Source organism: Streptomyces sp. NPDC018026 (assembly GCF_044327745.1).
Classification (GTDB): Bacteria; Actinomycetota; Actinomycetes; order Streptomycetales; family Streptomycetaceae; genus Streptomyces; species Streptomyces rubrogriseus.
The window spans coordinates 113,760-227,385 of sequence record NZ_JBIRFY010000012.1; the positions used below are offsets into that span (position 1 = coordinate 113,760).

Sequence of the window (113,626 nt, forward strand, 5' to 3'; positions counted from 1 at the left end):
GTCCGCTCGACCACCGACAGCGCCAGGGTGTTCACCACACCGAGGACGGCGACGATGATCGCCAGGGCGAGCAGGCCGTAGACCATGTTCAGCAGCTGGCCGATCTGGTCCTTCAGCTCCTGCTTGTAGTCGGTCTGGTCGGCCACCTGGTACTGCGGGTAGGCGTCCAGCGACTTCTTCAGCGCGGCGTAGGCCTGGTCGGCCTGGCCGTCCTTCGCCTTGGCGAACATGATCATGTTCGGCGGGACGTTCTCGGCCGGCAGGTACTTCTCCATCGTCTCGATGCTGATGTACCGGGCGCCCTGGTCGATGGCCACGTCGTCGCTGGTGATGGCGGCGACCTTGAGCTTCGCGGTCTCGCCGCCCTTGAAGGCGACGGAGACGGTGTCGCCGACGTGCACGCCGTGCTTCTCGGCGTAGTCCGAGCCGACCGACATGGCATCGGTGCCGTAGGCGGCGGAGAGCTTGCCCTCGGTCGTCGCGCGGCGCACGTCCTCGGCGTAGGTGGGGTCGGCGGCCGTGACGCCGTCGTCGTCCGTCTTGCCGTCGGGCGAGGTCAGCGTGGCGTCGAGCACCTTGTAGCGGGTGACGTGCTCCAGGCCGGGGGTGTCGGTCATGGCCTTCTCGGCCTGCGGCACGATCCGCTGGTTGCCCTGGACGATGAAGTCCGCGCCGACCGTCTTGTCCAGCTCGCTGGTGGCCGAGGCGACCATGGAGGAACCGACGACGGAGAGGCAGGCGACCAGCGCGAGGCCGATCATCAGGGCGGCGCCGGTGGCACCGGTGCGGCGCGGGTTGCGCAGGGCGTTGCGCTCGGCCAGGCGGCCCACGGGGCCGAAGGCCCGCAGCAGCACCGCGCTGATCACCCGCACCACGAACCCGGCCAGCAGCGGGCCGATGACGACGAAGCCGATGAGCGAGAGCACGATGCCCGCGCCGAGCATCAGCGAGCCGTCGCTCGCCTTGTCGGCGGAGGCGGCCGTGAGCAGGGCGGCGACGCCGGAGCCGGTGAGCACCAGGCCGATCAGGCCGCGTATCCAGCCCGCCTTGGCGTCGGCCGGGGTACCGGCGTCGCGCAGGGCGGCCATCGGGGAGATCTTCCCCGCCCGGCGGGCCGGCAGGTAGGCGGCCAGGACGGTGACGACGACGCCGAGGATCAGGCCGGTCACGGGGGTCGCCGTCTTGATGGTGAGGTCGTCGGTGGACAGGTTCATGCCCGCCGCCGACATCAGCTTCATCAGGCCGATGGCGATGCCGACACCGGCCGCGACACCGAGGACCGAGCCGACGATGCCGAGGAGCAGCGCCTCGACCAGCACCGAGCGGTTGACCTGCCGGCGGGAGGAGCCGATGGCCCGCATCAGCCCGATCTCGCGGGTGCGCTGGGCGACCAGCATGGAGAAGGTGTTGATGATCAGGAAGATGCCGACCAGGAACGCGATCCCGGCGAAGCCGAGCATGGCGTACTTGATGACGTCCATGAACTCGCCGACGTCCGCGCGGCCTTCGTCGGACGCCTCCTTGGCTGTCTGGATCTTGAACGTGTCCCCCAGGGCGCCGGACACGTTCTGCTTGAGCTGCGCGTCGGTGACACCGGCGGCGGCGGTGACGTTGAACTGGCTGAACCGGTCCGCGCCGCCGAGCAGTTCACGCTGGGCGGTGGCGGTGTCGAAGTAGACGACCGCGGCACCGGGGTTGGTCACGGTGAAGGAGGCGATGCCGACGATCTTCGCCTTGAAGTCGCCGGTCTGCGCGATGGTGCGCAGCTCGTCGCCGATCTTCAGGTCGTGCTTGTCGGCGGTGTCGGAGTCGACCATCGTCTCGGTCGGGCCGCGCGGGGCGTGGCCCGAGGTGATCTCCATGGACCGCAGGTCGTTCTTGGTCCAGTTCCCGGCGATGGTGGGAGCTCCGCTGGTGGCCCCCACGTTGTCGTTGTCGGAGTTGACGACGGTCACGTTCATCGAGACGACCGCGCCCTCGACGGACTCCACGCCGTCGGCCGAACGGATCTTCTCCAGCGTCGACGCCGGCAGCGACTCGGGTACCCCGTTCTGCGGGGTGTCCTCGGCCTTGACGTCCTTCGGGGCGACCGACACGTCCGAGGAGGTGACCGCGAACAGCTTGTCGAAGGTGGTGTTCATCGTGTCGGTGAACACCAGGGTTCCGCACACGAACGCCACCGACAGCAGCACCGCCACCGCCGAGAGCGCCATGCGGCCCTTGTGCGCGAGGAAGTTGCGCATCGAGGTCTTCACGACGGTCATGACGTGCGCCCCCGGGCGTCGAAGTCCTTCATGCGGTCCAGCACGGCCTCCGCGGTGGGCTTGTGCATCTCGTCCACGATCCGGCCGTCGGCGAGGTACAGCACCCGGTCCGCGTAGCTGGCGGCCACCGGGTCGTGGGTGACCATCACGATGGTCTGGCCCAGCTCGGTGACCGAGCGGCGCAGGAAGCCGAGCACTTCGGCACCCGCGCGCGAGTCCAGGTTTCCGGTCGGCTCGTCACCGAAGATGATCTCGGGCTGGGCGGCCAGGGCCCGGGCCACCGCGACCCGCTGCTGCTGGCCGCCGGAGAGCTGGGTGGGCCGGTGCTTGAGCCGCCCCGCGAGCCCCACGGTCTCCACCACCCGGTCCAGCCACGCGCGGTCGTACTTGCGGCCGGCGATGTCCATGGGCAGCGTGATGTTCTCGATCGCGTTGAGCGTCGGGAGCAGGTTGAACGCCTGGAAGATGAAGCCGATCCGGTCCCGGCGCAGCTGCGTGAGCTTCTTGTCCTTCAGGCCGGTGATCTCGGTCTCGTCGAGGTAGATCTGCCCGCCGGTGACGGTGTCCAGGCCGGCCAGGCAGTGCATCAGCGTGGACTTGCCGGACCCCGAGGGGCCCATGATCGCGGTGAACTGGCCGCGCGCGATGTCCACGTCCACGTGGTCGAGGGCGACCACCCGGGTCTCGCCCGATCCATAGGCCTTCACGACCTGCCGCGCTCGCGCGGCAACGGCCGTACGCCCTCCAGTGCTCCCGTGCGTGGGAATACTTACGGCCGATGTCATGTCAAGTCTCCTATGTCGGTCATCGAGTGAGCTGCCGGTGCCCGGCGCGGCGGTCGTCCCGCCGCGCAGGTGCCTCGCTGCTGTCTCGAAGAGTCTGTCCGGAACCGGGGGCCGGCCGCGCTGGTGTTCAGCGCAGTCTTTTACTGAGGAAAACCCCACCCCCGCGGGTCCGGTTCACCGCCCCCCTGCGGCGTAAAGCCAGATTAAGGACGCCCCCGGCCCCGTCTCGTCCTCCGTCGGTACGAACCCTCCCCGACCCGTAGTACGGAGGTACCCCTAAGGGCAGTCCACCCTTCGGTGGAGTGCGTCTCGGGGTCGCCCTCCACCCTGAGACGCAACGAGCGTCCACCCGGGCACATACCGACCGATCAGTTTGGCCAAAACGCAGCGTGCTCCCCAACCCGCGAGTAACGTGCCTGGCTCCCGCCCCCCACCTCCTGCGGTCCACCGCTCGGACCCTAGCCGCGCAAGGAGAACCGGGATGTCCTACGACCCGTCCCCGTCGTACCCGCACCGCCCGCCACCACCACCGCCACCGCCCCCGTACGCCCCGACGCCCCACGCCCACCACACCTCCCACCGCGCCTCCCGCCGCGACCCGTTGGGCCGCCACAGCGACCTGCGGATCCTGCGCAGTGCCTACCGCCGGCAGCGGCGCACCGCCACGCTCGCCGCGCTCGGCTACTTCACCCTCTTCCTGCTCCTGTCCGCGTACGCCCCCGGGCCGATGACCGGCACCGCCGTCGGCGGACTGCCCACCGGACTGCTGCTCGCCCTGGTCCAGCTCCCCGTCACCTGGCTGGCGATCGCGCTGTACGAGCACACCGCCCGGCGCCGTGTCGACCCGCTCGCGGACCGCATCCGCAAGGAGGCCGAGCTGGACGCGCGGCGGGGGGCGGGACGGTGACGGAGTTCAGCGGCAACGCCCAGACGATGTCCCTGGTCGGCTTCACCGCCGTCGCCACCGTCACGCTGCTGCTGTGCGTGATGACCGGGCCGGACCGGGACGACCTCGACGAGTTCTACACCGGGTACGGCTCCCTGTCGCCCATGCGCAACGGCCTCGCGATCGCCGGCGACTACATCTCGGCGGCGTCCGTGCTCGGCACGGGCGGTGTCGTCGCCCTCTTCGGCCACGACGGCGTCGTCCTGGCGCTGAGCACCGCGCTGTCGCTGATGCTGCTGATGTTCCTGCTGGCCGAACCCCTGCGCAACGCGGGCCGGTTCACCATGGGCGACGCCCTCGCCCGCCGGATGCCGGGGCGCGCCGTCCGCATGACGGCCTGCGCCGTGACCCTCGCCGCGCTGCTGCCGCTGATGCTGGTGCAGCTCGCGGGCACCGGCCAACTGCTCGCCTTCGTCCTCGGCTTCTCCGGCGCGTCCCTGCAGACCGGCTGCATCATCGGCCTGGGCGTGCTGATGATCAGCTACGCGGCGATCGGCGGGATGAAGGGCACCGCCCTCATCCAGATCCTCAAGATCGTGATGCTGCTCGGCTCGGGCCTGGTGGTCGCCGCGCTGATCCTGCACCGCTTCCACTGGGACCCCGCCGCGCTGTTCGACGCGGCGGCGGACAACAGCGGCGTGGGGTCGGCGTTCCTGAACTCCGGCCTCCAGTTCGCGGGCGGCCCCCACCCGGACGCGGACATGATCTCCTCGCAGCTCACCGTCGTCCTCGGCGGCGCCTGCCTCCCCCACGTCACCATGCGCATGTACACCGCCTCCTCCGCCCGCCAGGTGCGCCGCTCGATGTCCTGGGCGGTGTCCGGCGTGGCACTGTTCGTGCTGGTCGTCACGGTGATCGGCTTCGGTGCGACGGCACTGGTGGGGCGGGCGGCCGTCGCCGGGATCGACCCCCAGGGCAACACCGCCTACCTGCTGGGCTCCCAGGCCGCCTTCGGCGCGGAGGTCTCCACCGCGGAAACGTTCCTGTTCACGACCGTCACCACGGCCGTCTTCCTCACCCTGCTCGCCTCCGTCGGCGGCATGATCCTCGCCTGCGCCAACTCCCTGGCCCACGACGTCTTCGCCGCCCGCGTCCAGGAGATGTCGCCGCGCCGCGAGATGACCCTCGCCCGCGTCTCCGCCCTGGCCGTCGGCATCCCGGCGATCGTCCTGGCCACCCTCGTCCAGCACCGCAGCCTCCAGCCGCTGGTGACCCTGTCCTTCTGCCTGGGCGCCTCGGCCATCGCGCCCGCCCTGGTCTACGGCCTCTTCTGGCGCCGCTACACGCGCGCCGGACTGCTCTGCACCCTGATCGGGGGCTCGCTGGCCGTGCTGCTGCTGATGCCGGGCACCAACCTGGTCTCCGGCTCGCCGGTGTCCGCCTTCCCCAAGGCCGACTTCAACTGGTTCCCGTTCACCACGACGGGCCTGGTCTCCATCCCGCTGGGCTTCGCCTGCGGCTGGCTCGGCACGATGCTCTCCGGCCGGCGCAAGGCGCAGGAGCAGCGCCGGCACTACGAGGCGGTGGAGGGCTGGATCCTGGCGGGCGCGGTACGCCGGGGGGACTGACCGCGCGGCAGGCAGGTACACGCAGAGGACGGCGCGCCGTACGCGGCGGCATCACGGCGCGGGCGTCAATCCACCTCCACCGCACGCCCCGTCAGCGCATGGAGACTGCTGCGTACGGAGGCCATGTGGGCCTGCAACTCGTCCCACCGCTCCCCGTGCTCGCGCAGCACCCGTTCCGTGTCGCGGGCGATGCGCTCGCGACGCGCCCGGGCCTCGGCGACCACCTCGGCCGCCCGGTCCCGGGCCTCCTCCTGCCGCCGCCCGGCCGCCTCCCGGGCGTCGGCATCCCGGCGATCGTCCTGGCCACCCTCGTCCAGCACCGCAGCCTCCAGCCGCTGGTGACCCTGTCCTTCTGCCTGGGCGCCTCGGCCATCGCGCCCGCCCTGGTCTACGGCCTCTTCTGGCGCCGCTACACGCGCGCCGGACTGCTCTGCACCCTGATCGGGGGCTCGCTGGCCGTGCTGCTGCTGATGCCGGGCACCAACCTGGTCTCCGGCTCGCCGGTGTCCGCCTTCCCCAAGGCCGACTTCAACTGGTTCCCGTTCACCACGACGGGCCTGGTCTCCATCCCGCTGGGCTTCGCCTGCGGCTGGCTCGGCACGATGCTCTCCGGCCGGCGCAAGGCGCAGGAGCAGCGCCGGCACTACGAGGCGGTGGAGGGCTGGATCCTGGCGGGCGCGGTACGCCGGGGGGACTGACCGCGCGGCAGGCAGGTACACGCAGAGGACGGCGCGCCGTACGCGGCGGCATCACGGCGCGGGCGTCAATCCACCTCCACCGCACGCCCCGTCAGCGCATGGAGACTGCTGCGTACGGAGGCCATGTGGGCCTGCAACTCGTCCCACCGCTCCCCGTGCTCGCGCAGCACCCGTTCCGTGTCGCGGGCGATGCGCTCGCGACGCGCCCGGGCCTCGGCGACCACCTCGGCCGCCCGGTCCCGGGCCTCCTCCTGCCGCCGCCCGGCCGCCTCCCGGGCGTCGGCCAGCTCCTGCTCCGCCTCGCGCACTCCCTGCTCCGCACGGGCCACCAGCTCCGCGTGGTGGGCGTCCAGGGCCCGCGCGCGCTCCTCCTCGGTCCGCTCCGCGGCAGCCCACCGCTCGGCCAGTTCCCTGCTCTGCTCGGCGGCCGTCCCGGCGGTTCGCCTGCGCATCTCGCGCAGCGCGGACAACGCCTCCGCGCGCCCCTCCTTCACCTCGCGCCGCGCTCCGATCCGCGCCTCGTCCGCCTCCGCCCGGGCCGCGAGCAGCCGTTGCCGGGCCCGTTCGTCGGCCTCGGCCCGTACGGCATCGGCGTGCGCCCGGGCCGCCTCCCGCACGCCGTCGGCGTACGCCCGTGACTCGTCCACCAGCCCCTGCGCGGCACCGCGCGCCCGCTCGCGCACCGCCGCGGCCTCCTCCTCGCCGAGCCGGAACAGCTCCCGCGCCCGCTCCCCCAGCACCTCGTAGTCCTGCGAGGCGAGCTGCGCGACCACCTCCTCCAGGTCTCCCAGGTCCTCCTCCATCTCCCTGGCCAGCACAGTGAGCCGGGCGGCCCGTTCCCAGGCCGCGTCGCGCTCCTCGGAGAGGGCCGCGGCGCACGCCTCGACCTGCTCCGGACGGTAACCGCGCTCACGCCCGCGTACGGTCGCGAAACCGTGGGGAGACGCCGATGCACCGCTCATGCCCATCACCCCTCAATCACCCTGTGCGTCCCGCCCGTGGTGAACCTGCCGCACCTCATGGACATACATGGACCCACCTGGACCTACATGGACCTCACCGACTTTATGGATCGGATGTAAGCCCACATAATCCGACACACCGCACACAAAGGGGCGGGGCCCGGTCGACTCACAGGTCGACCGGGCCCCGCCCGTCGGGTACGTCAGCGGCGCGGACGCCTCACAGCAGCCCGTCCCACATCTGCTCCAGCAGCACGGACCACCAGCTCTCCGGCGAGCCGAGCGCCGCCGGGTCCAGCGCGGCCAACTGCGCCTGGAAGTCCACCGTCCAGCGACCCGCCTGCTCCTGGTTCAGACCGAACCTGAGCCGCCACATCCGGCCCAGCAGCGCCAGACAGCGCGCGAACTCCGGCAGCCCCGTGTTCACGAACTGCGGCGGCACGGGCGCACCGCCCGGACCGGCCTCCACCGGGACCGCGACGATGGCCGCCGTGCCGTACTGCACACAGATCGCCCGGCCGAAGTCGCTGCCCACGACGAGGTACGACCCCGCGTCCGAGGCCGGCTGCACACCGCGCTCGGCCGCCAGCTCCGCCAGCGTCGGCACCGGCCGCCCCGGCTGGGCCTGCGCCCAGAAGAACGGCCCCATGTCCATCGGCAGCCCCGCGGCCACCAGCGTGTGCGCCACGGCCGGCGGCACCCCCTGCCGGGACACCGCGGCCTGCTCGAACCGGAAGACCCCCGGCCCGAACGCGCCGGCCAGCTCCTGCCCGACGGCCTCCGGCGGAACCGGCGGCGCGGGCTGCACCTGCGCCAGCGGAGCGCGCACCGGCGCCGGACGCGCCGGCCCGTCGGCCACCTGGTGCAGCTCGCCCTGGTGCGCCAGCAGTTGCTGCATGCCCTGCTGCCTGCTCGCGTGGTCCAGGCCGTACGGCGCGATCGAGGTGATCCGCGCCTGCGGCCACTGCTCCCGGATCATCCGCGCGCAGTACGCGCCCGGCAGCTCGCACGACTCCAGCTCGGTGTGCAGTTCGAGGACCTGGTCCGGCGGCACGTTCATGGAGCGCAGCTCGTGGAACATCTGCCACTCCGGGTGCGGCGTACCCGGCGCGGAACGCCGGATCAGCTGCTGCTCGGAGCCGTCCTGCGCGCGGTAGCGGAGCACGGCCTGGTAGCCGGGCCCGACGGTCGGCTGACCGGTGGGCTGCGGCGGATACCCGTACGCCGGCGGCTGACCCGGCACGGGCTGCCCGGGCGGCGGCGGTACGGCACCGGGCGGGGCGGGTACGGCACCGGGCGGGGGCGGCGGCGCGCCGATGCCGCCGGGGCCGCCCAGGGAGGGCGCGGCCAGCACGGTCTGCGCGTGGTGCACGGCACCGCCCGCACCCCCCGCGGAACCCTGCGCACCGGGCGCACCCGGAGCGGCCGGGGGAGGCGGCGGCGCACCCGGACCGGAAGGCGCGCCCGGCGCACCCGGAGCGCCCGGCGCCCCTGGAGCGGCGGGGGCACCGGGAGGCCCGGGCGGGCCGGGAGGGTTGGGCGGTCCGGGGGGACCGGGGGGCTGCGGGGCACCGCCGCCCGTCCGGCCCGGGTCGGCCAGCATCGTGGCGGCGTGGTGCATCCCGCCCGGCGGCGTCCCACCCGGCGCGTTCGGCGCGCTCGGCGGAGGCGGGGTCCCCGGAGCGCTCGGCGGAGGCGTGGCCCCCGGCGCGGGCGGCGTGCCCGGAGCGCTGGGCGGAGGCGGCGTGCCCGGGCCGCCCGGGCCCTCGGGACCGAGCGACGACACCAGCTGGGTCGGCACGTACCCGCCCGCCGGGGTGCCCGGCGCGGGCGTCCCCGACGGCGCCGGCGTGCTCCCCGGACGCGCGCCCGGCGCACCCGGGGCGCTCGGCGGAGGCGGCGTGGACGAGCCACCGCCACGGCGCGGCGGAGGCGTCGCCTTGCTGGTCGCGGCGTCGGCGATGTCCCCGGCGCCCGGCGCGAACGGCCGGGGCGGCGTGGCGGGCGCCCCAGGACCGGCGGGCGGCTGGGCCGGGGGCTGAGCCGGGGCCGCGGGCGGCGGCGTACCCGCCCCGCCCGGCACGCCCGGCACGCCCGGCACGCCCGGCACGCCCGGCACGCCCGGCGCGTTCGGGTCGCCGATCGCCGGCGAGAGCGCCGTCGGCGGAAGCTGGCTGCCGCCCGACATCAGCGCCGTCTTGGCCTCCGGCGTCGTCGAGGGCGGCGGCGTGTCGTCGTCGACACCGCTCAACGGCGGCGCGAACACGGTCTGCGGCAGCGGTACGGAACGGTCCTCACCGGCGTCCGCGTTGGTGTCCGTCCCGGCCCAGGGCGTCGCCCCGGCGGGCGCACCCGGCGCACCCGGCGCACCCGGGGCATACGGCTCACTCGGGACACCGGACGCGCCCGCACCCGCGCCGGAGCCACCGGCGGACGACCCGGAGCCCGCCGCCGGCCACCCGGCACCGCTCCCGGACGACCCCGGCCCCGCCACGGGCGCCGACCCAGACGCCGCGGGAGCCGAGGGCACCCCGGCCTGCGTCTGCGGAAGCCCGCCACCGGGACCGCCCGCGCCTGCGGTGTCACCACCCTCGCCGTCGCCCCGCCGGCGATCCGGAATACCGATCCGGTCCGCCGCCTCCTGCAACCACTCCGGCGGACTCAGCAAGAAGGACGTCTGATTCAGGTCCACCCGCGCCGCGGGCGCCGCGGCCGGCGCCTGCGCCTCCTCGGGACGGCCGTACTCCTCCTCGTACCGGCGGATCACCTCGCCCACCGGAAGCGACGGCCACAGCGTCGCCTCGCCACTGTCCCGGGCGATCACCAGCCGCTGCGCACCCCCGTCCGAACGGGGACCGTCCGCCCGGTCCTCGGCCCACACCACGAACCCGAGGTCGAACTCCCGCACCCGCACCTCACGGTGCTGGTACGCAGGCAGCTCGCCGTTGACCCACTCCTCCGCGCGCTCCTGCGCCTGCGCGAACGTCACCATCGTCAGCTCACTCCCCCACCGAAGACGCGGAAGACGCCGGGGACACCGCCGTCACGGGCACCGCACGCGCGAAACCGCCGTCCACCATCAGGTTCGCCACCGTCTCCAGCTCCGGCGGGGAACCCGCCAGCCGGGACAGGAACGCGTCGAAGTCCTCACCGCAGGGCAGCAGCAGCCGCTCCACACGATCCGCCGGCGGCCACGACGGGTCCACGTCCCGCACGTCGTCGTAGGCGCAGAACCACACCGAACCGATCCGCTCGCCCTTCACCTTCACCGCGAGCAGACCACCCTGGACGAAGGCGACGCCCAGGTAGTCCTTCGTCAGATGGTCCCGCAGACACTTGTTCACATAGACCAGGTCGTTGACCGCCGCCTCCTCACGCACCGTGAAGAACGGCTGGTCCACCAGCAGCCCCAGCTCCGCGTCGAGCGCCGTACCCACCGGCGCACAGCCGCCCGCCGCCTTCAGGAACGACCGGTAGGCGCCCGGCAGCCGGTACCCGAGGTCCTCCTCGACGCCCTGCACCTGCTGCTCCGTGACGGCCACACCCGACTTCGGCAGACCGAAGTGCACGGGACGCGTCTCCTGCAACGGCCGCGTGCCGCGCTTGGCCTGGTCCACCACCGCCGTCGAGATCCCGCCGTGGTGCCGCAGCAGCGCCTTCACCTCGACCGGAACCAGCTCCATGCGCCGCGAACCGGCCACGTGGTGCCACGTCCAGCCGTGCGGCGTCGCCACCGCGGGCACCGTGTCCCACAGCTCGTGCCCCGAGGCCGACAGGGCCGCGTTCGCCGACACGTAGTCCGTGAGCCGCAACTCGTCGACCCCGAACCCCTCCGGCGGATCCGCGATCTCCGCGACCGCACGGGCGTACGGCGAGAACTCGGGGTAACCACCCGCGTCCACCCGTACCCCTCTCGGGTGACGGGCCGCACGCACCGGATCCGGGAAATGCACGACCTGCCCGGCGTAGGCCGCGTTCGGCGGCGCGGCTGCTTGCCCGAGCCGACCTGTCGTCATGGCGGTTGCCCCCTGCGGCGTCTGTCTGCTGCCAGATCCGTCTGATCTGCCTGCACTGTCTGGATTCACCGCGTGCGAGCGCGGTGCCGACAGCCTATGCGGTACGACGAGAGGGGTCACCGGCGCCGGACCCCGCACCCGGCACGCCGGGCCTCCACTTCCGTGACCAGACGTCACCCTCCCGTGACACACCGCCCATACCCGGGCGTGTCACCCCGCCCCAGCTTCCGCAGCAGCCCCGGGATTTGGCACTCTGTGACCTTCGGGGGGATGCTCAGGAGGGGAAGACGATCATGAGTGCGACACAGACGGGACCCGACACCGGGCGGTCCGACGACCCCCGCGGCGGCGACCCACGCATCGGCTGGAGCAGCACCGACACCCTCCAGACCCCCACCCTCCGGCACCGCCGCGACGGCATACTCCCGACCGTCGCCGCCGCCCTCTCCGTACGCGGCACCACCCTCACCGGCACCGCGACGCGCGCCGACACGCCGCCCGCCCTGCACCACCTCGTGCAGGACTTCCTCGACACCCTCACCAGCGGCCAACGAGACCGTTACACCGGCCGCTGCGCCGAGACGATCCTCATCTCACGGCACCTGGCCACCGCGGACGCCGCCCGCAGCAAACGCGCCGCACGAAAACCCATGACCAACGGCGAAGCCCGCAAGGCACTCAAACACGCCAAGCTCACCACCCGCCGCATCCGCGAGGACGGCGACCCCCTCCACGGCGCCTTCGCCGCACCGTGCCGCGCCTGCACCGCCCTCAGCGCACACTTCGGCGTCCGCGTCGTCGACCCCGCGACGGAGAAGGACTGACCGAGCAGATCGCGCAGATCGAGCCGAACCAGCCGAACCAGCCGACCAGCCGACCAGCCGACCAGCCGACCGAAACGAACCAAGGGCCGATGCAAGCCGACCGCACCTCCACCACCCGCTTCCCCGTCCCCGTCGACGCCGCACTGCGCGACGCCGGCTGGCAGCCGGGGCGCTGGGACATCAAACAGGCCGAGATCTGGGCCGACATCCTGCGCGAACACAGCTCACCCGCGGGACACCGCCACTCCGTCTTCCCCGCCGCCGTGGAGGCCTGGGCCGAATTCGGCGGCCTGCACATCGCACCCACCGGGCCCGGCCGCCAGATCGCCCCCGCCACCCTGCACCTCGACCCCCTGCACGGCCTCCACATGGCCCGCACCCTCGGCGACCTCGGCCGCGCCCTCGACACCCAGACCTGCCCGCTCGGCACCGAGACCGACAGCCAGGCCCTCGTCGCCATCGACGCCGAAGGCCGCGTCTACGCCCTCGACCACACCGGCGACTGGTACCTCGGCGCCACCATCGACACCGCCCTCGCCACCCTCGTCGCCGGAACCCAGCCGCCCCGCCTCTCCACCACCGGCTGACGCGAGAACCCGACGACCGGAACGGCTACGACGCCGGAATCACCGCCGACACCCGGAAACCCCCGGCATCGGTCGGCCCCGACACGAACACACCCCCCAGCGCGGCCACCCGCTCCTTCATCCCCACCAGCCCATTGCCCCCCGACGGCAACCGCGCCGACGACGCCGCCGAGGCCTCCGGCGGCGGCTCGTTCTCCACCTGCATCGCGATCTCCGACACCCGGTGCGCCAGCCGCACATGCGTCTTCGCACCCGCCGCGTGCTTGTGCACGTTCGTCAGCGCCTCCTGCACGACCCGGAACGCCGTCGACTCCACCTCCGCCGCATACGAACGCTCCGCCCCCTCCACGGACAGGTTCACGACCATCCCGGCCGCCTCCGACTGCCCGATCAACTCGTCCAGCTCCGACAGGCACGGCCCCTCCGAGGACGGCTCCCCGTCCTCCGCCGCCCGCGACGCCGCCGCCGCGGCGGCCACCCCCACCGCGGCCAGCGGCACCGACGCCCGCTCGGCCCGCGCACCGTCCCCGCCACTGCGCAGCACCCCGAGCATCTCCCGCAGCTCCGTCAGCGCCTGCCGTCCCATGTCCCCCACCAGGGCCGCGTTCTTCACCGCCTTCTCCGGATCCTTCCGGGCCACCGCCTGGAGCGCGGCCGCATGCACCACCATCAGACTCACCCGGTGCGCGACCACGTCGTGCATCTCCCGCGCGATCCGCGTGCGCTCCTCGCCGCGCGCCCACTCCGCGCGCTCCTCGGCCCGCTCGGCCAGCAACTGCAGCTCGCGCTCCAGACTGTCCGCCCGCTCCCGCAGGCTCTCCATCAGCCGGCGCCGCTGCCCCACGTACAGGCCGAGCAGCAACGGCGGCGCGGTCATCCCCAGCGAGGTCGCGATCGACGCGAACGGAAGGAACCAGTCCCCCAGGTCCAGGCCGTCCTGCGCCATGTCCTGCCCCAGCCGCACGAACGTGACGACCAGCGTCCCCAGGAACGTCATCCCGGCCAGGGCCCCGATGATCCGCCGCGGCAACTCCGAGGCCGCCAGCGTGTACAGGCCGACGACGCCCATCAGGAAGCCCATCTCGGCCGGCGTGATGGCGAGCGCCACCAGCACCACCGCGATCGGCCACTTCCGCCGCACCACCAGCACCGAACCGGCCAGCAGCCCGAAGACAACGCCCATCACCGGCGGAATCCCGGCATCCCTCGCGAACGGAATCCCCTCCGCCGCGCACTCCAGCGCGGACACGACACCGAGGCTCACATCGAGCACCGCACCGCGCCGCCTGTCCCACCACCAAGGCCCACCCCGGGCCGGTACGTGGTCTTCCCCCGTCGTGGTCATGCCTCCAGCCTACGGGCGCCGGGCGCCCCTTTTCCGGTGACTTTCGACAAACGATACGACGCGATATCCCTCGAACTGGTGAACCCCACGCCGTTCACCTCCGGAGCCGAGAATTCCGGCCGGACGGTATGCCCATGGCACGTTCACACAACAGGTACGCGACCTTCGAGTCGTACCGCCGGATCGAAGGCTGGTGGACGGGAATCGTCGCTGACGCCGTCACACGACTCCGGTAGGGTCTGACGCACGTTCCCCCGTGGTGTAACCGGCAGCACACTAGATTTTGGATCTAGCAGGACAAGGTTCGAATCCTTGCGGGGGAGCCACTGCGCGTGACCTCGTCGCGGGCCCTGGCATTCCTGTCGGGGCCCGCGCTCATGTCCGCCGCAAACCGCCCCGGTATCCTGCGGATGTCCCCACCTCCTCAACAGCCGAAGGGCATCCCGTGAGCGCCATTCGCCCGGCAGCCGTCGTCGTTCTCGCAGCGGGTGAGGGCACCCGTATGAAGTCGGCCACACCCAAGGTCCTGCACGAGCTGTGCGGCCGGTCCCTCGTGGGGCACGTGCTCGCCGCCTCCGGTGAGCTGGACCCCGAGAACCTGGTCGCCGTCGTGGGGCACGCCCGCGAGAAGGTCACCGCGCACCTCGCCGAGGTCGCCCCCGGCGTACGCACCGCCGTGCAGGAGCAGCAGAACGGCACCGGGCACGCCGTGCGGATGGGTCTGGAGGCGCTGGGCGGTGCCGTGGACGGGGTCGTGGTGGTGGTCTGCGGTGACACTCCGCTGCTGACCGGCGAGACACTCAGGGCGCTCGCGGCCACGCACACCTCCGACGGGAACGCCGTCACCGTGCTGACGGCCGAGGTACCGGACGCGACGGGCTACGGGCGGATCGTGCGGGACGGGGCCTCGGGTGCCGTCACGGCGATCGTGGAGCACAAGGACGCCTCGGAGTCGCAGCGGGCGATCCGCGAGATCAACTCGGGGGTCTTCGCCTTCGACGGGCAGCTGCTCGCGGACGCGCTGGGCAAGGTGCGGACGGACAACAGCCAGGGCGAGGAGTACCTCACGGACGTGCTCGGGATCCTGCGCGAGGCGGGGCACCGGGTGGGCGCGTCGGTGGCCGGGGACCACCGGGAGATCGCGGGGATCAACAACCGGGTGCAGCTGGCGGAGGCGCGTCGGATCCTGAACGACCGGCTGCTGACCGGGGCGATGCTGGCCGGCGTGACGGTGGTGGACCCGGCGACGACGTGGGTGGACGTGACGGTGACGTTCGAGCAGGACGTGGTCGTGCACCCGGGTACGCAGCTGCACGGCGCCACGCATCTGGCCGAGGGGTGCGAGGTCGGGCCGAACACGCGGCTCACGGACACGCACGTGGAGGCGGGGGCGCGGGTGGACAACACGGTGGCCAACGGTGCCCATGTGGGGCCGCAGGCATCCGTGGGTCCGTACGCGTATCTGCGGCCGGGCACCCGGCTCGGGCTGAAGTCGAAGATCGGTACGTTCGTGGAGGCGAAGAACGCGTCGATCGGCGAGGGGACCAAGGTCCCGCACCTGTCGTACATGGGTGACGCGACGATCGGCGAGTTCACGAACATCGGTGCCGCGAGTGTGTTCGTGAACTACGACGGGCAGGACAAACACCACACGACGATCGGCTCGCACTGCCGTACGGGTTCGGACAACATGTTTGTGGCTCCTGTCACGGTCGGGGACGGTGCCTACACCGCCGCCGGCTCGGTGATCACGAAGGACGTGCCGCCCGGTTCGCTGGCCGTGGCCCGTGGCCAGCAGCGGAATATCGAGGGTTGGGTGGCCCGGAAGCGTCCGGGGAGCGCGGCGGCGAAGGCGGCCGAGGCGGTGTCCCGCGAGGCGGGCGGCGAAGACTGACCGGAAACCGGCGCGTCGAACACGGCGTACCGTGATAAGTGCACATCCGCACCCCACCAGCTGAGACGCCCCCGCGGCCAGTCGGGAGAGCGCCCATGAGCTCAGCTGCGAACCTCTGAGGAGAAAGTGCTGTGACCGGGATCAAGACGACCGGCGAGAAGAAGATGATGCTCTTCTCCGGCCGCGCACACCCCGAGCTTGCCGAGGAGGTCGCCCAGCAGCTGGGGGTCGGGGTCGTCCCGACGAAGGCCTTCGACTTCGCCAACGGTGAGATCTATGTGCGTTATCAGGAGTCGGCGCGCGGTGCGGACTGCTTCCTGATCCAGAGCCACACGGCTCCGATCAACAAGTGGATCATGGAGCAGCTGATCATGATCGACGCGCTGAAGCGTGCGTCGGCCCGCTCCATCACGGTCATCGTGCCGTTCTACGGTTACGCGCGGCAGGACAAGAAGCACCGTGGACGTGAACCGATCTCGGCGCGTCTGATCGCGGATCTGATGAAGACCGCGGGTGCGGACCGGATTCTGACGGTGGACCTGCACACGGATCAGATCCAGGGCTTCTTCGACGGTCCGGTGGACCACCTGTTCGCGCTGCCGCTGCTGGCGGACTACGTGGGCGCGAAGGTGGACCGTTCGAAGCTGACGGTGGTCTCGCCGGACGCGGGCCGGGTGCGGGTGGCGGACCGCTGGTGCGACCGGCTGGGCGCGCCGCTGGCGATCGTGCACAAGCGGCGTGACAAGGACGTGGCGAATCAGGTCACGGTGCACGAGGTCGTGGGTGACGTGAAGGGGCGTATCTGCGTCCTGGTCGACGACATGATCGACACGGGTGGCACGATCTGTGCGGCGGCGGACGCGCTGTTCGCGCACGGTGCGGAGGACGTCATCGTGACGGCGACGCACGGTGTGCTGTCGGGTCCGGCGGCGGACCGGCTGAAGAACTCGAAGGTGAGCGAGTTCGTGTTCACGGACACGCTGCCGTCGGCGAGCGAGCTGGAGCTGGACAAGATCACGGTGCTGTCGATCGCGCCGACGATCGCGCGTGCGGTGCGTGAGGTGTTCGAGGACGGTTCGGTGACGAGCCTGTTCGACGAGCAGTGAGCATTCTGCAGTAACCGTTCTGCAGGCGCCGTTCCGCAAGCACCGTTCTCGCCTGTTGATCGTTTTGGGTACGGCCTTCCTCTCCGAGTAGACTGCTGAAGTTGCTCGGCGAGGGAGGCCGTACCCGTGTTCGCGGGTGTGGCGCTCCGTTATCGACGCGCTCTTCGTAGCAGGCCGTTCGTGGCCGGGTGACCACGTCCGTTTCTGAATTCCACGAGGAGTGATCATGGCCGAGGTGAAGCTCACCGCCGAGTCCCGTACCGAGTTCGGCAAGGGTGCCGCGCGTCGTATCCGTCGGGACAACAAGGTCCCCGGCGTTCTGTACGGCCACGGTTCGGACCCGCTGCACCTGACCCTGCCGGGTCACGAGCTGCTGATGGCGCTGCGTACGTCGAACGTGCTGATCGCGCTGGACATCGACGGCAAGACCAACGAGCTGGCGATCCCGAAGTCGGTCCAGCGTGACCCGATCAAGGGCTTCCTGGAGCACGTCGACCTGCAGCTGGTGAAGCGCGGCGAGACCGTGTCGGTCGAGATCCCGGTGCAGGCCGAGGGCGAGCTGGCCCCGGGCGGGTTCCTGCTGGAGTACGTCCTGGACGCGCTGCCGGTCGAGGCCGAGGCCACGCACATCCCGCAGCAGGTCACCGTGTCGGTGGCGGGTCTGGAGGCCGGTGCCTCGATCCACGCCAAGGACATCGCGCTGCCGTCCGGCGTGAAGCTGGACGTGGACGGCGACACCGTGGTGCTGCAGGTCCTGTCCGCGCAGGCGGAGGAGGCCCCGGCCGAGGGTGAGGGCGAGGGCGAGGCGGCCGCGGAGGCCTGATCCTCCCCTACGGTCATCGTGTGGTCGGCCGCTGTTCCCGTGCGGGGCAGCGGCCGACGCGTATGTGTGGACGGGTACGAGGGATATGCGGGACACGAAGGAGACATGGACGTGACGACAGACGCGGGCGCTCCGTGGCTGGTGGCCGGCCTCGGCAATCCGGGCCCCGAGTACGCCTCGAACCGGCACAACGTCGGCTTCATGGTGGCGGACCTGCTGGCGGAGCGGATCGGGGCGCGCTTCAAGCGACACGGCAAGGCGCAGGCGCAGGTGGTGGAGGGGCGGATCGGTCCGCCGGGGCCGGCGAGCCGGCGGGTGATCCTGGCGAAGCCGATGTCGTTCATGAACGTGTCGGGCGGGCCGGTGACGGCGCTGCGGGACTTCTACAAGGTCCCGGTCGGCAACATCGTGGCGGTGCACGACGAGCTGGACATCGACTACGGCGTCCTGCGGCTGAAGCTGGGCGGCGGGGACAACGGCCACAACGGCCTGAAGTCGATCACGAAGTCGCTGGGCCCGGACTACCACCGGGTGCGGTTCGGGATCGGGCGGCCGCCGGGGCGGATGCCGGTGGCGGATTTCGTGCTGCGGGACTTCTCGTCGACGGAGCGCAAGGAGCTGGACTACTTCGTCGACCGGGCGGCGGACGCGGTGGAGGCCCTGGTGATCGAGGGGCTCGAGCGGGCGCAGAGCGCGTACAACTCCTGACTTGTCGGTCGATGGTGCGCGGGCGAGTTGACCGGGCGCACGGACATGGCCAATGATCCCGGCCATGCCTGCCTCCGCCGCCGCCCGTCCCCGTCAGGCCCCGGCCGCAGTTCTGCGGTTCGGCCGGATCGCGTCGATGGGTACGGTGGCGGCGCTGATCCTGATCGCGGGGGTGTGGGCGTCCTGGGGGACCGCGCAGCACGTGCTGCTGACCAAGGGGCGGGAGCGGGGCACGGTCGAGGTGACGCGCTGCACCGAGGGTTCGTGCAGCGGTCCGTACGCGCCGGTGTCGGCGGGGTCGCAGCCGCGGGAGCGGGTCTTCATCGAGGACTCGGTCGCCGTGGCGAAGGGGCGGACGTACTCGGTGGTGGTGAAGCCCGGCGGTGACGAGGTGGTGCGGTCGGGGCCGGCCGGAGTGCTGTACGCGTGGGTGCCGTTGGGCGGGGCGTTGTTGTTGGCGTCGGTGGTGGTGGCGGGTGGGCTGCGGCGCACTCGGGTCGCGTGGGGGATGGCGGGGGCGGGGGTAGTGCTGCTGACGGCGGCGTTCTTCGCGGTGTGAGGTTTTCGCGCCAGGGGGTGTGAACGGCCCGGGAGTGCGTGGAGACGCCGGACGGGCGGCCGCCGCTAGCGTCCGCCCGGTGTGATCAGCCCGGTCTCGTACGCCGCGATCACCGCCTGGGCGCGGTCTCGCAGCCCGAGCTTCGACAGGATCCGGGCGACGTGTGTCTTCACCGTCGCCTCGCTCAGCCGGAATCGCGCCGCGAGCTCCGCGTTGCTGTCGCCGCCCGCCATCGCTTCGAGGACCTGCAGCTCCCGCGGCGTGAGCGCCGTCAGATCCCGGTGCAGTGTCGTCCCCCGGCTGCCCGCGGTGGCGAAGCGCTCCACCAGCCGGCGGGTGATCGTCGGTGCCAGCAGCGCGTCTCCGGACCGTACGAGCCGTACCGCGGCCGCGAGATGCTCGGGCGTGACGTCCTTGAGCAGGAAGCCGCTCGCGCCCGCCGACAGCGCCGCGTACACGTACTGGTCGAGGTCGTACGTGGTGAGGATGATGATCCGCGGTGCGGGCGGACGGTCGGCGAGGATCCGCCGGGTGGCCTCCAGTCCGTCGGTACCGGGCATCCGCACGTCCATCAGCACCACGTCCGGCCGGGTCCGGCGCACCGCCGCGACGGCCTCCTCGCCGTCGGACGCCTCCGCGACCACGTCGATGCCGTCGGCCGTGAGGATCATCCGGAAGCCGGTGCGTACCAGCGCCTGGTCGTCCACGATGACGACCCGCGGTGTCTGGTTCACCGAACCTCCAGGGGGACGACCGCGCGGATCCGGTAGCCACCGCGCGGGCGCTTGCCGGTGTGGAGCGTACCGCCGTAGACCGCCAGCCGTTCGCGGAGCCCGATCAGGCCGCGTCCGTTGCCCTCCGCGACCAGGGGGACGCCGCCCGAGTCCTCGACGACTATGCGCAGTTCGTTCGGGGCGTACTCGACCTTCACGGCGATCTCCGCCCCCGAGGCGTGGCGCACCGCGTTCGTCAGTCCCTCCTGCACCACCCGGTACGCCGCCAGATCCACGCCCGGCGGCAGGTTCGGCGGCTCGCCCTCCGTGCGGACCACCACCGGTGTGCCCGTGGCCCGGACCCGTGCCACCAGGTCCTCCAGCCGGTCCAGGCCCGGTTGCGGTGCCAGCTCCGCGCTCTCGGCCGGATCCGCGGGATCGGGCCCGGCGGAGGCCGTCGTGAGCAGCCCCATCACCTGGCGCAGCTCCGTCATGGCCGAGCGCCCGGCCGCTTCCACCGCCAGCATCGCCTCGCGTGCCTGCGCGGGCGAGGCGTCCAGTACCTTGCGCGCGGCACCGGCCTGGATGGTCATCATGCTCACGTTGTGCGTCACCACGTCGTGCAGTTCGCGCGCGATCCGGTGCCGTTCCTGGTCCACCGCGAGACGTGTCGCCGCCTCCTGTTCCCGCTGCATCCGGTGCACCCGCTGCTGCCAGGCGTGCAGTGCGTTGGCGGCCAGTGCCACCGGTACCAGGACGAGCAGCGGGATCATGCTGCGGCTGACGTCCGGCACCAGCCGGCTCTGCCACAGCAGTCCCACGGCCGCCAGCAGGCTCGTCGCCGTGGTCCTGCGGTGCGGGCTGTACATGGCCGCGCTGTACGCGGCGATCAGCACCGCCCCGAAGGTGACCGCGGTGGCCTCGGCCGAGACGGCGCCCAGGTGGAACAGGGCCACTCCAGCGAGCACCGCCCACAGCACCGCGAGCGGGCGACGCCGGCGCAGCGCCAGGGGCGCGACCGCGAGCACGCCGAGGGCCAGCTCCCACCACTGAACGGGCGGCAGGCTGTGCTCCAGGGCGGGTTTCACCCGGATACCGCCCGGCCCGCAGACCTGCGGACCGGTGGTCTGTGCCGACTCCTCCGGCGGGCAGTCCCCTTCCGCCCGGGGCAGGTCGGGGGGCGGGACGGGGCGGGGCGGCGCGGGCACGTCGCCCGGTTGCTGCCAGACGGCGTTCGGCCGGTCCTGCACCTCCACGAACGACCGGTCCAGGTCGGTGCTCACCACACCGATCGCCAGTACCAGCGCCAGCAGCGCGTCGGCCGCCCACGCCCAGCGCGTCTGCCGGAGGCCCTCCGGCGCCGGGGCGAACGGCAGCCGCTGCGCCACGGCGGCGCGCAGCCGGGCGGAGCGGCGGTGGATGTCCGGGGTCACCGGGCAAGTGTGCCAAGGCACCGGCGTCCGCGGATCCGCCCGCAGAGGTCGTCCCTGCGATGTACGCGGGCGCGCCTCCGCCGAACACGGTACGGACTTTCCGCACCGCGGCCGAGGTGCCGCCGGGGCCCGCGCGCCTAGCTTCGTCGCACCGGCGGACCAGAGCACCGGAGCAGCGGAGCACCGGCGCCGAACCCTGGAGGAACCATGACCGATCCCCTGATCGACGTGCGCGAGGCGCGCAAGGCGTACGGCGACGGACCGCCGGCCCTCGACGGGCTGACGCTGCGGGTGCGCGCGGGGGAGGCGCTGGCGGTCCTCGGACCGTCCGGCAGCGGCAAGTCCACCCTGCTCAACCTGATTGCGGGCCTGGACCGGCCGACCTCCGGGACCGTCACCGTCGACGGGCGGCGGATCGACGAGCTGGGCGAGACCGCCTCCGCCCGCTACCGGCGGAAGCGGATCGGCATGGTGTTCCAGTTCTTCAATCTGCTGGACGATCTGACGGTCACCGACAATGTGCTGCTCCCCGCCCAGCTGTCCGGGACGGCGCGCGGCCGGGCGGCGTCCCGGGCCGCCGAACTCCTCGACCAGCTGGGCATCGCCCGGCACGCCCGCGCCTACCCCGGGCGTCTCTCCGGCGGCGAGCGCCAGCGCGTCGCCGTCGCCCGCGCGCTGATGAACCGCCCGGCGCTGCTGCTCGCCGACGAGCCGACCGGCGCGCTGGACACCGCGTCGGGGACGGAGGTCCGGGAGCTGTTGCGGGAACTCAACGCCGACGGGCAGACGATCGTCCTGGTCACGCACGATCTGGCGCTCGCCGAATCGTGTGCCACCCGGACCATCGAGCTGGTCGACGGGCGGATCGCCGGCGACGTCACGGCGGTGGTCCGGTGACCGCGCTGGGGTGGGTGGTGCGGTCGGGGGTCGGCCGCAGGCGGGTGCAGACGTCGGTGACGGTGCTGACGACGCTGCTGTCCGTGGCGGCGTCCGTGCTGGCGCTGGGGCTGCTGGTGGCCTCGCAGGCGCCCTTCGACAAGGCCTTCTCCCGGCAGAACGGGGCGCATCTGACGGTGGAGTTCGAGGGGGCGACGGCGGCACAGGCCGAGAGGACGGCGACGGTGGACGGTGTGGCGGCCACCGCCGGGCCGTATCCGGTGACCGCCGCACGGCTGGTGCCGGCCGACGGGATGACGCCCGGCTTCGCCGAGTCACCCGTCACCGTCGTCGGACGGGCGTCGGCCGACGCCGCGGTCGACGGTGTGGAGCTGACCGACGGGCGCTGGGCAAAGAGGCCCGGCGAGATCGTGCTGGAGAAGGGCACCGAGATCGGGGGCCCGGGCGGCACGCAGTCGCTGAAGGCCGGTGACGTAGAGCTGACGGTCGTCGGCGTCGCGGAGTCGGTCGGGGAGAGTGCGGGTGCGTGGGTCACTCCCGCCCAGCTGACGGCGCTGGACGCCGAGCCCTCGTACCAGATGCTCTACCGCCTCACCGACGCCTCGTCGCGGGCCGATGTCGAGGCCGCCGGGAAGGCGGTGGCGGCCGCCGCGCCCGAGGGCACGGTCGGCGGCACCCAGTCCTACTTCGACGTCAAGCAGGTCGCCGAGGAGTCGACGGCCGCCTTCATCCCCTTCGTCACCGCCTTCGCGCTGCTGGGCCTGGCCCTGTCGGTACTGGTGGTCGGCGTGGTGGTGAGCGGTGCGGTGGGTGCGGCCACCCGGCGGATCGGCATCCTGAAGTCCCTGGGCTTCACTCCGTCGCAGGTGTGCCGGGCCTACGTGGCCCAGGCGCTGATCCCGGCGGCGTTCGGCGCGGCGCTCGGTGTGGTGCTGGGCTACGCGTTGTCCGTACCGCTGATGGCGGAGGTCTCCGACGCGTACCGGACCGGCACGCTGCTGATCCCGGCGTGGGTCGGCGTGGTCGTTGCGACCGGCGCGCTGGCGCTGGTGGGGCTGACCGCCCTCGGCCCGGCGGTGCGCGCGGCGCGGCTGCGCACCGCGTCGGTGCTGGGCGTCGGCCGGGCGGTGGAGTCGGCGCGGGGCCGCGGGGTACGGCGGTTGCTGGGCGGGCTGCCGCTGCCACGCCCGGTGACGCTGGGGCTGGCGGGGCCGTTCGCCCGCCCGGCACGGTCGGCGACGACGGCGGGCGCGGTGGCGTTCGGGACGCTGGCGGTGGTCTTCGCCGTCGGCCTGGCCACCACGCTGTTCGCCGTCCAGCGCGAGGGCGAGCCCGACCAGGGCGGGGGCGAGGCCGTGGTGCGGACGACGCGCATGCTGCAGGGCCCGCCGCCCCCGGGCGAGCGCAGGCCGGGGCCGCCGAAGCCCGCCGACCCGGCGAAGGTGGCGGCGGCGATAGCGGCCGCCGACGGCACCGGGTCGTACTACCGTCGGGCGGAGACCGAACTGCGCGTCGCCGGGCTGAAGGACGCCGTGCCGGTGGTGGCGTACGGCGGGGCCTTCTCCGAGGCCAAGTACACGATGGTGAGCGGCCGTTGGTTCCGGTCGGACGGCGAGGCGGTCGCGGCGTCGCGCTTCCTGCGGTCGACGGGCAAGGGGGTCGGCGACACGGTGACGCTGTCGGAGAAGGGCCGCACGGTCCGGCTGACCATCGTCGGTGAGGTCTTCGACCTGGGCGAGGACGGCATGAAGGTACGGACGGCCGCGTCGTCCCTCGCGTCGCTGGGCGCGGACTACAGGGCACCGGAGTACGACATCGACGTGGCCGCGGGCACGGACGCCGCCACGTACGTGAAGCGGCTGGACGAGGACCTCGCGTCGCTGGGCGCGCAGGCGGCGCTCGGCAGGCCGAGCGAGTCGAGCGTGATCACCGCGATGCAGTCGCTGATCGCGATGCTGACGCTGATGCTGGTCGCGGTGGCCTGCCTCGGTGTGCTCAACACGGTGGTCCTGGACACCCGGGACCGGGTGCGCGACCTGGGCGTCTTCAAGGCGCTGGGCATGTCACCGCGGCAGACGGTGGCACAGGTCCTGACCCAGGTGAGTGTGATCGGCGTCCTGGCGGGGGCCGTCGGCGTGCCCCTGGGTGTCGCCCTGCACCACTACGTCATGCCGGCGATGGGCGACGCGGTGGGGGCGAGCATTCCTCCAGCGGTCATGGACGCGTACAGCCCGGTGCAGCTGGTCCTGCTGGCGCTGGCGGGTGTGGTGATAGCGGTGGTCGGGGCCCTGCTGCCCGCGGGCTGGGCGGCGAAGACGGACACGGGGAGGGCGCTGCGGGCGGAGTGAGCGGGCGGGCTCCTCCTGCGAGCCGGGCGATGCCCCTGCCCCTGCCCCTGCCCCTGCCACCGTCACCGCCACTGCCCCTGTCGACGGCGACTTCACGCGTCGGCAGGGGCAGTCCGGCAGGCAAGTACCCGGCAGGCGGCTGCCGGGTCAGCCCGTGTTGCGCAGGCCCGCTGCCACACCGTTGACGGTGAGGAGGAGGGCTCGGGCGAGGAGCGGGTCCGGGTCCTCGTTCGCGGCGGCGGCCTCGCGCTGGCGGCCGAGGAGGGCGACCTGGAGGTAGGAGATGGGGTCGAGGTAGGCGTCGCGGATGGTGAAGGTCTGCTTGAGGACCGGGTCGGCGTCCAGCAGTTCGCTCTCGCCGGTGACGCGCAGGACCTCGGCGACGGTGAGCTCGTGCTCGGCCTTGATGGTGTCGAAGACGTGCTTGAGCTCGTCCGGGACGAGGGTGTCGACGTAGTGCTGGGCGATGCGCAGGTCGGTCTTGGCGAGGGTCATCTCGACGTTGGAGATGAAGTTGCGGAAGAAGTGCCACTGCTGGTGCATCTCGTCCAGGACGGTGTCCAGGCCGGCCTCGCGCAGGGCCTTGAGGCCGGAGCCGACGCCGTACCAGCCGGGGACGATCTGCCGGGACTGGGTCCAGCCGAACACCCACGGGATGGCGCGCAGTCCGTCGAGCGAGACGCCCGAGCCGGGGCGGCGGGAGGGCCGCGAGCCCAGGTGCAGGTCGGCGAGCTGGTCCACCGGCGTGGAGGCCAGGAAGTACGTCGGCAGGTCGGGGTCCTCGACCAGGTGCCGGTAGGCGGTGTGGGCGGCGTCGGAGACGACGTCCATCGCGGCGTCCCAGCGGGCCAGCGCCTCGTCGGACTGGCGGGGCGCGGTGTGCAGGGCGGAGGCCTGGAGGGTGGCCGCGACGGTCAGCTCCAGGTTCTCCCGGGCGAGCGCCGGGATGAGGTACTTGTCGGAGATGACCTCGCCCTGCTCGGTGACCTTGATCTCGCCCTCCAGGGTGCCCCAGGGCTGGGCGAGGATCGCGTCGTGGGTGGGGCCGCCGCCGCGGCCGACGGTGCCGCCGCGGCCGTGGAAGAGGCGCAGCCGCACGCCGTAGCGGTGGGCGACGTCGCGCAGCCGGCGCTGGGCGCGGTGGATCTCCCACTGGCTGGTGGTGATGCCGCCGAACTTGGAGGAGTCGGAGTAGCCGAGCATGACCTCCTGGACGTCGCCGCGCAGCGCGACCAGGCGCCGGTAGGAGGGGTCGGCGAGCAGGTCCTCCAGGATGGTGTCGGCGGCCTTCAGCTCGTCGGTGGTCTCCAGGAGCGGCACGATGCCGATCTTCGCCCAGCCCGCGTGCAGGTCGATCAGCCCGGCCTCGCGGGCCAGCACCGCCGCGGCGAAGACGTCGTCGGCGCCCTGGCACATGGAGATGATGTAGGACTCGATGACCTCGGGGCCGAAGACCTCCAGGGCGCGGCGGACGGTCTGGAAGACGCCGAGGGTCTTCTCGCCCGGCGCGTCGACGGGCGCCGGGCTGGGGGCCAGCGGCCTGCGCGAGCGCAGCTCCTTGGCGAGGAGCTTGGTGCGGTACTCGCGGGGCATGTCGGCGTAGCGCCAGGACTCCTCGCCGAGCCGGTCGAAGAGCTGGCCGAGGGCGTGGTGGTGGGCGTCGGCGTGCTCGCGGACGTCCATGGTGGCGAGCTGGAGGCCGAAGGCGGCCAGGGTGCGGATGGTGCGGGCGAGGCGCCCGTCGGCGAAGAGGCCGCCGCGGTGTTCGCGCAGCGAGGTCTGGACGATGCGCAGGTCGTCGATGAGCTGGGCGGTGCCCAGGTAGTCGCGGCCGTCCTCGTGGGGGGTGCCCTTGGCGAGGCGCTGCTTGGTGTTCTCCAGCTTCTGGCGGATGCAGGTGGCCTTGAGCCGGTAGGGCTCCTCGGCGTTCAGCCGCTTGTATCGGGGGCTGATCTCGGGGAGCCGCTCCAGGTCGGCCTGGAGCGAGGCCAGCAGTTCCTCGGTGGCACCGGCGTACCGGATGGAGTTGGACAGGAAGCCGCGCAGCTCGTCGATCATCTCCAGGGCGTCGTTGATGCCGTGCTCGTGCTGGAGGATGAGGACGTCCCAGGTCACCTGGGGGGTGACGTTGGGGTTGCCGTCGCGGTCGCCGCCGATCCAGGTGCCGAAGGTGAGCGGGCGGGTGTCGTCGGGGAGCTTGACGCCGGCCCGCTCCAGCTCCGCCGTCAGGTCCTCCAGCACGTCGCCGACGGCGCCCGCGTGCAGCTCGTCGAGGTAGTAGATGGCGTTGCGGGCCTCGTCGGCGGGCTCGGGGCGTACCACCCGCAGCTCGTCGGTCTGCCAGACCAGGTCGATGTTCTCGGCGAGGCGGGTGTCCAGGCGGCGCCGGTCCGACTCGTTGACCGGGGTGTCCAGGAGGGCCGCGATACGGCGCAGCTTGTTCAGGACGGAACGGCGGGCGGCCTCGGTGGGGTGCGCCGTGAAGACGGGGCGCACGTTGAGGTGGCGGACGGTCTCGCGCAGGTGCTCGGGGTCGGCGTCCTTCAGCCGGTCGGCCGTACGGGCGAGGAGTCCGCCCTCGGCGGCGCGCTTGGCGCCCAGCTCGCGGCCGCGGTGGACCTGCTCGGTGACGTTGGCGAGGTGGAAGTAGGTGGAGAAGGCGCGGACGAGCTTGGCGGCGGTCTCCAGTTCGGTGCCGCGCAGCAGTTCGGCGGCGGCCTCGCCGTCCTCTCGGGTGAGTCGGCGTACCTTCTCGACGAGTTCCAGCAGCTCGGGGCCCTCCTGCCGGACCAGGGTCTCCCCGAGGAGATCACCCAGGCGGCGGATGTCGGCGCGCAGCTCGCTGCTGGTCGTCGTGGTGGTCTGGTCGTCGGCACTGCTCACAGGTGCGGCTCCTTGCAGTGTTGAAGCTCGTCTGGGAGGGAACCCGGACGGCCGTCTCGCGCGGCGGGCGCCGCTTACCGGGCCGGACGTCCGGGAAGTAATCAGAGCGGACCGCGCTGTCCGACCGACCCCCAGGATAGGTGTCGACCAGGACGCGCAGGCTCTGGGGCTCTTGCCGCGCGGCTACGCACTGCCATACTTACGTCGCCGTAGGTTACGGAACCGTAGGAAAACCGTGCACGGTTCCCTCGACCCGGCACCCGCCACACCACACGACCCCACCCTCGATCCCACAGGGGACGCGCATGACCACGAGTTCCGATGTGATCCCAGACGCTCCGCAGCCCGCCGGCGACGCCGCGGCGCCCTCCGCCACGCTGGGCGGTGAGCAGAAGCGGTCGATCGAGCAGATCACGCTGCTGCTGTTCATCACCCTTCCGTTCCTCGCGCTGGTGGCGGCGGTGCCACTGGCGTGGGGCTGGGGCGTGAGCTGGCTGGACCTGGGGCTGCTGGTCTTCTTCTACTTCCTGGGCTGCCACGGCATCACCATCGGCTTCCACCGCCACTTCACCCACGGTTCCTTCAAGGCGAAGCGGCCGTTGAAGATCGCGCTGGCGGTCGCGGGCTCGATGGCGGTCGAGGGGCCGCTGGTCCGCTGGGTGGCCGACCACCGCAAGCACCACAAGTTCTCCGACGACGAGGGCGACCCGCATTCGCCGTGGCGGTACGGCGAGACGGTGCCCGCCCTGATGAAGGGCCTGTGGTGGGCCCACATCGCCTGGATGTTCGACGAGGAGCAGACGCCGCAGGAGAAGTACGCGCCGGACCTGATCAAGGACCCAGCGCTGCGGGCGGTCTCCCGCCAGTTCGTCCTGTGGACCGTCGTGTCCCTTGCGCTGCCCGCGCTGATCGGCGGGCTGGTCACGATGTCCTGGTGGGGCGCGTTCACCGGGTTCTTCTGGGGTTCACTCGTGCGGGTGGCGCTGCTGCACCACGTGACCTGGTCGATCAACTCGATCTGCCACGCCGTGGGCAAGCGCCCCTTCAAGTCCCGGGACCGATCCGGCAACGTGTGGTGGCTGGCGATCCTGTCCTGCGGCGAGTCCTGGCACAACCTGCACCACGCGGACCCGACCTCGGCTCGGCACGGCGTGATGCGCGGGCAGCTCGACTCGTCCGCCCGCCTGATCCGCTGGTTCGAGCGGCTGGGGTGGGCGTACGACGTGCGCTGGCCGTCACGCTCGCGTATCGATTCGCGCCGCAACACGGATCAAGACGGCGCCCGCCGCCGGAAGGAGACCGCGAAGGCGGCATGATTGACGCCGTGGCGACCGACTCCAGCAGCACCCCAAGCAACGAGAAGCCGCGGCGAGCGCGTCGCACCCGGATGACCGGTGCCGAGCGCCGCCAGCAGTTGCTGGAGATCGGCCGCACCCTCTTCGCGGCGAAGGGTTTCGAGGGCACGTCCGTGGAGGAGATCGCGGCGAAGGCCGGGGTCTCCAAGCCGGTGGTCTACGAACACTTCGGCGGCAAGGAGGGCCTGTACGCGGTGGTCGTGGACCGCGAGATGCGGCGGCTGCTCGACATGGTGACCGGCTCGCTGACCGCAGGCCACCCGCGTGAGCTGTGCGAGCAGGCCGCCTTCGCGCTCCTGGACTACATCGAGGAGTACACCGACGGCTTCCGCATCCTGGTCCGCGACTCCCCCATCCCGCAGTCGACGGGTACCTTCGCCTCGCTCATCTCGGACATCGCCACCCAGGTGGAGGACATCCTGGGCCGCGAGTTCAAGAGCCGCGGCTTCGACGCCAAGCTGGCCCCGCTGTACGCGCAGGCGCTGGTCGGCATGGTGGCGCTGACCGGCCAGTGGTGGCTGGACGTGCGCCGCCCGAAGAAGGCGGAGGTGGCGGCGCACCTGGTGAACCTGGCGTGGCACGGCCTGGACGGACTGGAGCCGAAGCCGCGCCTTATAGGGCACCGCAAGAGCTGAGAGCCGAGGGCCGAGAGACGAGGGCGGACGGCGGAGGACGGAGGACTGAGGGCATGCGACCGCTGCGCGGAGTCACCGTCGTCGCGCTGGAGCAGGCGATCGCCGCTCCCTACGCCAGCCGTCAGCTCGCCGACCTCGGCGCCCGGGTGATCAAGGTGGAGCGCCCGGGGACGGGGGACTTCGCGCGGGCGTACGACACCCGGGTGCGGGGTCTGAGCTCGCACTTCGTGTGGGCCAACCGCAACAAGGAGTCCCTCACCCTGGACTTCAAGGATCCGCGCGGCCTGGACCTGCTGCGCAGGCTGATCGCGGACGCGGACGTCTTCCTGCAGAACCTGGCGCCGGGCGCGGCCGCCCGCGCCGGACTGGGCGCGCGGGAGCTGCGCGCCGCGCATCCGGAGCTGATCGTGTGCGACATCTCCGGCTACGGCGCGCCGGGCCCCTACGCGGACCGCAAGGCGTACGACCTGCTGGTGCAGTCCGAGGCGGGGCTGCTGTCGGTCACGGGCACGCCGGACGGCATGGCCAAGGCGGGCATCCCCGTGTCGGACATCGCCGCCGGCATGTACGCGTACAGCTCGGTCCTCGGCGCGCTCCTCGAACGCGGCCGGACGGGACGGGGCACGCATCTGGACGTGTCGATGCTGGAGGCCACCGCGGAGTGGCTGGGCTTTCCCCTCTACTACGCCTTCGAGGGCGGCCCGCCGCCGCGGGCGGGCGCCTCGCACGCGACGATCTATCCGTACGGCCCGTTCACGGCGGGCGACGGGAAGGTCGTGATGACGGCGGTGCAGAACGAGCGGGAGTGGCAGGGCTTCTGCGCGGGCTTCCTGGACCGTCCGGAGCTGGCCGGGCATCCGCACTACGCCACCAACGCGGACCGCGACGCGCACCGGGAGGAGCTGGGCGGGCTGATCGCGGCCCGGTTCGCGGAGCTGACCGCCGCCGAGGCGGTCGAGCTGCTCGACGCGGTGCCGGTCGCCAACGCGCGGGTGAACACGCTCGCCGAGGTGTGGGACCACCCGCAGCTGGCCGCGCGCGGACGCCTGCACGAGGTGCCCACCCCGGCCGGTCCGGTTCCGGCACTGGCACCGCCGGGACCGACCGGGGACGCGCCCCGCATGGAGGCGGTCCCGGCGCTGGGCGAGCACACCCGCGCCGTACTCGGCGGCCTCGGGCTGTCGGAGGAGGACATCGACGCGCTCGCCGCGGACGGCGTGGTGTGAGCCCGGTCCGGGTCAGGGGCGGGCGGGTCCGTCCGGTTCCAGGAACTCCAGCCGGTTGCCGACGGGATCGGCGCAGTAGAAGCGCCGGTGGCCGGGGAGGTCGTGGTCCCAGGTGACGGGCGTGCCGTGGGCCTCCAGGCGGGCGGCGTACGCGTCGATCCCGGTGACCCGCAGCCCGGGGTGGGCCTTGCGGGCGGGCCGGAAGCCGGCCGGCTCGACGCCCAGGTGGAGGTGGACGGTGCCGGCCCGGAACCAGCAGCCGCCGTGTGCGGCGAGCACGGGCGGCTTGGGGACCTCGGTCATGCCGAGGACGCCGGTGTAGAAGGCGCGCAGCGGCTCCTCGGCGCCGGGCGGCACGGCGAGCTGCACGTGGTCGAGGCCGGTGATCATGCCGTCCCCGCGGGCTTGTGGGCGACGGCGAAGACGCGGCGGAAGGGGAAGGGCGTGCCGTGCGCCTCGGCGGGGTAGGCGGCGCGCAGGACGGCCCGGTACTCCTCGACGAAGGCGTCACGGGCGGCCGGGTCGTCGTCGAGGGCGTCCAGTACGGGCCGCAGCCCCGTTCCCTTCACCCAGTCGAGGACGGCGTCGTCGCCGGGCAGCAGGTGGACGTACGTCGTCTCCCACACGTCGGCGGTGCAGCCGGCGGCGGTCAGGTGGGCCAGGTAGCCCCGGGGGGTGAGGACGGCGTCGTCGTGGCGCAGGACGCCGTCGAGGCGGTCCCGCCAGCGCCGGGAGCCCGCCAGCTCGCGCATCAGGCGGTGGCTGGGGGCGTCGAAGTTGCCGGGCACCTGGAGGGCGAGGGTGCCGCCGGGGGCGAGTCGGTCGATCCAGCCGGGCAAGAGGTCGGCGTGGCCGGGGACCCACTGGAGGGTGGCGTTGCTGACGAGGAGGTCGCAGGGCTCGTCGGGGGTCCAGGAGCGGGCGTCGGCGGGGGCGAAGTCGAGGTGGCCGCCGCCGGGGGTGGGGCCGGCGTACTGCCGGGCGCGTTCGAGCATCCGGGGCGAGTTGTCGTAGCCGGTGATGCGGGCGGTGGGCCAGCGGTCGGCGAGCAGCACGGTGACGTTGCCGGGGCCGCAGCCGAGGTCGGCGATGCGCGGCGGGTCCCCGGGGAGGTCCGGGATCCGGGCGAGGAGGTCGGTGAAGGGGCGGGCGCGGTGGCCGGCGTGGCGCAGGTACTGGGCGGGGTCCCAGGTGGGGGCGGTGGCGGGCATGGAGCCTCCAGAGGGTGTCCGTGCGGGACGGGTACCCAGCGTCACCCCAAACTATCTCGACGTCAAGACAATCGACATCAAGACAGTCAATGCCAAGACAGTCGCCAACCGAGAGAATCGACATCAAGAGACTTCACGTCGACACAACCACTACACTGATCGTCATGGAGGACGAGGTCGATCGGCTGGTCGCAGCATGGCGCCGGGAGCGCCCGGACCTCGACGTGGAACCGCTCGAGGTACTGAGCCGCGTCAGCAGGCTGGCCCGGCACCTGGACCGCGCGCGCCGGCTGGCCTTCTCCGAACACCAGCTGGAGCCGTGGGAGTTCGACGTGCTGACGGCGCTGCGCCGCGCGGGCACCCCGTATCAGCTCTCACCGGGCCAGCTCCTCACCCAGACCCTGGTCACCTCGGGCACGATGACCAACCGGATCGACCGCCTCGCCAAGAAGGGCCTGGTGGAGCGCCTGCCCGACCCCAGCGACCGGCGCGGCGTCCTGGTCCGGCTCACCGACGAGGGCCGGGACCGCGCCGACCAGTCGCTGGCGGGCCTGCTGGCCCAGGAGCGCGCGATCCTGGGCGAACTCTCCCGCGCCCAGCGCACCGAACTGGCGGCCCTGCTACGCCAGCTGACCGCCCCGTTCGACAACATCCCCGGCTGAGGGCCCGTCCAGATCCGCCGGCCCCACCCCCGCCCTGCGGGCCAGCGCCACGGCGGCCAGCGTGGAGTGGACGCCCAGCTTGCCCAGGACGTTCTGCATGTGGGTGCGGACCGTGTGCGGGGACAGGTACAGCCGCTCCGCGACCGCCTTGCGGCCCAGCCCGGCGACCATGCAGCGCAGCACCTCGCGCTCGCGCGGGGTCAGCGACTCCACCAGCAGCTCGCTCTCGGTGCGGTGCTTGCGGGCGGCGGTCAGCTCGCGCAGGACGCCGGTGAGCAGGGCGGGCGGCAGATGCGTCTCGTCGCGCAGGACGCCCCGGATGACGCTGAGCAGCCGCGACAGGGAGCAGTCCTTGGCCACCCACCCCGAGGCTCCCGCCCCCAGCGCGAGGGCCGCCCGCCGCGGGTCGTCCTTCTCGGCGAGGACGACGGTCCGTACTCCCGGCTGGCCCGAGCGCACCCCGGCGACCAGCGAGATCCCGTCCACCAGCCCGTCCTCGTTGCCGTCCCGCACGGGCACGGCGGGCCGGACGCCGGGCACCTGGCCGCCCAGGTCGGCGTCGACGAGCAGCACGTCGAACCGCCGCCCCTCGGACGCGGCCCGCTCCAGGCAGCGCAGTGCGGCCGGACCGCTGCCGGCCGCGGAGACGTCGACGTCGGGCTCGGCGGCCAGGGCGGCCGCGAGCGACTCGGCGAAGATGCGATGGTCGTCGACGACCAGGACTCGGATACGAACCACGAAACCCCCTCCCCCGAGCTCCGCGAGGAGCAGGGGATACCCATCGTCTGTCCGTCCTCGAACGACGGCACCGGCACCGGCACGGGCACGACGGTGAACGGCACCGGCCCCCACCGGTGCTGCTCATCAGAGTACGGGCGGGCGCCGGGAGGGGAAGGCTCTTTGCAGAACTGACTCCGCGGCACGTTTATGGTGAGCCGCATGTTTCGTCTTGTGACAGAAGTCGACAAGGAACGGCGCGATCTGCTGCGCACCCGCCTGCGGGAGACGAACACAGCGGCCTCCTCCGTCCTGCGTTCCCTGCGCGGAACCCCTCACGAACGCGAATTCCCGCTGCACGTCTGGGTCCTGGACCGGGCCGGCGACCTGGCCGGCGGCCTGGTCGGGCACACCTGGGCGACCTGGCTCCACGTGACGTACCTGTGGGTGGACGGCGGCCACCGCGGCGCGGGCCTCGGCTCCGCCCTCCTCGACGAGGCGGAACGCACCGCCCGCGCCGAACGCGGCTGCGCCGCGGCCCGGGTGGAGACCTGGGACTTCCAGGCCCCGGGCTTCTACACGAAACGCGGCTACGACGTCATGTGCGTGATCCCCGACTACCCGCCGGGGATCACGGAGTACACGCTGGTGAAGCAGCTCGGCTGACCGTCACCCCACCCGCCGCGCCCCCGCCGAGGGCACCGCTCCGAACACCCGCGGCGCCTTGAAGCCCGCCGCCGCGAAGGCGTCCTCGACCGCCTTGGTGACGGCGTCCACGTCGCCGGTCTCCACCAGGACGATCGCCGAGCCGCCGAAGCCGCCGCCGGTCATCCGGGCGCCGAGGGCGCCGGAGGCCAGGGCCGTGTCGACGACCAGGTCCAGCTCGGGGCAGGAGATGCGGAAGTCGTCGCGCAGCGAGGCGTGGCCCTCGACCAGGACGGGGCCGATGGCGCGGGTGTCGCCGGACTCCAGCAGCGAGACCACCCGCTCGACGCGCTCGTCCTCGGTCACCACGTGCCGGACCAGGCGGCGCACCTCCTCCTCGTCGCCCAGCCGCTCCAGCGCCGCGTCCAGCTCGGCGTACGGCACGTCGCGCAGCGCGTCGACGCCCAGCAGCGCGGCGCCCTTCTCGCAGCCCGCGCGGCGCTTGCCGTACTCGCCCTCGCTGTGCGAGTGCTTGACCCGGGTGTCGACGACCAGCAGGCGCATCCCCTCGGCGGCGAGGTCGAAGGGGATCTGCCGCTGGGAGAGGTCGCGGGTGTCGAGGAAGAGGGCGTGCCCCTCCTCGCAGCAGGCGGACGCCGTCTGGTCCATGATGCCGACGGGGGCGCCGACGTAGACGTTCTCCGCGCGCTGGCACAGCCGGGCCAGCTGCCAGCCGCGCAGACCGAGGGAGTACAGGTCGTTCAACGCCAGTGCCACCACGACCTCCAGGGCCGCCGAGGACGAGAGCCCCGCGCCCGACGGGACCGTCGAGGTCAGGTGGACGTCGGCGCCGGTCAGCTCGTGCCCGGCCTCGCGCAGCGCCCAGAGGACGCCCGAGGGGTACGCGGTCCAGGACTTGTCCGAGCCGGGGGCCAGGTCGGCGACGCGCAGCTCGACCGGGCCGGCGTCGACGTCGGCCGAGTGCAGGCGCAGGACACCGTCGTCGCGCCGGGACACTGCGGCGACGGCCCGGTGCGGCAGGGCGAAGGGCATCACGAAGCCGTCGTTGTAGTCGGTGTGCTCCCCGATGAGGTTCACCCGGCCCGGCGCCGCCCACACCCCCTCCGGCTCCGCCCCGTACAGCTCCCGGAACCGCTCGCCGACGGTCCCCGCGACAGCCTCGCCCATGCCCTGACCCCTCGCCCTTCCGGTAACTGCGGTAAGTACTAGCCCGCGCGCCGCTGCGCGAACTCCCACGCGTCCGACACGATCCCCGCGAGGTCCGCGCGGGACGGGTTCCAGCCCAGTTTCTCGCGGGCGGTGTCGGCCGACGCCACCAGGACCGCCGGGTCGCCGCCCCGGCGCGAGGCCACCACCTCGGGAATCGGATGGCCCGTCACCCGCCGCACGGTCTCGACGACCTCGCGGACGGAGAAGCCGTTGCCGTTGCCCAGGTTGCAGATGAGGTGCTCGCCCGGGGTGGCGGCCGCCACCGCCAGCAGGTGGGCCTCGGCCAGGTCGGCGACGTGGATGTAGTCGCGCACACAGGTCCCGTCCGGCGTCGGATAGTCGTCGCCGAAGACGGAGATGGCCTCCCGCCTGCCCTGCGCCACCTGGAGGACCAGCGGAATGAGATGCGACTCGGGGTCGTGGCGCTCGCCGTACTCCCCGTACGCGCCCGCGACGTTGAAGTACCGCAGCGAGACCGCGCCCAGCCCGTGGGCCGCCGCCTCGCCGGTGATCATGTGGTCGACGGCCAGCTTGGAGGCGCCGTACGGATTGGTGGGCTTCGTCGGCGCGGACTCGACGATCGGCACCTGCTCGGGCTCGCCGTACGTGGCGGCCGTGGAGGAGAACACGAGCCGCCGCACACCCGCGCCCCGCATGGCCTCCAGCAGCGCCATCGTCCCGCCGACGTTGTTGTCCCAGTACTTCTCGGGCTTCACGACCGACTCGCCGACCTGGGAGAAGGCGGCGAAGTGCAGCACGCCGTCGAACGAGCCGTCCAGCCACTTGGCGGCGTCCCGGATGTCGCCCTCGACGAACGAGGCACCCGCCGGCACACCCGCACGGAAGCCGGTCGACAGATTGTCGAGCACGACGACCTCGTGCCCCGCCTCCACCAGGTGCTGGGCGACGACGCTGCCGACGTATCCCGCACCACCTGTCACCAGGTACTTCCCGCTCATGAACTCGCTACCTCTCGCAGTCGCTCGGCCGCGCGCTCCGGGGGCACGTCGTTGATGAACACGTTCATGCCGGACTCGGAGCCCGCGAGGAACTTCAGCTTGCCGGACGTACGGCGAATGGTGAAAAGCTCCAGGTGCAGCGCGAAGTCGTCCCGCGCCACCCCCTCGAACTCCTCCAGCTGCCCGAACGGCGCCTGGTGCCAGGCGGCGATGTAGGGGGTCGGGGGCTCGCCCTCGCCGAAGATCCGGTCGAAGCGCCGCAACAGTTCCAGATAGACCTTGGGGAATTCTGTGCGAGCCGCCTCGTCGAGCCCGAGCAGATCGGGCACCCGCCGCTTCGGATACAGATGCACCTCGTAAGGCCAGTGCGCCGCGTACGGCACGAAGGCCACCCACTCTTCACCCTCCAGGACGACCCGCTCACCGGCCAGCTCCTCCTCCAGCACGGCGTCGAACAGGTTCTCCCCGCCCGTCGCGTCCTTGTGGGCGGCGAGTGAACGGAGCATCAGGGCGGTGCGGGGAGTGGTGAACGGGTAGGCGTAAATCTGCCCGTGCGGGTGACCCAGCGTCACCCCGATCTCGGCGCCCCGGTTCTCGAAGCAGAACACCTGTTCAACGGAGGGCAGATGGGACAGCTCGGAGGTGCGGTCCGTCCAGGCGTCCAGCACGAGCCGGGCCTGCTCCTCGCTCAGGTCGGCGAAGGAGGCGTCGTGGTCGGAGGTGAAGCAGACCACCTCGCAGCGCCCGGAGTCACCGGCCAGCGACGGGAAACGGTTCTCGAAGACCACCACGTCATAGGACGAGTCCGGGATCTCGCTCAGCCGCTCCCCGTCCGACGGGCACAGCGGGCACTGGTCGGCCGGCGGATGGTAGGTGCGCCCCTGCCGGTGCGAGGCGACGGCCACCGAGTCGCCGAGCAGCGGATCACGCCGCACCTCGGACGTGGTGACGGTCCGCTCCAGCGGACGGCGGTCCACGGCGTCGCGCACGGTGTCGTCGCGCAGGTCGTAGTAGACCAGCTCACGGCCGTCGGCCAGCCGGGTCGAGGTCTTCTTCACTGCCGCACTCCTCTGCACCCACCCATGACAGTCACCAGGACACCCGTCAATCATCCAACACAATCAAACATAACACATCACAACCCACCACCCCCACGCCACATCACAATCAAACAAAGTTCATCACCAAAAGTGTTCAATTACTGAACGCGGAGGCGTAGGTTCCGCTCCGGATCAGTTCGCGAACGAAGCGAGTGCTTAATGCAAACCCCCACAAGCTCCACATACCTAGCCGCAGAGCTTCGACTCCCCACCAACTGGCTCGACTACACGATCCTCGGGATCTACTTCGTGGTCGTCCTGGGCATCGGCTTCGCCGCCCGCCGCTCGGTCAAGACCAGCCTGGACTTCTTCCTGTCCGGCCGCTCCCTGCCCGCCTGGGTCACCGGACTCGCCTTCGTCGCCGCCAACCTGGGTGCCACCGAGATCCTCGGCATGGCCGCCAACAGCGCCCAGTACGGCGTCTACACGACCCACTGGTACTGGATCGGCGCCATCCCGGCGATGGTCTTCCTCGGCCTGGTGATGATGCCGTTCTACTACGGCTCGAAGGTCCGCTCGGTCCCGGAGTTCCTCCTCCTGCGCTTCGACAAGGCCTCCCACCTCCTCAGCTCGGCCCTGTTCGCCATCGCCGCCATCCTGATCGCCGGTGTGAACCTCTACGCCCTCGCGATCGTCGTCGAGGCGCTCCTGGGCTGGCCGGAGTGGGTGGCCATCGTGGTGGCCGGCTTCTTCGTCCTGGCCTACATCACCCTGGGCGGCCTGTCCTCGGCGATCTACAACGAGGTCCTCCAGTTCTTCGTGATCCTGGCCGGCCTCATCCCGATCACCATCCTGGGCCTGAAGAAGGTCGGCGGCTGGGACGGCCTGTCCGACTCCCTCTCCAAGTCCCACGGCTCCGACTTCATGACGGCCTGGGGCGGCACGGGCATCGGCAGCGAGAACCCGCTGGGCGCCAACTGGCTGACCATCGTCCTGGGCCTCGGCTTCGTGCTCTCCTTCGGCTACTGGACGACGAACTTCGCCGAGGTCCAGCGCGCCCTGTCCGCGAAGAACCTCTCCGCGGCCCAGCGCACGCCCCTGATCGCGGCCTTCCCGAAGATCTTCATCGTCTTCGTCGTCATGATCCCGGGCCTGGTCGCCGCGGTCCTGGTCCCGAAGATCGGCACCCCCGGCTCGGACCTCCAGTACAACGACGCGATCCCGTACCTGATGCAGCAACTGCTGCCCAACGGCGTCCTCGGCATCGCGGTGACCGGCCTGCTGGCCGCCTTCATGGCCGGCATGGCGGCCAACATCTCCTCCTTCAACACCGTCTTCACCACCGACATCTGGCAGAAGTACGTGGTGAAGGACCGCGAGGACGGCTACTACGTCCGCTTCGGCCGCCTGATCACGGTGATCGGCGTCCTCGCCTCCATCGGCACGGCGTTCCTGGCCTCCTCCTTCTCCAACATCATGAGCTACCTCCAGACGCTCTTCTCCTTCTTCAACGTGCCGATGTTCGTGGTCTTCATCATCGGCATGTTCTGGAAGCGGGCGTCGATGAAGTCCGGCTTCTGGGGCCTGATCGCGGGCACGACCGCGGCGATGGTGAACTACTTCGTCATCTACAAGCAGGGCATCATCGACATCCCCTCCGACCAGGGCGCCAACTTCGTCTCCGCGATCGCGGGCTTCGTCGCCGGCGCGGTGGTCATGGTCGCGGTGTCCCTGTTCACCGCGCCGAAGCCCACCGCCGACCTCCAGGGCCTGGTCTACGGCACCACCTCCCCCGGCATGGCCGAGGCGCCCGCCAAGGGCGACGACGCGTGGTACCGCAAGCCGGCGCTGCTCGGCTGGGGGGCGGTCGTCCTGGCCGCCGCCTGCTACATCCCGTTCTCGTTCTGATCGCGGGAGGATTGAGAGAGCATGTCTGATTCCTACTCCGACAAGAACCTGCAGGACGAGGTCTCCGAGCTGGAGACCAAGTCCGTCACCGCCGCGCGGCTGTTCGACATCCGGCGGATCATCGGCGGGCTGTTCGTGATCTACGGCGTCATCGTGACGATCGCGGGCTTCGTGGCGTCCGACGACGACATCGACAAGGCGCAGGGGGTGAACATCAACCTCTGGACCGGGGTCGGGATGCTGGTCCTGGGTGTGTTCTTCCTGGCGTGGCTGAAGCTGCGGCCCACGGCGCCGCCGACGCCGCCGCTGGAGGAGGCCGACAAGGAGTGACGGCGCCTTCGTGACGCCGCCGCCCAGGGCACCGGCGTCGCATCCGGTGCCCGGGGTGGGTGCGGGTGCGATGGGGGACGCGGCCCGGCGTAACGGGGTGCCGCTGCGCCCACCCGTGCCGCCCCAGCGGCACGACTGCCCGCAGCTCGGTAGGTACGGCGCGAAGGGGGCGGGTCGGGGGGTGTCCGCCCGCAGCGGTTGGCGCGTCAACAGAGTTCACCTCCGTAGCCAACCGATTCCGCGCCGTTCCGAGGACGGACACCCCCCGGCGCGCCCCCGACCCACCCACCGCACGCACCGCGCCACGCGCGCACCCCCACCGAACCCGCGCAGGCCGCCGCAGGCACCCCGCTCAACCGCCGGAGGCACCCGCCTGGTCCAGCAACCCCGTCCGCGCCGCCAGCGCCGCGGCCTCCAGCCGCGACCCCACGCCCAGCTTCATCAGCACCCGCTGGACATGCGTGCGCGCCGTAGACGGAGCGATCCCCATCCCCGCCGCGATCAGCCGCGTGTCCTCGCCGTCCGCGACCCGCACCAGCACCTCCACCTCCCGCGGCGTGAGCATCTGCAACAGCCGCTGCCCCTCGTCGTCGGGCTGGGCCGCGGGATTCAGCAGCTCACCGAACGCCCCCTGCAACAAGGCCGGCGCCACCGCCGCCTCCCCCGCCCGCGCCTTCATGATCGCCCGCTCGACACCCTCTATGCGCTCGTCGTGCCGGACGTACCCCGACGCCCCCGCCGCGAACGCCGCCGCGATGCCGCGAGGGCTCGGCACCGGGCCCAGCACCAGCACCGCCACCTGCGGACGCTCCCGCTTGATCCGTACCACCGGATCGAAGTTCCCCGGCTCCGCCGGTGTCGCCGTCCCCAGCAGGCACACCTCCGGCGCCCGGCTGATCACCAGCTCCGCCGCCCCCGCGGCCGGCGCCGCCGCGGCCAGCACCCGGTGCCCCCGCAGCTTCAGCGCCGAGGCCAGCGCCTCGGCGAGCAATCGGTGATCGTCGACCACCATGAGCCGTACTCCCACGGAGCAACCCCCCAGTCACCCATTCGCCCATTCACCGGTCCCCGGCACGCCCCCCGGCATGTCCCCCGGAAGCTACACGCTAGCCAGCCCTCGCGCTGCCCCTACCGGTGAGAACCGCCCCGGAGTGCCGAAAACCCCGGCCCACGCGACCGGCCCCGCCCCTGCGACAGGGACGGGGCCGGAACGGGTCACCCGGGGGACACCTACGGCGTCACCCGCTCGTGCCGAACCCGATCGCCAGGTACTCCTTCTCGTCCGCGCTCGTCGGCTCGCTGGCGTACACCTGCGACATGAACAGACGCCCCTGCGAGTAGATCAGCTCGGAGTAGTCCGGCGACATGCTGGACTCCACGTCCCGCACCGCCTCCGTCGCCGGGTTCTCCAGCAGCGTGGTCTGCTTGAACGTCGCTCCGTCGATGCTCACGACCTGACCGCCCTTGTCGTACGGCGGGCGCTTGTAGGCGATCACGTTGCCGCCGTCCATGCGCAGCGGGGTGATCGTGTAGTCCTCGCCCGAGTCCGCGCGCTGACCGGTCTGCTTCCCGGTGGTCAGGTCGAAGGCGACGACCTCGTTGGCCCGGCTGTACGACTCGCCCCCGCCCTCGTGCTCCTCGGTCGCGATGTACAGCTTGCCGTTGCCGGCCGCGAGCCCGTTGCAGCTCTCGGTCTTGGTGATGCTGTCGCAGCGCGCCGCGAACTGGTCGCCGGGCGCCGAGATGCGGGTGAGCAGCTTGCCGGTCTTGTTGTCGATGGAGAAGAAGTCCGAGATGCCGCTGCCGTCCCCGGCGGAGTCACCGACGTCGGCGGCCACGACCAGCGGGTTCGTCGACACGACGCCCGCGTACTCGATGCCCTTGGCCATCTTGTACTCGGTGATCACCTTCCCGCTCTTCGGGTCGATGGTCTGGATGTTCAACTGACGGGCGTCGTACGACCCGCACTTGCGCACCGCGACCAGCTTCTCGCCGCCGCCGTAGCCCGCGTCGTAGCAGGTGTCGGTCGTCTTCGGGGACCAGAGGATGTCGCCCTTGGCGATGTCGAAGGCGACGCCGCCGTCGCTGCTGCCCGCGGCGACGGTGTCACCGCTGATCGTGACGTTGTCGAAGGAGATCGGCCCCTCGCCGGCCGACTTCGTCCACACCTTCTTCCCGGCGTCCAGGTCGAGGACCGCGACCTGGGTGCAGCCGTGCGAGGGCTCGGCCTTGGTCGGCATGGCCGGCTGGTGGACGATCACCGTCTTGTTGTCGTCGGTGACGTGCCGGGTGACGGCACACACGGGGCCGGCCAGCTTGATCGTCCACTTCTTGCTGCCCTTGGCGGGGTCGTACCCGTTGACCTCGGCGATGCCGCTCTTGGCGTACACCTTGTCGGTGAGCCACGAGCCGGAGACGACGACGCTGTCGTCCTCCTTGCTCACCGCGGGCATCGGGACCTGGAAGAGCACCTTGGCGGCCGGGTCGGAGGGCGCCTTCTCCTCGCCGCCGGAGGTCTTGCCGCCGTCGCCGCCCTTCTGGTCCGTACCGCCGTCGCCACCCGTGCCGCCGCTGGAGCCGGCGGTGTCGTCCTTGCCCCCGTCGTCGGAGGAACCGGCGTACCAGACCCCGCCGCCGATGATCAGGGCGATCGCGACGACGGCGGACACGATGATCGCGACCTGCGCGTTGATCTTCCGGCCACCGCCCGACCCCGCGGCCTGCGGCTGCATGGGCATGGTGGCCGGCTGCGGATAGCCGTACCCGGGCTGACCGGGCTGCCCCGGGTACCCGTACCCGGGCTGGGCCTGCGGCGGCGACTGCGGATACCCGTACCCCGGCTGCTGCGGCGGCGGCCCCGCCGGCGGAGTGGCCGGAGCCGCGGGCGCCTGCGGCGGAGTCTGCGGCACCGACGGCTGCGGCGGCTGCGGCGGCTGGTTCTGCGGCGGGCCGAACCCGCCCCCCTGCGGGGGCTGGTTGGGCGGCGGGGGAGGCGGCTGGGTCATGACGTGAGTACCTCGGAGAGCGGAGACGACGAAGACGGAACGAACCGCGAAACAACGACGGCGAAAGAGAAGACGGAGAAGACGGAGAAGGCAGAGAGAGAAGAGGTCACTTGCCGTAGGCGAGCATCAACTTCTCCTTCGACTCGTCGTTCCCGGTCAGGCGGGTGCTGGAGATGAAGAACCGCCCGTCGACCCAGTCGATGTCCTTGGAGTAGAAGCTGTTCTCGATGTCCGCGACGCCCTGCGGGTTCTGCAGCAGCTTCGCCGGCTTGTGGCTGCTGCCGCCGGTCGGGATGGACACGACCTGACCGCCCGCGTCGTAGGACGGCTGGACGTACGCGATGAGCTGGTCGCCCTCGACCTTCAGCGGCATCATCGACTCGTCCGCGGGGGACTTGGTGCGCCACTTCTCCTTGCCGGTGGTGAGGTTGATCGCGACGATCTCGTTGGCGCCGCTGGTCGCCTCGGTCGGCAGGTAGAGGGTGCCCGCGGCGACGGCCACGCCCGTGCAGCCCTGGAGGTCGCGTTCGAGGATGGCCCAGCCGCACTCGGGGGCGAAGTCCTCGTCGACGCCGACCTGTTCCTGGACCTTGCCGCCGGAGGTGAAGGAGGAGATGTTCCAGACCTTCTTGTCCTCGTTGGTGGCGTACACGACCAGCGGGTCGACGGAGTAGGCGCGGGCGATCCGCCAGCCCTTCTCGTACTTGTAGGTCCACAGGACCTTGCCGGTCTTCGGGTCGAGGCCCTGGAGCTCGTCGTGCGCGTTGTTGCCGCCGGCGCCGCAGGAGGCGACCTGGACGAGTTTGTTCGCGCTGCCCGCGAACCCGGCGGGGAAGCAGGCGTCGCCGTACTTCTTCTTCTCGTACAGCTTCTTGCCGCTCTTGACGTCGTAGGCGGTGCCGGACTGGGAGCGGCCGACCATCATGGTGTTGCCGCTGAGCGAGAGTTCGAGGGAGAGCGTGGAGTCGAACAGGTCGCCGTCGGCGACCTCCTCGGACCAGCCCTTCTGGCCGGTGGCGAGGTCGATCTCCTGGAGCTTGTTGCACTTGGCGCGGTCGCTGGAGCCGCTCATGTAGGCGACGACGATCTTGTCGTCGGCCGTCTTCTCGGGGGTGACCGCGCAGATCTTCTCCGGGAAGGCGATCGGCTCCCAGGCGGGCTTGCCGTCGCCGACGTTGTAGGCGAAGACCTGCTTGTACGCCGCCTTCACCGCCGCCTTGTCGGTGATCCACATGCCGTTGGCGTCGGCACCGGAACCGGGGGCGTCGGGCGCCTCCTTGTACCAGAGCACCTTGGACTCGCCGGCCTGGCGGCCCTCGTTGAGGTTCTCGGGGTCCTCGCCGCCGTCGCCGCTGCCGTCACCGGGGTCGACCGGGGCGCCGCCCTTGGAGCCGGAGGGCTTGGGGTCGTCGGTCTTGGCGACGACGGGCTTCTTGTCCTTCTTGTCGTCACCGCCGCTCGCGGTGACCGCCCACACGCTGCCGCCGATGACGAGCAGGGCCGCGACGGCCGCGCCGATGGCGAGGGCGGGCTTGCCCTTGAAGGGGTTGCGGGACCCGGGGCCGCCGGGCGGCGGCGTACCGGGAACGCCGGGGGCGCCGGGGTACTGCTGCTGCGGATAGCCGTAGCCGGGCTGCTGGCCGTACGGCCCCGGCTGCTGCGGCTGGGCGGCGTACGGCCCGGAGTTGTACGGTCCGGGCTGCTGACCGTACGGCCCGGGCTGCTGCGGCTGGGCGGGCTGACCGGGCTGGCCCGGCTGCTGCTGCGGATACCCGTACCCCGGCTGCTGCGGCGGCGGACCGGACGGCGGCCCCTGCGGGGGCGGCGGGGTCGGTGCCCCGAAACCTCCCGGCGGCGGGTCCTGCGGTGCTCCGAAGCCACCCGGCTGCGGCGGCTGATTCGGCGGCTGGCTCATCAGCGCGTTCCCCCTTATTACTCACTGATTTTTAGCCACGCCCCGGGTCACGCGCTGGCCCCGGAGTCGTCTACGGCGATCGTTCCACAAGCCTCGGACCGTCCTGGGACAGTCCTCGGACGGCCTTTCTATCACCCGCGGCCAACCGCCCACCGGGCCGCGTCCACCGCTGTTCCCAAGGGAGGACCGGCCCGTGATGCCACTGTTACGAGCCTTCACGCGCCCTTTACATCACCCGCGCGCCCGGCGCACGCGGTGGCTCAGGCGTCCTCGGCCAGTTCCAGCCAGCGCAGTTCCAGCTCGTCGCGCTGTCCCGTCAGCTCGCGCAGCTCGGCGTCCAGTTCCGCCACCTTCGCGAAGTCCGTCGCGTTCTCGGCGATCCGGGCGTGCAGTTTGGTCTCCTTCTCGGAGACCTTGTCCAGCTGCCGCTCGATCTTCTGGAGTTCCTTCTTGGCGGCCCGCACGTCGGCGGCGCTCTTCTCGGGCACGGCGGCGGCGGGCTTGGCCGCCACGGCCGGGGCGCTGGACGCGGCGGACTCCTCCATGCGCCGGCGCCGCTCCAGGTACTCGTCGATGCCGCGCGGCAGCATGCGCAGCGCGCCGTCGCCGAGCAGGGCGAAGACCCGGTCGGTGGTCCGCTCGACGAAGAACCGGTCGTGGGAGATGACGATCATCGAACCGGGCCAGCCGTCGAGGACGTCCTCCAGCTGGGTCAGGGTCTCGATGTCGAGGTCGTTGGTGGGCTCGTCGAGGAAGAGGACGTTGGGCTCGTCCATGAGGAGCCGCAGCAGTTGGAGCCGCCGCCGCTCACCGCCGGACAGGTCCCCGACCGGCGTCCACTGCTTCTCCTTCCCGAAGCCGAAGGTCTCGCACAGCTGCCCGGCGGTCATCTCGCGGCCCTTGCCGAGGTCGACGCGCTCGCGGACGCGCTGCACGGCCTCCAGCACCCGCCAGTCCGGGTCCAGCTCGGCGACCTCCTGCGACAGGTACGCCAGCTTGACGGTCCTGCCGACCCGCACCTGCCCGCCCGCCGGCTGCCGCTCGCCCTCGCTGCGGGCGGCCTCGGCCATGGCCCGCAGCAGGGAGGTCTTGCCCGCGCCGTTGACCCCGACCAGGCCGATGCGGTCGCCGGGGCCGAGCTGCCAGGTGACGTGCTTGAGCAGCACCTTGGGCCCGGCCTGGACGGTGACGTCCTCCAGGTCGAACACGGTCTTGCCGAGCCGGGAGGAGGCGAACTTCATCAGCTCGCTGCTGTCCCGGGGCGGCGGCACGTCGGCGATCAGCTCGTTGGCGGCCTCGACGCGGAAGCGGGGCTTGGACGTCCGCGCGGGCGCCCCGCGCCGCAGCCAGGCCAGCTCCTTGCGGACCAGGTTCTGCCGCTTGGTCTCCTCGGTGGCGGCGATGCGCTCGCGCTCGGCGCGGGCGAAGACGTAGTCGGAGTAGCCGCCCTCGTACTCGTAGACGTCGCCGCGCTGCACGTCCCACATGCGGGTGCAGACCTGGTCGAGGAACCACCGGTCGTGGGTGACGCACACGAGGGCGGACCGCCGCTCGCGCAGATGCCCGGCGAGCCAGGCGATGCCCTCGACGTCGAGGTGGTTGGTGGGCTCGTCGAGGACGACGAGATCCTGCTCCTCGATGAGCAGCTTGGCCAGCGCGATCCGGCGTCGCTCACCACCGGAGAGCGGACCGATCACGGTGTCGAGCCCCTGCGGGAACCCCGGCATGTCGAGCCCGCCGAACAGCCCGGTCAGCACGTCCCGGACCTTGGCGTTGCCCGCCCACTCGTGGTCGGCCATGTCGCCGATGACCTCGTGCCGGACGGTGGCGGCGGGGTCGAGGGAGTCGTGCTGGGTGAGCACGCCGAGCCGCAGGCCGCCGGAGTGGGTGACCCGCCCGGTGTCGGGCTCCTCCAGCCGGGCCAGCATCCGGATCATGGTCGTCTTGCCGTCGCCGTTGCGCCCGACGACACCGATGCGGTCGCCCTCGGAGACGCCGAGGGACACGCCGTCGAGGAGTGCACGGGTGCCGTACACCTTGCTGACGTTCTCGACATTGACCAGATTGACGGCCATTTCTCTCCTGCCTGGGGGATCGCTCGACCCTCCAGGGTAGTCCGGCCGCCGTGAGCCTCAGTCCAGGACCGTGGCCCCCGCCGCCGCCCCCACCGCCGTACGCACGTCCCGGCAGGTCCCCGAGGCCCGCAGCACCCCCGCGATGTCGGAGGCGGACCCGGCGTCGGTCGCGAGGAAGGCCGTCGTCGGCCCCGAGCCCGAGACCAGGGCCGCCAACGCTCCGGCCGCCCGTCCCGCGGCGAGGGTGTCGGACAGCTCGGGGAAGAGGGAGAGCGCGGCGGGCTGGAGGTCGTTGGAGACGGCGACGGCGAGCGCGGCGGCGTCGCCCTTGGCCAGGGCGTCGAGCACCGCCTGGTCGGCGGCCGGCTCGGGAATGTCCAGGCCCTCCCCCAGCCGGTCGAACTCGCGGAAGACGGCCGGCGTGGACAGTCCCCGCGCGGCCAGCGCGAACACCCAGTGGAAGTCGGCCCCCACCTCCAGCTCCGTCAGCCGTTCCCCCCGGCCGGTGCCCAGCGCGGCCCCGCCGACCAGGCTGAACGGCACGTCGCTGCCCAGCCCGGCGCAGATCTCGAGCAGCTCCTCGCGGGAGGCGCCGGTGCCCCACAGGGCGTCGCAGGCGAGCAGCGCGCCCGCGCCGTCGGCGCTGCCGCCCGCCATGCCGCCGGCGACGGGGATGTCCTTGGCGATGTGGAGGTGGACGTCGGGTGCGCGGCCGTACCGCGCGGCCAGCGCCTCGGCCGCGCGCGCCACGAGGTTGGTGCGGTCCAGGGGGACCTGGTCGGCGTCGGGCCCCTCGCAGGTGACGCGGAGCCCGTCGGCGGCCGGGGTGGCGGTGATCTCGTCGTACAGGGAGACGGCGAGGAAGACGTTGGCCAGGTCGTGGAAGCCGTCGGGGCGGGCGGCGCCGACCGCGAGCTGGACGTTGACCTTGGCGGGGACGCGGACCGTCACGCTCACTTGCTCGTCACTCCCTGGCTTCCTGCTGCTGCTTGTGCTCGGCGATACGCGCGAACTCTTCCACGGTCAGGGCCTCTCCGCGCGCCTGCGGCGACACGCCCGCGCCGACGAGCGCGGCCTCGGCGGCGGCGGCCGATCCGGCCCACCCGGCGAGCGCGGCCCGCAGGGTCTTGCGGCGCTGGGCGAACGCGGCGTCGACGACGGCGAAGACCTCGGCCTTGGACGCGGTGGTCTTCAACGGCTCGCTGCGCCGGACGAGTGACACGAGCCCGCTGTCGACGTTGGGCGCGGGCCAGAAGACGTTGCGGCCGATGGACCCGGCCCGCTTGACCTCCGCGTACCAGTTCGCCTTCACGGACGGCACGCCGTACACCTTCGAGCCGGGCCCGGCGGCCAGCCGGTCGGCGACCTCCTTCTGCACCATGACGAGGGTCCGCTCGATGCCCGGGAAGGTGTCGAGCATGTGGAGGAGGACGGGCACGGCGACGTTGTAGGGGAGGTTCGCGACGAGCGCGGTCGGCGCGGGGCCCGGCAGCTCGGTGACGTGCATCGCGTCGGAGTGCACGAGCGCGAACCGGTCGGCGCGCTGCGGCATGCGGGCGGCGACGGTGGCGGGCAGGGCACCGGCGAGCACGTCGTCGATCTCGACGGCGGTGACCCGGTCGGCGGCCTCCAGCAGGGCCAGGGTGAGCGAGCCGAGACCCGGCCCCACCTCGACCACCACGTCGTCGGGGCGTACCTCGGCGGTGCGGACGATACGGCGGACCGTGTTGGCGTCGATGACGAAGTTCTGGCCGCGCTGCTTGGTGGGGCGTACGCCGAGGGCCGCCGCGAGTTCGCGGACGTCGGCGGGACCCAGGAGGGCGTCGGGGGTGGGGCTGCTCACCCCGCAAGGGTAGCCGGGGGCGCGTGGGCCCCACGCGCCCGCAGCCGGGCGCCCCGGTCGGGCCTCGGTCCCGCGGCCGGGCGCCCCGGTCTCGCCTCGGTCCCGCGGCCGGGCGTCCCGGTCTCGCCTCAGTCCCGCAGCCGGGCGCCGCAGTGCGGCCAGGCGTCGGCGCCGCTGCGCACGTACAGCTTCTGCGCCCGGTACGTCTGCTCCGCGGCCGACGCGTCCTCGGGGCGGCCCGTGCCGCCGAGGTCGTGCCAGGTGGCGGAGTCGAACTGGTAGAGCCCGCCGTAGGTCCCGGACGGGTCGACGGCGTCCGGGCGGCCGCCGGACTCGCAGGCGGCCAGGCCCTGCCAGTTCAGGTGGTCGGCGCCGTGGACGGAGGCCGGCCGGGGCCGGGTGCCGACCCGCACGACGCGCGGGCTGGGCTCGCGGACCACCTCGGTGCGCAGACGGCGCGGCTTCTGCCGGACGCCGTTGACGGTGCGCAGGGCGTACGTGGTGCGGCGCAGCCCGGGCCGGCCCGCCTCCTGGACGACCTCGGTGCCCCGGAAGAGGGAGGCGTCCTCGGCCCGGCGCTCGTCGAAGGGGATCGGGTCCTCGCGGACCTCCTGGGACCCGGTGATCCGCAGCACCGTGACGGTCTGCCCGTCGCGCGGGAAGCCGGCCGCGGGGACGGACGTGGTGTCCTCGCCGCGCAGGGTGACGCCGGCCTCCTCGACGACCTCCCGCACGGTCGCGGCGTTGGTGCGGACGGTGCGGGTCCGGCCGTCCGCCATCACGGTCACCACCCGCTCGGTGCGCACCACCAGGGCGAGGCCCTCGCGGCCGATGCGCCGGGAGGGCCCGGTGGACAGGTACGCGCCCTGCGTGCGCACCCCGAGCTGCCGCAGCGCCCCCGCCACCGTCCCCGCGGTCGTCCACACCTGGCGACGGTGACCGTCGAGGGTGAGCAGCACGGGCCGCCCGTGGCGGACGGTGACGTCCTCGCCGCTGGTCAGCGGGGTGCCGGGGGCGGGTGCGATCACGTCGTGGGCGCCCACCTGGACACCTTCCTCGGCGAGCAGTTCGGTCACGTCGTCGGCGAAGGTGTGCAGCGTGCGCGGGCTGCCGTCGACGGTCAGCTCGACCGCCTTGTCCTTGGCGACGAACGCGGTGGTGCCGCCCGCGAGGAAGGCCACCACCAGCGCCCGCGGCAGCAGCCGGCGCAGGGAGGTGTCCGCGCGCCCCGCGTACCGCGCCCGGCGCCGGCGCTCGGACCGTCCGTCGCCCTGCCGGGGCAGCGCGGGCGCGGTCGGCTCGTGAACGGGCGGCTCGTGAACGGGCGGCGCGGCCGGGCAGGGGTCGCCGCCGTAGCCGTAGCCGTAGCCGTAGCCGTAGGGCAGGGTCGGCGCGCTGTGCACGTCGTACGGTGCGAGGTACTCGTGCGCCTCGGCCGGCTCGAACTGCGTTCTGCTCACACCCACACGCTCCAGGGGTCCCGATCGGGCCCCCAGAACCTAGCGGAGCGCCGGTCACTCTCCCAAGCGGCACGACTACTCAGCGTGTCAGTAGCCGAAGGCGCGGGCCGTGTTCGCGGCGAGGGCGGTGGCCAGGGTGTCCTCGTCGACGCCCCGCACGTCCGCCATGGCACGCACCGTGACCGGCACCAGGTAGGGCGCGTTCGGCCGCCCCCGGTAGGGCACCGGCGTCAAAAACGGCGCGTCGGTCTCCACCAGGACCAGCTCCGGCGGGGCCACGGCGAGGGCGTCGCGCAGGTTCTGGGCGTTCTTGAAGGTGACGTTGCCGGCGAAGGACATGTAGTACCCGGCGCGGGCGCAGATCTCCGCCATCTCGGCGTCGCCGGAGTAGCAGTGGAAGACGGTGCGCTCGGGGGCGCCCTCCTCCTTCAGGACGCGCAGGACGTCGGTGTGGGCGTCGCGGTCGTGGATGACGAGGGTCTTGCCGTGCCGCTTGGCGATCTCGATGTGGGCGCGGAAGGAGCGCTCCTGGGCCTCCTTGCCCTCGGGGCCGGTGCGGAAGTGGTCAAGACCCGTCTCGCCGACGCCCTTGACCTGCGGCAGCGCCGCGAGCCGGTCGATCTCCGCGAGGGCGTCGTCGAGGGCCGGGTCCCCGCCGGGCTCGCGCGCCCCCTGCCGGGACCAGCCGTCGGGGTCCCCGTGCACGATGCGCGGCGCCTCGTTCGGGTGCAGGGCGACGGTGGCGTGGACGGCGTCGTGCGCCGCCGCGGTCTCGGCCGCCCAGCGGGACCCCGCGAGGTCGCAGCCGACCTGGACGACGGTCGTGACACCGACCGACGCGGCCTTGGCGAGTGCCTCCTCGACCGTGCCGGACTGCATGTCGAGGTGGGTGTGCGAGTCGGCGACCGGGACCCGGAGGGGCTCGGGGAGCGGGGGCGCGCCGTTCTTGTCGGACCGGCCGGAGGCGTTCGAAGGCATACCCCGATCCTACGAAAGCTCCCCGAGCGCCCCCGTGGGTCGGCTAGCTCGCCCTGCGGTGGAGGTGGAGGGCGTGCAGGAGGTCGGCCAGGTGCCAGGGCCGGCGTTCGCCGGACAGTCCCGGCGCTCCCGGTCCCGGCTCCTCGGGCACCAGCGGCACCTCGAGGGGGCCGGCCGGTGGCACCCGGTGGACGGTGTGGGTGGCGCCGCGCACCGAGGCCACCCGGCCCGGACGCAGGATCCGTACGACGTGGCTGTCGCAGGTGGCGCAGGTCGGCCGGGTCAGCGGGGAGGGCACGACCCGGCCGTCCGCGACGTAGAGCACGAACTCGCGGCCGTCGGCGTCGGTGTGGTGCTCGATCTCGAACGACTGCTCCCAGCCGTGCCCGCAGCGCATGCAGGCGAACGAGTACGACTCGTGGACGACGGCGGTGGCACCTGCATGCACTCCGGTCCGCACGGCGCTCTCACTCATGCTCATCCCGGCTCCTTGGTTCGTTCTGCTCCTTCCTCCAGTGGACTCCTCCACCAGCGGGAAAGCACCAGGCGCTGCCGAGTGTTTTAGCCGATTTGAGCTGTCCTTGGCAGGAGCGCCCGCAAGGTCAGGGACGGGTCAAGGGCGGCCCTATGGATGCCCTCGGTTCCCGGGGTTCTTCTCCGCGTTCTTCGCCGCCACCACCGCGTCGAACACCTCCCGCTTGGGCACCCCCACCTGGGCGGCGACCGCGGCGATCGCCTCCTTGCGCCGCTCCCCCGCCTCCTCGCGCACCCGCACCCGGCGCACCAGCTCCTCGGCGCCGACCTCCTCGGGCCCCTTGTCCGGCGCCCCCTCCACGACGACGGTGATCTCGCCCCGCACCCCTTCACCGGCCCACGCGGCCAGCTCGCCCAGCCCCCCGCGCCTGACCTCCTCGTACGTCTTGGTCAGCTCCCGGCAGACGGCGGCCCGCCGGTCGGCGCCGAAGACCTCGGCCATGGCGGCGAGGGTGTCGTCGAGGCGGTGCGGGGCCTCGAAGTAGACGAGGGTCCGGCGCTCCTCGGCGACCTCGCGCAGCCGGGTCAGCCGCTCGCCGGCCTTGCGGGGCAGGAAGCCCTCGAAGCAGAACCGGTCGACCGGCAGCCCCGACAGGGCCAGCGCGGTCAGCACCGCGGACGGCCCGGGGACGGCGGTGACGCGCACGCCGCGCTCGACGGCGGCGGCGACCAGCCGGTACCCCGGGTCGGACACCGACGGCATCCCGGCGTCGGTGACCAGCAGCACCCGCGCTCCCCCGGCCAGCTCCTCCACCAGCTCGGGCGTACGGGCGGACTCGTTGCCCTCGAAGTACGACACGACACGCCCCGCGGGGGCGACGCCGAGCGCCTGGGTGAGCCTGCGCAGCCGCCGGGTGTCCTCGGCGGCGACGACGTCCGCGCCGGCCAGTTCCGCGGCGAGCCGGGGCGGGGCGTCCCGGACGTCGCCGATGGGGGTGCCCGCGAGTACAAGGGTTCCAGTCACGCCTCCATCCTCCCAGTCCTCCCGGAAGGGGAACGTATCCGCACCCGGGAGGGCCATGCACGGGACGTGCACAGCGCGGTTCCCTACGATGGCGCGGTGACCAGTACCGCGTCCTCCACGGACACCCTGCACGACCAGGCCCCGCACGACGAGCGGCCCACCTGGCAGCAGCGGCTGCGCCGCTTCGGCTACCCGGCGGGGCCCGCGACCGGCGACGTCCGCGACCGGCTGGTGCCGCCGTACACGAGCCCGAGCCCGCGCCTGTGGGTCTTCCTGGGCCTGTCGAAGCCGCTCGCCGACCGGATGATCCGCTGGTCGGCGTGGGGCGGGCCGCTGCTGGTGGCGCTGCTCGCGGGGGTGCTGCGGTTCTGGAACCTGGGCAGCCCGAAGGCGGTGATATTCGACGAGACGTACTACGCGAAGGACGCGTGGGCGCTGATCCACCGCGGCTTCGAGGTCAACTGGGACAAGAACGCCAACGACCTCATCCTGAACAGCGGCGGCGACGTCCCGATCCCGACCGACGCGGCGTACGTCGTCCACCCGCCGGTCGGCAAGTACGTCATCGGCCTCGGGGAACTTCTGTTCGGCTTCGACCCGTTCGGCTGGCGCTTCATGACGGCGCTGCTCGGCACGCTCTCGGTGCTGCTGCTGTGCCGGATCGGCCGCCGCCTGTTCCGCTCCACGTTCCTGGGATGCCTGGCGGGCGCGCTGATGGCGCTGGACGGCCTGCACTTCGTGATGAGCCGCACCGCGCTGCTGGACAGCGTGCTGATGTTCTTCGTGCTGGCCGCCTTCGGCTGCCTGGTCGTCGACCGCGACAAGGCCCGTTCGAGACTCGCCGCCGCACTCCCGGTGGACGAGGACGGCCGCGTCCGCCCCGACGCGCACGTCGCTCAGACCCTCCGCCTCGGGTGGCGCCCCTGGCGCCTGACGGCGGGCCTGATGCTGGGCCTGGCGGCGGCCACCAAGTGGAACGGCCTCTACATCATGGCGGCCTTCTGCGTGATGGCGGTACTGTGGGACGTCGGCTCCCGCCGCGTCGCGGGCGCCCACCACCCCTACCGCGCCGTACTCCGCCACGACCTGGGCCGGGCCTTCCTCTCCACCGTCCCGGTCGCCCTGGCCACGTACCTCCTCTCGTGGCTCGGCTGGATCCTCTCCCCCTCCGACGGCACCGGCGGCTACTACCGCGACTGGGCCACGAAGGACGGCGCGAACAGCTCCTGGTCGTGGCTCTTCCCCGACTGGTGGCGCAGCCTGTGGCACTACGAGACCCAGGTCCTCGAATTCCACACCCACCTGACCTCGCCGCACACCTACCAGTCGAACCCGTGGAGCTGGATCGTCCTGGGCCGCCCGGTCTCCTACTTCTACGAGTCCCCGTCGGCGGGCTCGGACGGCTGCCCGGTGGACGCGGGCGAGAAGTGCGCCCGCGAGGTCCTGGCCCTGGGCACCCCCCTGCTGTGGTGGGTGGGCTGCTTCGCCCTCCTGTACGTCCTGTGGCGCTGGCTCTTCCGCCGCGACTGGCGCGCGGGCGCCATCGCCTGCGGCGTCGCGGCCGGCTACCTCCCCTGGTTCATGTACCAGGAGCGCACGATCTTCCTCTTCTACGCCGTGGTCTTCCTCCCCTTCCTCTGCCTGGCGGTGGCGATGCTCCTGGGCGCGATCATCGGCCGCCCGGGCTGCACCGACACCCGCAGAGTGGCGGGCGCGACGGGAGCGGGCGTCCTGGTCCTCCTCATCGCGTGGAACTTCATCTACTTCTGGCCCCTGTACACGGGCACGGCGATCCCGATGGAGGAGTGGAGATCGCGGATGTGGCTGGACACGTGGGTCTAGCTGGGCAGATCCGTCATGGGGGCACGGCGTCATACCGTGCCCCGACGCTCGATGTGGGTCGTTGGCGGTCGTCGCTGGCCTCCCCGCGTACGGCCCGGAGACGGCCGAGATGCACCGAGTCAGGGCTAAAGGCGACTCATCCCCAGTAGCATCGCAAGGCCGATCATGAGTGAGGGGGGTCGTGCGCTTGAGTACGAGTTACCTGCCAGAGCCCGACCTGGTCACGGAGTTGCTGCCGCCGGGCCGTTACGCCATGTCATTGGAACAGATGCACGACGAGTTCGTCGCGTCCACAGGGTCTGCGATCAGGCAGGCGATCTGGGAAGAATGGACCCAGCATCGCGCCATCGTCGAGGCATGGACAGGGGAGATCAGTCGCATGTGGGTAGGAGGTAGCTTCGTCTCGCGCAAGCCCGACCCAAGTGACGTGGACGTCACCTACCTAGTGCGCGCCGAGGTCTTCGACCGCTTGGACGCGGAAGCTCTCTCCTACCTGGATGACGTCACGCTGCGCGGCTGGTGCGTGGATCACAACATGCGCGTTGACGCTCTGTTGCTACGTCTCCCCAAGCGAGTACCCGTCTCCCAGATGGTTCCTAGCCTTCTCCGCCCAAGGGAAGGGGACTCTTACAGAGACCTTGGCCTCTACGATGAAGTGTGGCAGTGCACAAAGGCTGACTCAGTCGGCGACCTGCCGGGTGAGATGCGGCGCGGTTATGTGGAGGTGCGACTGTGACGTCACACGCGCCCATGCCCGACCCTTCCGACAAGCGTGCCCTTCGAGCCTGGATGCGGCGGGCTCGCAGTGCCACGCCGCATCAAGGACACGGTGCACCGAGTACACCAGCAGAGTTCTCTGCACGTCAGCGGAGACGTCTTTTTCAGGCTCTGAACGTTGAGCAGGAAGAGATCGAGCGCCGCCGCCTTGACGTAGCCCTAACAGGCGCGACTACGGCCGAACACACGATTCCCGTTTCGACGCTCGGTCCGTTCCTGACGCACCTGCAAGAGTCCGTCGCCGCCGTCGCTCAGGCCCTTACTGGAAAACCCACCAGCTTTGCTTCCATCCCGCGCGACATTCGAGACGCGACAGCTCTCAGAGCAGCTACAGTCTTTCCCTCTTCTTTCGGTTTGACCATTTATGGACCCGAGCCTGACTTGGCAGAGAATAGCCTCTTCCCTGACCTTCAAAGAGAAACCCGCACGGTCCTCGATGACGCCGTAGACACGGTACTCGACATCGTGGATCTCTCGGAAGGGCCAAGCCAAACCAATGACATGCTGGCGGAACAGCTTGTACCGCTCGGACAACGGGCCCTCAAGCACATCGGCGCACTGACTTCAGGCCTAAGCGAAGCGAGCGTGGGGCTGCGAGTCGCCTGGCACACCCAGGGCGGTCAAGTAAGACGGAGCGACTGGAGTCCCTCGGGAGTACAGCGAGTCCGATACCTCTGCGAGGTTAGCGAATTCACTGAATCGGAAACTGTAACCATTACAGGATGGCTGGGGGCGGCTAGTTCATTCAACGGCAAGGTGGAGATTCGATCCGACGGCGGGGAACTCATCCGCGCTAGCACAGATGAAGAGCTGACCCCCCTTCTGCATGAATTCTTTAACAAGCGAGTGGAAGCCGAAGTCGAGGTCACTAAGGTACAATTCGCTGGCGGCCGCGAACGCAAGATCTATGCAGTCACCAGCTTGCGAAATATCTAGCAAGTCCTGCGATCGACCCAGCCAGGTAAACGGCCTGCTTCCTTGATACCAGCATCAAGGGGGCGGGCCGCAAGTCTGCGTGGGGTCCCAGCCAGGCTCGCACACTTGCGGAAGAACTCAGTATCGGCCCGAAGTGTGTACGTTTCGTCGAGCTGGCGGGCGGGGCGATGTCTGCTCTGCTCGACGGTGACCTGCCTGAAGCCGGGAGAGTGGCCGGGGTTTCGCTGACCGAGTATTTCGTGACCGACGCAGCACGGTGGCTGTGGCGGTTCCGGCTCGATCAGATGGCCGCCGACCCCGGACACGCGCGGTGGATGGTGCGGCAGGCGGTCGTGGGCGACAGGGGTCTCGTCGTCGGGCACGCGGGCTTCCACGGGCCGCCGGACGAGGTCGGCATGGTCGAGATCGGCTACTTCATCGCCCCCGACTTCCGTCGCCAGGGATACGCCCGCTCCACGCTGATCGAGTTGCTCCGCCGAGCAGCGGCCGAACCCGCGGTGACCACCGTGCGGGCGGCGATAAGCCCCGACAACGTGGCATCCCTGGCCACGATCGCGGGCCTCGGCTTCGTGGAGGTCGGAGAGCAGTGGGACGAGGAGGACGGCCGCGAAGTCGTCTTCGAAGTCCCTGCCCGCCGGGTTCCACCCGCTTGATAAGAGGCTTCGCCGAGGACCGCTACGATTTCCGCCGCCCGGAACCGACCGGCGTATCCGCACCGGCCTCGACGGCGACCTCCGCCCAGACCGTCAGCCCTTGGCCCGTTCGCCGTGTCCCCCACCGGGAGGCCAGCGCACCGGTGATCAGCAGCCCTCGACCAGCTTCGCGCTCCCCCTCGGGCTCACCGGTCGACGCGGAGATCACCGGCATGCCGCCGCTCCTGCCGTCGTCGGTCACGCCCACCGCGGCGGTATCGGCAGTCAGGGCACAGGTGATCGCGACGGTACGGCTGTCCGTGTGCTCCAGGGCGTTGGCCACCAGTTCGCCCGTGATGGCCACGAGATCGTCCGTCGTGTCCGCCGACAGACTCCACGACCGGCACGTGTCACGGACGTAGTACCGTGCGGTACGGGCGGAGGCGAGGTCCCTGCCGGGGAGCGTGAGCATGCCGTACGCGCGAAGCGCCGGTGAGGTTTCGTCCACCGGGCCGGGTTCCGATTCCCTGAGTCGAGCACCACGGTACTCGGCGATAACCAGGGCATCCGTGAGCGCGTCCGCCAACTGATGGGTGAGGAGACGGAGTTCCCTGGCGCTCGTCCGCTGCTCTCCCAGCGTTTCCCGGACCTTGCCGAGCAACCGCTCACCCAAGCCGAGCTGCACCGCTTCCATGCGGTCTGCGAGCCGGGAAACAGGCCCGTCTCCGTCTGTGAGTAGCAAAGCGGTGCGCTCTCGCGCTTCGGGGCACGGAAGGATCCGTACGCGGTCCCTCCCGCCGTTCACGATGCCGCCGCCGGGCAGGCATGGATGTCACGGGTGTCGAGGTCGACGCCGTATGTGGCACACCAGAGGATGTCGCGGCGCAGCCGCTGGACGCGGATCTTCTCGTCGCGCTCATACGCAGTCAGGTAGGGGCGGACGAGGGGAGTGGACAGGCCGTCGATGGGCTCGTGCCAGTGGCGGCCGGCGGTGGAGGCACGGAAAGGCAGTGACGCTGCGGCAGACGCACCCGCCGAAATGTCGACGGATCGCGCCCCCGGCCGCCGCCCCGCTCGGTGACGCCCCCGCCCAGGAGGCAGGACCACCGCCCACAGCCAGCGAGTCAAAAATCGCGCGAGTCCAGCCATGCTTTCAACCCCTCGTCATCTCTGAGGATCAATGCAGGGGAAAACTCTCACGGGAATCCCATAGCAGGCTGCCCCATGAAGGGAGTTCACTGATGTGGGTGACGAAGCTCGAATCCTCGTCCGAGGCTCCAGAAGAGCCCATAAGGTCGCGGCCGTTGGTCGATGCGGTTGGTCGATGCCTGTCGATCGCTGCACATTTCACAGGTGGAGAGGTATGCGTCGTGAGCGCTACTCAGACGGGACCGGCCGGTCGCATGCAGATCGCGCGAGGCCTGACCTCGCTGCGCGAACGTTGCGGGCTCACCCAGACGCAAGTGGCAGCCCGCGCGGGCGTCAGCACCACCACGGTCAGCAGGTACGAGGCATGGCAGGATCGCGCCCGCATCCGCTGGGCAACGGTGAAGGCGCTGGCCGACGCATGCGACGCGACACCCCAGGAACGTGACGCCCTCGTCGCGGTGGCCAAGTCGCAGGCCGACGGATGGTGGGTCGGCAACAACGCGGTGCCCGAGTGGTTGGATCCGCTTGTCTCGTTCGAGCATCAAGCGGCATACGAACACGTCTTCGCGAACACGGTCATTCCAGGCCTGTTGCAGACGCGGGAGTACGCACTCGCCATCCATCAGGCCAGGGAGGTTCGCAGCTCGAACGAGAACATCGAGCGGATGGTCGAGGCACGGATACAGCGCCAAGCCATCCTTATGCGCGATCCGGCGCTGCATCTCTGGGTCGTCCTGGACGAAGCGGTGCTTCGCAGGACCGTGGGAAACACCGACGTTATGGACCAGCAGCTCAAACACCTTCATGAGACGGCCGAGAGCCCCAACGTCGACATCCAGATCTTGCCGTTCAGCGCGGGTGCGCACGCCGCCGGGGCCGGGCACTTCGTGATCCTCGGGCGTGACGACGAACGGGAGCCGCTCAACTCCATGGCGGTCGTGTACATCGAGATGCGCCGTCGCGGCGTGTATCTGGATGACGCGGAGGACGTCAGTGCCTATAAGTTGACGTTCGACTACCTACGTTCGCAGGCTGCCGACGTCACCCTCTCGTCGCGGCTGGTCGCCAGAGCACGACAGGAGACGTCCTCATGACAGGCATAGCGCCTTCTCCGACCGAGCACGGAACCGTGAAGTGGTTCAAGAGCAGTTACAGCGGCGGCGAAGGGAACGAGTGCGTCGAGGTCGCCAGCGGCGGCTCATGGGTGGGCGTTCGGGACTCGAAGGTGCCTCGTCAGACCCTCACCTTTCCTTCCCAGGTCTTCAGCGCGTTCGTCGACAGCCTGTCGAAGGTCCGGCGAGACCGCTTCCAGCCGTAGACGCCGACTACGGGCTGCCGAGGCAAACCCGTCGAGGGTGGCATGGTGCTCAGCCGGCCGGGACACACGAGGGACAGATCTCACGCCGCCGTGGCCTCCGCGAGACGACGAGCGAGAACCGCATCCGCCTCGGCGTCGGGGACGGCAGGGTCGTATCCGGTCCACTCTTGCAAAACCTGCCGTGTGCGTTCAGCCCCCTCGCCTCGCTGTGGCGAGGCCGGGTTCTGACCGCCGCGCCCTCTTGTCCGGTACGCACTGCCCTCGATCTCCTTTAGGCCACCAAACGGAAACACCCGTACCGCTGGTCACTCCCTGCGCATAGGGTGCAGTCACAACTGCTTCTGAACGCGTTCAAGAAGGCGGGCGGAAGGTCTGACGGGGAGGGGACTGCCGATGGGCAGGGGGGTCAAGGTTGCCGTCATAGGCGGGGTGTTCGCCGTGATGGTGGGCGGTGCCGGGTATGGCGCCTACAACGTGGTGTCGGCGCTGGACGGGGGCGGGGGATCCGGGTCGTCGGAGACCAAGAGCGGGCCGCCGGACAAGGACGAGGTCGCGGAGACCAGCGAGAAGTTCTTCACGGCCTGGGAGAAGGGCGACGCGACGACGGCCGCTGCGTACACCAACAACGCCTCGGTCGCCGGGACGCTGCTGACCGCCTACGGCGCGGAGGCGCACATCGGCGGCGTCGAGATCACGCCGGGCACGGCGGCCGGCACCTCCGTGCCGTTCACGGTGAAGGCGAAGGTGTCGTACGAGGGGACGACGAAGCCGCTCAGCTACAAGAGCACGCTGACCGTGGTGCGCGGGGAGAGCAGCGGGCGGGCGCTGGTGGACTGGAAGCCGTCCGTCGTCCACCCGGACCTGAAGGACGGGGACACCCTGGTCACCGCGGAGTCGGCGACGCCGCAGATCCAGGCCGTCGGGCGCAACGGCACCGTGCTGACGAAGGAGAAGTACCCCTCCCTCGGGCCCGTCCTCGCCACGCTGCGGGAGCGGTACGGCTCGAAGGCCGGTGGCACTCCCGGTGTCGAGCTGGCGGTGCGGCACGCGTCCGCGGACGCGCCGGACACCCCGCTGCTGACGCTGACCGAGGGGGAGCCCGGGAAGCTCGAGACGACGCTCAGCGCGAGCGTGCAGGCCGCCGCCGAGAAGGCGGTGAAGCGGTACGGCGAGTCCTCCGTGGTCGCGGTCAAGCCCAGCACCGGGGAGGTGCTGGCCGTGGCGAACAACCGGGCAGACGGCTTCAACGCCGCGTTCCAGGGCAAGGTCGCCCCCGGTTCCACCATGAAGATCATCACCGCCGCCATGCTCATCGACAACGGTGTGACCTCGATGAACGGGCCGGCGCCCTGCCCCGACACGGCGACCTGGCAGAGCCAGACCTTCAAGAACCTGACCGGCATGCAGCCCAACGAGGGCGCCACGCTCGCCAACACCTTCATGCGCTCCTGCAACACCGGCTTCATCAAGCTCGTCGACGAGAAGCCGCTCACCGACTCCTCGTTGACCGAGGAGGCCCAGGAGCGGTTCGGGCTCGGGCAGGACAACTGGCAGACCGGCATCGTCTCCTCCGACGGGAGCGTCCCCGCCTCCGGCGGGCCGGACCGCGCGGCCAACGCCATCGGGCAGGGCCAGGTTCAGATGAACCCGCTGAACATGGCCTCGGTCACCGCGACCGCCATCACCGGTGAGTTCCGCCAGCCGTACCTGGTGCCGTTCGACCTGGACGACCGGGAGCCGGCCACCGCCAAGGGGCTGCCGCAGGGCACCGCCTCGCAGCTCAAGCAGATGATGAAGCTCACCGCCACCCAGGGCACCGCCGTCAACGCCATGTCCGGGCTCGGCGGCGACATCGGCGCCAAGACCGGTTCGGCCGAGGTCGACGGACGAGCCACCTCCGACAGCTGGTTCACCGGGTTCCGGAACGACGTCGCGGCGGCGGCCATGGTCCAGGAGGGCGGGCACGGCGGTGACGCGGCCGGGCCGATCGTCGCAGATGTGCTACGAGTCGGCGGCTGACACCGGACGGCGGCCGCGATGCCCCTACTGTGGTCGCGGTCGTAAGCAGCAACCGGCACCGAACGCACCGAGGAACGGGACGCAGTGGGCAGCAGAAGGGGCGCCGCCGCCGAGCGGCGCAGGACGAAACCCGCCGTGATCGGCAGTGTGGCCGCGGTGGTCGTGGCCGGTGCCGGGTTCGGTGCCTACGCGATGTACGGCGGCGGCGAGACCGGCGACGACAACGCGCGCACCAAGTCCGCGGCGGCCGCGGAGAAGGTGAAGTCGGGCCCGCTGACGGCGGCCGAGGTCACCTCCACCGCCCAGCGGTTCCTGACCGCCTGGCAGCGGGGCGACGTGGCCGGCGCGGCCGCCGCGACCGACGACGCCGAGGCCGCGAAGGCGCTGCTCACCGGCTACGCCAAGGACGCCCGCATCAAGGACGCCACCTTCACCGCGGGCACCCCGGCCGGGGAGAAGGTCCCCTTCTCCGTCAAGGCCACGGTCGCCTACGAGACGGCGGCCGAGCCGCTGGCGTACGACAGCGCGCTGACCGTCGTGAGACGAGAGGGCGACGGCGAGCCCCGCGTCGACTGGCACGCGGCCGTCGTGCACCCGGAGTTGCGGGACGGGGACAAGCTGGTCACCGGGAAGGCCGGGGATCCGCCGGTCAAGGCGCTGGACCGGGACGGCGGGGAGATCACCGCCGCGAAGTACCCGTCCCTCGGCACCGTCCTGGACGGGCTGCGCGACAAGTACGGCAAGAAGGCCGGCGGCACCCCCGGCGTCGAGCTGCGCGTGTCGCGCGGCGAGGCGGCCGGTGACGGCGAGGACGGCAAGGGGTCGAAGGAGTCCGGCGCGGGCGAAGTCGCCGACAAGACGCTGCTGGAGCTGAGCAAGGGCACGCCCGGCACCCTGAAGACCACGCTCGACCCCGCCCTCCAGGCCGCCGCCGAGAAGCAGGTGGACGGCAAGAAGGGGGCGTCGGTGGTGCTGCTGCGCGCCTCCACCGGCGAGGTCCTCGCGGTCGCCAACGGCGGGCACGGCTTCAACACCGCCTTCCTCGGCTCGCTCGCCCCCGGCTCCACGATGAAGGTCGTCACGGCCTCGATGCTGCTGGAGAAGGACCTGGCGTCCGTGAACGAGAAGCACCCGTGCCCGAAGTACTTCGAATACGGCGGGTGGAAGTTCCAGAACGACGACAAGTTCGAGATCAAGGACGGCACCTTCAAGGCGAGCTTCGCCCGGTCCTGCAACACCGCCTTCATCAGCCAGGCCCCCGAGCTGAAGGACGACGACCTGACCAGGCAGGCCAAGGAGGTCTTCGGCCTGTCCATGAACAACTGGTCGGTCGGCGTGTCCACCTTCGACGGCAGGGTCCCGGTGCAGAGCAAGGCCCAGATGGCCGCCTCCCTCATCGGCCAGGGCGGGGTGCGGATGAACCCGCTGAACATGGCCTCGGTCTCGGCCACCGTGAAGTCGGGCTCCTTCCACCAGCCGTACCTGGTCGCCCCGTCCGTCGACGGGCGGGCGCTCGCCACGGCCTCCCGCACGATGTCCGGCGAGACGCTGGGCGCGCTGCGCGAGCTGATGTCCTACACGGCGGCGTACGGCACCGCGGCGCAGGCCATGGCCGGGGTCGGCGGTGACGTGGGTGCCAAGACCGGCTCGGCGGAGGTCGACGGGCAGGAGAAGCCCAACGGCTGGTTCACGGCGTACCGGGGGGACCTGGCGGCGGCGGGCGTGGTCCAGCAGGGCGGGCACGGCGGCGACACCGCGGGCCCGATCGTCGCGGCGCTGCTCAAGGCGGGCGGCTGACCCCCGTCACGCGGCTCAGTGGGCCACCGGCTGCGCGGTCGCCGCGTAGGTGCGGCGCAGGAAGCGGATGAGGGCCTTGTTCTCGAACTGGACCACCGAACAGCCCTGCGGGGAGTGGAACTCGACCACGGCCTGCACCCGGCCGCACGGCCACACCCGCACCTCGCCGCTCCCGGCGGGCGCGCGCAGGCCCTGTTCCAGCAGCTCGCGGGAGAAGGTCCACTCGCGGGAGCGGGACGCACGGCCGCCCCGGCCGGGCAGGGCGACGCACACCAGCGAGGGGTCGAGTTCGGGGTCGTAGCGCAGGACGACGGGTATCGCTCCGCCGTCGTCCTGGTCGGGGAGGTCCCCGTCCGTGAGGATGTGGGCTCGTGCGTACTGTTCGACTACGGACATGGGGTCGCCCCTTACGCTCTGCCACCTGTGTTGAAGCTGTGGGTCCACCCCCACTCCAATGTCCCATATTTCCCGGCTCACGCCCTGTGAGCCGGATATCACATGTGAGATCGTCCTTACATCAGCCTTTACCTCGCTCTTGCGAACGAGTTGCAACTGGTCTCTATCATCGAACCGTGCATGTACCTGACGGATTCATCAACGCCCCGACCTCCGCCGTGACCGGAGTCGTCGCCGCAGGCGCCATCGCGGTCAGCCTGCGCGGCGCGCGCCGTGAGCTGGACGAGCGGACGGCACCGCTGGCCGGGCTGGTCGCGGCGTTCATCTTCGCCGTGCAGATGCTGAACTTCCCGGTCGCGGCCGGGACCAGCGGGCATCTGCTCGGCGGCGCGCTGGCCGCCATCCTCGTCGGGCCCTACACCGGCGTGCTGTGTGTGTCCGTCGTGCTGCTGATGCAGGGCATCCTCTTCGCCGACGGCGGTCTGACCGCGCTCGGCGTGAACATCACCGACATGGCGATCGTCACCACGGTCGTCGCCTACGCCCTCTTCCGGGGTCTGGTGAAGGTGCTGCCGCGCACCCGCCGCTCGGTCACCGTCGCCTCCTTCGTCGCCGCGCTCGTCTCCGTCCCGGCCGCCGCGCTCGCCTTCACGCTCCTGTACTGGATCGGCGGCACCACCGACGTCTCCATCGGCAAGGTCGCCACCGCGATGATCGGCGTGCACGTGCTGATCGGCATCGGCGAGGCCGCGATCACCGCGCTGACCGTCGGCGCCGTCATCGCCGTACGCCCGGACCTGGTGTACGGGGCGCGCGGGCTCCAGCAGCGGCTCAAGCTGCGGGTGAACGGCGAGCTAGTCGACGCCCCAGGCAGCGGGCCCGCTCCGGTCCCCGCCCCCGTCGCCGCCCGTTCGCACCGCAAGGTGTGGATCACCGGCCTCGTCGCCTCCCTGGTCCTGGCCGGCTTCGTCAGCTTCTACGCCTCCGCCAACCCCGACGGCCTGGAGAAGGTCGCCGCCGACAAGGGCATCGACGAGAAGGCGAAGGAGCACGCGGCCGCCGACTCCCCGCTCGCCGACTACGGCGTCGAGGACATCACCGACGCCCGGGTCTCCGGCGGCCTCGCGGGCGTGATCGGCGTGGGCGTCACCGTCGTCGCGGGCAGCGCCGTGTTCTGGGCGGTGCGCAGGCGCCGCACCGACGACGCGTCGCCGACCAGCACGGAAACGACCCTCTGACATGGGGGCGGGTCACGCGCACCGGCTCTACCGGCACGGGCACTCCCCCGTGCACGGTCTGCCGCCGCACACCAAGCTCGCCGCGGTCTTCGCCTTCGTGGTCGTCGTGGTGTCCACGCCGCGCGAGGCGATGTGGGCCTTCGGCCTGTACGCGCTGCTGCTCGCGACGGTGGCGTACGCGGCCCGGGTCCCGGCCGCCTTCCTGCTCAAGCGGCTGCTGATCGAGGTGCCGTTCGTCGCGTTCGCGGTGCTCATGCCGTTCGTGGCCGAGGGCGAGCGGGTCGAGGTGCTCGGCCTGTCCCTGAGCGTCAACGGCCTGTGGGGCGCCTGGAACGTCCTGGCCAAGGGCACCCTGGGCGTCGCCGCCTCCGTACTCCTGGCCTCCACGACCGAGCTGCGGGAACTCCTCCTCGGTCTCCAGCGGCTGAGGCTGCCGCCGCTGCTCGTGCAGATCGCCTCGTTCATGATCCGGTACGGGGACGTGATCGCGGACGAGATGCGGCGGATGCGGATCGCCCGGGAGTCGCGCGGGTTCGAGGCGAAGGGCGTACGGCACTGGGGCGTGCTCGCCAAATCGGCGGGGGCGCTGTTCATCCGCTCCTACGAACGCGGCGAACGCGTCCACCTGGCCATGGTCAGCCGCGGGTACGCCGGTTCGATGCCGGTGATCGACGAGGTGACGGCGTCCCGGGCGCAGTGGTCGTACGCACTGGCCCTCCCGTGTGCGGCGCTGGTCGTGTGTCTGCTGGGATGGACGCTATGACAGCCAACCCGGCCTCCCTCGACGTCTCCGGCCTCGCCTTCGCCTACCCCGACGGGCACCAGGCCCTGTTCGGCGTGGACTTCTCCGTCGCGCGCGGCGAGCGGGTCGCGCTGCTCGGCCCGAACGGCGCGGGCAAGACGACGCTCGTGCTGCACCTCAACGGCATCCTGACCGGCGGCACCGGCACGGTCACGGTCGCCGGACTGCCGGTGGACAAGCGGAACATGGCGGAGATCAGGCGCCGGGTCGGCATCGTCTTCCAGGACCCCGACGACCAGCTGTTCATGCCGACCGTGCGCGAGGACGTGGCGTTCGGACCGGCGGCGGCCGGCGTGAAGGGGGCGGAGCTGGAGGCCTGTGTGGACCGGGCGCTCACGCTGGTCGGCATGGCGGAGTTCAAGGACCGGCCACCGCACCACCTCTCCTTCGGCCAGCGGCGCCGGGTGGCGGTGGCGACCGTACTCGCCATGGAGCCGGAGATCCTGGTCCTGGACGAGCCCTCCTCCAACCTCGACCCGGCCTCCCGCCGCGAACTCGCCGACATCCTGCGCTCCCTGGACGTCACGGTCCTGATGGTCACCCACGACCTGCCCTACGCCCTGGAGCTGTGCCCCCGCGCGCTGATCCTCAGCGACGGGGTGATCGCGGCGGACGGACCGACCGCGGAGCTGCTGTCCGACGACGCCCTGATGCGCGCCCACCGCCTGGAACTGCCCTTCGGGTTCGACCCGCGGTCGGTGCCGGCGAGCGGGTGAGGAATGGTGGACCGCCGGTGGCGGTTGCAGCCACTGTCACGAGGGGCCGGAAGGGGCGTACAGAGGTGGACGTGAACGTGCACGGCACGGTGGCCGAGGGCTTCGAGCCGGTGAGGGACGCGTTCGCACGGAACTTCACCGCGCTCGGCGAGCGGGGCGCGGCCGTCGCCGTCTACCGGGACGGGCGCAAGGTCGTCGACCTGTGGGGCGGCACCAGGAACGTCGACGACACCTCCGGCACCGAGCCGTGGCGCCGCGGCACCGCCCAGGTGGTCCGCTCGGCGACCAAGGGCGTCGCCGCCGCCGTACCGCTGCTGCTGCACCGGCGCGGGGAGCTGGACCTGGACGCGCCGGTGGGCGAGTACTGGCCGGAGTTCAAGGCGCACGGCAAGGAGCGGGTGCTGGTCCGGCACGTGCTGAACCACCAGGCCGGGCTGCCGGTCCTGGACCGTCCGCTCACCCCCGAGGACGCCCTGGACCCGCTGCGGGGTCCCGCCGCCGTCGCCGCGCAGGCCCCCGTCTGGGAGCCGGGCACCGACCACGGCTACCACGCGCTGACCTACGGCTGGCTGCTCGACGAGCTGGTCCGCCGGGTGACGGGCGGGCGCGGCGCCGGACAGTGGATCGCGGACGAGATCGCCCGCCCGCTCGGCCTGGACCTGTGGGTGGGGCTGCCCGCCGAGGAGGAGGCGGCCGGCCGGGCCGGGCGCGTCGGGCGCCTCGACGATCCCGAGCCGTCGGGGCCCGGCAACGGCCCGCGGCTGCGCCCCAAGCGCGCGGTCACCGAGGCCTACGAGGATCCGGACTCGCTCACCCGCCGCGCCTTCGCGGCGATCACCCCGTTCCCCGACCAGAACGACCCGGTGTACCGCGCGGCCGCGCTCCCGGCCGCCAACGGCATCGCGACGGCCGACGGCCTGGCCCGCTTCTACGCGGCGCTGATCGGCGAGGTCGACGGCGTGACGCGCGGCGTACGGCTGTTCGACCCGGCGACCATGGAGCTGGCCCGCGCGGAGGAGTCCGCCGGTCCCGACCGGATCCTGGTCGTGGGCACCCGGTTCGGCCTCGGCTACATGCTGCACGGCAGCGCGTCCCCGTTCCTGGGCCCCGGCTCCTTCGGCCACCCCGGCCGCGGCGGCTCCCTGGGCTTCGCCGACCCGGAGACCGGCATCGCGCTGGGCTACGTCACCAACGGCTTCCGCAAGACCGTGACGGCGGACCCGCGGGCGCAGGCGCTGGTCCGGGCGGTACGCGCGTCGCTCGCCCGGGGCCCGTCCTAGGGACAGGCCCCGGACCTGGTGCGTACGTGGCTTCGGACGTGGATGCGTACGTGGCTTCAGACGTGGATGGGGTGCGAGGTCCGCCCGGAGGCCGCGTCGATCTCGTCGTGGGCCTTGGTGAGCAGCTGCATCGCCAGCTCGTTCAACGCCCGGGCGCCCGCGACCTCCTCACCGACCCGTGGCTGCTGGGAGTCGACCCGGTGACGGCTGGCGTGGCCGTGCGCGCGGACCTCGGTGCCGTCGGGGAGCCGCACCATCGCGACCGCCCGCGTGTGCTGGTCGTCCTCCGTGAACTCCAGCTCGACATGCCATCCCACTGTGGTGTGCATCATGACGATCACCTCCGGAACACCTTCTTCCAGAGTGCGCCTCGCGACGGCCGTACGCACCATCCCGGCCCTCGCGGCTACCCGGTGCGCAGCATCAGGCCGATTCCGACGACCAGGAGACCGGCGGCCGCGATCCGGGGCGCGCCGAACCGCTCCTTGAAGAACAGGGCCCCGATCGCGGCGCCGACCAGGATGGACGACTCCCGCAGGGCGGCGATGGGCGCGAGTTCGGCGCGGGTCTGCGCCCACAGGACCAGGGCGTAGGCGGTGACGGACAGGGCCGCGCCGACCAGTCCGAGACCGGCCTGCGGCCGAAGCAGGGCCCAGGACCCGGCGCGGTGCCGGTACAGGAAGTACGCCGGCAGGACCGTGCCCTGCACCGCCATCAGCCAGGCGATGTAGCCGAGGGAGGACCCGGAGGCGCGTACGCCGAGGCCGTCGACGACCGTGTAGGCCGCGATGGTCACGCCGGTCGCGAGGGCGGCGCCGATGGCCGCCCAGTCGGGCCGGCGGCCGCGCAGCCCCCACAGGGCGACGCCGGTCAGCCCCGCGCAGGAGACCAGGATGCCCCCGGTGGCCCAGCCGTCCGGCACCTCGTGGGCGAAGACGGCGGCGAGGACGGTGACCAGCAGCGGCGCGCTGCCGCGGGCGATCGGGTAGGCCTGACCGAAGTCGCCCAGCCGGAAGGACCGCATGAGCAGGGCGTAGTACGCGATGTGGACGGCGGCGGAGACCAGCAGGTACGGCCAGGCCCCGGCCGCCGGGAACGCCGTGAACGGCAGCAGCGCGAGCCCGATGAGCATCCCGCCGCCGGAGATCAGCGCGAACCCGGTCAGCTTGTCGGTGATCCGGTGGGCGATGGCGTTCCAGCTGGCGTGGGTGACCGCCGCGAGCAGGACGGCGGCGGTGACCAGCGGCGTCACTCGGAGCGCTCGCGCACGTCCACGAGGGTGGCACCGGCGGTGGCGACGAGGTCCTTCGGCTCCATCGGGAAGACCGCGTACGGGGTGCCGGCGGCGGCCCAGACGACGTCGTGGGCGAGCAGGGACCGGTCGGCGAGCACCCGGGTCCTGGTCCGGTGCCCGAAGGGCGGCACTCCGCCGATCGCGTACCCGGTCGTCTCCCGTACGACGTCGGCCTTGGCCCGGGTGACCTTCCCGGCGCCGAGTGCGTCCCGGACCCGGTCCAGGTCGACGCGGGAGGCGCCGTCCATGAGGACCAGTACGGGCACGCCGTCCGCGGCGAAGATGAGCGACTTGCAGATCTGGCTCAGCTCGCACCCGATGGCGGCGGCCGCCTCGGTGGCGGTGCGGGTGGCCTCCGGGAAGCGCCGGGCCCGTCCGGCCAGGTCGCCGAGGCCCAGTTCGCCGAGGGCGGCGGCGAAGCGCGGGTGGGCGGCGGAGTCGGAGGCGTCGTCGGTCGTCGTCATGGTCCGCACCGTAGCGGTACGTGTAGCCCACAGGCGAGCGGGTCGGGGGGCGGAACGGAGGAAGCCGGTGAGGGCAGCCCCGTCCCCACGGAGCCCTCACCGGCTGGTCTGTTGTCGTCCTCCTGTCAGAGGCGGGGGTGGCGGGTCAGGTGCGCACCAGCTCCCGGTCCTCGTCGGGGCCGGTGCCGGTGCCGCGCTCGGCGGCCGTGCGCAGGCCCTCGCCCTCGACGTCCACGTTGGGCAGCGCGCGGTCCAGCCACTTCGGCAGCCACCAGGCCTTCTTGCCGAGCAGGGCGAGGACCGCCGGGACGATGGCCATGCGGACGACGAACGCGTCGAAGAAGACGGCGATCGCGAGGCCGAAGCCGATCATCTTCACCATGGACTCGCTGGAGCCGATGAAGCCCGCGAAGACCGCCATCATGATCACCGCGGCGGCGGTGACGACCCGGGCGCCGTGCTTGAAGCCGGTGACGATCGCCTGGTTGGGCTTCTCGCCGTGGACGTAGGCCTCCCGCATGCGGGTGACCAGGAAGACCTCGTAGTCCATCGCCAGGCCGAAGACCACGCCGACCATGAAGATCGGCATCATCGACATGACGGGTCCGGTCTCCTCGACGCCCATCAGGCCGGACAGCCAGCCCCACTGGAAGACCGCGACGACCGCGCCGAGGGCCGCCATGACGGAGAGCAGGAAGCCGAGGGCCGCCTTCAGCGGGACCAGGATCGAGCGGAAGACCACGATGAGCAGGAGGAAGGCCAGGCCGACGACCAGGACCAGGTACGGCACCAACGCGTCGTTGAGCTTCTGGCTGACGTCGATGTTCATCGCCGTCGAGCCGGTGACCAGGGTCTCGGCGCCGGTCTTCGCCTCGATGTCGCCGCCCGCGTCACGGATGGCGTGCACCAGGTCCTCGGTCTGCACGGAGGACGGCTTGGAGTCCGGGACCACGGTGATCGTCGCGGTGTCGCCGCCCTTGTTGGGGGCGGGCGGGGCCACCGCCACGACGCCGTCGAGGTCCTTGATCCGCTGTTCGACGTCGGTGAAGGCGTCCTTGGGCGCGTCGCTGCCCTTCGCGTCCACGACGACCATCAGGGGGCCGTTGAAGCCGGGGCCGAAACCGTCGGAGAGCAGGTCGTAGGCGCGGCGCTGGGTCGTGGACGTCGGCTGGGAGCCGTCGTCGGGCAGGCCCAGTTCCAGGGAGGTCGCGGGGACCGCGGCGGCGCCGAGGCCGATGACGCCCAGGAGGAGGACGGCCAGGGGGCGGCGGACGACGAAGCTCGCCCAGCGGGTGCCCAGGTTGGCCTTCGGCTGACCGGCCGGCTGGTCCGGCTTCGGCTCACCCTTGCGGGCGCGGCCCAGCAGCTTGCCCTTCGCCCCGGCGGGCTTGACCCTGCGACCGGCGTAGCCGAGCAGCGCGGGGATCATCGTGAGCGCGATCAGGACCGCGATGGCGACGGTACCGGCCGCCGCGATGCCCATCTTGGTGAGCATCGGGATGTTGACGACCGCGAGACCCACCAGGGCGATGACGACCGTGAGGCCGGCGAAGACGACCGCGGAGCCCGCGGTGCCGACCGCCCGTCCGGCGGCCTCCTCGCGTTCGCGCCCCTCGGCGAGTTCGGCGCGGTAGCGGGAGACGATGAACAGGGCGTAGTCGATGCCGACCGCGAGGCCGATCATCATCGCCAGGATCGAGGTGGTCGAGCCCAGTTCCAGCGCGCTGGCCAGCGCGGTGATCGAGGAGACGCCGATGCCCACGCCGATCAGGGCGGTGAGCAGCGGCAGCCCGGCCGCGACCAGGGAGCCGAAGGTGATGACCAGGACGACGGCGGCGACCGCGATGCCGATGATCTCGGTGGCGCCGGTCTCCGGGACGGCCTGGAGCGCGTCACCGCCGATCTCGACCGTCAGCCCGGCGTCGCGCGCCTGCTGGGCGGCGTCCTCCAGGGCGTCCTTGGTGGACTCCTCCAGCTCCATGCCGGAGACGTCGTACTTCACCGAGGCGTAGGCGATGGTGCCGTCCTCGCTGACGGCGTTGCCCTTGTAGGGGTCGGCGACCGAGGCGACCTCGGAGCCGTCCGCCAGTTCGTCGACGGTCTTCTCGACGGTCGCCTTGTGCCCGGCGTCCGTCATCTTCTCGCCGGACGGCGCCTTGAAGACGACCCGTGCGGTCGCCCCGTCGGCGCTCGCCCCGGGGAAGCGCTGTTCCAGCAGGTCGAAGGCCTTCTGGGCCTCCGTTCCGGGGATGGAGAAGGAGGAGTTGCCGGCGGGCGGGGCGCTGGCGGCGCCGACGCCGGCGAGCGTCAGCAGGGCCACCCAGATCAGGGCGACGAAGTGCCGTCGGCGAAAGGCGAGCCGGCCGAGTTTGTAGAGGAACGTGGCCACGGGGGCGTACTCCCGGTCAGGTCGTGGGTCTTCAGGGCAGGGGTGATCAGCCCGACGACGTGAGCGGTTACGTCAGGTGGGGCTCAGGTGGGGCTCAGAGGTTGCGTGGGGATGTCAGTGGGTGGAGACGCCGAGGGCGGGGAGGATCACGGCGTCGATGTAGGAGGCGAGGAACTCCCGGGTCGGCGGCTGGTCGTCCAGCAGCGTGCGGGTGGCGAATCCGCCGACCATCATGTGCACGAGGAAGTCCAGCGCCGGACAGTCCGCTCTGATCTCACCGCGGTCGACGGCGCGTTGCAGCACGCGCTGGAACTCCGCCATCTCCGGTTCGATGAGCTGGTCCCGGAACGCCTGGCGCAGGTCCGGGTTCTGGTGCAGCGCCATGGCGACGCCCCGCATCAGCGCGGAGTTCTGTTCCATGGTGCAGTCGTCCTCACGCGCCATCAGGGCGTGCAGGTCGCTGCGGAGCGACCCGGTGTCGACGTCGCCGATCTCGCCGGGCTTGTTGTGCCGCATGGCCTTCACGACCAGCTCCGGCTTGCCGCCCCACTGGCGGTAGAGCGTCGCCTTGCTGGACCGGGTGCGGGCGGCCACGGCGTCCATGGTGAGGCCGTCGTAGCCGACTTCGCGGAGCAGGTCGAGCACGGCCTCGTACAGCTCGGCCTCGCGCTCGGGAGTGATCCGGCTGCGGCGCGCGGTGGCGGTCTCCGTCATCTCGCTCACTCCTCTCCCGTCCGGTCGACCGGTCCACTCGACCGGAACGACACCGTTTCGTACATGACGAATGTACCCCACCACCTAGCGAAACGAAACGGTTTCGTTCGTGGTCTGGGTCACGGTTGTCGGCACCGCATAAGTTGCCGGTGCCCGGCACCCGGAAAAGCATGGGGCGGGTGAGTTATCTGCGCCTTCCGCACCTCAGTGGCGACCAGCTGTGTTTCGTGGCCGAGGACGACCTCTGGCTCGCGTCCCTCGACGGTCCGGGCCGGGCCTGGCGGCTCACCGTCGACCGCACCAAGGCCGGTCCCCCGCGCTTCTCCCCCGACGGCCGGCACATCGCGTACACCAGCTGGCGCAGTCTGGTGCCGGAGGTCCATCTCGTGCCGGTGGACGGCGGCCCCGGACGGCAGCTCACCCACTGGGGCGGCTTCGACACCCGGGTCTGCGGCTGGTCGCCCCCCGACCCCGACGGCACCACCGCGGTCCTCGCCGTCGCCTCGCACGGCGAGCCCTTCTCGCACCTCACCTGGGCCTACAAGGTCACCCCCGACGGCGACCCCGGCCGCAAGCTGCCCTGGGGCCCGGTCACCGACATCCAGGCCGCCGACCTCGACGGCGAACGCCGGTCCCTCCTGCTCACCGGCACCCCGCCGCACGAGCCCGCCGCCTGGAAGCGCTACCGGGGCGGCGCCACGGGCCGGCTCTGGCTGCACGGCGAGCGGCTGCTGCCCGACCTCGGCGGGCACCTGTCCGCACCCATGTTCGTCGGCGGCCGGATCGCCTTCCTCTCCGACCACGAGGGCGTCGGCAACCTGTACTCCTGCGCCCACGACGGCACCGGCCTGCGCCGCCACACCGACCACGACGCGTTCTACGCCCGCAACGCCGCGAGCGACGGCACCCGGGTGGTGTACCAGTGCGCGGGCGACCTGTGGATCGTGGACGACCTCGCGCCCGGCTCGGCGCCGCGCCGGCTCGACGTACGGCTGAGCGGGCCGCGCGCGGGGCGGCGTACGTACCAGGTGCCCGCGGCCCAGCACGTGGGCGGCATCTCCGTGGACGAGACCGGCCGCGCGAGCGCCGTCGTGGTGCGCGGCAGCCTGTACTGGCTCACCCACCGCGACGGCCCGGCCCGCACCATCGCGGACACCCCGGGGGTACGGGTGCGGCTGCCGGAGATGCTCGGGGAGAGCGGGCGGATCGCGTATGTGACGGACGCGGAGGGCGAGGACGCGGTCGAGATCTCCTACCTGCCCCGGGCGACCGGCGGCCGCGCCGCCCGGCGGCTCGCCTCCGGGCGCCTCGGCCGGGTCCTGGAACTGGTCTCGGACCCGGCGGGCGACCGGCTCGCCGTCGCCTCGCACGACGGACGGCTGCTGATCCTCGACGTCGCGGAGCCCGACACGGAGGTGACGCTGGCGCTGGAGGCGGTGGACGCCGGGTATCCGCCGGACGCGGGTGAAGAGGACGCGACGGGGGCCACCGCCCGGGCGGACACCACCCCGGACACCGCCCCGGACGCCCCCACCGAGGACACCGACGCCGGGGACGTCCCCGCCGAAGGCGCCGGAGGCACCGTGACACCGGGCGCCCCCGGCACCCCCGCGACCGCCGGAGGCCGGGTCACCGAGCTGATCCGGTCCGTCAACGGCCCCGTGCGCGACCTCGCCTTCTCCCCCGACGGGACCTGGCTCACCTGGTCGCACCCGGGCATCGGACGCACCCTGCGGCAGATCAAGATGGCCCGGATCGACGGCCCGGAGGGCACCCTCGTCGTCGACGTCACCAACGGCCGCTTCGAGGACGAGAACCCGGTCTTCACCCGGGACGGCCGCTACCTCGCCTTCCTGTCCTGGCGCGGCTTCGACCCGGTGTACGACGTGCACACCGGCGACCTGTCCTTCCCGCTGGGCTGCCGCCCCTACCTGGTACCGCTGTCCTCCGCGACGCCCTCCCCCTTCGCCCTCAACCCCGAGGGCCGCCCCGCCGCCGGGGGCCTGGACCCCCTGGAGGACGAGCCCGGCGAGGGCGGCGCGGTGACCGTCGAGGTCGAGGGGCTGGAGAGCCGGGTGACACCGTTCCCGGTCACCGCCTCCAAGTACTCGGCGCTGGAGCCGGTCGCGGGCGGCGGCCTGGTCTGGCTGCGCTGGCCGATCTCCGGCGCGCTCGGCGAGACCTTCGCCAACCCGGCGGACCCGAGCGAGCGGCCCACGCTGGAGCACTTCAACCTGGCCAAGGCGAAGAAGTCGGAGCTGGTCGACCACCTGGACTGGTTCCGGGTCAGCGGCGACGGCAGCCGCCTGGTCGTGCTCGACGAGGGCGAGCTGCGGGCCGTACCGGCGAGCGAGGCGGGCGACGGCGACTCGACCACCTGGATCGACCTGCGCCGCGTCCTGCACGAGGTCGACCCGGCCGCCGAGTGGCGCCAGGCCTACGACGAGGCGGGGCGGCTGATCCGCGCCTACTTCTGGGACCCCGGCATGTGCGGCATCGACTGGGACGCGGTCCTGGACCAGTACCGTCCGCTGCTGGACCGGGTCGCCTCCCCCGACGAGTTCGCCGACCTGCTGCGCGAGGTGCTCGGCGAGCTGGGCACCTCGCACGCCTACGTGGTCGCCGCCCGGCGCAACGAGGGCCCGGCGCACTACCAGCGCTGGCAGGGCCTGCTCGGCGCCAACCTCGCCTGCCGGGACGGGCGGTGGCTGGTCCGGCGGATCCTGCCGGGCGACTCCTCCGACTCCAAGGCCCGCTCCCCGCTGGCCGGCACCGGCATCCGCGACGGGGCCGTACTGACCCATGTCGACGGCCGCCCGGTCGACCCGGTCCTCGGCCCGTCCCCGCTGCTCGCGGGCGCGGGCGGTACGACGGTGGAGCTGACCTTCGCGCCCGCCGAGGGCTGCCAGGGGCCCTCCCGCCGGGTCGCCGTCGTGCCGCTCGTCGACGAACGCCCCCTGCGCTACCAGGACTGGGTGGCCAAACGCCGCGAGGTGGTGCGGGAGTTGAGCGGCGGCCGGTGCGGCTACCTGCACATCCCCGACATGGGCGGCTCCGGCTGGGCGCAGTTCAACCGCGACCTGCGCATGGAGGTGTCCCGGCCCGCGCTCATCGTGGACGTGCGCGGCAACGCGGGCGGGCACATCAGCGAGCTGGTCATCGAGAAGCTGACCCGGACCATCCTGGGCTGGGACCTGACCCGGGACGCCCAGCCGGTGTCGTACACCTCCAACGCGCCGCGCGGTCCCGTCGTCGCGGTCGCCGACGAGGCGACGTCCTCGGACGGCGACATGATCACGGCGGCGTTCAAGCTGCTGCGCCTCGGCCCGGTGGTCGGGCAGCGCACCTGGGGCGGGGTGGTCGGCATGACCGGCCGGCACCGCCTCGGCGACGGCTCGGTGATCACGGTGCCGATGAACGCGGCCTGGTTCGACGCCTACGGCTGGTCCGTGGAGAACTACGGCGTCGCCCCCGACGTCGAGGCGCTGCGCACCCCGCTGGACTGGGCCGAGGGCCGCTATCCGGTGCTGGACGAGGCGGTGCGGCTGGCGTTGGAGCTGCTGGAGACCAACCCGCCCGCCACGCCACCCGGTTACGAGGCCGTACCGGACCGGTCGCGTCCGCCGCTGCCGCCGCGGAGGTAGCACCTCCGCGCAGCCCCGGCGGCACGGGAAAGGGCGCCCACCCGGTCGACCCGGGGGGCGCCCTCTCACCTCAGCGGCGGCGCGTCAGGCGTCGAAGCTGTCCTGGAGGCGCTCGTCCTCGTCACGACGGCGCGAGGACGGGTCCTGGTGCTCCGACTCGCGGCGGCGCGAGGCCGGGGAGGACGGGTCGATCTCGTCCTCGTCGCGACGGCGGTCGCGGTTCTGGAACTGGTCCCGCGCCTGCTCGGCCCGCTGCTTGCCCTGCTGCTGCATGCGCTCGGCCTTGTCCTGGAACTGGTCCTTCATACCCATGTGGGTTCACTCCTGTGGTGATCGGGCCCGACCGGATCGGCCGGGCGCTCGATCAGATTCACACGAGCGGTGACCGTGCGCATGTCGATCACTTACGGACCGTAGTCGTACCGGCCGGGCGGTGTTCGTCGGCCGCTCCACCGGCGCCGACCAGGCCGATCCGCATGCCGTTCAGCCGGTCGCCGAAGCGCCGCATCTCGCGCTGCCCGACGGTGCCGATGAGGGCCGGCAGGTAGCCGCGCACACCCTGCATGCCGCGCAGCCACCACTGCCCGTAGACGTGCGCGGAGCGGCGTTCGACGCCCTCCACCAGCCGGTCGACGGCCGGACCCAGCGGGTAGGTCTTGTTGGTCGGCCAGGGCAGCCGCTGCCGCAACTCCCGCATGACGTCGTCCTGGTCGGCGCCGCGCACCATGTCGGTGTCGGTCCAGGACAGGTAGCCGACGCCGACCTTCACGCCGCGGTGCCCGACCTCGCCGCGCAGGCTGTGCGCGTACGCCTCGACGCCGGACTTGGAGGCGCAGTAGGCGCTCATCATCGGGGCCGGGGTGAGGGCGGCCAGCGAGGCGATCTGGAGCAGGTAGCCGCGGCTCTCCAGCAGGGCGGGCAGGAAGGCGCGGGCGGTGACGGCCGAGCCGATCAGGTTGACCTCGATCACCCGGCGCCAGGACTCCGGGTCGGAGTCGACGAAGGGTCCGCCGGTGGCGACGCCCGCGTTGGCGACGACGATGTCGACCTTCCCGAAGCGCTCCTCGACCTCCGCCGCCACCCGGGCCATCGCCTCGTGGTCGGTGACGTCGGCGTGCCAGTGGTCGCTGTCGCTGTGCAACCGGGCGGAGACCTGCTTGAGTTCGTCCGGCTCCAGGCCGACCAGCGCCACCTTCACCCCGCGCGCGGACAGCTTGCGGGCCATCAACTCCCCCACTCCCCGCGCGGCTCCGGTGACGACGGCGACGCGTCCTTCCAGGCTCACCCTGCTCATGCGCTCTCCTCGGCGGGTACGGCACGCTCACCGCGTGCGCTGGGTATGTAGGTGGCGGCGAGCGCCCGTATCTTGCCGGTGACCAGGTCCGGCGCCTCCACCGGCGTCATGTGGCCGAGGCCCGGGAGTTCGGTCAGGCCCACGCAGTCGGGCAGCGCGGCGGCCAGCGCGCGGGCGTGCACGGGCGGCGTCAGCCGGTCCGAGCCGCCGACCACGATCTCCACCGGCATCCGCAACTCCCTTACGCCGTGGTCGAGGTCGAGCAGGTCCAGCACCCGGGACCAGCCGTGCCGCACCCGGCTGGGGCAGGCGTGCACGATGCGGGCGCAGGCGTCGACCATCTGCGGGGCCGAACCGGGGCCCATCGTCCCGTACTTGAGGATCCGGCGGCTGAGCGGTGTGACCGGTCCGAGGGGCGCCCGGGAGCCGAGGATGCGCCGGGTCAGCCAGGTGCGCACCCGGCCCGCCCGCATCGGCACCACGGTGGCGGAGGCCACCAGCCGTGCGCTGCCCGTGCTGGTCAGCAGGACGGCCGCCGCGTGCTCGCGCACCGCGGGCCGGGTCGCCGCGGCCATCAGCGTCATCGCGCCCATGGAGTGCCCGGCGATCACAGCCCGCTCGCCCGGCGCGAGGGTGGCTTCCAGTACGGCTTCGAGGTCGTCGGCGAGCGGCTCGGTGCCGTACGCCGGGTTGGCCGGGCTGCGTCCGTGGCCGCGCTGGTCGTAGGCGATGACCCGGTGGTCGACGGCCAGTGCGCGGATCTGCGCCGCCCAGAAGGCGGTGGAGCAGCACCAGCCGTGCGCGAGGACGACGGCGGGCGCGTTCTCGGGGCCGTGCACCTCCACGTGTATCCGGGCGCCGTCGGCGGCGGTGACGGTCAGCTCGTGGGCGGGCACCGGCGGGGCGTACGGGCCGTCGGCGACGTGCAGCAGGCGGCTCACGCGCTCACCTCGGCGTCCGAACCGGTGCTCACGCCGGTGTCCGCGTCGGCGGCAGTCGCCCCGGTCGGTGCGGGGGCCGGGCGCAGCACCTGGTACTCCGCGAGGTCCACGCGCCGCGTCTCGCGCCGAAACTCGGCGGTCGTGCCGGGCCAGACGGTGGTGTTGCGGCCGCTCGCGTCCAGGTACCAGCTGGTGCAGCCGCCGGTGTTCCACACCGTGCGCTTCATGCGCTCCTGCACCCGGTGGTTCCAGTTGCGCACGGCGGCGGGGCGCGGGTCGAGCGCGGTGCGGCCGCCCAGGACGTTGAGCTGGCGCAGGTAGTCGGCCATGTAGTTCAGCTGGGACTCGATCATCAGGATCATGGACGAGTTGCCGAGGCCGGTGTTGGGCCCGATGACCGTCATGAAGTTGGGGAAGCCGGCCGCCGTGCCGCCGCGCAGCGCCTCCATGCCGCCCTTCCAGGTCTCGGCGAGGGTGCGCCCGTCGGCGCCCACGACCCGCTCGGCGATGGGCATGTCGGTGACGTGGAAGCCGGTGCCGAAGATGATCGCGTCCACCTCGGCCTCGGTGCCGTCGGCGGCGACGAGCGTCGACCCGCGCACCTCGCTCAGGCCGCTCGCGACCACGTCCACGTTGGGCTTGGCGAGTGCCGGGTAGTAGGTGCTCGACAGCAGGATCCGCTTGCAGCCGATGCGGTAGTCGGGGGTGAGCTTGGCGCGCAGGGCCGGGTCCTTGATGGCGGCGCCCATGTTGCGCTTGGCGATCTGCTCGACGAAGCCCAGCTCGCCCGGGTGCTTGGTGAACGCCTGCACCTGGAGTTCCCGGATGCCCCACAGCAGGCCGCGGCGCAGCTTGGTGGTGACGGGCAGCGCCCGGTGCAGGGCCCGCTCGGCGCCGCTGATGGCCCGGTCCACGCGGGGCATCACCCAGGCCGGGGTGCGCTGGAAGAGGGTGAGCCGGTCCACCTTCGGCTGGATGGACGGCACGATCTGGATGGCGGAGGCGCCGGTGCCGATCATGGCGACGCGCTTGCCGGCGAGGTCGTAGTCGTGGTCCCAGCGGGCGGAGTGGAAGACCTTGCCGGGGAAGGAGTCGAGCCCGGGGATGTCCGGGACCTTGGGGTCGGACAGCGGCCCGGTCGCGGACACGACGACGTCGGCGGTGAGAGTGCCCCGCACGGTCTCGATCTCCCACCGCAGCTGCTCGGTGTCCCACGTCATCCGCGTCACCTCCGAGTCGAGGCGGAGGTGGGGGCGCAGCCCGAAGGTGTCGGTGACGTGCTCCAGGTAGGCGCGGATGTGCTCCTGCCCGGAGAAGGTGCGCGGCCACTCGGGGTTGGGCGCGAAGGAGAAGGAGTACAGGTGGGACGGCACGTCGCAGGCACAGCCGGGGTAGCTGTTGTCCCGCCAGGTGCCGCCGACGCTGCCGGACCGCTCCAGTACGACGAAGTCGGTGATCCCTTCGCGCCGCAGCCGCACGGCGGCCCCGAGGCCGCCGAAGCCGGACCCGATCACCGCCACCCGTACGTGTTCGTGAACCTGCTCGTGCTCGGCCATCCCTGAGCCTCCACGCTTGCTGGACCGTCCGGAACCGTTTGGAACCACTTGGAACCGTGCCAGTGAACACTGGCGCAATGGGAGCGTAGAGCAGCTCCGTACTCATGGGTAGGGGTTGGACGGAGGAAAGTTACCGCCGGTACGCCATAGGGTCGGTGACGTGACCGAGAAGCGCGAATACCGCATGGCGGAACTGGCCCGGCTGGCCGGCATCACGGTGCGCACCCTGCGCTTCTACCGCGAACGCAAACTGATCCCGGCGCCGCGCCGCGAGGGCCGCATCGCCTGGTACGACGACCACCACCTGGCCCGCCTGCGCACGATCGCGGCCCTCCTGGAACGCGGCCACACCCTGAACGGCATCGCGGAGCTGGCCGACGCCTTCGACCACGGCCGCGACGTCGGCGACCTGCTGGGCCTCGGCGAGCCCACCGAGGAGACGCCGGTCCGCCTCACCCCCGAGGAACTCGCCGCCCGCTTCGAGGGCGAGGTCACCCCGGAGAACCTGGCGGCCGCGATGGAGCTGGGCTACCTCGGCACCGACGGCGACGAACTGGTCCACATCAGCCACCGCCTCCTGGAGGTCTCCTCGGCCCTGGTCCGCGAGGGCATCCCGCTCGGCGAGGTCCTCCAGGCCGGCGTCCGCGTCCGCGAGCACGCCGACGCCCTCGCGGAACTCTTCGCCGACCTGATACTGCGCCACGCCCCCGAACCGGATCTGCACCGCCTGCGCCCGCTGGCCCGCAGCGTGGTGGAGGCGGAACTGTCCCTGGCCCTGGACCGGCGGATGCGCAAGCGGGCGGACTGAGCGGACCGGACGAGGCCGCCCTCAGCGGTCGTAGACCACCGTGACCGGTGCGTGGTCGGACCACCGCTCGGCGTGCGTGGCGGCGCGCTCGACGTACCCCTTGACGGCCTTGGCGGCCAGCCCGGGAGTGGAGACGTGGTAGTCGATCCTCCAACCTGCGTCGTTGTCGAAGGCCCGCCCCCGGTAGGACCACCACGAGTACGGTCCCTCGGCGTCCGGATGCAGCGTGCGCACCACGTCCACGTACCCGCCCTCCGCCGGGTCGAGGACGCGGCCGAGCCACTCCCGCTCCTCCGGCAGGAACCCGGAGTTCTTCTTGTTGGCGCGCCAGTTCTTCAGGTCGGCCTCGCGGTGGGCGATGTTCCAGTCGCCGCACACGACGACCTCGCGCCCCTCGGCGGCGGCGCGCTCGCGCAGTTCCTTGAGGTGGGCGAGGAACTCGCCCATGAAGCGGACCTTCTCGTCCTGGCGCTCGGTGCCGACCTCGCCGGAGGGGAGGTAGAGGGAGGCGACCGTCACACCGGGCAGATCGGCCTCGACGTAGCGGCCGCTGGTGTCGAACTCCGTCGAGCCGAAGCCGACGCGGACGGCGTCGGGCTCACGGCGCGTGTAGAGGGAGACACCGGCGCGGCCCTTGGCGGCGGCGGGGGCGTGCGTCACGTGCCAGCCCTCGGGCGCGCCGACGTGGTCCGGCAGTTGGTGGGATTCGGCCCGCACCTCCTGGAGGCACAGCACGTCGGCGGAGGTGCCGGCGAGCCACTCCACGAAGCCCTTCTTCGCGGCGGCGCGCAGGCCGTTGACGTTGACGGAGGTCACGGTGAGCATCCCGGCACGATACCGGCACACTGGACGGTGTCCCGCTCCGGACTCCGCATCGATATACGGTAGGAAGAATGAACATACGCCGGGTCCCCTTCGACCACCCCGACGCCGTGAAGCTCAACGACGAGGTCCAGGCCGAGTACGACGTCCGCTACGGCGACGGCGGCGACGCCACGCACCTGGACCCGTCGGACTTCGCGCCGCCGAACGGCCAGTACCTGATCGTGTACGACGAGAACGACGCCCCGGTCGCCTCGGGCGGCTGGCGCAGTCAGGACGCCAACGACGAGGGCAATCTCGACGGGGACGCCGAACTCAAGCGGATGTTCGTGGTCGAGCAGGTGCGCGGGCGCGGGCTGGCCCGCCGCATCCTGGCCGCCCTGGAGGAGGACGCCCGTGCGGCGGGCCGGACCCGGATGGTGCTGGAGACCGGCACCAAGCAGCCGGAGGCCGTGGCCCTGTACACGTCCAGCGGCTACGAGCCCTGCGGGAAGTTCGGCTACTACCGCTTCCACGAGGACAGCCTCTGCTACGCGAAGGCACTCCGGGTCCCGTAGCGATGCGGCGCGGCGCGGCCGGTGTCAGGCCGCGGTGCCCGCCCTGCGACGGCGCGCGACGACGAACAGCGCGCCGCCCGCGGCAAGGGCGAGGGCCGCTCCGGCGGAGGCGAGCAGAGCGGTGGAGCCGGTAGAGGCGAGCAGTCCGTCGCCCTCGCCGCCCTGGGGCGACTGTCCGCCGGTCGTGCCACCGGTCCCGGTGGTGCCGCCGGTGGTGTCCGAGCCGCCGTCGGTCCCGGTGCCGCCCGTGGTCTGCGAACCGCCGCCCGCAGCGCCCGCGGAGTCCGCGCCGCCGGTGGTGCCCGTACCGCCCGTGGACTCCGAGCCCCCGGTGGTGCCGCCGGTGTCGCCCGTGTCGCCCGGCGTCTCCTCGTCACCCGTGCCGTTGAGCACGATCCAGCCGGTGTCGTTGGACGGGTCGCCCTCCCTCGGGTCCTCGTACTGGGGCAGGAAGATCTTGCCCTTGGCGCCCGGGACGACCTTGTCGATGCGCAGCTTGAACGGGAAGCTCCGCTCGTCGTCCTCCATGAAGGGGGTGTCGGCGAAGCACAGGTACTCGGACGCCGTCCCGGCGTTCATGGGCCGGCAGGGGCTCGGGCTCTCCACGACCGAGGAGCCCTCGGGGATCTGCACGGTGAAACCGATCGGCTCACCGCCCGCGCGCAGCGAACCGAGCCAGGCGGGCCCGTGGTTGCTCAGGCCGATGTCGACGGTGACGGTCTCGCCCTGCTCGCCCTCGACGCGCGCCCCGGTGAGGTCGAAGTCGTACTTGTTCCCGGTGGCCAGGTCGATCTCGGTGTACTTGGTGTACTCGCCGCTCTGGCCGCCCCCGGCCGGCTTCAGGGTGAGCGTCCGGCCGGACCCCTGCCGGTGGTCGGCGCCCGCGCGCAGTGCGCCCGCGCCCTCGGCGCCGATCGCGTCGAAGCCGTAGCTGAAGATGTCGCCGAGCGCGAAGTCCGCGGTCTTCACGGCGATCGGCTCGCTCAGTTCGTAGGCCGTGCCGGGCGCGAAGTCGCCCTCGAAGGTGCACAGGGCGACCTGGCGGTAGCGGATCAGGTTGTCCTTGTTCTCCTCGGCGTACGAGCAGTTGTCGTACGAGTCGGGGAAGGAGAGGCCGCGGCTGCCGGTGAAGCGGAGCACGACGCCGTGGGCCGGCATGCCGCCGACGTTGCGGAAGCCGAGCGGGGCCCGGTAGGTGTCGCCGGCCTCGAAGCCCGCGGGCTGGGCGGGGAGCTTCTTCCCGAGCAGCTCCGGGCCGCCGACCAGCACGTCGACGGTGTGCTCGTTGAACGCCAGGCCCTCGCCCTCGCCGGTGACCTTGACCACGCCGTGGTCCCCGGCCTCGGCGGAGTCCAGCGGGTCGAGCCGGACGCTCCAGTACGGGTTGTAACTGGCGCCCGGGTAGAGGCTGCTCTCCTGGCAGACCGCGACCAGGCCGTCCACGTCGCAGGACCGCGGCAGGCCGACCTTGGCGAAGCCCTTGAGCGCGGTGGCGTCGATGGTGACCTTGTAGCCGCTGTTGGGGATCGGCTCCGGGTCCGTGTCGCTGTCCGGGTCGTACTCCCCCGGGCCGGTGATCCCGAGCCCGATCTGCGGCTCCCCGGGCTCGCCCTCGGCCCCGTCGAGCGCCAGGTCCACCCGGTCCGTGCCGGTGATCGTGACGGGCAGCGGCGCCTGCCCGTCCGCCGCGTGGGCGACGCCGGCCAGTCCGGCCGCGGCGAGCCCGGCCGCCGCCGCGCCGGCCACTGCCGCACGCGCCCAGGGCGAGTGCAGGGAGCTAGGTCTCATGGTGTGCTTCTTCCGTTCCCCAGACGACGAGAAGGTGCCACTGCGTGACACCGCGCACAGGTGACCCGCGGGAAACGCCCAAGGTTGCGCTGTACATGATCACGGATGCGTCTCGGAGGCGCGGACGAGGCCAGGACCAGGACCATGGCCAGGGCCGGGAAACGACGAAGGTCCCGTCCGATCGTGATGATCGGACGGGACCTTCGTCAATGTGCGTGGACCTGTGGGGATTTGAACCCCAGACCCCCTCGATGCGAACGAGGTGCGCTACCAGACTGCGCCACAGGCCCTTGCAACGAGTGAAACTCTAGCACCCCGTCCGGCCTGCTCAAAAATCGCTTACGGCTACTCGTTGGCCGCGCGGGGGCGGTCACCGTCGTCGTACTGGTCGAAGAGCGGTGTGCGGCCGCGCTCCCTGGCCCGGCGGGCCGACGCGGCACGGCGGGCACCGCTGCGGCCCGGGGTCTCCGGACGCTCCTCGGCCGGTGCGTGCGCGTCTGCGTGCGCCGCTGCGTCCGCCGGGCGGTCCCGGTCCGCGCCGGAGGGCCGGGCGGTGTCGTCCTGGTCGGGCGCGACGGCCGAGGAGCGCGCCGAGCTCCAGGCGTCCGGCGCCGTGAGGTCCACGTCGGGCGTGGCGCGGGGGGCGACCGGGGCGGTCACGTAGGTGGGCAGCGGCACCGGCACCGGGTCCCAGCTGTCGCCCTGCGGGCGCCCCCGGCGCTCCCGCTGCTGGTCGACCCATTCTGCGTGGTCGGTCTGCTCGACCAGGGCGCGCCGGTCCGCGGCGAGCGCGGACATTCCGGCGCCGGACTCCGTCTCGGGTCCGTCGTCCGGCTCCTCGGCGTCGAGGTCGCCGACGGTGCCGGGAGCGGCGGGGGCGGGTCCGCGCCGGCGCGGGCGGGGGTCTCGGTCGCGCAGTCGCTGTGCGGCGGCCTCGGCCTGGCGGCGGTCCATCTGGAAGGCGAAGCGCCGGCGCTCCTGCGCCCGCAGATGGGCGATGTAGGCGCTGAGCAGCACCGCGGGCACCCCCGGTGCCCACAGGAACGCGAGCCCGCCGACCGCCGCGACGACCGAGCCGAGCGTGAAGGCCAGGAACAGCATCACGGTGGTACGCCGGCGGCGGGCGAGCGCCTTGCTGCGCCGGGCCCGTGCCGCGGCCCCCGGTGAGACGGGTGCGCGGCGCGCCTGCGGCACCCGCCCCCGCGCCGGTGCCGCGCCGGATCCGGCCTGGCGGCCGGGTTCCGCGGAGTGTCCGGGTCTCGGACCGTCCTCGGGTCCGCCCGACCGCGGGCGCGCCGTCTCGGGCCGCTCCGCCGCCTGCCGGGGCGGGGTCGGCCGGGTGTGCCGTCGGGTCCTGGACACGGCGAAGGCCCGGACGTCCACCGAATCGGTGACGGCGTCCGGGGCGTCGGCGTCGGGCCCCGCCTCGTCGGCGGAGCGCGACCGCAGGTCCTTGGCGTACCGGCGTTCCATGCCCGCCCGTCCGGACAGGAGCCGGATGGCGGTGCTGAAGCGTTCGGTCGGACGGGCCTCGTTCAGCTCGTCCTGCCTACGGAGCCACATCGGCACCAAGTAGGCGGCCCAGGCCCCGACGATGACTGCGTAGATGAGGCCGCTGCTGCTCACGCCTCACACGGTAGAGGGGTTTGCGTGAGGCCATCCGCCAATTGAGCCGGTGTGTCGCACGATCTGGCTGATATTTCGAACTTTTCTTGTGACCGATCCGATCAGCCGACTGCCAGGACCGCGAAATTATCCGCTTCGGGACGGTCACGGCCCGATCAATTTCGAACGTTTATTCAATTCCCGGTGTTGCCGGTGCTGCCGCTGTTCCCCGCGTTGGGGGTACTGCGGTGCCGTGACCGGTGCCATCGCCGCAGCAGTCCTTCCGGAACCTCTTCCGCGGTGAGTGCGAAGACGAGATGGTCCCGCCAGGCTCCGTCGATGTGCAGATATCGCGGCCTCAGACCCTCCTCGCGGAATCCGAGTTTCTCCACGACCCGGCGGCTGGGCGCGTTCTCGGGGCGAATGCAGACCTCGACGCGGTGCAGTCCGACGGTGCGGAAACAGTGGTCCACGGCCAGCGCCACGGCCGTCGGCATCACCCCGCGGCCGGCCACCGCCTCGTCCACCCAGTAGCCGACGTGTCCGGAGCACATCGAGCCCCAGGTGATGCCGGCCACCGTCAACTGGCCGACCAGCCGCCCCTGGTACTCGATGACGAACGGCAGCATCCGCCCCGCGTGGGCCTCGGAGCGCAGGTGCCGCACCATCTGGCGGTAGGTCGGCCGGTGCGCGATCGGGCCGCCGGGCCCGGGCGGCGGGATGGTGGCCTCCCACGGGCGCAGCCAGTCCCGGTTGCGCCGGTTGACCTCGCGCCAGGTCCGCTGGTCGCGCAGCCTTATCGGCCTCAGGACGATGTCGCCGTCCGTCAGCTCGGCGGGCCAGGACGGGCCGTTCAGCTCGCACCCCCACCGGTGGCGGGTCTCGGGTGGTCGCCGCCGCGGAGCTGGTCCACGGCGTGCTTCAGCAGCGGCTCCAGTACCGCGAGACCGTCCTTCACCCCGCCGGAGGAGCCCGGCAGGTTGACGATCAGCGTCTCCCGCGCCACTCCGGCCAGTCCCCTGGAGAGCGCGGCGGTCGGCACCTTGTCCCGGCCGTACGCCCGGATCGCCTCCGCGATGCCCGGGACCTCGTGGTCGATCACCGCGCGGGTCGCCTCCGGGGTGCGGTCGGTGGGCGAGATGCCGGTGCCGCCGGTGGTGACGATCACGTCGTAGCCCGCTTCGGCGCCCGCGCGCAGGGCGGCCTCCACGGGGTCGCCGTCGGGCACGACCTGCGGGCCGTCGACGTCGAAGCCGAAGCGGCGCAGGCCCTCGGCGATCAGGGGCCCGCCCTTGTCCTCGTAGACACCGGAGGCGGCCCGGTTGGACGCCGTGACCACCAGGGCGGCGTACGGCCCGAGGAGGGCGCCTCCCACGTCGGCGTCCGGCGTCATGACCGGTTCCAGTCGCCGGACTTGCCGCCCGTCTTCTGCTCCACCCGCACGTCCGTGATGACCGCTCCCTTGTCGACCGCCTTGACCATGTCGACCACGGTGAGCGCGGCGACGGAGACCGCGGTGAGCGCCTCCATCTCGACGCCCGTGCGATCCGTCGTCTTCACCGTGGCGGTGATCTCCACGGCGTCGTCCGCGACCGACAGGTCCAGTTTCACACCGGAGACCGACAACGGGTGGCACAACGGGATCAGGTCGGGGGTGCGCTTGGCGCCCATGATGCCCGCGATCCGCGCGGTGGCCAGGGCGTCGCCCTTCGGTACGCCCTCGCCGCGCAGCAGCTCGACCACGCGGGGCGCGACGAGGACGCGTCCACTGGCGCGGGCGGTGCGCGCGGTCACGTCCTTGCCGGACACGTCGACCATCCGGGCGGCGCCCGCCTCGTCGATGTGCGTCAGCCGGTCCTGCGGGTCCTGTCCGCTCCCGGACGGCCGGTCCTGGGTACTCATGCTCGTGTGGCGCTCCCGGTCCTGGCCCGGCGCGGGGCGGCGCGTGGGCCTGCTGTGCGCGACACGCTACCGCCATCGGGCACCGCTCAGCCGAGCAGGACCACCTCGACCTCGGTGCCGGGCTCTACGGACTCGGTGTCCTCGGGGACGACGATCAGGGCGTTCGCCTGCGCGAGGGCGGCCACGAGATGCGAGCCGGAACCGCCCACCGGGGTGACCGAACCGCCGTCGTGGCTGCCCCGCAGGAACTGCCTGCGGCCCTTCGGCGAGGTCAGCGCCTTGTCCGCGGCCAGGGACGCGGTGACCGTCGGACGGTGCACGTCGGGCAGCCCCATGAGGGTACGGATCGCGGGGCGCACGAACAGCTCGAAGGAGACGTACGACGACACCGGGTTGCCGGGCAGGGCCAGCAGCGGGGTGTGGTCGGGGCCGATCGAGCCGAAGCCCTGGGGCTTGCCGGGCTGCATGGCGAGCTTGCGGAAGTCCACGCCGCCGCCCGGCTCGTCCTCGTCGCCGACGTGTGCCAGCGCCTCCTTGACCACGTCGTACGCCCCTACGCTCACCCCGCCGGTGGTGACCATCAGGTCGGCGCGCACCAGTTGGTCCTCGATGGTGGACCGCAGGGTGTCGGCGTCGTCGGTGACGGCGCCCACCCGGTAGGCGATGGCACCGGCGTCGCGGGCGGCCGCGGTGAGGGCGAAGCTGTTGGAGTCGTAGATCTGACCGGACGCCAGCTGTTCGTCGGGCTGGACGAGTTCGCTGCCGGTGGAGAGCACCACCACGCGCGGGCGCGGGCGCACCCGTACCGTGCCCCGGCCGATCGCGGCCAGCAGGCCGATCTGCGGGGGGCCGAGGACGGTGCCCGCCGCCAGGGCGCGGTCGCCGGAGCGGACGTCGCTGCCCTTCGCGCGTACGTGCGCGCGTTCCTCGGCCGGCCGGTACACGTGCACATGGCCCTCGGCGCCCTCCGGGGCCAGGCTGCGGGCGCGCATTCCGGCCACCGGTCCCTCGCCCAGCCCGCCGTCGGTCCACTCCACGGGCACGACGGCCTCCGCGCCGGGCGGCAGTGGGGCGCCGGTCATGATGCGGGCGGCCTGGCCGGGGCCGACGGACGGCGCCTCGGCCTGGCCGGCGGCGACGTCCCCGACGACCTCCAGGACGGCGGGGAACTCCTCGCTGGCGCCCGCGACGTCGGTGACCCGCACCGCGTACCCGTCCATGGAGCTGTTGTCGAACGGCGGCAGCGACAGCGGCACCGTGACGTCGTCCACCAGCACGCAGCCCTGGGCGTCGAGCAGGTTCAGCTCGATGGGGTCCAGGGGGCGGACGGTAGCGAGGACGTCGTCCAGGTGGTCCTGCACCGACCACAGCCGGTCCGGGCCGGGGCCCGGGGCGGCGTGGTCGTGGCCGGTGTCACGGTGCGCGCTGCTGCTCAACGTCCCTGCATCTCCTCGGCTACGTAACTGCGAAGCCAGGTCCGGAAGTCCGGGCCCAGGTCTTCACGTTCGCATGCGAGGCGGACAATGGCACGCAGGTAGTCGCCGCGGTCGCCGGTGTCATAGCGGCGGCCCTTGAAGACGACGCCGTGCACCGGGCCGCCGACGGACTCGTCCTCGGCCAGCTGCTGGAGGGCGTCGGTCAGCTGGATCTCGCCGCCGCGGCCGGGCTCGGTCGTGCGGAGTATGTCGAAGACGTGCGGGTCGAGGACGTAGCGGCCGATGATGGCGTAGTTGGACGGGGCGTCGGCCGGGTCCGGCTTCTCGACCAGTCCGCCGACCTTGACCACGTCGCTGTCCGCGGTGGCCTCCACGGCCGCGCAGCCGTAGAGGTGGATCTGCTCCGGCGCGACCTCCATGAGGGCGATCACGCTGCCGCCGTACTGCTCCTGGACGTCGATCATGCGCTGGAGCAGGGGGTCGCGCGGGTCGATCAGGTCGTCGCCGAGCAGGACCGCGAAGGGCTCGTGGCCGACGTGCGGGGCGGCGCACAGCACGGCGTGGCCGAGGCCCTTGGGGTCGCCCTGGCGGACGTAGTGCATCATCGCGAGGTCGCTGGATTCCTGGACCTTGGCCAGGCGGCTCGCGTCGCCCTTCTTCTGAAGGGCGGACTCCAGTTCGTAGTTGCGGTCGAAGTGGTCCTCCAGGGGGCGCTTGTTGCGGCCCGTGACCATGAGGACGTCGCCGAGGCCCGCGGCCACGGCCTCTTCGACCACGTACTGGATCGCCGGCTTGTCGACGACGGGCAGCATCTCCTTGGGAGTGGCCTTGGTGGCCGGCAGGAACCGGGTACCGAGACCGGCTGCGGGGATGACAGCCTTGCTGATCCTGTGGTGGGACTGAGTCATGCGCGCCACCATATCCGGTGCCTATAGGGAGAATCTGTGACTCGGGATCATAGGCGCTCATATGAGCGCATTAGCGCGGTACGGGAGTCACCGATGCCCCATCAGGGCCCTGTGGACGAACATGACAAGCGGACGTTGCGGCGGGATTTCCTCGCGGCGAGGAACAGGTTGACGCCGGATGACGTGCGGGAATCCGCGGACGCGCTGGCCCGGCGGGCACTCGGACTGCCGGAGGTCGCGGGGGCGCGCGCGGTGGCCGCGTACGTCTCCGTGGGCGCCGAGCCGGGCACCCTCGCGCTCCTGGACGCGCTGCGCGCGCGGGGGGTGCGCGTGCTGCTGCCCGCGCTGCTGCCGGACAACGACCTGGACTGGGGCGAGTACACCGGGGAGGACTCCCTCGCGCGCGTGCGCCACGGCGGGCGGATGGAGCTGTTCGAGCCCGCCGGTGAGCGGCTGGGGCCGGAGGCGGTGACGCGGGCGGACGTCGTGCTGCTGCCGGGGGTCGCGGTGGACGGCCGCGGTCTGCGCCTGGGGCGCGGGGGCGGCTCCTACGACCGGGTGCTGGCCCGGCTGGCAGCGGCGGGCGCGCGCCCCGCGCTGCTGGTGCTGCTCTACGACCGGGAGGTCGTCGCGCACGTCCCCGCGGAGCCGCACGACCGGCCGGTGGACGCCGTGGTGACGCCGTCGGGGGTGCGCAGGTTCCACCGACACTGACCGGGCTGCCGACGGGAAACGGCCTCCACGCGCGCGTGGAGGCCGTTCTCGTGCGACGGGGACGGTGCGGCTACGGCTTGAGCACCAGCGTGTCACTCGTGCTCTCGTCGACGGCCTTCTTCGAGAAGGACCACGGCAGCAGTTCGCCGTTCGCCCACTTGTCGGTCTGGTCCGTGTAGTGGGCGCTGTAGGCGTGCCCGGAGGCGCCGGTGAGGTTGATCCAGCGGGACTTGTCGAGGTCGCCGAGGTTGACCACCATCCGCATGGACGGCACCCAGATCACCCCGTAGCCGCCGGCCGCGTTCCAGCCGGAGGCGTTGACCGCCGCCTCGCCGCCGCTGAGCTTCCACGGGCCGCGGTTGAGGGCGTACTTCAGGAAGCCGGGACCCTCGGTGCCCAGGGTCTGGTTCTTCAGGAACAGGCGGTGCAGGCGGCCCCAGTTCCAGGAGTCGATGTCCTTGCCGAGCTTGGCGGTCAGCTCCCAGCGGGCGTCGATCATGGCGCGCTTGAACAGGTCGTCGCGGTTGTGGTCGGCGCCCTTGCGGGTGCCGTTGGCCGGCGTCGTCCACCAGTCGCTCTTGGGCTTCTCCATCAGCGTGCGGACCACCTCGAACCAGCGGTCGCCGCCGTCCGGCTGCGCCTGGTCCGCGTCGCGCTGGCCGCATTCGCGGACCTTGTTGGTCTCGTCCGCGGGGCCGGTGGTGTTGACCGGGTCGACCCACAGGCACTGGCCCTCGACCCGCAGCTCCTTGGGCAGCTTGTTGCCGAAGGCGAGCTTGAGGATGTTGCGCCAGACCGCGTTGAAGTAGGCGGCGGCGGCCGAGTCGGCGTCCTGGGTGTAGTCCCAGCCCTCCAGCAGCTTCTGCGCCTCGCGGACGTCCTTGTCGGCGATGTCGATCTTCAGCAGCTGGGGCACGAGCAGCTTGGCCATCTCGCTGCTGTTGTCCAGCTGCATCTGGCGCATGTCGTCGGTGGAGATCTTGCCGCCGTCCTTGATCTTCTGCTCGATCAGGGAGGTGATGCGCTGGCTGCGGGCGCCGTAGCCCCAGTCCGTGGTGAGCGTGTACGGGTACTTGTCCGGGTCGACGACGGCCTGGTTGGCGGTCACGATGTAACCGCGCTCCGGGTCGTACTCGTAGGGCAGCTCGTCCTGGTCGATGTACTGGCCGGTCCAGCGGAACTTCGGGTCCCAGCCCGGCGCCGGGACGGAGCCGTCGTGGCCCTCGGCGCGCACCGGGATCCGGCCCGGCAGCGTGTAGCCGATGTGCTCCTCGTCGGCGTAGACCAGGTTCTGCGAGGGCACGTCGAACAGCGTGGCGGCCTCGCGGAAGTCGTCCCAGTTCCGCGCCCGGTCGATGGCGAAGACGGCGTCCATGGAGGTGCCCGCCTCGAGCGCGGTCCAGCGCAGCGCGACGCCGTACCCGTCGCCGCGGTCGGGGGCGGCGGTCTCGACGGTGGCCTTCTTGCCGGTCTTCACCAGCTCGTCGTCGCGGTCGGAGAGCAGGGGGCCGTTGTTCGTCTCACGGACGACGATCTTCTTGGAGTCGCCGCCGGCGACCTTGATGGTCTCCTCGCGCGTCTCGAAGGGGACCACCTTGCCGTCGTACTGGTAGCCCTCGCCGGTGATCTTCTCCAGGTAGAGGTCGGTGACGTCGGCGCCGGAGTTGGTCAGGCCCCAGGCGATCTCCTGGTTGTGGCCGACGACCACGCCGGGCATGCCCGCGAAGGTGTAGCCGGCGACGTCGTACCGGCACTTGTCGGAGACGGTGCGGCAGTGCAGGCCCATCTGGTACCAGACGGACGGCAGGGACGGCGACAGGTGCGGGTCGTTGGCCAGCAGCGGCTTGCCGGTGATGGTGTGCTTGCCGGAGACGACCCACGAGTTGGAGCCGATGCCGTTGCCGTTCACGCCGACGGCGGTGGGGACGTTGTCCAGGACGTTCTGGAGGCCGGCCAGCTGGCCCTCCAGAGCGCTGCCCGAGCCGGTACCCGTGCCCGTGCCGGTACCTGTGCCGGTGCCGGTGCCTGTGCCCGTGCCGTCGCTCTCGTCGCCGCCCGACGCGCCGCCGCCGTCGAACGTCTCGGTCAGCTCGTCGTACTGGCCCTCCTGGACGATCGCCTTGTTGCGGCCGTACGGGTAGGCCGGGTAGAGGTCGGCGATCTGCTCGGGGCCCAGGCGGCTGGTCATCAGCGCGCGGTCGACCTCGTCCTGCATGTTGCCGCGCAGGTCCCAGGCCATCGCCTTCAGCCAGGCCACCGAGTCGACCGGGGTCCACTCCTGGGGCTTGTAGTCGTTGGTGAACCCGAGGGCCGCGTACTCCAGGGAGATGTCCGCGCCGTCCTTGCCCTTCAGGTAGGCGTTGACGCCCTTGGAGTACGCCTGGAGGTACTTCTTCGTGGAGTCCGAGAGCTTCTCGTCGTACTCCTTCTTCGCCACCCGGTGCCAGCCCAGCGTGCGCAGGAACTCGTCGTTGTCGATCTGGCTCTTGCCGAACATCTCCGACAGGCGCCCGGCGGTCATGTGCCGGCGGACGTCCATCTCGTAGAACCGGTCCTGCGCCTGGACGTAGCCCTGGGCCATGAACAGGTCCTCCTCGGTGGAGGCGTAGACCTGCGGGATGCCGTACCCGTCGCGCTTGACGTCGACCGGGCCCGACAGGCCGTCCAGCGTGATCGAGCCCTTGGTCTGCGGGAAGGACGCCCGGACCGTGCTGATCGACCAGTACGCCCCGTAGGCGAGGCCGCCGATGAGTGCCAGGACCAGCACGAGGACGAGCAGGCGGCCCTTGCGCCCCTTGCGCCCCTTCTTCCTGCCGGACGTGCCGGCCTGCTGACCCGTGGAGGCGGTGGTGGTGGGGGGCATCGCTGTCCTTGCTGTCCTAACACGAGCGGCAGGGGCGGGCTGTGCTTCGTACGGAGCGCCGGGCGCTGAACGCCGAACGCTGGAGCAACTCTAGGCGCAGGCCCGGCTCCGCCTTGACGCGGAGTCGGGTACACGGACGCACGGGCGTTCGATCTTGCCAAGCCGAGCGTCAAGAAAGCGTCAAGAGTTAGGTAAGGTAACGAAGTAGTTGCCCGCAGAGCGTGGCGGTTTCGTGTGCCATGGGGTGGTGCGCCGGTGGACCACCGGGGCTCGCCTCGCGCGCCGAGCGGGCGCGCTCGACCGCGCTGTGATCCACGCGGTGCGCCAGGGAAAGGGAACGGCCGCTGACTGTCCACCACCTCAACCAGCTCCTGCTCGTCTGCTCGCTCGTCCTGCTCATCGCCGTGGCGGCGGTCCGGATCTCCTCGCGCAGCGGGCTTCCCAGCCTGCTCGTCTACCTGGCCATCGGCGTCGCCATGGGCCAGGACGGCATCGGCGACATCAAGTTCGACAACGCCGAACTGGTCCAGGTCATCGGCTACGGGGCCCTGGTCGTGATCCTGGCCGAGGGTGGACTCGGCACGAAGTGGAAGGAGGCGAAACCGGCGCTCCCGGCCGCCTCCGCGCTGGCGCTGGGCGGCGTCGCGGTGAGCGTCGGCGTGACCGCGGCGGGCGCGCACTACCTCACCGGGCTGGAGTGGCGGCAGGCACTGATCGTCGGGGCCGTCGTCTCCTCCACGGACGCCGCGGCCGTCTTCTCCGTGCTGCGCCGGATTCCGCTGCCCAAGCGGATAACGGGCACGCTGGAGGCCGAGTCCGGCTTCAACGACGCCCCGGTGGTCATCCTCGTGGTCGCCTTCTCCGCGGCGGGACCGATCGAGCATTGGTACGTGCTCATCGGCGAGATCGCCCTGGAGCTGGCCATCGGCGCGGCCATCGGACTCGCGGTCGGCTGGCTCGGGTCGTGGGGGCTGAAGCACGTGGCGCTGCCCGCCTCCGGCCTCTATCCCATCGCCGTCATGTCGATCGCCATCGCCGCCTACGCGGCCGGTGCGATGGCCCACGGCAGTGGCTTCCTGGCCGTCTACCTCGCCTCGATGGTCATGGGCAACGCGCGGCTGCCGCACTGGCCCGCCACCCGGGGCTTCGCCGACGGACTCGGCTGGCTCGCCCAGATCGGCATGTTCGTCCTGCTCGGCCTGCTGGTCACCCCGCACGAACTGGGCGACGACATCCTGCCCGCCCTGGTCATCGGGCTGGTGCTCACCATGGTGGCGCGCCCGCTGAGCGTCGTGCTGTGCCTGGTGCCCTTCCGGGTGCCGTGGCAGGAGCAGGCCCTGATGTCCTGGGCCGGGCTGCGCGGCGCGGTGCCCATCATCCTGGCGACGATCCCCATGGTCGAGGGCGTCGCGGGCAGCCACCGCATCTTCAACATCGTCTTCGTGCTGGTCGTCGTCTACACCCTGGTGCAGGGCCCGACGCTGCCGTGGCTGGCCCGCAAGCTGCGCCTGGGCACGGGCGACGAGGCGGCCGACCTCGGCATCGAGTCGGCGCCCCTGGAACGGCTGCGCGGGCACCTGCTGTCCGTGACGATCCCCGAGGGTTCCAAGATGCACGGCGTCGAGGTCAACGAGCTGCGGCTGCCCACCGGGGCCGCCGTCACGCTGGTCGTCCGCGACGGGACGTCCTTCGTACCGCTGCCGACCACGGGGCTGCGCCGCGGCGACGAACTCCTGGTGGTCGCCACCGACCCGGTGCGGGACGCCGCCGAGGCGCGGCTGCGCGCGGTCGGCCACGGCGGCAAGCTGGCCGGCTGGCTGGGCACCTCGGGCGGCGAGAGCCCCCGCGGCAATCGCAGGTGAGCGTGCGAGGGGTGCTCCCTTTCACAGGCCGCCCCTCCCCCGCCCCCTGTACGATGAAGGCCGCACCTGATCGAACCACCTCTGTCTGAAGCAGAGCTGGCGCGACCGTATGGCGGTCGGATCGCCCCCTCGTCCACGTGGGCTCCGGCATCTACCGCAGTCCGCGCAAGTGGACAGCTCTCGGCGCTCCCACACGACGACCGTCACGAAGCGGGACCGCGCTACCAGGCGGCAGAAAGGCACGGGCCGTGGCATCCACGGTCACCCGTCCGGGATACGGGCAGCTGCTGCGCACCCGCGGCGCCTGGACGTTCCTGCTCCCCGGCTTCGCGGCACGCCAGCCGTTCGCCATGCTGACGCTCTCCATCGTGCTGCTGGTGCAGCACACCACCGGCTCCTACGGCGTCGCGGGCGCCGCCGCGGCCGTCACCGGCGTCTCCATGGCCGTGTTCGCCCCGTACAGCGGCCGGCTCGCCGACCGCTACGGGCAGCGCGCCGTCCTGCTGCCCGGCGTGCTCGTGCACGCGGCGTCCGGGCTGACCCTGACCGTCCTCGCGCTCGCGGACGCGCCCCTGTGGGCGCTGTTCCTGGCGGCGGTGCCCACCGGCGCCTCGGTGCCGCAGGTCGGGCCCATGGTGCGGGCCCGCTGGGCCGTGAAGCTCAAGGACTCCCCGCTGATGAGCACGGCGGCCGCCTTCGAGTCCGTCACCGACGAGCTGACCTTCGTCCTCGGCCCCCTGGTGGCAACCGCCCTGTGCACCGCCGTCGACCCGGCCGCGGGCCTGGTCACGGAGGCCGCGCTCACCCTGGTGGGCGGCCTGCTGTTCGCCGCCCGGCGGAGCACCGAGCCGAAGGTCGGCGACGCCGACGGCGGGCACGCGCGCGTGGAGCACGTTTCCGCGCTGCGGGTGCCCGGCGTGCGGGTGCTGATCGTCGCCTTCCTGGGCATCGGTTCCGTCTTCGGCGGCATGCAGGTGTCGCTGGCCGCGTTCACCGAGTCCATCGGCGAGCCCGGTCTCAACGGCGTCCTGTACGGCGTCTTCGCGGCGGGCAACATGGTCTCCGGCCTGGCCTGCGGCGCCATCGCCTGGAAGGTGGCCCCGCAGCGGCGCCTCCTGATCGGCTACGCCGCCCTGGCGCTGACCGCGTCAGGGCTGTGGGCCGCGTACTCGGTGCTCGTACTGGCGGGCCTCGGCCTGCTGGTCGGCATGTGCGTGGCGCCCGCCATCGTCACCGGCTACACCCTGGTCGAGGGCCTGGTCCCGGCGGGCGCCCGCACCGAGGCCTTCACCTGGCTGACCGGCGCCGTCGCGCTGGGCCAGGCGGCGGCCGTGACCGTCGCCGGACAGCTGGAGGACCGGTTGCGGGACGGCGCCGGGTTCCTGGTGCCGATGGGCGGCACGGTCCTCGCGCTGGCGGTCCTGGTGGCGCTCCGGTCGCGGCTGGCGACCCGGTCCCACGGCCGCACCGTCGCACGTGGTGTCGGTCACCGCGCGCCCGCCACAGTGGACTGATCCCGCGGAATAGGTCACTATGGACCGTCGTTAGCACTCATCGAGTGAGAGTGCCAGGAGGAAGACAGTGCCGACGTACCAGTACCAGTGCACCGAGTGCGGCGAGGGCCTCGAGGCGGTGCAGAAGTTCACCGACGACGCCCTCACCGAGTGCCCGAACTGCCAGGGCCGCCTGAAGAAGGTGTTCTCGGCGGTCGGCATCGTCTTCAAGGGCTCCGGCTTCTACCGCAACGACAGCCGCGGCAGCTCGTCGAGCAGCTCGCCGGCGTCGTCGTCCTCGAAGACGGCCTCGTCCTCGGCTTCGTCGTCGTCCTCGGACTCGGGTTCGTCCTCGTCGTCCTCCGCGTCCTCGTCGGGATCCGGTTCGTCGTCGGGTTCCGGCAGCTCCTCCGCGGGCAGCACCGCCGCGTAGCACCCGGCCGCCACCGTCGCGCGGAAGCCGGTTCCTTCCCTTCCGCCGCGCGGGACCCACTTCTTACGAGACCCTGTCGTCCCCCGACGACGGGGTCCTCGGCGTTGTGCCGGGCGGTTAGGGTGCGGGCATGGCGAACAAGGTGAAGGCCGGGAACGGGCAGGCCCAGAACGAGCGGGTCGAGATCGGCGTGATCGGGGGCTCGGGTTTCTACTCGTTCCTCGACGACGTGACCGAGGTCCGGGTGGACACCCCGTACGGGCCGCCCAGCGACTCCCTCTTCCTCGGCGAGGTCGCCGGCCGGCGGGTCGCCTTCCTCCCCCGGCACGGTCGCGGCCACCATCTGCCGCCGCACCGGATCAACTACCGGGCCAACCTGTGGGCGCTGCGCTCGGTGGGCGCCCGCCAGGTCTTCGGCCCGTGTGCGGTCGGCGGCCTGCGCCCCGAGTACGGGCCGGGCACGCTGCTGGTGCCGGACCAGTTCGTCGACCGCACCGCGTCCCGCCCGTCGACCTACTTCGACGGGCTGCCGCTGCCCGACGGCACGGTGCCCAACGTGGTGCACGTGTCGCTGGCCGACCCGTACTGCCCCACCGGGCGGGCCGCCGCGCTGAAGGCGGCCCGGGGACGGGACTGGGAACCGGTGGACGGCGGCACCCTGGTCGTGGTCGAGGGACCCCGTTTCGGGACCCGCGCGGAGTCCCTGTGGCACCGGGCGCAGGGCTGGTCGGTGGTGGGGATGACCGGCCACCCGGAGGCGGCGCTCGCCCGTGAGCTGGAGCTCTGCTACACCTCGCTGACCCTGGTGACCGACCTCGACGCCGGCGCGGAGAGCGGCGAGGGCGTCTCGCACGAGGAGGTGCTGCGGGTGTTCGCGGCGAACGTGGACCGGCTGCGGGGCGTCCTGTTCGACGCGGTGGCCGCGCTGCCGGCGTCCGGGGAGCGGGACTGCCCGTGCGGGGCGGCGCTGGGCGGAATGGATCCCGGGATCGCGCTGCCGTAGGGGTGCGGAGGGCCGCAAGCCCGAAGCCCGGGGAACGCCACGTTCCGGTGAGGGAGTTGTCCACAACCGGTCCGTGCTCCACGGGCTTCGGCGGGACGCGGCGACAGGCCCCATCGTGGGAGCGCAAGCCGGTCCCTCGTCACAGGTGGTGGTCCCCGTGTTCCGTCCCGCCCTGTCCTCCCCCTCCCCATCCCCCTCCCCGTTTTCCTTTCCCTCCCCGTTCCCGCTTCCGCCCGGCACCGATGCGCCGCCCACCTGCGAGGTGCCGCAGTTCGCCCCCGTGCGGGTGCGCGGCGGACGTCATCGGCTGCACCGGCTGGTACGGCACCGGCGGCGGGCCCTGGCCGCCGGGCTCGTGGTCACCGCCGCCGCACTGGTGGCGGCGGGCCCGCATCCGGGGGCCGGCGGGCAGGACGCGCGGCGGGCACGCGGACATCCGGTGGCCGATCCGGTGGGTGAGCGGCCCGGCACCCGGTTCGTGGCGGCGCCGGTGCGGATCGCCGACGCGGCCACGGTGCGGCTGCTCAGGCCGGGCGACCGGGTCGACGTCGTGGCGGCCGGGGACGGCGGTGCGGACGACGCATCGGTGATCGCGCGCGGGGTGCGGGTGACGAAGGTGCCGGAGCCCGTGGCGGATCCGGCGGCGGGCGGGGCGCTGGTCGTCGTCTCGGTGCCGCGCGCCACCGCCCACCGGCTGGTCGGCGCCGGTACCACGGAGCGGTTGGCGGTGACCCTGTGCTGAGCCCGTCAAGTCCCTCGTTCGTGGGATCGGATTGGACAGGACGGCCCAACGCTGTCGTAGGTTGCGGAGCGTTTGGTTCCCACACCTGTTCAAGCGAGGAGTGCTCCCACCGTGAGCGAGAAGAACGAGCCGAGCGTCCTGCAGGGCTTCAAGGCCTTCCTGATGCGCGGAAACGTCATCGACCTGGCGGTGGCGGTCGTCATCGGCGCCGCCTTCACCAAGATCGTCAACTCGGTGGTGGACGGGGTCATCAACCCCCTGGTCGGGGCGTTCGGCACGCAGAGCCTGGACAGCTACAGCTCGTGCCTGAAGGGCCCCTGCACCGGGACCGGGGACAGCGCCACGGGCGTGCGGATCCTCTGGGGCTCGGTGCTGGGCGCCACCCTCACGTTCCTGATCACGGCGGCCGTCGTGTACTTCCTGATGGTGCTGCCCATGTCGAAGTACCTGGCCCGGCAGGAGGCCCGCCGCAAGGCGAAGGAGAGCGCCGAGGAGGTCATCGAGGTCTCCGAGCTGGAGGTGCTCAAGGAGATCCGCGACGCCCTGGTCGCCCAGCGCGGTTCGGGGCACGACCGCTCGTAGCGCGGGCGGTCCGGGCCCGGGCGGCTCACAGGTGGTGGGGCGGCTTCTCGTCGAGGAAGCGCTTCAGGTCGGCCGCGCTGTCGCCGCCCTCGGGCCGCTCGCCCCAGCCGCGGTCGGTGTCGTCCGAGCTCTGCTGGTCCAGCGGGTCGTCGAAGACCAGCGCGGGCCGGGGCGCGCCGGGCTCGGGTTCGGGGGTGGTACTCATGCGTCCAGGGTACGGCTCGCCCCGTGGACGACGTCCCCTGCGCCCCGCCCGCCCGGGCGGACGGGGGGGTACGCGAGCACGTCCGCGCCGTCTCTGCTGTGCTGGGAGCCATGATGTCCAGTCCCTCCTCCGCGAGCGCGCCCTCCGCGCCGCCGCCCGACGGGCACCCTCCGGTGCGCCGCCTGAAGGCCCGCCACCCGCGCGAATCGCACCGCGCCGCCACGCCGCTGGAGCTCTTCTTCGACCTGTGCTTCGTCGTCGCCATCGCCCAGGCGGGCGTCCAGCTGGTGCACGCCGTCGCGGAGGGACATGCCGGCGAGGGCGTCCTCAACTACGCGATGGTCTTCTTCGCCATCTGGTGGGCGTGGATGAACTTCACCTGGTTCGCCTCCGCGTACGACAACGACGACGTCCTCTACCGGGTCGTCACGCTGATCCAGATCGCCGGGGTGCTGGTCCTGGCGGCCGGGATCTCCCGGGCCTTCGAGGACCACGACTGGGTGGCCGTCGTCATCGGCTACGTGATCATGCGGGTCGCCATGGCGGCGCAGTGGCTCAGGGCGGGCCGGTCGGCCGCGCCGCCGGAGAGCACCATGGCCCGGAGCTACTCGGTCGGCGTGCTGCTGTGCCAGATCGGCTGGCTGGGGCTGCTGCTCCTGCCGGAGGGCGCCCGCGGCTGGCTGTTCCTGGTGATGGTGGCGCTGGAGCTGTGCGTGCCGGCGTACGCCGAGCGCAGGCACCCGTCGTCCTGGCACCCGCACCACATCGCCGAGCGGTACGGGCTGCTCACGATCATCGTGCTCGGCGAGACCATCGCCGCGGCCACGGTCGCGGTGAAGTCGGGCATCGAGGAGCACGACGCGCTGGGCGAGGTCCTCCCGATCGCGGCCGGCGGACTGCTGATCGTCTTCGCGGCCTGGTGGATCTACTTCGTGGTGCCCGTGCACAGCTATCTGAAGTCCAGCAGACAGTCCTTCCTGTGGGGCTACGGCCACTACCTGGTGTTCGCCTCGGCGGCGGCGATCGGGGCGGGACTGGAGGTGGCGGTGGAGCAGGCCGTGGGCAAGGCGCACATCTCGGCCGCGGCGGCGTCCGCGGCGGTGACCCTGCCGACGGCGGTGTTCCTGCTCACGGTGTGGGCCCTGCACGCGCGGCACTTCAAGGTGGGCGTCGCCGAGCAGCTGGTGCTGCCGACGGCCGCGCTCCTGGTGCTCGGCTGCACCTTCCTCGGCGGCTCGGCGGTGTTCGTGGCGGGGATCGTCCTGGCCCTGACCGTGGCGGCCGGGGTGGCGCTGACCGCGCAGCGCACCGAACGGGAGCGGCGCGCGACGGCACCGGCCGCCTGAAGCACCGTCGCCTCCCGCCCTTTCCCACGGCCTCCCGCGGGTTCCTGCCGCCTTCCGCGGGTTCCTGCCGCCTTCCGCCGGTTCCTGCCCGCCTCTGCGGCTTCCCGTGCCGCCGCGGGTGGCTGGTCGAGACTGGCCGTATGACAGTTGACGCATTGACGGACGTCGCCGGTCTGCTGGTGGGGCACGCGACCCGCACCGGGGACGGGTGGCTCACGGGGACGACGGTGGTGCTCGCGCCGGAGGGCGGGGCCGTCGCCGGTGTGGACGTGCGCGGCGGCGGCCCCGGCACCAAGGAGACCGACGCCCTCGATCCGCGCAACCTGGTGCAGAAGGTCCAGGCGGTGGTGCTGACCGGCGGCAGCGCCTACGGGCTGGACGCGGCCTCGGGCGTGATGGCCTGGCTGGAGGAACGCGGCCGGGGCGTGCGGGTCGGGCCCGATCCGGCGCACGTGGTGCCGGTGGTGCCCGCGGCCTGCGTCTTCGACCTGGGACGCGGGGGCGACTTCCGGGCCAGGCCGGACGCGGCCACCGGGTACGCGGCGGTGCAGGCGGCGCACGCGAGCACGCCGGGCGCCGCGGTGGCCGAGGGCTGTGTCGGGGCGGGCACGGGTGCCGTGGTCGGCACGCTGAAGGGCGGGGTGGGCACCGCGAGCACCGTGCTGGACACGGGGATCACGGTGGCGGCGCTGGTGGTGGCCAACGCGGCGGGGTCGGTGACGGATCCGGAAACGGGGGTGCTGTACGGGGAGTTGTTCCGGGGCGGGCGGGTCGAGTACCCGGCGCCGGAGGTCCACGAGGCCGCGGGGCGGCGGCTGGCCGAGGTCGCGGCGAGGAACGCGCCGCCGCCGCTGAACACCACGCTCGCCGTGGTCGCCACCGACGCCGCCCTGTCCAAGGCGCAGGCACAGAAGCTGGCCGGCACCGCGCACGACGGGATCGCGCGTGCGGTGCGGCCCGTACATCTGCTCAGCGACGGGGACACGGTGTTCGCCCTGGCGACCGGGGCACGTCCGCTCGACGCCGGGCAGCCGCTCGCGCTGAACGAGGTGCTGGCGGCGGGTGCGGACATGGTGACGCGGGCGATCGTGCGCGCGGTCCGGGCCGCCGAGCCGGTGGACGGGCCGGGCGGGGCGTGGCCGTCGTACGGCGGGCTGTACGGCGGTCCGGAGGGCCGGGAGGGCTGAACGGGCCTTCGCGCCCGGCCGGTTGACCCGCTCGTGTTGCGATTGTCCGGGTTTTGTCACGTGACGGCGTTTCCGGCGGCCGGTGGGAACCCCACGGGCCGCCGGGCACCTCTACCCGGCTGAAGCGAACATCGCACAACACCCGAACCTGGAGCAGCCCGTGACAACGCCGGACATAGCCACGCGGCGCGTACTGGGGGCCTGTGCCGCCCTGGTGGTCGGCGCCCTCACCCTCACCGCCTGCGGCGGAAGCGCCAGCGCCCACGACAAGCAGGACGGCAAGGGCGGCACCGGGTCCGCCGACACCTCGGTCGCCAAGCTCGTGATCTCGGCGAAGGACGGGTCGAGCGGCGCCTCGATCAACTCGACGGGCGTGAAGGTCAGCGACGGCAAGCTCACCGAGGTGCGGATGACCGTGGCGGAGAGCGGTGCCGCCGTACCCGGCGCGGTGTCCGGCGACGGCGGCAGCTGGAAGCCGAAGGAGCAGCTGGAGCGGGGCACGAAGTACCGGATCACGGCGCGGGCGAAGGACGGCAACGGCCGCACGGCCGCCGCCGACTCGGTCTTCACCACCGTCTCCCCGGACAACAGCTTCGTCGGCACGTACACCCCGGACGGCGGCAGCACGGTCGGGGTGGGGATGCCGGTGTCGTTCACGTTCGACAAGGCGATCACCGACCGGAAGAGCGTGCAGTCGCACATCTCGGTCACCTCCAGCAGCGGGCAGGAGGTGGTGGGGCACTGGTTCGGCGCGCAGCGGCTCGACTTCCGGCCCGAGGAGTACTGGAAGGCCGGTTCCAAGGTCACCATGAAGATCGACCTGGACGGGGTGGAGGGCGCGAACGGCCTCTACGGCGTGCAGAAGAAGACCGTGACCTTCACCGTGGGCCGCGCGCAGGTCTCCACGGTGGACGCGAACACGCAGACCATGACGGTGGTGCGCGACGGCAAGACGCTCAAGTCGGTCCCGATCTCCGCGGGCAGCGCCGCGAACCCGACGTACAACGGGCAGATGGTGATCTCGGAGAAGTCCGAGCAGACGCGCATGAACGGGTCGACGGTCGGGTTCGGCGGCGAGTACGACATCCCGGACGTGCCCCATGCGATGCGGCTGAGCCAGTCGGGCACCTTCATCCACGGCAACTACTGGTACAACCGCGGCAACCCGCCCTTCGGCGCCCAGGGCACCAGCCACGGCTGCGTCGGACTGGCGGACGCGCAGGGCGCGCAGGGCGACACCCCGGGCAAGTGGTTCTACGACAACTCGCTCGTCGGGGACGTCGTCGTCGTCAAGAACTCCCCGGACGACACGATCGCGCCGGACAACGGACTCAACGGCTGGAACATGCCCTGGAGCGAGTGGACCGCCCAAAACGCGGCCTGACCGGCTTGTGACCAGGGAATTTTGACGGTTCGTCGGGCCGCGCGGAAACTTTTCGCGCGGCCCCCGCGTTTTCCGTGCGTACGTTTTCTCGGTTCCCGGACATGATGTCCGACCGAGGGGCTACGGTATGCACCCACAAGGTGACATGCAGCAACGCCGGGAGAAACCTTGAGCGTTCCGTACGAGACGGCAGCGCACGAACCACCCGAGTCGCCCGAGTCTCCGGAGGAGCACCTCATGCGGCTGCTGGGTCGCGCCCTGAACTCCTTCGAGCTGCCCGAGGAGACCCTGCGGCGGCTGGACTGCGCGCTGGCGCACGACGGTTCGCTGCACTCCGCGCACCACAGCGCGGGACTGCACCGCGAGACGTACCGGCACACCTGGCTGCTCGCCGACGGTTCGGCGCTCACGCTGTGGGAGCTGGTCCACAACACCGCCCCGGGCAGCGAGCCGCAGCACGAGGTCTATCTGGACGAGGAGGAGCTGCGCGCCGCGGGTTCCCGGCTGGCCCTGCCGCCCGAGGCCCCCGACTTCGAACTGCCGGTGCAGGTGCAGTTGTCGCCGGTCCCGGCCCCGCGCCACGCCTACGTCCCCGACGCCTCCGCGGACCACGCCCGCAGGCTGCTGCGCCGCGCGGAGAACGCGGACCGGCCGGACGCCGACCTCGCCGCCCGGCTGTCGACGGCGTGCGGGCACCAGATCGCCCAGGCCTTCGGCGGTCCCGGCCGCGCGGGCCGGGCCCGGGTCGGCTTCTCGCTCTACGAGCACGCGTTCCTGCTGCGCGACGGCGTGGAGGTCTCCCTGTGGGAGGTCGAGCACACGGCCACCCCGGACGGGCGCCACATGTGCGAGGTCTACGACAGCGAGGACACGGCCCGCCGGGCGATGGAGCGGCGCGCGGCCCAGGTCTCCCCGTAGCGCGCCCCGCTCCCCCGGCCCGTCGGGTTCGACGGGTCCTGCGAGTCCTGCGAGTCCTGCCCTACGCGGCCACCGCCTGCTTCGCGCCCGGCGCCTGGGACGACGGGTCCGTGCCCCCGCCGGGTTCCTGGGCCGCCGCTCCCGGCACCGCCCTGCGCAGCCCCTTGAGGACGATCACCAGGGCCGCGGTGACACAGACCCCGGCCGCGACGGCGACCAGGTAGAGCAGCGGGTTGCCGATCAGCGGGACCACGAAGATGCCGCCGTGCGGGGCGCGCAGCGTCGCACCGAAGGCCATCGACAGGGCGCCGGTGACCGCGCCGCCCACCATCGAGGACGGGATGACCCGCAGCGGGTCGGCCGCGGCGAACGGGATCGCGCCCTCGGAGATGAAGGAGGCGCCCAGGACCCAGGCGGCCTTGCCGTTCTCCCGCTCGGCGGCGTTGAAGAGCCGGCCGCGCACGGTGGTGGCCAGGGCCATCGCCAGCGGCGGGACCATGCCGGCCGCCATCACCGCCGCCATGATCTTCATCGCCGAGTCGCTGGGACTGGCGACCGCGATGCCCGCGGTGGCGAAGGTGTAGGCGACCTTGTTGACCGGGCCGCCGAGGTCGAAGCACATCATCAGGCCGAGCAGCGCGCCGAGCAGGACCGCGTTGGCGCCGGACAGGCCGTTGAGCCAGTCCGTCATCCCCGACTGCGCGGACGCGATGGGCTTGCCGATCACGACGAACATCAGGAACCCGACGACCGCCGCCGAGACGAGCGGGATCACCACCACCGGCATGATGCCGCGCAGCGCCTTCGGTATCGGTATCCGCTGGACCGCCAGCACCACCGCACCGGAGATCAGACCGGCCGCCAGACCGCCGAGGAAGCCGGCGTTGATGGTCAGCGCGATCGAGCCGCCGACGAAGCCGGGGACCAGGCCCGGCCGGTCGGCCATGCCGTAGGCGATGTAGCCGGCCAGCACCGGGACCAGGAAGGCGAAGGCCACGCCGCCGATCTGGAAGAGCAGCGCCGCCCAGCTGTCCGCCTGGGTCCACCCGAAGTGGTCCATCACGGAGGGCGCCTTGTTGATCTCGTAGCCGCCGATCGCGAAGCCCAGGGCGATCAGCAGACCGCCCGCGGCGACGAACGGGACCATGTAACTGACGCCGGACATCAGCCACTTGCGGAGCTTGGTGCCGTAGCCCTCGCCGGATTCGCCGCCGCGCTCGACGGGGGTCGCGCCCGGGGAGACGGAGGTGACCTCGCCGCGCGCCGCCTTGTCGCGGACCTCGTCGATCAGCGCGCCCGGCCGGTTGATGGCGGCCTTGACGCCGGTGTCGACGGTGGGCTTCCCGGCGAAGCGGTCCTTCTCGCGCACGGCGACGTCGTGGGCGAAGATCACGCCGTCCGCCGCCGCGATCACCGCCGGGTCGAGCCGGGTGAAGCCCGCCGAGCCCTGCGTCTCGACGACGACCTCGACGCCCTCCTCGCGGCCCCGGTTCTCCAGCGACTCGGCCGCCATGTAGGTGTGCGCGATGCCGGTGGGGCAGGAGGTGACGGCGACGATGCGGAAGGGTCGCCCGGGCCCGCCGGAGTCCTCACCGGTGCTGCCCGGGGCGGTCTCGGCGGAGGCCGCCGCCGAGACCGCCCCGGTGTCCACGGTCTCCTCAGTGCTGTCCTCGACGCTGCCCTCGGTGGTGTGCTCGGCCGGTGCCGGCTCCTCCCCGCGGATGAGCGCGGCGGCGGTGGCGGCGTCGCCCACCGAGCGCAGCGCGGCGGTGAACCCGGCGTTCATCAGCTGCCGGGCCAGCGCGGAGAGGATCGTCAGGTGGGCGTCGTCGGCGCCCGCCGGAGCGGCGATGAGGAAGATCAGGTCGGCCGGTCCGTCCGCCGCCCCGAAGTCGACGCCGGCCGCGCTGCGCCCGAAGGCGAGCGTCGGCTCGGTGACGTGCTCGCTGCGGCAGTGCGGGATGCCGATGCCGCCGTCCAGGCCGGTCGGCATCTGCGCCTCGCGGGCGGCCACGTCGGCGAGGAAGCCCTCCAGGTCGGTCACCCGGCCCAGGGCGACCATCCGCTCCGCGAGGGCGCGCGCCGCCGCTTGCTTGGTGTCGGCGGACAGGTCGAGGTCGACCAGGTCCGCGGTGATCATGTCGCTCATCGCGGGCTCCTTAGCTCGCGTATCGCCCGGGACGTGGGGTGAGGGGCGGGGGCGGGGAGGGGGACGGGGGCACTGCGGTGGGGGCTGGGGGCACAGCGGTGGGGGCTGGGGGCGGCCCCGGGGAGCAGGCCGTGGGCGAGGCGGGGAGTCATGGCGTCGGCTCCCCCAGTACGCGGTCGACGGGCACCTCGGCCGTAACCGTCACGGCGGCCGGGTCCAGGTCGTGCGGCGTCGGCATCACGCTGCCGGGCAGCTGGACGGCGGCGGCGCCGTGCGCGACGGCGGAGGCGAGGGCGCCGGGCCCGGTCCCGCCGGCGACGAGGAAACCGGCGAGGGAGGAGTCCCCGGCGCCGACGTTGCTGCGTACGGCGTCCACGCGGGCGGTGCCGAACCAGGTGCCCGCGTCGTCCACGAGCAGTTGCCCGTCGGCGCCCAGGCTGGCCAGCACCGAACGGGCGCCCAGCTCCCGCAGCTCCTCGGCGGCCTTCACCGCGTCGCCGACGGTGGCCAGCGGACGCCCGACGGCCTCGGCGAGCTCCTCGGCGTTCGGCTTGACCACGTCGGGCCGCTCGCGCAGCGCCCGCAGCAGGGCCGGTCCGGAGGTGTCCAGGGCGATACGGACCCCGGCGGCGTGCGCGCGGGCGACCAGGTCGGCGTACCAGGAGGGGGCCAGGCCGCGGGGCAGGCTGCCGCAGCAGGCGATCCAGGCCGCGCCCGGCGACTGGCGGCGCACGGTCTCCAGGAGCAGTTCCCGTTCGGCCGGGGTGAGTTCGGGACCCGGCGCGTTGATCTTCGTCAGGACGCCGTCGGCTTCGGCGAGCGCGATGTTGGAGCGGGTGGGTCCGGTGATCGGCACCGGCGCGACCTCGATGCCCTGCGCGTCGAGCAGGTCGGCGACGAGGGCGCCCGGTGCTCCGCCCAGCGGCAGCACCGCGACGGTGCGCCGTCCGGCGGCGGTCACCGCGCGCGAGACGTTCACGCCCTTGCCGCCGGGGTCGACCCGCTCGCCGGTGGCGCGGAGGACCTCGCCGCGCTCCAGGGAGGGCACCTCGTAGGTGCGGTCCAGCGACGGGTTGGGGGTGACGGTCAGGATCATGCGCGTACTACTTCCGTGCCGGCGCGCTCGATGTCGCCCGCGTCCTCGGGGGTCAGGCCCTTGTCGGTGATCAGCAGGTCCACGTCGCCGAGGGCGCCGAAGCGGGCGAAGTGCTCCTGGGCGTACTTCGAGGAGTCGGCGAGCAGCACCACGCGCCGGGCGGCGGTCAGGGCGGCCCGCTTGACGGCGGCCTCGGCGAGGTCGGGGGTGGTCAGTCCGTGCTCCACGGAGAACCCGTTGGCCGCCACCACGGCCACGTCGGCGCGGATCTCGCCGTACGCGCGCAGCGCCCAGGCGTCCACGGCGGCGCGCGTACGGTGGCGCACGCGCCCGCCGACGATGTGGAGCTGGATGCCGGGGTGGTCGGCGAGGCGGGCCGCGATGGGCAGGCTGTGGGTGACCACGGTCAGCGAGGCCTCCGGCGGGATCGCCGCGGCCATGCGGGCCACCGTGGAACCGGCGTCGAGGATCAGCGTGCCCTCGGTGGGCAGTTCCGCGAGGGCCGCCTCGGCGATGCGGTCCTTCTCGTCGGCGGCCGTGGACTCGCGCTCGGCGAGGTCCGGTTCGAAGTCGAGTCGGCCGGCCGGGATCGCGCCGCCGTGCACCCGGCGGAGCAGGCCCGCGCGGTCGAGGGCCTTGAGGTCGCGACGGATGGTCTCCGCCGTCACCTGGAACTCCTCGGCGAGCGACACCACGTCCACCCGGCCACCGTCCCGGGCGAGCCGGAGGATCTCCCGCTGCCGCTCCGGTGCGTACATGACCGTTCACCTCCGACCTATGCCCGAACATGTGGTTTCGCTCGGAGGCTACGCCCAGTTGTCCGGAATGTAAACAGGAAGCAGAAACACTCGGACTCAATCAGGCATGAACGGGCATCGGCGTGAGGGAGGGGCGGGTCGCGGTCTCAGACCAGCGCGGGCTCCTTCTCCTGCGCCGGGTCCTCGGCCGGGCCGCCTTCCACGTGCTGGGCCGGCCGCCGGGGCAGCGCGAACATCAGCAGGAAGATGACGGCCAGCACCGCGGCCACCCACCCCAGCGCGTTCTGGAAGGCGTCCACGTAGGCGGGGCCGATGCGGTCGGGCGTGAGGCGGTCGCTCATCGTGCCGAAGAAGACCACCGACACCAGCCCGAGTCCGAGCGCGTTACCCATCTGCTGCACGGTGTTGATGAGCCCCGACGCCGCTCCGGCGTGCTCGCGCGGCACCTGGGAGAGGACCGCGTCGGTCAGCGGCGCGACGATCAGGCCCATGCCGAGGCCCATCACGACCAGCGGCAGCGCCATCTGCCAGGAGGTGATGGCGAGGCCGTAGCGCCCGGACTCCCACATGTAGAGGAGCACTCCGGCCGCCATCACCAGCGCGCCCGTCTGAAGCACCTTGCGCCCGAAGCGCGGCACCAGCTTCTGCACCGAGATCCCGGCGGCCGCGGACACGGCGATCGAGAACGGTACGCCGGTCAGCCCGGCCCGCAGCGGGCTCCAGCCGAGCCCGAACTGCATGTAGAGCGTCCACACCAGGAAGAAGACGCCGAGCGCGACCCCGAAGACGGTCTGCACGGCGATCCCGGCCGCGAAGCTCTTCACCCGGAACAGCGACAGCTCCACCAGCGGCGAACCGTCCCGCGCGCTCTTGCGCCGCTCGTAGGCGACCAGGACCGCGAGGACCACCAGCGAGCCGGCCATCGACAGGTACCCCCACAGCGGCCAGCCCAGCTCCTCGCCCCGGGTGAGCGGGTAGATCAGCATCAGCAGGCCGAGGGTGACCAGCGCGACCCCGACCAGGTCCAGCCGCAGGGCGCGCGGCGCCTTGGACTCGGTGATGAAGCGGCTGCCGAGGACGAGGCCGGCGATGCCGACCGGCAGGTTGATGAGGAAGATGGGCCGCCATTCGAGGCCGAAGAGGTTCCACTCGGTGAGCAGGGCGCCCAGCAGCGGGCCCGAGACGGCACCCAGACCCACGATCGCGCCGAACAGCCCGAAGACCTTGCCGCGTTCGTGCGCCGGGAAGGTGGCGTGCACGATCGACAGCACCTGCGGCACCATGAGCGCCGCCATGCCGCCCTGGAGGATGCGGGAGGCCACCAGCATCTCCGGGTTGGCCGCCAGGCCGCACAGTGCCGAGGCCAGGGTGAAGCCGCCGATGCCGACGAGGAAGACCCGCTTGCGGCCGTGGATGTCGCCGAGCCGCCCGCCGGTGATCAGTCCGGCCGCGAAGGCGAGGGCGTAACCGGCGGTGATCCACTGGATCTGGCTGAAGGAGGCGCCCTCGTCCCGCTGGATCGAGGGGATGGCGATGTTGACGATGGTGACGTCCACCAGGTCCATGAAGGCAGCGGTCATCACGATCGCGAGGGCGAACCAGCGACGCCGGTCGCCCGCCGCGGGCGGGACCGGAGCCGGTTGCGGGGTCTGCTTGTTGGTCATGGCAGGAACGTATGCGGCCAGTAGGTCGGATCGTGTCCTAGATCTGCGGCATCCTCGAACCCATGACGACGGACACTCCGGCCCGGCTGCTGACCCTCCTCTCCCTGCTCCAGACGCCCCGCGAATGGCCCGGCGGCGAGCTGGCCGACCGGCTCGGGGTCTCCCGGCGCACGGTCCGGCGGGACATCGACCGCCTGCGCGAACTGGGCTATCCGGTGCAGGCGACGATGGGCGCCGACGGGGGCTACCGGCTGGTGGCGGGCAAGGCGATGCCGCCGCTGGTCCTCGACGACGAGGAGGCGGTGGCCATCGCGGTCGGGCTGCGGGCCGGCGCGGGGCACGCGGTCGAGGGCCTGGACGAGGCGTCGGTGCGGGCCCTGGCCAAGCTGGAGCAGGTGCTGCCCTCGCGGCTGCGGCACCGGGTGACCACGCTGCAGTCCGCGACCACGCCGCTGACCAGCGGGGACGGGCCGAGCATCGCGCCCGAGACGCTGACCGTGATGGCCTCGACGGTGGCCGGGCACGAGCGGCTGCGGTTCGCCTACCGCGCGGCGGACGGCACCGGGACGCGGCGCTCGACGGAGCCGTACCGGCTGGTCTCCACGGGGCGGCGCTGGTACCTGGTCGCCTACGACCTCGACCGCGACGACTGGCGCACCTTCCGGGTGGACCGGGTGAGCGAGCCCTTCGCCACGGGGGCGCGGTTCACCCCGCGGGAGCTGCCGACCGGCGACGCCGCCGAATACCTGCGGCGCTCGATGCAGCGGCGGCACGACTCCTACGAGGTCACGGTCGTCTTCCACGCACCGGCCGAGGCCGTCGCGCCCCTGCTGCCGCACTGGATGGGAACGCCCGAGCCGGTGGACGGCTGCTCGTCGTGCGTGGTGCGGGCGACGGTGTCCGGCCCGGTGGAGTGGACCGCGGCCCGGCTGGCGACGACCGGACTGGAGTTCCGGGTCCGGGAACCGGCGGAACTGGTGGAGTGCGTACGGGAACTGGGGGCCCGGCTGACACGCGCGGCGGAGTCCGGCTGACCGGGTCTCACCCCTCTTCCGCGGGCCCGGTCTCCCAGGCAAACCCGCGCAGCACCTCCAGGTTCAGCAGCGCCTGCTCCAGGGGACTGCGTTCCCCTTGCGGAGAGGACGACGCCCAGTACTCCGCCGCGACGCGCACGGACGCACCCGCCACGGCGGCCGCGAAGTGCAGCCGGGGCGAGCCGGCCAGGCGTGCGGCAACGTTGTCGTCGCCCCCGGACATCCGCGCGGCCAGCGCCTGGACCAGCCCCCGCTCGGTGGAGTGGCAGACCTCCGCCCACACCTTGCCCAGCGCCGGACTGCTCTCGGCCAGCCGGATGAGGGTGCGGGCCCACTCCCAGGAGGGCGCCGACACACCGGCGCCCGGGGTCAGCGTGTGCCGCACGGCGCGTTCCAGCGCCTCGGGCGGCGACAGGTCGGCCGGGGCCTCGCGCACCGCCCGCACCCAGCGCTCGGCGCCCAGGGCGTAGAGCGGGGCGACGGCCTCTTCCTTGGTGGCGAAGTAGCGGTAGAAAGTGCGCGGGGCGACACCCGCCGCCCGGGCGATGTCCTCGGCCCGGGTGGCCCGCAGGCCCTGGCCGACGAAGAGGCGGGCCGCCGCCCGGGCGATCTCCATCCGGGTCTCGGCCTTGCGCCGCTCGGTCAGGGAGACCGGTCCGGCCGGCTCGGGATCGGGGCCGGGGCCGGGGCCGGGAAGTGCTGGAATGGTGCTGCTCACTTCGGCAGGCTATGCCGCTGTGGCAGAATCTGCCATCCGGCGGGCCACCCCGGGGTTCAGGTTCGGGGTGCCCCGCCTCCCCGTCTGCCCGCGTGACGCGGAAGGAGCCGGGCTGCGGCGCCCCAGGGGGGAGGGGCAGCCGAGCCCGGCTCGGGAAGTCCCGGCGCCGGGGGGAGTGCGTCGGGACGTGGTCTCCAGTGGTGCCGCGGTACCGGCTTGAACGTCTTGTTCCCGGCCCCCGCGGATTGAAGCAGCGTTGTACGGCCATGTTCGCGCCGGGTCCGACACCCGGCGTACGCCCCATCCGCCCCGTCACGCCCCCACGTCACGCGGTATCCGGGCCGTACGGCCGGCGTCGTCCTCCGGCGGGGTCAGGCCGCCGCCTCGAAGCCGGTGTCGCGGGCCAGCTTCTTCAGCTCCAGCAGCGCGTGCTTCTCGATCTGGCGGATGCGCTCGCGGGTCAGGCCGTGCTCCTTGCCGACCTCGGTCAGCGTGCGCTCACGGCCGTCGTCGATGCCGTACCGCATCTTGATGATGGAGGCCGTGCGCGGGTCCAGGCGGCCGATGAGGTCGTCCAGCTCCTCGCTGCGCAGCAGGGTCAGCACCGACTGCTCGGGCGAGACGGCCGAGGTGTCCTCCAGCAGGTCGCCGAACTGGGTCTCGCCCTCGTCGTCCACCGACATGTTCAGCGAGACCGGGTCGCGGGCCCAGTCGAGCACGTCGGTGACGCGCTCCGGCGTCGAGCCCAGCTCGGCCGCGATCTCGGCGGGCTCCGGCTCGCGGCCGTGCTCCCGGTTGAACTCGCGCTGCACCCGCCGGATCCGGCCCAGCTCCTCCACCAGGTGGACGGGCAGCCGGATGGTGCGGGACTGGTCGGCGATGGAGCGGGTGATGGCCTGACGGATCCACCAGGTCGCGTACGTGGAGAACTTGAAGCCCTTGCGGTAGTCGAACTTCTCGACTGCGCGGACCAGGCCGGCGTTGCCCTCCTGGATCAGGTCCAGGAGCGGCAGGCCGCTGCGCGGGTAGCGGCGGGCGACCGCGACGACCAGGCGGAGGTTGGAACGGATGAAGACGTCCTTCGCCCGCTCGCCCTCGTCGATCAGGGCCTGGAGCTCCTCGCGGGTGGCGTCCGCCCCGGTCTCCTCGTACCCTTCGAGGACCTGCCGCGCGAACACACCCGCCTCGATGGTCTGGGACAGCTCGACCTCCTTGGCGGCGTCGAGCAGCGGTGTCCGGGCGATCTCGTCGAGGTACATGCCGACCAGATCGCGGTCGGCGAGGTCGCCGCCGTTCGCGCGGACGCTGGTTGCCGAGCCGGAGGTCTCGCCGGTGGCGGACTTACGACGGGCGACGGCACGGGTTGCCATGCGTGCTCCCTTGCGATGGTGGTTCAGCGGGTGGTCCGGTGGACGCTCGGGCGCCTTGCGGGGTTGTCTCCGTGTCTCCAGCCCCTCTCGGGACTCTCCTCGGGTGCCCTGCATCCGATGGAAACAACGACTGGAATCCGGACAGAATTCCCAACCTGCCCCTCGATTTTTCTGATCATGCAGTACCCTGTGCCGCCACAGAGGGAGGGGCGGCCATGCCGGGAACTGCCGAGGTCCAGGTCAGACCGGGAGTCGAGGAGGATCTCAAGCCACTCACCGACCTCTACAACCACTACGTACGTGAGACGCCCATCACGTTCGACACCGAGCCGTTCACCCCGGAAGAGCGCCGCCCTTGGCTGCTCTCCCACCCTGAAGACGGCCCGTACCGCCTGAGGGTTGCCACGGACGCGGAGTCACAGGAGATTCTGGGGTACGCCACATCCAGCCCCTACCGCGCGAAGCCCGCCTACTCGACCTCGGTGGAGACCACCGTCTACGTCGCCCCGGGGGCCGGCGGCCGCGGCATCGGCTCACTCCTCTACACGGCCCTCTTCGGCGCCCTGGCCGCCGAGGACGTGCACCGCGCCTACGCCGCCGTCGCCCAGCCCAACGAGGCCTCCGCCCGGCTGCACGCCCGCTTCGGCTTCCGGCACGTGGGCACGTACCGCGAGGTGGGCCGCAAGTTCGGCCGGTACTGGGACGTGGCCTGGTACGAGAGGCCGCTCTAGCCGAACTGCACCGACCGCTTGGCCAGGCCCATCCAGAACCCGTCGATCACCGACCGCCGCAGGTCCAGCTCGCCGGCCGCGTCCGCCGCGCCCATGGTCACGAACAGCGGCGCGAAGTGCTCGGTGCGCGGGTGGGCGAGCCGTCCCGCCGGGGACTTGCGGGCGAAGTCGAGCAGCCCGTCCACGTCCCCGCCCTCCAGCGCGCGCCGGCCCCAGTCGTCGAACTCCGCGGACCAGGAGGGGATGCCGCCCTGGCGCAGCGCGGCCAGGTTGTGGGTGAAGAAGCCGGAGCCGATGAT

At 72.1% G+C, this 113,626-nt stretch carries 99 protein-coding genes, 2 tRNA genes and 1 pseudogene (2 of these 102 only partly in view); 48 read left to right on the forward strand and 54 right to left on the reverse strand.

The window, feature by feature from the left end:
• Positions 1-2,264 carry the 5' portion of an ABC transporter permease gene (locus ACH4D3_RS30690; protein ID WP_398328728.1) on the reverse strand. The gene continues 301 nt to the left of window position 1, outside the view, so only the first 2,264 of its 2,565 coding nucleotides appear in the window; it begins with the start codon at positions 2,262-2,264; its stop codon lies beyond the left edge, outside the window.
• Positions 2,261-3,049, reverse strand: a complete 789-nt coding sequence (locus tag ACH4D3_RS30695; RefSeq protein ID WP_003975700.1) for an ABC transporter ATP-binding protein — start codon at positions 3,047-3,049, stop codon at positions 2,261-2,263. The genes ACH4D3_RS30690 and ACH4D3_RS30695 overlap by 4 nt, the downstream gene beginning before the upstream one ends.
• A gap of 481 nt (positions 3,050-3,530) precedes the next feature.
• On the opposite strand from ACH4D3_RS30695, the gene ACH4D3_RS30700 reads away from it, so the two are divergent.
• The 3 genes and pseudogenes from ACH4D3_RS30700 to ACH4D3_RS30710 form a co-directional block, all read left to right on the forward strand.
• Complete coding sequence (locus ACH4D3_RS30700) at positions 3,531-3,956, forward strand: DUF485 domain-containing protein (protein ID WP_398328731.1); 426 nt, start codon at positions 3,531-3,533, stop codon at positions 3,954-3,956.
• Positions 3,953-5,563 (forward strand): cation acetate symporter, encoded by a 1,611-nt coding sequence (locus ACH4D3_RS30705; RefSeq protein ID WP_398328734.1) that lies wholly within the window; start codon positions 3,953-3,955, stop codon positions 5,561-5,563. Before ACH4D3_RS30700 ends, ACH4D3_RS30705 begins: the two co-directional genes overlap by 4 nt.
• Positions 5,564-5,841: 278 nt before the next feature.
• A pseudogene (locus ACH4D3_RS30710) lies at positions 5,842-6,261 on the forward strand (cation acetate symporter); the annotation flags it as partial.
• Positions 6,262-6,326: 65 nt separating this feature from the next.
• Here ACH4D3_RS30710 and ACH4D3_RS30715 read toward each other — a convergent pair.
• The 3 genes from ACH4D3_RS30715 to ACH4D3_RS30725 form a co-directional block, all read right to left on the reverse strand.
• The gene (locus ACH4D3_RS30715; protein ID WP_398328737.1) at positions 6,327-7,223 is read right to left on the reverse strand and encodes a cellulose-binding protein; all 897 of its coding nucleotides are present in this window, start codon (positions 7,221-7,223) and stop codon (positions 6,327-6,329) included.
• A 220-nt stretch (positions 7,224-7,443) separates the two neighbouring features.
• Positions 7,444-10,215 (reverse strand): SUKH-4 family immunity protein, encoded by a 2,772-nt coding sequence (locus ACH4D3_RS30720; RefSeq protein WP_398328740.1) that lies wholly within the window; start codon positions 10,213-10,215, stop codon positions 7,444-7,446.
• A 7-nt stretch (positions 10,216-10,222) separates the two neighbouring features.
• Positions 10,223-11,239: an SMI1/KNR4 family protein gene (locus ACH4D3_RS30725; RefSeq protein ID WP_398328743.1), complete on the reverse strand. Its 1,017-nt coding sequence runs from the start codon at positions 11,237-11,239 to the stop codon at positions 10,223-10,225.
• 293 nt (positions 11,240-11,532) lie between these two features.
• Here ACH4D3_RS30725 and ACH4D3_RS30730 point away from each other — a divergent pair, with 293 nt between their 5' ends.
• Both ACH4D3_RS30730 and ACH4D3_RS30735 read left to right on the forward strand, forming a co-directional pair.
• Positions 11,533-12,063, forward strand: a complete 531-nt coding sequence (locus ACH4D3_RS30730; RefSeq protein ID WP_003975696.1) for a YwqJ-related putative deaminase — start codon at positions 11,533-11,535, stop codon at positions 12,061-12,063.
• Positions 12,064-12,152: 89 nt separating this feature from the next.
• Positions 12,153-12,650, forward strand: coding sequence for an SUKH-3 domain-containing protein (locus ACH4D3_RS30735; protein WP_398328746.1), 498 nt, complete (start codon positions 12,153-12,155; stop codon positions 12,648-12,650).
• Positions 12,651-12,675: 25 nt separating this feature from the next.
• Here the strand turns inward: ACH4D3_RS30735 and ACH4D3_RS30740 are convergent, their stop codons facing one another.
• A complete protein-coding gene (locus ACH4D3_RS30740) occupies positions 12,676-13,995 on the reverse strand; it encodes a sensor histidine kinase (protein WP_398328749.1) in 1,320 nt (439 codons plus the stop codon).
• Positions 13,996-14,245: 250 nt separating this feature from the next.
• Here ACH4D3_RS30740 and ACH4D3_RS30745 point away from each other — a divergent pair.
• The 6 genes from ACH4D3_RS30745 (at position 14,246) to ACH4D3_RS30770 (ending at position 19,085) form a co-directional block, all read left to right on the forward strand.
• Positions 14,246-14,321 (forward strand) — tRNA-Gln (locus tag ACH4D3_RS30745).
• A 119-nt stretch (positions 14,322-14,440) separates the two neighbouring features.
• The gene (gene glmU, locus ACH4D3_RS30750; protein ID WP_398328752.1) at positions 14,441-15,889 is read left to right on the forward strand and encodes a bifunctional UDP-N-acetylglucosamine diphosphorylase/glucosamine-1-phosphate N-acetyltransferase GlmU; all 1,449 of its coding nucleotides are present in this window, start codon (positions 14,441-14,443) and stop codon (positions 15,887-15,889) included.
• A gap of 131 nt (positions 15,890-16,020) precedes the next feature.
• The gene (locus ACH4D3_RS30755) at positions 16,021-16,995 is read left to right on the forward strand and encodes a ribose-phosphate diphosphokinase (protein WP_115742529.1); all 975 of its coding nucleotides are present in this window, start codon (positions 16,021-16,023) and stop codon (positions 16,993-16,995) included.
• 226 nt (positions 16,996-17,221) lie between these two features.
• Positions 17,222-17,818, forward strand: a complete 597-nt coding sequence (locus tag ACH4D3_RS30760) for a 50S ribosomal protein L25/general stress protein Ctc (RefSeq protein ID WP_109034680.1) — start codon at positions 17,222-17,224, stop codon at positions 17,816-17,818.
• 105 nt (positions 17,819-17,923) lie between these two features.
• Positions 17,924-18,526 (forward strand): aminoacyl-tRNA hydrolase, encoded by a 603-nt coding sequence (pth, locus tag ACH4D3_RS30765; RefSeq protein ID WP_398328756.1) that lies wholly within the window; start codon positions 17,924-17,926, stop codon positions 18,524-18,526.
• 52 nt (positions 18,527-18,578) lie between these two features.
• Entirely contained in the window at positions 18,579-19,085 is a 507-nt protein-coding gene (locus ACH4D3_RS30770) for a hypothetical protein (protein WP_398328759.1), read from the forward strand.
• Positions 19,086-19,150: 65 nt separating this feature from the next.
• On the opposite strand, the gene ACH4D3_RS30775 is transcribed toward ACH4D3_RS30770, so the two are convergent.
• Complete coding sequence (locus tag ACH4D3_RS30775; RefSeq protein WP_398328761.1) at positions 19,151-19,819, reverse strand: response regulator; 669 nt, start codon at positions 19,817-19,819, stop codon at positions 19,151-19,153.
• Complete coding sequence (locus ACH4D3_RS30780; RefSeq protein ID WP_398328764.1) at positions 19,816-21,231, reverse strand: sensor histidine kinase; 1,416 nt, start codon at positions 21,229-21,231, stop codon at positions 19,816-19,818. Before ACH4D3_RS30780 ends, ACH4D3_RS30775 begins: the two co-directional genes overlap by 4 nt.
• 207 nt (positions 21,232-21,438) lie before the next feature.
• Between ACH4D3_RS30780 and ACH4D3_RS30785 the strand changes: the two genes are divergently transcribed.
• Positions 21,439-22,128 (forward strand): ABC transporter ATP-binding protein, encoded by a 690-nt coding sequence (locus tag ACH4D3_RS30785; protein WP_398328767.1) that lies wholly within the window; start codon positions 21,439-21,441, stop codon positions 22,126-22,128.
• Entirely contained in the window at positions 22,125-24,476 is a 2,352-nt protein-coding gene (locus ACH4D3_RS30790) for an FtsX-like permease family protein (protein ID WP_398328770.1), read from the forward strand. The genes ACH4D3_RS30785 and ACH4D3_RS30790 overlap by 4 nt, the downstream gene beginning before the upstream one ends.
• Positions 24,477-24,623: 147 nt before the next feature.
• Here ACH4D3_RS30790 and ppc read toward each other — a convergent pair whose 3' ends face one another.
• Positions 24,624-27,359 carry a phosphoenolpyruvate carboxylase gene (ppc, locus tag ACH4D3_RS30795; protein WP_398328773.1) on the reverse strand — a complete coding sequence of 912 codons (2,736 nt, stop codon included), beginning with the start codon at positions 27,357-27,359 and terminating at the stop codon, positions 24,624-24,626.
• A gap of 305 nt (positions 27,360-27,664) precedes the next feature.
• Between ppc and ACH4D3_RS30800 the strand changes: the two genes are divergently transcribed.
• The 3 genes from ACH4D3_RS30800 to ACH4D3_RS30810 are packed head-to-tail and all read left to right on the forward strand — an operon-like array spanning position 27,665 to position 30,575.
• A complete protein-coding gene (locus tag ACH4D3_RS30800; protein ID WP_398328775.1) occupies positions 27,665-28,675 on the forward strand; it encodes an acyl-CoA desaturase in 1,011 nt (336 codons plus the stop codon).
• A complete protein-coding gene (locus ACH4D3_RS30805; protein ID WP_061444296.1) occupies positions 28,672-29,349 on the forward strand; it encodes a TetR/AcrR family transcriptional regulator in 678 nt (225 codons plus the stop codon). The genes ACH4D3_RS30800 and ACH4D3_RS30805 overlap by 4 nt, the downstream gene beginning before the upstream one ends.
• Before the next feature lie 53 nt (positions 29,350-29,402).
• The gene (locus tag ACH4D3_RS30810) at positions 29,403-30,575 is read left to right on the forward strand and encodes a CaiB/BaiF CoA transferase family protein (protein ID WP_398328778.1); all 1,173 of its coding nucleotides are present in this window, start codon (positions 29,403-29,405) and stop codon (positions 30,573-30,575) included.
• A 12-nt stretch (positions 30,576-30,587) separates the two neighbouring features.
• Here ACH4D3_RS30810 and ACH4D3_RS30815 read toward each other — a convergent pair whose 3' ends face one another.
• Positions 30,588-30,965 (reverse strand): VOC family protein, encoded by a 378-nt coding sequence (locus tag ACH4D3_RS30815; protein ID WP_398328781.1) that lies wholly within the window; start codon positions 30,963-30,965, stop codon positions 30,588-30,590.
• Positions 30,962-31,786, reverse strand: a complete 825-nt coding sequence (locus ACH4D3_RS30820) for a trans-aconitate 2-methyltransferase (RefSeq protein WP_398328784.1) — start codon at positions 31,784-31,786, stop codon at positions 30,962-30,964. Before ACH4D3_RS30820 ends, ACH4D3_RS30815 begins: the two co-directional genes overlap by 4 nt.
• A 164-nt stretch (positions 31,787-31,950) precedes the next feature.
• Between ACH4D3_RS30820 and tamR the strand changes: the two genes are divergently transcribed.
• Positions 31,951-32,448 (forward strand): MarR family transcriptional regulator TamR, encoded by a 498-nt coding sequence (gene tamR, locus ACH4D3_RS30825; RefSeq protein WP_356859267.1) that lies wholly within the window; start codon positions 31,951-31,953, stop codon positions 32,446-32,448.
• Here the strand turns inward: tamR and ACH4D3_RS30830 are convergent.
• On the reverse strand, positions 32,407-33,186 hold the full coding sequence (locus tag ACH4D3_RS30830) for a LuxR C-terminal-related transcriptional regulator (protein ID WP_398328787.1): 780 nt from the start codon (positions 33,184-33,186) through the stop codon (positions 32,407-32,409). The genes tamR and ACH4D3_RS30830 overlap by 42 nt on opposite strands.
• Positions 33,187-33,375: 189 nt before the next feature.
• On the opposite strand from ACH4D3_RS30830, the gene ACH4D3_RS30835 reads away from it, so the two are divergent.
• Positions 33,376-33,831: a GNAT family N-acetyltransferase gene (locus ACH4D3_RS30835; protein WP_398328790.1), complete on the forward strand. Its 456-nt coding sequence runs from the start codon at positions 33,376-33,378 to the stop codon at positions 33,829-33,831.
• Between the two features lie 3 nt (positions 33,832-33,834).
• Here ACH4D3_RS30835 and galK read toward each other — a convergent pair whose 3' ends face one another.
• The 3 genes from galK to galT are packed head-to-tail and all read right to left on the reverse strand — an operon-like array spanning position 33,835 to position 37,057.
• Positions 33,835-34,998, reverse strand: coding sequence for a galactokinase (gene galK / locus ACH4D3_RS30840; RefSeq protein WP_398328793.1), 1,164 nt, complete (start codon positions 34,996-34,998; stop codon positions 33,835-33,837).
• Positions 34,999-35,036: 38 nt separating this feature from the next.
• A complete protein-coding gene (gene galE, locus ACH4D3_RS30845; RefSeq protein ID WP_398328796.1) occupies positions 35,037-35,999 on the reverse strand; it encodes a UDP-glucose 4-epimerase GalE in 963 nt (320 codons plus the stop codon).
• Positions 35,996-37,057, reverse strand: coding sequence for a galactose-1-phosphate uridylyltransferase (gene galT / locus ACH4D3_RS30850; RefSeq protein WP_398328798.1), 1,062 nt, complete (start codon positions 37,055-37,057; stop codon positions 35,996-35,998). Before galT ends, galE begins: the two co-directional genes overlap by 4 nt.
• Before the next feature lie 201 nt (positions 37,058-37,258).
• Between galT and ACH4D3_RS30855 the strand changes: the two genes are divergently transcribed.
• Entirely contained in the window at positions 37,259-38,947 is a 1,689-nt protein-coding gene (locus tag ACH4D3_RS30855; RefSeq protein WP_164277112.1) for a sodium:solute symporter family protein, read from the forward strand.
• 21 nt (positions 38,948-38,968) lie between these two features.
• The gene (locus ACH4D3_RS30860) at positions 38,969-39,277 is read left to right on the forward strand and encodes a hypothetical protein (protein WP_398328801.1); all 309 of its coding nucleotides are present in this window, start codon (positions 38,969-38,971) and stop codon (positions 39,275-39,277) included.
• A 352-nt stretch (positions 39,278-39,629) separates the two neighbouring features.
• Here ACH4D3_RS30860 and ACH4D3_RS30865 read toward each other — a convergent pair whose 3' ends face one another.
• The 10 genes from ACH4D3_RS30865 to rsmI form a co-directional block, all read right to left on the reverse strand.
• Positions 39,630-40,304, reverse strand: a complete 675-nt coding sequence (locus ACH4D3_RS30865) for a LuxR C-terminal-related transcriptional regulator (RefSeq protein WP_398328804.1) — start codon at positions 40,302-40,304, stop codon at positions 39,630-39,632.
• 211 nt (positions 40,305-40,515) lie between these two features.
• Positions 40,516-42,282, reverse strand: a complete 1,767-nt coding sequence (locus ACH4D3_RS30870; RefSeq protein WP_398328807.1) for a PQQ-binding-like beta-propeller repeat protein — start codon at positions 42,280-42,282, stop codon at positions 40,516-40,518.
• Between the two features lie 106 nt (positions 42,283-42,388).
• Entirely contained in the window at positions 42,389-44,197 is a 1,809-nt protein-coding gene (locus tag ACH4D3_RS30875; RefSeq protein ID WP_398328810.1) for a PQQ-binding-like beta-propeller repeat protein, read from the reverse strand.
• A gap of 260 nt (positions 44,198-44,457) precedes the next feature.
• Positions 44,458-46,272, reverse strand: coding sequence for an ABC-F family ATP-binding cassette domain-containing protein (locus tag ACH4D3_RS30880; RefSeq protein ID WP_398328813.1), 1,815 nt, complete (start codon positions 46,270-46,272; stop codon positions 44,458-44,460).
• Between the two features lie 57 nt (positions 46,273-46,329).
• The gene (locus ACH4D3_RS30885) at positions 46,330-47,229 is read right to left on the reverse strand and encodes a 4-(cytidine 5'-diphospho)-2-C-methyl-D-erythritol kinase (protein WP_398328816.1); all 900 of its coding nucleotides are present in this window, start codon (positions 47,227-47,229) and stop codon (positions 46,330-46,332) included.
• Positions 47,230-47,236: 7 nt separating this feature from the next.
• Positions 47,237-48,115, reverse strand: coding sequence for a 16S rRNA (adenine(1518)-N(6)/adenine(1519)-N(6))-dimethyltransferase RsmA (gene rsmA / locus ACH4D3_RS30890; protein WP_398328819.1), 879 nt, complete (start codon positions 48,113-48,115; stop codon positions 47,237-47,239).
• A 128-nt stretch (positions 48,116-48,243) separates the two neighbouring features.
• Positions 48,244-49,575 (reverse strand): ubiquitin-like domain-containing protein, encoded by a 1,332-nt coding sequence (locus tag ACH4D3_RS30895; RefSeq protein ID WP_398328822.1) that lies wholly within the window; start codon positions 49,573-49,575, stop codon positions 48,244-48,246.
• A gap of 87 nt (positions 49,576-49,662) precedes the next feature.
• The gene (locus ACH4D3_RS30900; protein ID WP_398328825.1) at positions 49,663-50,553 is read right to left on the reverse strand and encodes a TatD family hydrolase; all 891 of its coding nucleotides are present in this window, start codon (positions 50,551-50,553) and stop codon (positions 49,663-49,665) included.
• Between the two features lie 43 nt (positions 50,554-50,596).
• Positions 50,597-51,034: a hypothetical protein gene (locus ACH4D3_RS30905; protein ID WP_398328828.1), complete on the reverse strand. Its 438-nt coding sequence runs from the start codon at positions 51,032-51,034 to the stop codon at positions 50,597-50,599.
• A gap of 144 nt (positions 51,035-51,178) precedes the next feature.
• Positions 51,179-52,051, reverse strand: coding sequence for a 16S rRNA (cytidine(1402)-2'-O)-methyltransferase (gene rsmI, locus ACH4D3_RS30910; protein ID WP_398328830.1), 873 nt, complete (start codon positions 52,049-52,051; stop codon positions 51,179-51,181).
• A gap of 96 nt (positions 52,052-52,147) precedes the next feature.
• Between rsmI and ACH4D3_RS30915 the strand changes: the two genes are divergently transcribed.
• The 4 genes from ACH4D3_RS30915 (at position 52,148) to ACH4D3_RS30930 (ending at position 56,259) form a co-directional block, all read left to right on the forward strand.
• Complete coding sequence (locus ACH4D3_RS30915; protein WP_398328833.1) at positions 52,148-53,893, forward strand: dolichyl-phosphate-mannose--protein mannosyltransferase; 1,746 nt, start codon at positions 52,148-52,150, stop codon at positions 53,891-53,893.
• A gap of 187 nt (positions 53,894-54,080) precedes the next feature.
• Positions 54,081-54,629, forward strand: a complete 549-nt coding sequence (locus ACH4D3_RS30920; RefSeq protein WP_398328836.1) for a DUF6932 family protein — start codon at positions 54,081-54,083, stop codon at positions 54,627-54,629.
• Between the two features lie 14 nt (positions 54,630-54,643).
• Complete coding sequence (locus tag ACH4D3_RS30925; protein ID WP_398328839.1) at positions 54,644-55,606, forward strand: hypothetical protein; 963 nt, start codon at positions 54,644-54,646, stop codon at positions 55,604-55,606.
• A 239-nt stretch (positions 55,607-55,845) separates the two neighbouring features.
• Positions 55,846-56,259 carry a GNAT family N-acetyltransferase gene (locus tag ACH4D3_RS30930; RefSeq protein ID WP_398328842.1) on the forward strand — a complete coding sequence of 138 codons (414 nt, stop codon included), beginning with the start codon at positions 55,846-55,848 and terminating at the stop codon, positions 56,257-56,259.
• A 22-nt stretch (positions 56,260-56,281) separates the two neighbouring features.
• On the opposite strand, the gene ACH4D3_RS30935 is transcribed toward ACH4D3_RS30930, so the two are convergent.
• Complete coding sequence (locus ACH4D3_RS30935; RefSeq protein ID WP_398328845.1) at positions 56,282-56,932, reverse strand: ATP-binding protein; 651 nt, start codon at positions 56,930-56,932, stop codon at positions 56,282-56,284.
• Positions 56,933-57,641: 709 nt separating this feature from the next.
• Between ACH4D3_RS30935 and ACH4D3_RS30940 the strand changes: the two genes are divergently transcribed.
• The 4 genes from ACH4D3_RS30940 (at position 57,642) to ACH4D3_RS30955 (ending at position 62,521) form a co-directional block, all read left to right on the forward strand.
• A complete protein-coding gene (locus tag ACH4D3_RS30940; protein WP_398328848.1) occupies positions 57,642-58,481 on the forward strand; it encodes a helix-turn-helix domain-containing protein in 840 nt (279 codons plus the stop codon).
• Positions 58,478-58,705, forward strand: coding sequence for a DUF397 domain-containing protein (locus ACH4D3_RS30945; protein WP_398328851.1), 228 nt, complete (start codon positions 58,478-58,480; stop codon positions 58,703-58,705). The genes ACH4D3_RS30940 and ACH4D3_RS30945 overlap by 4 nt, the downstream gene beginning before the upstream one ends.
• Positions 58,706-59,098: 393 nt before the next feature.
• Positions 59,099-60,724, forward strand: a complete 1,626-nt coding sequence (locus ACH4D3_RS30950; RefSeq protein ID WP_398328854.1) for a penicillin-binding transpeptidase domain-containing protein — start codon at positions 59,099-59,101, stop codon at positions 60,722-60,724.
• A gap of 84 nt (positions 60,725-60,808) precedes the next feature.
• Entirely contained in the window at positions 60,809-62,521 is a 1,713-nt protein-coding gene (locus ACH4D3_RS30955; RefSeq protein WP_398328857.1) for a penicillin-binding transpeptidase domain-containing protein, read from the forward strand.
• A gap of 15 nt (positions 62,522-62,536) precedes the next feature.
• Here ACH4D3_RS30955 and ACH4D3_RS30960 read toward each other — a convergent pair whose 3' ends face one another.
• Positions 62,537-62,917 (reverse strand): SsgA family sporulation/cell division regulator, encoded by a 381-nt coding sequence (locus tag ACH4D3_RS30960; RefSeq protein WP_398328860.1) that lies wholly within the window; start codon positions 62,915-62,917, stop codon positions 62,537-62,539.
• 176 nt (positions 62,918-63,093) lie between these two features.
• On the opposite strand from ACH4D3_RS30960, the gene ACH4D3_RS30965 reads away from it, so the two are divergent.
• The 4 genes from ACH4D3_RS30965 to ACH4D3_RS30980 all read left to right on the forward strand — a co-directional run bounded on the left by ACH4D3_RS30965 (position 63,094) and on the right by ACH4D3_RS30980 (position 66,953).
• A complete protein-coding gene (locus ACH4D3_RS30965) occupies positions 63,094-64,155 on the forward strand; it encodes an energy-coupling factor ABC transporter permease (protein ID WP_398328863.1) in 1,062 nt (353 codons plus the stop codon).
• Between the two features lies 1 nt (position 64,156).
• Positions 64,157-64,918: a cobalt ECF transporter T component CbiQ gene (cbiQ, locus tag ACH4D3_RS30970; protein ID WP_398328865.1), complete on the forward strand. Its 762-nt coding sequence runs from the start codon at positions 64,157-64,159 to the stop codon at positions 64,916-64,918.
• Positions 64,915-65,673 carry an energy-coupling factor ABC transporter ATP-binding protein gene (locus ACH4D3_RS30975; protein WP_398328868.1) on the forward strand — a complete coding sequence of 253 codons (759 nt, stop codon included), beginning with the start codon at positions 64,915-64,917 and terminating at the stop codon, positions 65,671-65,673. Before cbiQ ends, ACH4D3_RS30975 begins: the two co-directional genes overlap by 4 nt.
• A gap of 71 nt (positions 65,674-65,744) precedes the next feature.
• Entirely contained in the window at positions 65,745-66,953 is a 1,209-nt protein-coding gene (locus ACH4D3_RS30980) for a serine hydrolase domain-containing protein (protein WP_398329054.1), read from the forward strand.
• Between the two features lie 56 nt (positions 66,954-67,009).
• Here ACH4D3_RS30980 and ACH4D3_RS30985 read toward each other — a convergent pair whose 3' ends face one another.
• From ACH4D3_RS30985 to ACH4D3_RS31005, 5 genes are all read right to left on the reverse strand, one after another.
• Positions 67,010-67,285 carry a DUF1876 domain-containing protein gene (locus tag ACH4D3_RS30985; protein ID WP_030190655.1) on the reverse strand — a complete coding sequence of 92 codons (276 nt, stop codon included), beginning with the start codon at positions 67,283-67,285 and terminating at the stop codon, positions 67,010-67,012.
• Positions 67,286-67,359: 74 nt separating this feature from the next.
• Positions 67,360-68,205: an EamA family transporter gene (locus tag ACH4D3_RS30990; RefSeq protein WP_398328871.1), complete on the reverse strand. Its 846-nt coding sequence runs from the start codon at positions 68,203-68,205 to the stop codon at positions 67,360-67,362.
• Positions 68,202-68,711 carry a YbaK/EbsC family protein gene (locus ACH4D3_RS30995; RefSeq protein ID WP_398328874.1) on the reverse strand — a complete coding sequence of 170 codons (510 nt, stop codon included), beginning with the start codon at positions 68,709-68,711 and terminating at the stop codon, positions 68,202-68,204. The genes ACH4D3_RS30990 and ACH4D3_RS30995 overlap by 4 nt, the downstream gene beginning before the upstream one ends.
• A gap of 145 nt (positions 68,712-68,856) precedes the next feature.
• Positions 68,857-71,100: an MMPL family transporter gene (locus ACH4D3_RS31000; RefSeq protein ID WP_398328877.1), complete on the reverse strand. Its 2,244-nt coding sequence runs from the start codon at positions 71,098-71,100 to the stop codon at positions 68,857-68,859.
• 114 nt (positions 71,101-71,214) lie between these two features.
• Positions 71,215-71,814 carry a TetR/AcrR family transcriptional regulator gene (locus ACH4D3_RS31005; protein ID WP_398328880.1) on the reverse strand — a complete coding sequence of 200 codons (600 nt, stop codon included), beginning with the start codon at positions 71,812-71,814 and terminating at the stop codon, positions 71,215-71,217.
• Positions 71,815-71,984: 170 nt separating this feature from the next.
• Between ACH4D3_RS31005 and ACH4D3_RS31010 the strand changes: the two genes are divergently transcribed.
• On the forward strand, positions 71,985-75,458 hold the full coding sequence (locus ACH4D3_RS31010) for a S41 family peptidase (RefSeq protein WP_398328882.1): 3,474 nt from the start codon (positions 71,985-71,987) through the stop codon (positions 75,456-75,458).
• An 84-nt stretch (positions 75,459-75,542) separates the two neighbouring features.
• Here the strand turns inward: ACH4D3_RS31010 and ACH4D3_RS31015 are convergent, their stop codons facing one another.
• The 4 genes from ACH4D3_RS31015 to ACH4D3_RS31030 all read right to left on the reverse strand — a co-directional run bounded on the left by ACH4D3_RS31015 (position 75,543) and on the right by ACH4D3_RS31030 (position 79,249).
• Positions 75,543-75,770: a hypothetical protein gene (locus ACH4D3_RS31015; protein ID WP_003975647.1), complete on the reverse strand. Its 228-nt coding sequence runs from the start codon at positions 75,768-75,770 to the stop codon at positions 75,543-75,545.
• Positions 75,771-75,858: 88 nt separating this feature from the next.
• Positions 75,859-76,752, reverse strand: a complete 894-nt coding sequence (locus ACH4D3_RS31020; protein ID WP_398328885.1) for an SDR family oxidoreductase — start codon at positions 76,750-76,752, stop codon at positions 75,859-75,861.
• Entirely contained in the window at positions 76,749-77,693 is a 945-nt protein-coding gene (locus ACH4D3_RS31025) for an alpha/beta fold hydrolase (RefSeq protein ID WP_398328888.1), read from the reverse strand. The genes ACH4D3_RS31020 and ACH4D3_RS31025 overlap by 4 nt, the downstream gene beginning before the upstream one ends.
• On the reverse strand, positions 77,690-79,249 hold the full coding sequence (locus ACH4D3_RS31030; RefSeq protein WP_398328890.1) for a flavin-containing monooxygenase: 1,560 nt from the start codon (positions 79,247-79,249) through the stop codon (positions 77,690-77,692). The genes ACH4D3_RS31025 and ACH4D3_RS31030 overlap by 4 nt, the downstream gene beginning before the upstream one ends.
• Positions 79,250-79,409: 160 nt before the next feature.
• On the opposite strand from ACH4D3_RS31030, the gene ACH4D3_RS31035 reads away from it, so the two are divergent.
• On the forward strand, positions 79,410-80,057 hold the full coding sequence (locus ACH4D3_RS31035; protein ID WP_398328893.1) for a MerR family transcriptional regulator: 648 nt from the start codon (positions 79,410-79,412) through the stop codon (positions 80,055-80,057).
• A 21-nt stretch (positions 80,058-80,078) separates the two neighbouring features.
• Here ACH4D3_RS31035 and ACH4D3_RS31040 read toward each other — a convergent pair whose 3' ends face one another.
• Entirely contained in the window at positions 80,079-80,882 is an 804-nt protein-coding gene (locus ACH4D3_RS31040) for an exodeoxyribonuclease III (RefSeq protein ID WP_398328896.1), read from the reverse strand.
• A gap of 68 nt (positions 80,883-80,950) precedes the next feature.
• Here ACH4D3_RS31040 and ACH4D3_RS31045 point away from each other — a divergent pair, with 68 nt between their 5' ends.
• A complete protein-coding gene (locus ACH4D3_RS31045) occupies positions 80,951-81,436 on the forward strand; it encodes a GNAT family N-acetyltransferase (RefSeq protein ID WP_398328899.1) in 486 nt (161 codons plus the stop codon).
• 24 nt (positions 81,437-81,460) lie between these two features.
• Here ACH4D3_RS31045 and ACH4D3_RS31050 read toward each other — a convergent pair whose 3' ends face one another.
• The 8 genes from ACH4D3_RS31050 to galU all read right to left on the reverse strand — a co-directional run bounded on the left by ACH4D3_RS31050 (position 81,461) and on the right by galU (position 89,075).
• Positions 81,461-83,224, reverse strand: coding sequence for a hypothetical protein (locus ACH4D3_RS31050; protein WP_398328902.1), 1,764 nt, complete (start codon positions 83,222-83,224; stop codon positions 81,461-81,463).
• 216 nt (positions 83,225-83,440) lie between these two features.
• Positions 83,441-83,514, reverse strand: a tRNA-Ala gene (locus ACH4D3_RS31055).
• 55 nt (positions 83,515-83,569) lie between these two features.
• Positions 83,570-84,850 (reverse strand): gephyrin-like molybdotransferase receptor GlpR, encoded by a 1,281-nt coding sequence (gene glpR / locus ACH4D3_RS31060; RefSeq protein WP_398328905.1) that lies wholly within the window; start codon positions 84,848-84,850, stop codon positions 83,570-83,572.
• A 173-nt stretch (positions 84,851-85,023) separates the two neighbouring features.
• Complete coding sequence (locus ACH4D3_RS31065) at positions 85,024-85,686, reverse strand: GNAT family N-acetyltransferase (RefSeq protein ID WP_398329057.1); 663 nt, start codon at positions 85,684-85,686, stop codon at positions 85,024-85,026.
• Positions 85,683-86,222 carry a molybdenum cofactor biosynthesis protein B gene (locus ACH4D3_RS31070; protein ID WP_398328908.1) on the reverse strand — a complete coding sequence of 180 codons (540 nt, stop codon included), beginning with the start codon at positions 86,220-86,222 and terminating at the stop codon, positions 85,683-85,685. Before ACH4D3_RS31070 ends, ACH4D3_RS31065 begins: the two co-directional genes overlap by 4 nt.
• Entirely contained in the window at positions 86,219-86,731 is a 513-nt protein-coding gene (moaC, locus tag ACH4D3_RS31075) for a cyclic pyranopterin monophosphate synthase MoaC (protein WP_061444236.1), read from the reverse strand. Before moaC ends, ACH4D3_RS31070 begins: the two co-directional genes overlap by 4 nt.
• 86 nt (positions 86,732-86,817) lie before the next feature.
• A complete protein-coding gene (glp, locus tag ACH4D3_RS31080) occupies positions 86,818-88,167 on the reverse strand; it encodes a gephyrin-like molybdotransferase Glp (protein WP_398328911.1) in 1,350 nt (449 codons plus the stop codon).
• Positions 88,164-89,075, reverse strand: coding sequence for a UTP--glucose-1-phosphate uridylyltransferase GalU (gene galU, locus ACH4D3_RS31085; RefSeq protein ID WP_398328914.1), 912 nt, complete (start codon positions 89,073-89,075; stop codon positions 88,164-88,166). Before galU ends, glp begins: the two co-directional genes overlap by 4 nt.
• A 93-nt stretch (positions 89,076-89,168) precedes the next feature.
• On the opposite strand from galU, the gene ACH4D3_RS31090 reads away from it, so the two are divergent.
• On the forward strand, positions 89,169-89,789 hold the full coding sequence (locus tag ACH4D3_RS31090) for a 5-formyltetrahydrofolate cyclo-ligase (RefSeq protein ID WP_398328917.1): 621 nt from the start codon (positions 89,169-89,171) through the stop codon (positions 89,787-89,789).
• Between the two features lie 70 nt (positions 89,790-89,859).
• Here ACH4D3_RS31090 and ACH4D3_RS31095 read toward each other — a convergent pair whose 3' ends face one another.
• Positions 89,860-92,652, reverse strand: coding sequence for a penicillin acylase family protein (locus ACH4D3_RS31095; protein ID WP_398328920.1), 2,793 nt, complete (start codon positions 92,650-92,652; stop codon positions 89,860-89,862).
• A gap of 344 nt (positions 92,653-92,996) precedes the next feature.
• On the opposite strand from ACH4D3_RS31095, the gene ACH4D3_RS31100 reads away from it, so the two are divergent.
• From ACH4D3_RS31100 to mscL, 6 genes are all read left to right on the forward strand, one after another.
• Positions 92,997-94,514: a potassium/proton antiporter gene (locus tag ACH4D3_RS31100; protein WP_398329060.1), complete on the forward strand. Its 1,518-nt coding sequence runs from the start codon at positions 92,997-92,999 to the stop codon at positions 94,512-94,514.
• A 248-nt stretch (positions 94,515-94,762) separates the two neighbouring features.
• Positions 94,763-96,028: an MFS transporter gene (locus ACH4D3_RS31105; RefSeq protein ID WP_398328922.1), complete on the forward strand. Its 1,266-nt coding sequence runs from the start codon at positions 94,763-94,765 to the stop codon at positions 96,026-96,028.
• 67 nt (positions 96,029-96,095) lie between these two features.
• Positions 96,096-96,440 (forward strand): FmdB family zinc ribbon protein, encoded by a 345-nt coding sequence (locus ACH4D3_RS31110; RefSeq protein ID WP_398328925.1) that lies wholly within the window; start codon positions 96,096-96,098, stop codon positions 96,438-96,440.
• A 130-nt stretch (positions 96,441-96,570) separates the two neighbouring features.
• Positions 96,571-97,443, forward strand: coding sequence for an S-methyl-5'-thioadenosine phosphorylase (locus ACH4D3_RS31115; protein ID WP_398328928.1), 873 nt, complete (start codon positions 96,571-96,573; stop codon positions 97,441-97,443).
• Positions 97,444-97,705: 262 nt separating this feature from the next.
• A complete protein-coding gene (locus tag ACH4D3_RS31120; protein ID WP_398328931.1) occupies positions 97,706-98,185 on the forward strand; it encodes a hypothetical protein in 480 nt (159 codons plus the stop codon).
• A gap of 111 nt (positions 98,186-98,296) precedes the next feature.
• The gene (gene mscL, locus ACH4D3_RS31125; RefSeq protein WP_398328934.1) at positions 98,297-98,767 is read left to right on the forward strand and encodes a large conductance mechanosensitive channel protein MscL; all 471 of its coding nucleotides are present in this window, start codon (positions 98,297-98,299) and stop codon (positions 98,765-98,767) included.
• Between the two features lie 25 nt (positions 98,768-98,792).
• Here the strand turns inward: mscL and ACH4D3_RS31130 are convergent, their stop codons facing one another.
• Positions 98,793-98,972, reverse strand: coding sequence for a hypothetical protein (locus tag ACH4D3_RS31130; RefSeq protein WP_398328937.1), 180 nt, complete (start codon positions 98,970-98,972; stop codon positions 98,793-98,795).
• A gap of 113 nt (positions 98,973-99,085) precedes the next feature.
• On the opposite strand from ACH4D3_RS31130, the gene ACH4D3_RS31135 reads away from it, so the two are divergent.
• From ACH4D3_RS31135 to ACH4D3_RS31150, 4 genes are all read left to right on the forward strand, one after another.
• Positions 99,086-100,318: a low temperature requirement protein A gene (locus tag ACH4D3_RS31135; protein WP_398329062.1), complete on the forward strand. Its 1,233-nt coding sequence runs from the start codon at positions 99,086-99,088 to the stop codon at positions 100,316-100,318.
• Between the two features lie 140 nt (positions 100,319-100,458).
• The gene (locus ACH4D3_RS31140; RefSeq protein WP_398328940.1) at positions 100,459-101,505 is read left to right on the forward strand and encodes a P1 family peptidase; all 1,047 of its coding nucleotides are present in this window, start codon (positions 100,459-100,461) and stop codon (positions 101,503-101,505) included.
• Between the two features lie 160 nt (positions 101,506-101,665).
• Positions 101,666-102,889 (forward strand): Ig-like domain-containing protein, encoded by a 1,224-nt coding sequence (locus tag ACH4D3_RS31145; RefSeq protein WP_398328943.1) that lies wholly within the window; start codon positions 101,666-101,668, stop codon positions 102,887-102,889.
• Positions 102,890-103,057: 168 nt separating this feature from the next.
• Positions 103,058-103,807 (forward strand): DUF6227 family protein, encoded by a 750-nt coding sequence (locus ACH4D3_RS31150; protein ID WP_398328946.1) that lies wholly within the window; start codon positions 103,058-103,060, stop codon positions 103,805-103,807.
• A gap of 61 nt (positions 103,808-103,868) precedes the next feature.
• Here ACH4D3_RS31150 and ACH4D3_RS31155 read toward each other — a convergent pair whose 3' ends face one another.
• The 4 genes from ACH4D3_RS31155 to ACH4D3_RS31170 form a co-directional block, all read right to left on the reverse strand.
• The gene (locus ACH4D3_RS31155) at positions 103,869-105,956 is read right to left on the reverse strand and encodes a fructose-specific PTS transporter subunit EIIC (RefSeq protein WP_398328949.1); all 2,088 of its coding nucleotides are present in this window, start codon (positions 105,954-105,956) and stop codon (positions 103,869-103,871) included.
• A 148-nt stretch (positions 105,957-106,104) separates the two neighbouring features.
• Complete coding sequence (gene pfkB / locus ACH4D3_RS31160) at positions 106,105-107,052, reverse strand: 1-phosphofructokinase (RefSeq protein ID WP_398328952.1); 948 nt, start codon at positions 107,050-107,052, stop codon at positions 106,105-106,107.
• Entirely contained in the window at positions 107,049-107,810 is a 762-nt protein-coding gene (locus tag ACH4D3_RS31165; protein ID WP_398328955.1) for a DeoR/GlpR family DNA-binding transcription regulator, read from the reverse strand. Before ACH4D3_RS31165 ends, pfkB begins: the two co-directional genes overlap by 4 nt.
• A gap of 146 nt (positions 107,811-107,956) precedes the next feature.
• Entirely contained in the window at positions 107,957-109,474 is a 1,518-nt protein-coding gene (locus ACH4D3_RS31170; protein WP_398328958.1) for an MFS transporter, read from the reverse strand.
• A 62-nt stretch (positions 109,475-109,536) separates the two neighbouring features.
• On the opposite strand from ACH4D3_RS31170, the gene ACH4D3_RS31175 reads away from it, so the two are divergent.
• Positions 109,537-110,508 (forward strand): helix-turn-helix transcriptional regulator, encoded by a 972-nt coding sequence (locus ACH4D3_RS31175; protein ID WP_398328961.1) that lies wholly within the window; start codon positions 109,537-109,539, stop codon positions 110,506-110,508.
• Between the two features lie 7 nt (positions 110,509-110,515).
• Here the strand turns inward: ACH4D3_RS31175 and ACH4D3_RS31180 are convergent, their stop codons facing one another.
• Together ACH4D3_RS31180 and ACH4D3_RS31185 are read right to left on the reverse strand one after the other, a co-directional pair.
• Positions 110,516-111,226, reverse strand: coding sequence for a TetR/AcrR family transcriptional regulator (locus ACH4D3_RS31180; protein ID WP_398328963.1), 711 nt, complete (start codon positions 111,224-111,226; stop codon positions 110,516-110,518).
• A gap of 371 nt (positions 111,227-111,597) precedes the next feature.
• On the reverse strand, positions 111,598-112,596 hold the full coding sequence (locus tag ACH4D3_RS31185; protein WP_398328966.1) for an RNA polymerase sigma factor RpoD/SigA: 999 nt from the start codon (positions 112,594-112,596) through the stop codon (positions 111,598-111,600).
• A 215-nt stretch (positions 112,597-112,811) separates the two neighbouring features.
• Between ACH4D3_RS31185 and ACH4D3_RS31190 the strand changes: the two genes are divergently transcribed.
• Positions 112,812-113,327 (forward strand): GNAT family N-acetyltransferase, encoded by a 516-nt coding sequence (locus tag ACH4D3_RS31190; RefSeq protein ID WP_398328969.1) that lies wholly within the window; start codon positions 112,812-112,814, stop codon positions 113,325-113,327.
• Here ACH4D3_RS31190 and ACH4D3_RS31195 read toward each other — a convergent pair.
• On the reverse strand, positions 113,324-113,626 hold the 3' portion of the coding sequence (locus tag ACH4D3_RS31195; protein ID WP_398329065.1) for a dioxygenase. The gene runs 459 nt beyond the window's last position; 303 of the gene's 762 nt are visible here — the last part of the coding sequence; its start codon lies beyond the right edge, outside the window — the gene reads right to left on this strand; the stop codon is at positions 113,324-113,326. The two genes, ACH4D3_RS31190 and ACH4D3_RS31195, sit on opposite strands and share 4 nt — an antisense overlap.

Excerpts from the sequence above, each read along its gene's own strand:
- ACH4D3_RS30800 (WP_398328775.1), top strand. The coding sequence starts at position 27,665 with ATGACCACGAGTTCCGATGTGATCCCAGACGCTCCGCAGCCCGCCGGC.
- ACH4D3_RS30935 (WP_398328845.1), bottom strand. The coding sequence starts at position 56,932 with ATGGAAGCGGTGCAGCTCGGCTTGGGTGAGCGGTTGCTCGGCAAGGTC.
- ACH4D3_RS30820 (WP_398328784.1), bottom strand. The coding sequence starts at position 31,786 with ATGCCCGCCACCGCCCCCACCTGGGACCCCGCCCAGTACCTGCGCCAC.
- ACH4D3_RS30815 (WP_398328781.1), bottom strand. The coding sequence starts at position 30,965 with ATGATCACCGGCCTCGACCACGTGCAGCTCGCCGTGCCGCCCGGCGCC.
- ACH4D3_RS31140 (WP_398328940.1), top strand. The coding sequence starts at position 100,459 with ATGACAGTTGACGCATTGACGGACGTCGCCGGTCTGCTGGTGGGGCAC.
- ACH4D3_RS31135 (WP_398329062.1), top strand. The coding sequence starts at position 99,086 with ATGTCCAGTCCCTCCTCCGCGAGCGCGCCCTCCGCGCCGCCGCCCGAC.
- ACH4D3_RS30945 (WP_398328851.1), top strand. The coding sequence starts at position 58,478 with ATGACAGGCATAGCGCCTTCTCCGACCGAGCACGGAACCGTGAAGTGG.
- ACH4D3_RS31030 (WP_398328890.1), bottom strand. The coding sequence starts at position 79,249 with ATGGCCGAGCACGAGCAGGTTCACGAACACGTACGGGTGGCGGTGATC.
- ACH4D3_RS31005 (WP_398328880.1), bottom strand. The coding sequence starts at position 71,814 with ATGACGGAGACCGCCACCGCGCGCCGCAGCCGGATCACTCCCGAGCGC.
- ACH4D3_RS31090 (WP_398328917.1), top strand. The coding sequence starts at position 89,169 with ATGCCCCATCAGGGCCCTGTGGACGAACATGACAAGCGGACGTTGCGG.
- tamR (WP_356859267.1), top strand. The coding sequence starts at position 31,951 with ATGGAGGACGAGGTCGATCGGCTGGTCGCAGCATGGCGCCGGGAGCGC.
- ACH4D3_RS31165 (WP_398328955.1), bottom strand. The coding sequence starts at position 107,810 with ATGTACGCACCGGAGCGGCAGCGGGAGATCCTCCGGCTCGCCCGGGAC.
- ACH4D3_RS30905 (WP_398328828.1), bottom strand. The coding sequence starts at position 51,034 with ATGAGCATGAGTGAGAGCGCCGTGCGGACCGGAGTGCATGCAGGTGCC.
- ACH4D3_RS30760 (WP_109034680.1), top strand. The coding sequence starts at position 17,222 with ATGGCCGAGGTGAAGCTCACCGCCGAGTCCCGTACCGAGTTCGGCAAG.
- pth (WP_398328756.1), top strand. The coding sequence starts at position 17,924 with ATGGACGTGACGACAGACGCGGGCGCTCCGTGGCTGGTGGCCGGCCTC.
- ACH4D3_RS31155 (WP_398328949.1), bottom strand. The coding sequence starts at position 105,956 with ATGAGCGACATGATCACCGCGGACCTGGTCGACCTCGACCTGTCCGCC.
- ACH4D3_RS30925 (WP_398328839.1), top strand. The coding sequence starts at position 54,644 with ATGCCCGACCCTTCCGACAAGCGTGCCCTTCGAGCCTGGATGCGGCGG.
- ACH4D3_RS30860 (WP_398328801.1), top strand. The coding sequence starts at position 38,969 with ATGTCTGATTCCTACTCCGACAAGAACCTGCAGGACGAGGTCTCCGAG.
- ACH4D3_RS30770 (WP_398328759.1), top strand. The coding sequence starts at position 18,579 with ATGATCCCGGCCATGCCTGCCTCCGCCGCCGCCCGTCCCCGTCAGGCC.
- ACH4D3_RS30835 (WP_398328790.1), top strand. The coding sequence starts at position 33,376 with ATGGTGAGCCGCATGTTTCGTCTTGTGACAGAAGTCGACAAGGAACGG.
- ACH4D3_RS30805 (WP_061444296.1), top strand. The coding sequence starts at position 28,672 with ATGATTGACGCCGTGGCGACCGACTCCAGCAGCACCCCAAGCAACGAG.
- pfkB (WP_398328952.1), bottom strand. The coding sequence starts at position 107,052 with ATGATCCTGACCGTCACCCCCAACCCGTCGCTGGACCGCACCTACGAG.
- ACH4D3_RS30870 (WP_398328807.1), bottom strand. The coding sequence starts at position 42,282 with ATGACCCAGCCGCCTCCCCCGCCGCCCAACCAGCCCCCGCAGGGGGGC.
- ACH4D3_RS31010 (WP_398328882.1), top strand. The coding sequence starts at position 71,985 with ATGGGGCGGGTGAGTTATCTGCGCCTTCCGCACCTCAGTGGCGACCAG.
- ACH4D3_RS30985 (WP_030190655.1), bottom strand. The coding sequence starts at position 67,285 with ATGATGCACACCACAGTGGGATGGCATGTCGAGCTGGAGTTCACGGAG.
- ACH4D3_RS30695 (WP_003975700.1), bottom strand. The coding sequence starts at position 3,049 with ATGACATCGGCCGTAAGTATTCCCACGCACGGGAGCACTGGAGGGCGT.
- ACH4D3_RS30720 (WP_398328740.1), bottom strand. The coding sequence starts at position 10,215 with ATGGTGACGTTCGCGCAGGCGCAGGAGCGCGCGGAGGAGTGGGTCAAC.
- cbiQ (WP_398328865.1), top strand. The coding sequence starts at position 64,157 with ATGGGGGCGGGTCACGCGCACCGGCTCTACCGGCACGGGCACTCCCCC.
- ACH4D3_RS31175 (WP_398328961.1), top strand. The coding sequence starts at position 109,537 with ATGACGACGGACACTCCGGCCCGGCTGCTGACCCTCCTCTCCCTGCTC.
- ACH4D3_RS30785 (WP_398328767.1), top strand. The coding sequence starts at position 21,439 with ATGACCGATCCCCTGATCGACGTGCGCGAGGCGCGCAAGGCGTACGGC.
- ACH4D3_RS31020 (WP_398328885.1), bottom strand. The coding sequence starts at position 76,752 with ATGAGCAGGGTGAGCCTGGAAGGACGCGTCGCCGTCGTCACCGGAGCC.
- galK (WP_398328793.1), bottom strand. The coding sequence starts at position 34,998 with ATGGGCGAGGCTGTCGCGGGGACCGTCGGCGAGCGGTTCCGGGAGCTG.
- ACH4D3_RS30950 (WP_398328854.1), top strand. The coding sequence starts at position 59,099 with ATGGGCAGGGGGGTCAAGGTTGCCGTCATAGGCGGGGTGTTCGCCGTG.
- ACH4D3_RS31130 (WP_398328937.1), bottom strand. The coding sequence starts at position 98,972 with ATGAGTACCACCCCCGAACCCGAGCCCGGCGCGCCCCGGCCCGCGCTG.
- ACH4D3_RS30960 (WP_398328860.1), bottom strand. The coding sequence starts at position 62,917 with ATGTCCGTAGTCGAACAGTACGCACGAGCCCACATCCTCACGGACGGG.
- ACH4D3_RS31045 (WP_398328899.1), top strand. The coding sequence starts at position 80,951 with ATGAACATACGCCGGGTCCCCTTCGACCACCCCGACGCCGTGAAGCTC.
- ACH4D3_RS30995 (WP_398328874.1), bottom strand. The coding sequence starts at position 68,711 with ATGACGACGACCGACGACGCCTCCGACTCCGCCGCCCACCCGCGCTTC.
- ACH4D3_RS31015 (WP_003975647.1), bottom strand. The coding sequence starts at position 75,770 with ATGGGTATGAAGGACCAGTTCCAGGACAAGGCCGAGCGCATGCAGCAG.
- ACH4D3_RS30725 (WP_398328743.1), bottom strand. The coding sequence starts at position 11,239 with ATGACGACAGGTCGGCTCGGGCAAGCAGCCGCGCCGCCGAACGCGGCC.
- ACH4D3_RS31095 (WP_398328920.1), bottom strand. The coding sequence starts at position 92,652 with ATGCCCCCCACCACCACCGCCTCCACGGGTCAGCAGGCCGGCACGTCC.
- ACH4D3_RS30975 (WP_398328868.1), top strand. The coding sequence starts at position 64,915 with ATGACAGCCAACCCGGCCTCCCTCGACGTCTCCGGCCTCGCCTTCGCC.
- ACH4D3_RS30740 (WP_398328749.1), bottom strand. The coding sequence starts at position 13,995 with ATGACCACGACGGGGGAAGACCACGTACCGGCCCGGGGTGGGCCTTGG.
- ACH4D3_RS30730 (WP_003975696.1), top strand. The coding sequence starts at position 11,533 with ATGAGTGCGACACAGACGGGACCCGACACCGGGCGGTCCGACGACCCC.
- ACH4D3_RS31185 (WP_398328966.1), bottom strand. The coding sequence starts at position 112,596 with ATGGCAACCCGTGCCGTCGCCCGTCGTAAGTCCGCCACCGGCGAGACC.
- ACH4D3_RS31115 (WP_398328928.1), top strand. The coding sequence starts at position 96,571 with ATGGCGAACAAGGTGAAGGCCGGGAACGGGCAGGCCCAGAACGAGCGG.
- moaC (WP_061444236.1), bottom strand. The coding sequence starts at position 86,731 with ATGAGTACCCAGGACCGGCCGTCCGGGAGCGGACAGGACCCGCAGGAC.
- ACH4D3_RS30735 (WP_398328746.1), top strand. The coding sequence starts at position 12,153 with ATGCAAGCCGACCGCACCTCCACCACCCGCTTCCCCGTCCCCGTCGAC.
- ACH4D3_RS31050 (WP_398328902.1), bottom strand. The coding sequence starts at position 83,224 with ATGAGACCTAGCTCCCTGCACTCGCCCTGGGCGCGTGCGGCAGTGGCC.
- ACH4D3_RS30940 (WP_398328848.1), top strand. The coding sequence starts at position 57,642 with ATGCAGATCGCGCGAGGCCTGACCTCGCTGCGCGAACGTTGCGGGCTC.
- ACH4D3_RS30875 (WP_398328810.1), bottom strand. The coding sequence starts at position 44,197 with ATGAGCCAGCCGCCGAATCAGCCGCCGCAGCCGGGTGGCTTCGGAGCA.
- ACH4D3_RS30880 (WP_398328813.1), bottom strand. The coding sequence starts at position 46,272 with ATGGCCGTCAATCTGGTCAATGTCGAGAACGTCAGCAAGGTGTACGGC.
- ACH4D3_RS31170 (WP_398328958.1), bottom strand. The coding sequence starts at position 109,474 with ATGACCAACAAGCAGACCCCGCAACCGGCTCCGGTCCCGCCCGCGGCG.
- ACH4D3_RS30810 (WP_398328778.1), top strand. The coding sequence starts at position 29,403 with ATGCGACCGCTGCGCGGAGTCACCGTCGTCGCGCTGGAGCAGGCGATC.
- galU (WP_398328914.1), bottom strand. The coding sequence starts at position 89,075 with ATGACTCAGTCCCACCACAGGATCAGCAAGGCTGTCATCCCCGCAGCC.
- galE (WP_398328796.1), bottom strand. The coding sequence starts at position 35,999 with ATGAGCGGGAAGTACCTGGTGACAGGTGGTGCGGGATACGTCGGCAGC.
- ACH4D3_RS30700 (WP_398328731.1), top strand. The coding sequence starts at position 3,531 with ATGTCCTACGACCCGTCCCCGTCGTACCCGCACCGCCCGCCACCACCA.
- ACH4D3_RS30900 (WP_398328825.1), bottom strand. The coding sequence starts at position 50,553 with ATGCCTTCGAACGCCTCCGGCCGGTCCGACAAGAACGGCGCGCCCCCG.
- ACH4D3_RS31040 (WP_398328896.1), bottom strand. The coding sequence starts at position 80,882 with ATGCTCACCGTGACCTCCGTCAACGTCAACGGCCTGCGCGCCGCCGCG.
- ACH4D3_RS30855 (WP_164277112.1), top strand. The coding sequence starts at position 37,259 with ATGCAAACCCCCACAAGCTCCACATACCTAGCCGCAGAGCTTCGACTC.
- ACH4D3_RS31070 (WP_398328908.1), bottom strand. The coding sequence starts at position 86,222 with ATGACGCCGGACGCCGACGTGGGAGGCGCCCTCCTCGGGCCGTACGCC.
- ACH4D3_RS30715 (WP_398328737.1), bottom strand. The coding sequence starts at position 7,223 with ATGAGCGGTGCATCGGCGTCTCCCCACGGTTTCGCGACCGTACGCGGG.
- ACH4D3_RS31190 (WP_398328969.1), top strand. The coding sequence starts at position 112,812 with ATGCCGGGAACTGCCGAGGTCCAGGTCAGACCGGGAGTCGAGGAGGAT.